At 72.6% G+C, this 111,754-nt stretch carries 104 protein-coding genes, 1 tRNA gene and 1 pseudogene (2 of these 106 only partly in view); 66 read left to right on the plus strand and 40 right to left on the minus strand.

Going from position 1 to position 111,754, the window contains the following annotated elements:
- The 3 genes from ACFQW6_RS14865 to ACFQW6_RS14875 all read left to right on the plus strand — a co-directional run.
- Positions 1 to 3,373, plus strand: the 3' portion of a protein-coding gene (locus ACFQW6_RS14865; RefSeq protein ID WP_378546665.1) for an OmpL47-type beta-barrel domain-containing protein. Its footprint begins 3,317 nt before the window's first position; the window shows 3,373 of its 6,690 coding nt (coding positions 3,318-6,690); its start codon lies beyond the left edge, outside the window; the stop codon is at positions 3,371 to 3,373.
- A gap of 177 nt (positions 3,374 to 3,550) precedes the next feature.
- Positions 3,551 to 4,399, plus strand: a complete 849-nt coding sequence (locus tag ACFQW6_RS14870; RefSeq protein WP_378546668.1) for a CoA transferase subunit A — start codon at positions 3,551 to 3,553, stop codon at positions 4,397 to 4,399.
- A 1-nt stretch (position 4,400) separates the two neighbouring features.
- Positions 4,401 to 5,069, plus strand: a complete 669-nt coding sequence (locus ACFQW6_RS14875) for a 3-oxoacid CoA-transferase subunit B (RefSeq protein WP_378546671.1) — start codon at positions 4,401 to 4,403, stop codon at positions 5,067 to 5,069.
- A 205-nt stretch (positions 5,070 to 5,274) separates the two neighbouring features.
- On the opposite strand, the gene ACFQW6_RS14880 is transcribed toward ACFQW6_RS14875, so the two are convergent.
- Positions 5,275 to 5,673: a VOC family protein gene (locus tag ACFQW6_RS14880; protein WP_378546674.1), complete on the minus strand. Its 399-nt coding sequence runs from the start codon at positions 5,671 to 5,673 to the stop codon at positions 5,275 to 5,277.
- A gap of 197 nt (positions 5,674 to 5,870) precedes the next feature.
- Here ACFQW6_RS14880 and ACFQW6_RS14885 point away from each other — a divergent pair, with 197 nt between their 5' ends.
- From ACFQW6_RS14885 to ACFQW6_RS14910, 6 genes are all read left to right on the plus strand, one after another.
- Positions 5,871 to 6,926 (plus strand): LLM class flavin-dependent oxidoreductase, encoded by a 1,056-nt coding sequence (locus ACFQW6_RS14885; RefSeq protein ID WP_378546677.1) that lies wholly within the window; start codon positions 5,871 to 5,873, stop codon positions 6,924 to 6,926.
- Positions 6,927 to 7,049: 123 nt separating this feature from the next.
- Positions 7,050 to 8,102 carry an ABC transporter substrate-binding protein gene (locus tag ACFQW6_RS14890; protein WP_378546680.1) on the plus strand — a complete coding sequence of 351 codons (1,053 nt, stop codon included), beginning with the start codon at positions 7,050 to 7,052 and terminating at the stop codon, positions 8,100 to 8,102.
- The gene (locus ACFQW6_RS14895; RefSeq protein ID WP_378546683.1) at positions 8,099 to 8,947 is read left to right on the plus strand and encodes an ABC transporter permease; all 849 of its coding nucleotides are present in this window, start codon (positions 8,099 to 8,101) and stop codon (positions 8,945 to 8,947) included. The genes ACFQW6_RS14890 and ACFQW6_RS14895 overlap by 4 nt, the downstream gene beginning before the upstream one ends.
- A complete protein-coding gene (locus tag ACFQW6_RS14900; RefSeq protein ID WP_378546686.1) occupies positions 8,923 to 9,729 on the plus strand; it encodes an ABC transporter ATP-binding protein in 807 nt (268 codons plus the stop codon). Before ACFQW6_RS14895 ends, ACFQW6_RS14900 begins: the two co-directional genes overlap by 25 nt.
- Complete coding sequence (locus tag ACFQW6_RS14905; protein WP_378546689.1) at positions 9,726 to 11,072, plus strand: LLM class flavin-dependent oxidoreductase; 1,347 nt, start codon at positions 9,726 to 9,728, stop codon at positions 11,070 to 11,072. The genes ACFQW6_RS14900 and ACFQW6_RS14905 overlap by 4 nt, the downstream gene beginning before the upstream one ends.
- 76 nt (positions 11,073 to 11,148) lie before the next feature.
- Positions 11,149 to 12,195 carry an aldo/keto reductase gene (locus tag ACFQW6_RS14910; protein WP_378546692.1) on the plus strand — a complete coding sequence of 349 codons (1,047 nt, stop codon included), beginning with the start codon at positions 11,149 to 11,151 and terminating at the stop codon, positions 12,193 to 12,195.
- 95 nt (positions 12,196 to 12,290) lie between these two features.
- On the opposite strand, the gene ACFQW6_RS14915 is transcribed toward ACFQW6_RS14910, so the two are convergent.
- Positions 12,291 to 13,670: an MFS transporter gene (locus ACFQW6_RS14915; RefSeq protein ID WP_378546695.1), complete on the minus strand. Its 1,380-nt coding sequence runs from the start codon at positions 13,668 to 13,670 to the stop codon at positions 12,291 to 12,293.
- 75 nt (positions 13,671 to 13,745) lie between these two features.
- Here ACFQW6_RS14915 and ACFQW6_RS14920 point away from each other — a divergent pair, with 75 nt between their 5' ends.
- A complete protein-coding gene (locus ACFQW6_RS14920; RefSeq protein WP_378546698.1) occupies positions 13,746 to 14,792 on the plus strand; it encodes an LLM class flavin-dependent oxidoreductase in 1,047 nt (348 codons plus the stop codon).
- 21 nt (positions 14,793 to 14,813) lie between these two features.
- Here the strand turns inward: ACFQW6_RS14920 and ACFQW6_RS14925 are convergent, their stop codons facing one another.
- Genes ACFQW6_RS14925 through ACFQW6_RS14935 form a run of 3 tightly spaced genes read right to left on the minus strand, consistent with a single transcriptional unit; the run spans position 14,814 to position 17,994 of the window.
- Positions 14,814 to 15,209 carry a low affinity iron permease family protein gene (locus tag ACFQW6_RS14925; RefSeq protein ID WP_378546701.1) on the minus strand — a complete coding sequence of 132 codons (396 nt, stop codon included), beginning with the start codon at positions 15,207 to 15,209 and terminating at the stop codon, positions 14,814 to 14,816.
- Positions 15,210 to 15,256: 47 nt separating this feature from the next.
- A complete protein-coding gene (locus tag ACFQW6_RS14930; protein WP_378546704.1) occupies positions 15,257 to 15,916 on the minus strand; it encodes a response regulator in 660 nt (219 codons plus the stop codon).
- Positions 15,913 to 17,994 (minus strand): histidine kinase, encoded by a 2,082-nt coding sequence (locus ACFQW6_RS14935; protein WP_378546707.1) that lies wholly within the window; start codon positions 17,992 to 17,994, stop codon positions 15,913 to 15,915. Before ACFQW6_RS14935 ends, ACFQW6_RS14930 begins: the two co-directional genes overlap by 4 nt.
- Positions 17,995 to 18,180: 186 nt before the next feature.
- On the opposite strand from ACFQW6_RS14935, the gene ACFQW6_RS14940 reads away from it, so the two are divergent.
- A complete protein-coding gene (locus ACFQW6_RS14940) occupies positions 18,181 to 18,801 on the plus strand; it encodes a hypothetical protein (protein WP_378546709.1) in 621 nt (206 codons plus the stop codon).
- A gap of 92 nt (positions 18,802 to 18,893) precedes the next feature.
- Here ACFQW6_RS14940 and ACFQW6_RS14945 read toward each other — a convergent pair whose 3' ends face one another.
- The 4 genes from ACFQW6_RS14945 to ACFQW6_RS14960 all read right to left on the minus strand — a co-directional run bounded on the left by ACFQW6_RS14945 (position 18,894) and on the right by ACFQW6_RS14960 (position 24,132).
- The gene (locus tag ACFQW6_RS14945; protein ID WP_378546711.1) at positions 18,894 to 21,308 is read right to left on the minus strand and encodes an FtsX-like permease family protein; all 2,415 of its coding nucleotides are present in this window, start codon (positions 21,306 to 21,308) and stop codon (positions 18,894 to 18,896) included.
- Positions 21,308 to 22,057 carry an ABC transporter ATP-binding protein gene (locus ACFQW6_RS14950; protein ID WP_378546713.1) on the minus strand — a complete coding sequence of 250 codons (750 nt, stop codon included), beginning with the start codon at positions 22,055 to 22,057 and terminating at the stop codon, positions 21,308 to 21,310. Before ACFQW6_RS14950 ends, ACFQW6_RS14945 begins: the two co-directional genes overlap by 1 nt.
- A 234-nt stretch (positions 22,058 to 22,291) precedes the next feature.
- The gene (locus ACFQW6_RS14955) at positions 22,292 to 22,972 is read right to left on the minus strand and encodes a response regulator (protein WP_378546715.1); all 681 of its coding nucleotides are present in this window, start codon (positions 22,970 to 22,972) and stop codon (positions 22,292 to 22,294) included.
- Positions 22,969 to 24,132, minus strand: coding sequence for a sensor histidine kinase (locus tag ACFQW6_RS14960; RefSeq protein ID WP_378546717.1), 1,164 nt, complete (start codon positions 24,130 to 24,132; stop codon positions 22,969 to 22,971). The genes ACFQW6_RS14955 and ACFQW6_RS14960 overlap by 4 nt, the downstream gene beginning before the upstream one ends.
- Before the next feature lie 93 nt (positions 24,133 to 24,225).
- Between ACFQW6_RS14960 and ACFQW6_RS14965 the strand changes: the two genes are divergently transcribed.
- The 5 genes from ACFQW6_RS14965 to ACFQW6_RS14985 are packed head-to-tail and all read left to right on the plus strand — an operon-like array spanning position 24,226 to position 27,128.
- Entirely contained in the window at positions 24,226 to 24,390 is a 165-nt protein-coding gene (locus ACFQW6_RS14965) for a hypothetical protein (RefSeq protein ID WP_378546720.1), read from the plus strand.
- Position 24,391: 1 nt separating this feature from the next.
- The gene (locus tag ACFQW6_RS14970) at positions 24,392 to 24,847 is read left to right on the plus strand and encodes a RidA family protein (RefSeq protein WP_378546722.1); all 456 of its coding nucleotides are present in this window, start codon (positions 24,392 to 24,394) and stop codon (positions 24,845 to 24,847) included.
- A gap of 6 nt (positions 24,848 to 24,853) precedes the next feature.
- Complete coding sequence (locus ACFQW6_RS14975; RefSeq protein WP_378546725.1) at positions 24,854 to 25,723, plus strand: NUDIX hydrolase; 870 nt, start codon at positions 24,854 to 24,856, stop codon at positions 25,721 to 25,723.
- Positions 25,720 to 26,538 carry an MBL fold metallo-hydrolase gene (locus tag ACFQW6_RS14980; protein WP_378546727.1) on the plus strand — a complete coding sequence of 273 codons (819 nt, stop codon included), beginning with the start codon at positions 25,720 to 25,722 and terminating at the stop codon, positions 26,536 to 26,538. The genes ACFQW6_RS14975 and ACFQW6_RS14980 overlap by 4 nt, the downstream gene beginning before the upstream one ends.
- Before the next feature lie 38 nt (positions 26,539 to 26,576).
- Positions 26,577 to 27,128 (plus strand): TIGR03086 family metal-binding protein, encoded by a 552-nt coding sequence (locus tag ACFQW6_RS14985; RefSeq protein ID WP_378546730.1) that lies wholly within the window; start codon positions 26,577 to 26,579, stop codon positions 27,126 to 27,128.
- A gap of 168 nt (positions 27,129 to 27,296) precedes the next feature.
- On the opposite strand, the gene ACFQW6_RS14990 is transcribed toward ACFQW6_RS14985, so the two are convergent.
- From ACFQW6_RS14990 to ACFQW6_RS15005, 4 genes are all read right to left on the minus strand, one after another.
- On the minus strand, positions 27,297 to 28,526 hold the full coding sequence (locus ACFQW6_RS14990) for a hypothetical protein (protein ID WP_378546733.1): 1,230 nt from the start codon (positions 28,524 to 28,526) through the stop codon (positions 27,297 to 27,299).
- Complete coding sequence (locus tag ACFQW6_RS14995) at positions 28,523 to 29,014, minus strand: SigE family RNA polymerase sigma factor (RefSeq protein WP_378546736.1); 492 nt, start codon at positions 29,012 to 29,014, stop codon at positions 28,523 to 28,525. Before ACFQW6_RS14995 ends, ACFQW6_RS14990 begins: the two co-directional genes overlap by 4 nt.
- Positions 29,015 to 29,082: 68 nt before the next feature.
- Positions 29,083 to 30,108, minus strand: a complete 1,026-nt coding sequence (locus tag ACFQW6_RS15000) for an aminotransferase class V-fold PLP-dependent enzyme (RefSeq protein WP_378546739.1) — start codon at positions 30,106 to 30,108, stop codon at positions 29,083 to 29,085.
- 22 nt (positions 30,109 to 30,130) lie between these two features.
- A complete protein-coding gene (locus ACFQW6_RS15005; protein ID WP_378546742.1) occupies positions 30,131 to 30,808 on the minus strand; it encodes a Crp/Fnr family transcriptional regulator in 678 nt (225 codons plus the stop codon).
- 225 nt (positions 30,809 to 31,033) lie between these two features.
- Between ACFQW6_RS15005 and nth the strand changes: the two genes are divergently transcribed.
- Genes nth through ACFQW6_RS15025 form a run of 4 tightly spaced genes read left to right on the plus strand, consistent with a single transcriptional unit; the run spans position 31,034 to position 34,262 of the window.
- Positions 31,034 to 31,735 carry an endonuclease III gene (gene nth, locus ACFQW6_RS15010; RefSeq protein ID WP_378547582.1) on the plus strand — a complete coding sequence of 234 codons (702 nt, stop codon included), beginning with the start codon at positions 31,034 to 31,036 and terminating at the stop codon, positions 31,733 to 31,735.
- Positions 31,732 to 32,358, plus strand: coding sequence for a TlpA family protein disulfide reductase (locus ACFQW6_RS15015; protein ID WP_378546745.1), 627 nt, complete (start codon positions 31,732 to 31,734; stop codon positions 32,356 to 32,358). Before nth ends, ACFQW6_RS15015 begins: the two co-directional genes overlap by 4 nt.
- Positions 32,355 to 33,083, plus strand: coding sequence for an NUDIX hydrolase (locus ACFQW6_RS15020; RefSeq protein WP_378546747.1), 729 nt, complete (start codon positions 32,355 to 32,357; stop codon positions 33,081 to 33,083). The genes ACFQW6_RS15015 and ACFQW6_RS15020 overlap by 4 nt, the downstream gene beginning before the upstream one ends.
- Before the next feature lie 3 nt (positions 33,084 to 33,086).
- Entirely contained in the window at positions 33,087 to 34,262 is a 1,176-nt protein-coding gene (locus ACFQW6_RS15025; RefSeq protein WP_378546750.1) for a MarP family serine protease, read from the plus strand.
- Positions 34,263 to 34,299: 37 nt separating this feature from the next.
- On the opposite strand, the gene ACFQW6_RS15030 is transcribed toward ACFQW6_RS15025, so the two are convergent.
- Positions 34,300 to 34,716, minus strand: a complete 417-nt coding sequence (locus ACFQW6_RS15030) for a phage holin family protein (RefSeq protein ID WP_378546753.1) — start codon at positions 34,714 to 34,716, stop codon at positions 34,300 to 34,302.
- A 162-nt stretch (positions 34,717 to 34,878) separates the two neighbouring features.
- Between ACFQW6_RS15030 and nhaA the strand changes: the two genes are divergently transcribed.
- A complete protein-coding gene (gene nhaA, locus ACFQW6_RS15035) occupies positions 34,879 to 36,258 on the plus strand; it encodes a Na+/H+ antiporter NhaA (protein WP_378547584.1) in 1,380 nt (459 codons plus the stop codon).
- Positions 36,259 to 36,396: 138 nt separating this feature from the next.
- Here nhaA and acs read toward each other — a convergent pair whose 3' ends face one another.
- The 4 genes from acs to ACFQW6_RS15055 form a co-directional block, all read right to left on the minus strand.
- Positions 36,397 to 38,364: an acetate--CoA ligase gene (gene acs, locus ACFQW6_RS15040; protein WP_378546756.1), complete on the minus strand. Its 1,968-nt coding sequence runs from the start codon at positions 38,362 to 38,364 to the stop codon at positions 36,397 to 36,399.
- A 121-nt stretch (positions 38,365 to 38,485) separates the two neighbouring features.
- Positions 38,486 to 40,093: a cation acetate symporter gene (locus ACFQW6_RS15045; protein WP_378546759.1), complete on the minus strand. Its 1,608-nt coding sequence runs from the start codon at positions 40,091 to 40,093 to the stop codon at positions 38,486 to 38,488.
- The gene (locus ACFQW6_RS15050) at positions 40,093 to 40,434 is read right to left on the minus strand and encodes a DUF485 domain-containing protein (protein ID WP_378546762.1); all 342 of its coding nucleotides are present in this window, start codon (positions 40,432 to 40,434) and stop codon (positions 40,093 to 40,095) included. The genes ACFQW6_RS15045 and ACFQW6_RS15050 overlap by 1 nt, the downstream gene beginning before the upstream one ends.
- A 166-nt stretch (positions 40,435 to 40,600) precedes the next feature.
- Complete coding sequence (locus ACFQW6_RS15055) at positions 40,601 to 41,524, minus strand: MEDS domain-containing protein (protein ID WP_378546765.1); 924 nt, start codon at positions 41,522 to 41,524, stop codon at positions 40,601 to 40,603.
- A gap of 219 nt (positions 41,525 to 41,743) precedes the next feature.
- On the opposite strand from ACFQW6_RS15055, the gene ACFQW6_RS15060 reads away from it, so the two are divergent.
- From ACFQW6_RS15060 to ACFQW6_RS15080, 5 genes are read left to right on the plus strand one after another with little or no spacing between them, the layout of a single operon-like run.
- Entirely contained in the window at positions 41,744 to 43,210 is a 1,467-nt protein-coding gene (locus tag ACFQW6_RS15060) for an MFS transporter (RefSeq protein ID WP_378546768.1), read from the plus strand.
- Positions 43,210 to 45,264 carry a molybdopterin oxidoreductase family protein gene (locus tag ACFQW6_RS15065; protein WP_378546771.1) on the plus strand — a complete coding sequence of 685 codons (2,055 nt, stop codon included), beginning with the start codon at positions 43,210 to 43,212 and terminating at the stop codon, positions 45,262 to 45,264. The genes ACFQW6_RS15060 and ACFQW6_RS15065 overlap by 1 nt, the downstream gene beginning before the upstream one ends.
- Positions 45,257 to 46,684 (plus strand): FAD-dependent oxidoreductase, encoded by a 1,428-nt coding sequence (locus tag ACFQW6_RS15070; RefSeq protein WP_378546774.1) that lies wholly within the window; start codon positions 45,257 to 45,259, stop codon positions 46,682 to 46,684. Before ACFQW6_RS15065 ends, ACFQW6_RS15070 begins: the two co-directional genes overlap by 8 nt.
- 51 nt (positions 46,685 to 46,735) lie before the next feature.
- Positions 46,736 to 47,230, plus strand: coding sequence for a hypothetical protein (locus ACFQW6_RS15075; protein WP_378546777.1), 495 nt, complete (start codon positions 46,736 to 46,738; stop codon positions 47,228 to 47,230).
- Complete coding sequence (locus tag ACFQW6_RS15080; RefSeq protein ID WP_378546780.1) at positions 47,227 to 47,637, plus strand: VOC family protein; 411 nt, start codon at positions 47,227 to 47,229, stop codon at positions 47,635 to 47,637. The genes ACFQW6_RS15075 and ACFQW6_RS15080 overlap by 4 nt, the downstream gene beginning before the upstream one ends.
- A 230-nt stretch (positions 47,638 to 47,867) precedes the next feature.
- On the opposite strand, the gene ACFQW6_RS15085 is transcribed toward ACFQW6_RS15080, so the two are convergent.
- The gene (locus ACFQW6_RS15085; RefSeq protein ID WP_378546782.1) at positions 47,868 to 48,293 is read right to left on the minus strand and encodes a GNAT family N-acetyltransferase; all 426 of its coding nucleotides are present in this window, start codon (positions 48,291 to 48,293) and stop codon (positions 47,868 to 47,870) included.
- A 67-nt stretch (positions 48,294 to 48,360) separates the two neighbouring features.
- On the opposite strand from ACFQW6_RS15085, the gene ACFQW6_RS15090 reads away from it, so the two are divergent.
- Positions 48,361 to 48,825, plus strand: a complete 465-nt coding sequence (locus ACFQW6_RS15090; RefSeq protein ID WP_378546785.1) for an SRPBCC family protein — start codon at positions 48,361 to 48,363, stop codon at positions 48,823 to 48,825.
- Between the two features lie 48 nt (positions 48,826 to 48,873).
- Here the strand turns inward: ACFQW6_RS15090 and soxR are convergent, their stop codons facing one another.
- A complete protein-coding gene (soxR, locus tag ACFQW6_RS15095; RefSeq protein ID WP_378546788.1) occupies positions 48,874 to 49,353 on the minus strand; it encodes a redox-sensitive transcriptional activator SoxR in 480 nt (159 codons plus the stop codon).
- A 49-nt stretch (positions 49,354 to 49,402) separates the two neighbouring features.
- Here soxR and ACFQW6_RS15100 point away from each other — a divergent pair, with 49 nt between their 5' ends.
- The 4 genes from ACFQW6_RS15100 (at position 49,403) to ACFQW6_RS15115 (ending at position 53,029) form a co-directional block, all read left to right on the plus strand.
- Positions 49,403 to 50,113, plus strand: a complete 711-nt coding sequence (locus ACFQW6_RS15100; protein WP_378546791.1) for an SDR family NAD(P)-dependent oxidoreductase — start codon at positions 49,403 to 49,405, stop codon at positions 50,111 to 50,113.
- Positions 50,110 to 51,159, plus strand: a complete 1,050-nt coding sequence (locus ACFQW6_RS15105; RefSeq protein WP_378546794.1) for an S-adenosylmethionine:tRNA ribosyltransferase-isomerase — start codon at positions 50,110 to 50,112, stop codon at positions 51,157 to 51,159. The genes ACFQW6_RS15100 and ACFQW6_RS15105 overlap by 4 nt, the downstream gene beginning before the upstream one ends.
- Before the next feature lie 69 nt (positions 51,160 to 51,228).
- Complete coding sequence (locus tag ACFQW6_RS15110; RefSeq protein ID WP_378546797.1) at positions 51,229 to 52,092, plus strand: MEDS domain-containing protein; 864 nt, start codon at positions 51,229 to 51,231, stop codon at positions 52,090 to 52,092.
- Between the two features lie 10 nt (positions 52,093 to 52,102).
- Positions 52,103 to 53,029, plus strand: coding sequence for an anti-sigma factor RsbA family regulatory protein (locus ACFQW6_RS15115; protein ID WP_378546799.1), 927 nt, complete (start codon positions 52,103 to 52,105; stop codon positions 53,027 to 53,029).
- A gap of 57 nt (positions 53,030 to 53,086) precedes the next feature.
- Here ACFQW6_RS15115 and ACFQW6_RS15120 read toward each other — a convergent pair whose 3' ends face one another.
- Together ACFQW6_RS15120 and ACFQW6_RS15125 are read right to left on the minus strand one after the other, a co-directional pair.
- Positions 53,087 to 54,481, minus strand: coding sequence for a sensor histidine kinase (locus ACFQW6_RS15120; RefSeq protein ID WP_378546802.1), 1,395 nt, complete (start codon positions 54,479 to 54,481; stop codon positions 53,087 to 53,089).
- Positions 54,478 to 56,127 carry an FAD-dependent oxidoreductase gene (locus ACFQW6_RS15125; RefSeq protein WP_378546805.1) on the minus strand — a complete coding sequence of 550 codons (1,650 nt, stop codon included), beginning with the start codon at positions 56,125 to 56,127 and terminating at the stop codon, positions 54,478 to 54,480. Before ACFQW6_RS15125 ends, ACFQW6_RS15120 begins: the two co-directional genes overlap by 4 nt.
- Positions 56,128 to 56,411: 284 nt before the next feature.
- On the opposite strand from ACFQW6_RS15125, the gene ACFQW6_RS15130 reads away from it, so the two are divergent.
- The 3 genes from ACFQW6_RS15130 to ACFQW6_RS15140 all read left to right on the plus strand — a co-directional run bounded on the left by ACFQW6_RS15130 (position 56,412) and on the right by ACFQW6_RS15140 (position 58,312).
- A complete protein-coding gene (locus tag ACFQW6_RS15130) occupies positions 56,412 to 56,615 on the plus strand; it encodes a cold-shock protein (protein WP_378546809.1) in 204 nt (67 codons plus the stop codon).
- A gap of 111 nt (positions 56,616 to 56,726) precedes the next feature.
- A complete protein-coding gene (locus ACFQW6_RS15135; RefSeq protein WP_378546812.1) occupies positions 56,727 to 57,413 on the plus strand; it encodes a phosphatase PAP2 family protein in 687 nt (228 codons plus the stop codon).
- Positions 57,410 to 58,312, plus strand: a complete 903-nt coding sequence (locus ACFQW6_RS15140; RefSeq protein ID WP_378546815.1) for an NAD-dependent epimerase/dehydratase family protein — start codon at positions 57,410 to 57,412, stop codon at positions 58,310 to 58,312. Before ACFQW6_RS15135 ends, ACFQW6_RS15140 begins: the two co-directional genes overlap by 4 nt.
- 51 nt (positions 58,313 to 58,363) lie before the next feature.
- Here the strand turns inward: ACFQW6_RS15140 and ACFQW6_RS15145 are convergent, their stop codons facing one another.
- Positions 58,364 to 59,446, minus strand: a complete 1,083-nt coding sequence (locus tag ACFQW6_RS15145; RefSeq protein ID WP_378546818.1) for a methyltransferase — start codon at positions 59,444 to 59,446, stop codon at positions 58,364 to 58,366.
- A 165-nt stretch (positions 59,447 to 59,611) separates the two neighbouring features.
- On the opposite strand from ACFQW6_RS15145, the gene ACFQW6_RS15150 reads away from it, so the two are divergent.
- On the plus strand, positions 59,612 to 61,174 hold the full coding sequence (locus ACFQW6_RS15150; RefSeq protein ID WP_378546821.1) for an alpha/beta hydrolase: 1,563 nt from the start codon (positions 59,612 to 59,614) through the stop codon (positions 61,172 to 61,174).
- A 16-nt stretch (positions 61,175 to 61,190) separates the two neighbouring features.
- Here the strand turns inward: ACFQW6_RS15150 and ACFQW6_RS15155 are convergent, their stop codons facing one another.
- A complete protein-coding gene (locus ACFQW6_RS15155) occupies positions 61,191 to 62,648 on the minus strand; it encodes a phospholipase D family protein (RefSeq protein ID WP_378546824.1) in 1,458 nt (485 codons plus the stop codon).
- Between the two features lie 64 nt (positions 62,649 to 62,712).
- Between ACFQW6_RS15155 and ACFQW6_RS15160 the strand changes: the two genes are divergently transcribed.
- The 6 genes from ACFQW6_RS15160 (at position 62,713) to arr (ending at position 68,252) form a co-directional block, all read left to right on the plus strand.
- Entirely contained in the window at positions 62,713 to 63,147 is a 435-nt protein-coding gene (locus tag ACFQW6_RS15160; RefSeq protein ID WP_378546827.1) for a hypothetical protein, read from the plus strand.
- Positions 63,148 to 63,194: 47 nt separating this feature from the next.
- Positions 63,195 to 63,623: an SRPBCC family protein gene (locus ACFQW6_RS15165; protein WP_378546830.1), complete on the plus strand. Its 429-nt coding sequence runs from the start codon at positions 63,195 to 63,197 to the stop codon at positions 63,621 to 63,623.
- A 150-nt stretch (positions 63,624 to 63,773) separates the two neighbouring features.
- The gene (nirB, locus tag ACFQW6_RS15170; protein ID WP_378546833.1) at positions 63,774 to 66,368 is read left to right on the plus strand and encodes a nitrite reductase large subunit NirB; all 2,595 of its coding nucleotides are present in this window, start codon (positions 63,774 to 63,776) and stop codon (positions 66,366 to 66,368) included.
- On the plus strand, positions 66,365 to 66,715 hold the full coding sequence (gene nirD / locus ACFQW6_RS15175; RefSeq protein ID WP_378546836.1) for a nitrite reductase small subunit NirD: 351 nt from the start codon (positions 66,365 to 66,367) through the stop codon (positions 66,713 to 66,715). The genes nirB and nirD overlap by 4 nt, the downstream gene beginning before the upstream one ends.
- Positions 66,712 to 67,821 (plus strand): uroporphyrinogen-III synthase, encoded by a 1,110-nt coding sequence (locus ACFQW6_RS15180; protein WP_378546839.1) that lies wholly within the window; start codon positions 66,712 to 66,714, stop codon positions 67,819 to 67,821. Before nirD ends, ACFQW6_RS15180 begins: the two co-directional genes overlap by 4 nt.
- A 20-nt stretch (positions 67,822 to 67,841) precedes the next feature.
- Entirely contained in the window at positions 67,842 to 68,252 is a 411-nt protein-coding gene (arr, locus tag ACFQW6_RS15185; protein WP_378546842.1) for an NAD(+)--rifampin ADP-ribosyltransferase, read from the plus strand.
- 149 nt (positions 68,253 to 68,401) lie between these two features.
- On the opposite strand, the gene ACFQW6_RS15190 is transcribed toward arr, so the two are convergent.
- Positions 68,402 to 70,570, minus strand: coding sequence for an AGE family epimerase/isomerase (locus ACFQW6_RS15190; protein ID WP_378546845.1), 2,169 nt, complete (start codon positions 70,568 to 70,570; stop codon positions 68,402 to 68,404).
- 355 nt (positions 70,571 to 70,925) lie between these two features.
- Between ACFQW6_RS15190 and ACFQW6_RS15195 the strand changes: the two genes are divergently transcribed.
- Positions 70,926 to 71,606: a VOC family protein gene (locus ACFQW6_RS15195; RefSeq protein ID WP_378546848.1), complete on the plus strand. Its 681-nt coding sequence runs from the start codon at positions 70,926 to 70,928 to the stop codon at positions 71,604 to 71,606.
- Between the two features lie 92 nt (positions 71,607 to 71,698).
- Here the strand turns inward: ACFQW6_RS15195 and ACFQW6_RS15200 are convergent, their stop codons facing one another.
- The 8 genes from ACFQW6_RS15200 to ACFQW6_RS15235 are packed head-to-tail and all read right to left on the minus strand — an operon-like array spanning position 71,699 to position 79,710.
- Positions 71,699 to 73,213: a cation acetate symporter gene (locus ACFQW6_RS15200; RefSeq protein ID WP_378546851.1), complete on the minus strand. Its 1,515-nt coding sequence runs from the start codon at positions 73,211 to 73,213 to the stop codon at positions 71,699 to 71,701.
- On the minus strand, positions 73,210 to 73,614 hold the full coding sequence (locus ACFQW6_RS15205) for a hypothetical protein (RefSeq protein ID WP_378546854.1): 405 nt from the start codon (positions 73,612 to 73,614) through the stop codon (positions 73,210 to 73,212). The genes ACFQW6_RS15200 and ACFQW6_RS15205 overlap by 4 nt, the downstream gene beginning before the upstream one ends.
- A gap of 21 nt (positions 73,615 to 73,635) precedes the next feature.
- Positions 73,636 to 74,349 carry a LytR/AlgR family response regulator transcription factor gene (locus ACFQW6_RS15210; protein WP_378546857.1) on the minus strand — a complete coding sequence of 238 codons (714 nt, stop codon included), beginning with the start codon at positions 74,347 to 74,349 and terminating at the stop codon, positions 73,636 to 73,638.
- Between the two features lie 52 nt (positions 74,350 to 74,401).
- Complete coding sequence (locus ACFQW6_RS15215; RefSeq protein WP_378546860.1) at positions 74,402 to 75,532, minus strand: sensor histidine kinase; 1,131 nt, start codon at positions 75,530 to 75,532, stop codon at positions 74,402 to 74,404.
- A gap of 27 nt (positions 75,533 to 75,559) precedes the next feature.
- Entirely contained in the window at positions 75,560 to 76,870 is a 1,311-nt protein-coding gene (locus tag ACFQW6_RS15220; RefSeq protein ID WP_378546863.1) for a hypothetical protein, read from the minus strand.
- Positions 76,871 to 76,903: 33 nt separating this feature from the next.
- Positions 76,904 to 77,860: a hypothetical protein gene (locus tag ACFQW6_RS15225; protein ID WP_378546866.1), complete on the minus strand. Its 957-nt coding sequence runs from the start codon at positions 77,858 to 77,860 to the stop codon at positions 76,904 to 76,906.
- Positions 77,861 to 77,908: 48 nt separating this feature from the next.
- Positions 77,909 to 78,838, minus strand: coding sequence for a calcium-binding protein (locus ACFQW6_RS15230; protein WP_378546869.1), 930 nt, complete (start codon positions 78,836 to 78,838; stop codon positions 77,909 to 77,911).
- Positions 78,839 to 78,858: 20 nt separating this feature from the next.
- Complete coding sequence (locus ACFQW6_RS15235; RefSeq protein ID WP_378546872.1) at positions 78,859 to 79,710, minus strand: class I SAM-dependent methyltransferase; 852 nt, start codon at positions 79,708 to 79,710, stop codon at positions 78,859 to 78,861.
- Positions 79,711 to 79,767: 57 nt separating this feature from the next.
- On the opposite strand from ACFQW6_RS15235, the gene ACFQW6_RS15240 reads away from it, so the two are divergent.
- Positions 79,768 to 80,484 (plus strand): oxidoreductase, encoded by a 717-nt coding sequence (locus tag ACFQW6_RS15240; RefSeq protein WP_378546875.1) that lies wholly within the window; start codon positions 79,768 to 79,770, stop codon positions 80,482 to 80,484.
- Between the two features lie 253 nt (positions 80,485 to 80,737).
- Here the strand turns inward: ACFQW6_RS15240 and ACFQW6_RS15245 are convergent, their stop codons facing one another.
- The gene (locus tag ACFQW6_RS15245; RefSeq protein WP_378546878.1) at positions 80,738 to 81,535 is read right to left on the minus strand and encodes an HAD family hydrolase; all 798 of its coding nucleotides are present in this window, start codon (positions 81,533 to 81,535) and stop codon (positions 80,738 to 80,740) included.
- 166 nt (positions 81,536 to 81,701) lie between these two features.
- Between ACFQW6_RS15245 and ssd the strand changes: the two genes are divergently transcribed.
- From ssd to ACFQW6_RS15280, 7 genes are all read left to right on the plus strand, one after another.
- Positions 81,702 to 82,715, plus strand: coding sequence for a septum site-determining protein Ssd (ssd, locus tag ACFQW6_RS15250; protein ID WP_378546881.1), 1,014 nt, complete (start codon positions 81,702 to 81,704; stop codon positions 82,713 to 82,715).
- Positions 82,716 to 82,786: 71 nt separating this feature from the next.
- On the plus strand, positions 82,787 to 83,950 hold the full coding sequence (locus ACFQW6_RS15255) for a TadA family conjugal transfer-associated ATPase (RefSeq protein WP_378546884.1): 1,164 nt from the start codon (positions 82,787 to 82,789) through the stop codon (positions 83,948 to 83,950).
- Positions 83,947 to 84,621, plus strand: a complete 675-nt coding sequence (locus ACFQW6_RS15260; RefSeq protein ID WP_378546887.1) for a type II secretion system F family protein — start codon at positions 83,947 to 83,949, stop codon at positions 84,619 to 84,621. The genes ACFQW6_RS15255 and ACFQW6_RS15260 overlap by 4 nt, the downstream gene beginning before the upstream one ends.
- A complete protein-coding gene (locus ACFQW6_RS15265; protein WP_378546890.1) occupies positions 84,618 to 85,313 on the plus strand; it encodes a type II secretion system F family protein in 696 nt (231 codons plus the stop codon). Before ACFQW6_RS15260 ends, ACFQW6_RS15265 begins: the two co-directional genes overlap by 4 nt.
- A gap of 216 nt (positions 85,314 to 85,529) precedes the next feature.
- On the plus strand, positions 85,530 to 85,685 hold the full coding sequence (locus tag ACFQW6_RS15270) for a DUF4244 domain-containing protein (protein WP_378546893.1): 156 nt from the start codon (positions 85,530 to 85,532) through the stop codon (positions 85,683 to 85,685).
- Positions 85,686 to 85,690: 5 nt separating this feature from the next.
- A complete protein-coding gene (locus ACFQW6_RS15275) occupies positions 85,691 to 86,062 on the plus strand; it encodes a TadE family type IV pilus minor pilin (RefSeq protein WP_378546896.1) in 372 nt (123 codons plus the stop codon).
- Between the two features lie 11 nt (positions 86,063 to 86,073).
- Positions 86,074 to 86,442 carry an Rv3654c family TadE-like protein gene (locus tag ACFQW6_RS15280; protein ID WP_378546899.1) on the plus strand — a complete coding sequence of 123 codons (369 nt, stop codon included), beginning with the start codon at positions 86,074 to 86,076 and terminating at the stop codon, positions 86,440 to 86,442.
- 30 nt (positions 86,443 to 86,472) lie between these two features.
- On the opposite strand, the gene ACFQW6_RS15285 is transcribed toward ACFQW6_RS15280, so the two are convergent.
- A complete protein-coding gene (locus tag ACFQW6_RS15285; RefSeq protein ID WP_378546902.1) occupies positions 86,473 to 86,778 on the minus strand; it encodes a hypothetical protein in 306 nt (101 codons plus the stop codon).
- Positions 86,779 to 86,787: 9 nt separating this feature from the next.
- Entirely contained in the window at positions 86,788 to 89,136 is a 2,349-nt protein-coding gene (locus tag ACFQW6_RS15290) for a DEAD/DEAH box helicase (protein ID WP_378546905.1), read from the minus strand.
- 176 nt (positions 89,137 to 89,312) lie between these two features.
- On the opposite strand from ACFQW6_RS15290, the gene ACFQW6_RS15295 reads away from it, so the two are divergent.
- Complete coding sequence (locus ACFQW6_RS15295) at positions 89,313 to 89,648, plus strand: anti-sigma factor antagonist (protein ID WP_129427178.1); 336 nt, start codon at positions 89,313 to 89,315, stop codon at positions 89,646 to 89,648.
- 167 nt (positions 89,649 to 89,815) lie between these two features.
- Positions 89,816 to 92,137, plus strand: a complete 2,322-nt coding sequence (locus ACFQW6_RS15300; RefSeq protein WP_378546908.1) for a sodium-translocating pyrophosphatase — start codon at positions 89,816 to 89,818, stop codon at positions 92,135 to 92,137.
- Between the two features lie 75 nt (positions 92,138 to 92,212).
- Here the strand turns inward: ACFQW6_RS15300 and ACFQW6_RS15305 are convergent, their stop codons facing one another.
- Positions 92,213 to 93,106, minus strand: a complete 894-nt coding sequence (locus ACFQW6_RS15305; protein ID WP_378546911.1) for a hypothetical protein — start codon at positions 93,104 to 93,106, stop codon at positions 92,213 to 92,215.
- Between the two features lie 108 nt (positions 93,107 to 93,214).
- Here ACFQW6_RS15305 and ACFQW6_RS15310 point away from each other — a divergent pair, with 108 nt between their 5' ends.
- From ACFQW6_RS15310 to ACFQW6_RS15350, 9 genes are all read left to right on the plus strand, one after another.
- Entirely contained in the window at positions 93,215 to 94,696 is a 1,482-nt protein-coding gene (locus tag ACFQW6_RS15310) for a methyltransferase (protein WP_378546914.1), read from the plus strand.
- Between the two features lie 38 nt (positions 94,697 to 94,734).
- Positions 94,735 to 95,892, plus strand: a complete 1,158-nt coding sequence (locus tag ACFQW6_RS15315; protein WP_378546917.1) for a Vms1/Ankzf1 family peptidyl-tRNA hydrolase — start codon at positions 94,735 to 94,737, stop codon at positions 95,890 to 95,892.
- On the plus strand, positions 95,892 to 96,233 hold the full coding sequence (locus tag ACFQW6_RS15320) for a DUF3140 domain-containing protein (protein ID WP_378546920.1): 342 nt from the start codon (positions 95,892 to 95,894) through the stop codon (positions 96,231 to 96,233). The genes ACFQW6_RS15315 and ACFQW6_RS15320 overlap by 1 nt, the downstream gene beginning before the upstream one ends.
- Before the next feature lie 204 nt (positions 96,234 to 96,437).
- Positions 96,438 to 98,564, plus strand: coding sequence for a PQQ-dependent sugar dehydrogenase (locus ACFQW6_RS15325; RefSeq protein ID WP_378546923.1), 2,127 nt, complete (start codon positions 96,438 to 96,440; stop codon positions 98,562 to 98,564).
- A gap of 105 nt (positions 98,565 to 98,669) precedes the next feature.
- Complete coding sequence (locus tag ACFQW6_RS15330; RefSeq protein WP_378546926.1) at positions 98,670 to 99,707, plus strand: sugar phosphate isomerase/epimerase family protein; 1,038 nt, start codon at positions 98,670 to 98,672, stop codon at positions 99,705 to 99,707.
- Between the two features lie 177 nt (positions 99,708 to 99,884).
- Positions 99,885 to 102,605, plus strand: coding sequence for a type I DNA topoisomerase (gene topA / locus ACFQW6_RS15335; protein ID WP_378546929.1), 2,721 nt, complete (start codon positions 99,885 to 99,887; stop codon positions 102,603 to 102,605).
- A gap of 223 nt (positions 102,606 to 102,828) precedes the next feature.
- Positions 102,829 to 103,467, plus strand: coding sequence for a dTMP kinase (gene tmk / locus ACFQW6_RS15340; RefSeq protein WP_378546932.1), 639 nt, complete (start codon positions 102,829 to 102,831; stop codon positions 103,465 to 103,467).
- On the plus strand, positions 103,464 to 104,648 hold the full coding sequence (locus ACFQW6_RS15345) for a DNA polymerase III subunit delta' (protein WP_378546935.1): 1,185 nt from the start codon (positions 103,464 to 103,466) through the stop codon (positions 104,646 to 104,648). The genes tmk and ACFQW6_RS15345 overlap by 4 nt, the downstream gene beginning before the upstream one ends.
- The gene (locus tag ACFQW6_RS15350) at positions 104,648 to 106,207 is read left to right on the plus strand and encodes an alpha/beta hydrolase (protein ID WP_378546938.1); all 1,560 of its coding nucleotides are present in this window, start codon (positions 104,648 to 104,650) and stop codon (positions 106,205 to 106,207) included. The genes ACFQW6_RS15345 and ACFQW6_RS15350 overlap by 1 nt, the downstream gene beginning before the upstream one ends.
- A gap of 171 nt (positions 106,208 to 106,378) precedes the next feature.
- On the opposite strand, the gene ACFQW6_RS15355 is transcribed toward ACFQW6_RS15350, so the two are convergent.
- Complete coding sequence (locus ACFQW6_RS15355; RefSeq protein WP_378546941.1) at positions 106,379 to 106,822, minus strand: OsmC family peroxiredoxin; 444 nt, start codon at positions 106,820 to 106,822, stop codon at positions 106,379 to 106,381.
- A gap of 124 nt (positions 106,823 to 106,946) precedes the next feature.
- Between ACFQW6_RS15355 and ACFQW6_RS15360 the strand changes: the two genes are divergently transcribed.
- Positions 106,947 to 107,019 (plus strand) — tRNA-Thr (locus ACFQW6_RS15360).
- Between the two features lie 181 nt (positions 107,020 to 107,200).
- Here the strand turns inward: ACFQW6_RS15360 and ACFQW6_RS15365 are convergent.
- Both ACFQW6_RS15365 and ACFQW6_RS15370 read right to left on the minus strand, forming a co-directional pair.
- Positions 107,201 to 107,470: a hypothetical protein gene (locus ACFQW6_RS15365; protein ID WP_378546944.1), complete on the minus strand. Its 270-nt coding sequence runs from the start codon at positions 107,468 to 107,470 to the stop codon at positions 107,201 to 107,203.
- Positions 107,471 to 107,504: 34 nt separating this feature from the next.
- On the minus strand, positions 107,505 to 108,809 hold the full coding sequence (locus ACFQW6_RS15370) for an FAD-binding protein (RefSeq protein ID WP_378546947.1): 1,305 nt from the start codon (positions 108,807 to 108,809) through the stop codon (positions 107,505 to 107,507).
- 98 nt (positions 108,810 to 108,907) lie between these two features.
- Between ACFQW6_RS15370 and ACFQW6_RS15375 the strand changes: the two genes are divergently transcribed.
- The 4 genes and pseudogenes from ACFQW6_RS15375 to ACFQW6_RS15390 all read left to right on the plus strand — a co-directional run.
- Complete coding sequence (locus ACFQW6_RS15375) at positions 108,908 to 109,807, plus strand: hypothetical protein (protein ID WP_378546950.1); 900 nt, start codon at positions 108,908 to 108,910, stop codon at positions 109,805 to 109,807.
- Between the two features lie 38 nt (positions 109,808 to 109,845).
- On the plus strand, positions 109,846 to 110,556 hold the full coding sequence (locus tag ACFQW6_RS15380; RefSeq protein WP_378546953.1) for a DinB family protein: 711 nt from the start codon (positions 109,846 to 109,848) through the stop codon (positions 110,554 to 110,556).
- 723 nt (positions 110,557 to 111,279) lie between these two features.
- Positions 111,280 to 111,597: pseudogene (locus ACFQW6_RS15385) on the plus strand (GGDEF domain-containing protein); the annotation flags it as partial.
- A 49-nt stretch (positions 111,598 to 111,646) separates the two neighbouring features.
- A protein-coding gene (locus tag ACFQW6_RS15390) for a diguanylate cyclase domain-containing protein (protein WP_378547587.1) crosses the window boundary here: on the plus strand, positions 111,647 to 111,754 show its 5' portion. The gene runs 72 nt beyond the window's last position; 108 of the gene's 180 nt are visible here — the first part of the coding sequence; it begins with the start codon at positions 111,647 to 111,649; its stop codon lies beyond the right edge, outside the window.

Here is a 111,754-nt window from a genome sequence, read left to right on the forward strand (position 1 = left end):
CAAGCTCGACCCCGGTGCGCAGGTGACGGTGGCCGCCGAGGCGACCGACGCCGACGGTTCCATCGCCAAGGTCGAGTTCTTCGCCGGCGACACCAAGATCGGCGAGGACGCCACCGCGCCCTACACCGCCGACTGGACCACGCCGGACGACGAGGGCCTCCACGAGCTCACCGCGAAGGCGACCGACGACGACGGCAACGTCACCACCTCACGGCTGGTGCAGGTGCAGGTCGGCGAGCTCTTCGGCGACCTGGTCCCGTTCACCAACGTCAACGGCGAGTTCGAGCGCCTCGGTGCCGGACAGTTCCGCATCTCCGGTGCGGGCGCCAACGCCTGGCAGGGCGTCGACCAGTACACGACGCTCTACCAGCCGGCCGCGGGTGACGAGGAGTACGACGCCATCGTGCGCGTCGACGCCAGCACCCTGGTGAACAACTCGGGCAAGGCCGGTCTGATCATCCGCAACGACATGACGCAGCCCGGCACCTCGCCCGGCTACGCCATGCTCGCGTGGCGACGTGCCGCCGGGATGGAGTTCCTCACCGACCCCGACGGCAACGGCCAGCTCAACGCATCCATCGCCGGCGGCACCAGCACCGTCCCGAAGTGGCTCAAGCTCAGCCGCCGCGGCGACCAGGTGTCGGCGTACTGGTCCAACAACGGCAACACGTGGACCCAGATCGGGACCGCCGCGACCCTCGCCGGCATCGCCGACACCCAGGACGCCGGCTTCTTCATCATGGCCCACGAGTCCGGGGTGCGGACGGCCGACTTCTCGCAGTTCGCGATCGACAGCGACCCGCAGGAGCCGGAGCCCGAGCCGGAGACGCCGAGCGACCCGCTGACCTGCGTCACCGGTCCCGTCTCGGACGAGTTCGACTCCCCGGCACTGCTGCCCAAGTGGGCCATGCGCCACGCACCCGGTGCACCGATCACCCAGGCCGGCGGCACCCTTCGCCTGCCCGTCACGACCGGTGACATCAACGAGGCGAGCACCGGACCGGTGAGCTTCGCCGGCCAGCCCGTGCCCACCGGCAACTGGACGGCCACCACGAAGATCACCCTGGACCACAGCGCACACTGGCAGTGGGCCGGCCTGGTCGTGCACCAGTCGGACAACGAGTACAACAAGATCGGGTTCGTGCGTCGTGACAACGGCACGCGGTTCGTGGAGTTCCAGACCGAGACGGGCGGCAACCGCACCACCCCCGCCGCACCGACGCTCCCGGCGGACTTCCCGACCACGATCCACCTGAGGCTGACCAACACGGGCGGCACGCTCACCGGTGCCTACTCCGCGGACGGCACGGCGTGGACCGCGCTGGCCGGGTCGCTCGCCCTCAAGACCGGGACGGGCACGAAGATCGGCCTGATGGCGGCCGGCGACCTGGGCACCACTCCCCGAGTGGCGCAGGTCGACTACCTCCGGGTGACCCCGGACGCCACGGCCCCGGCCGTCGCGGCCGACGACGAGTTCGACGGCACCGCGCTCGACGGGTGCCGCTGGGCGGAGTCGGTGCGCTACAACTCGCACAAGGAGTCGGTGGCCGGCGGTCACCTCACGATCGAGACGGAGCCGGGCGACATCAACGGCGCCAACCCGATCCAGCCGCGCAACTTCATCCTGCAGGACGCGCCCGCGGGTGACTGGGTGGCCGAGACCAAGCTCAAGGCGCCGCTCAAGCACCAGTGGCAGCTGGCCGGACTGCTGATGTACGGCAACGACGACAACTACGCCAAGGCAGACGTCGTCGCCTACAACGCGCCCGGAAGCCCCCTCGACCTGCGAGCCGAGCTGGCCGCGGAGAAGGGCGGCAGCGGCGTCGCCGGCGGCGACCAGATCGACATCGCCAACACCACCGAGAGCGGTTACTGGTGGGTGCAGGTGACCAAGGTCGGCACGACCTACACCGCAGCGGTCAAGTCGACGGCGGGTGCCTCCTGGACGCCGATCGGCAACGGCATCACCTACGACGGACCGCTCAACTCGCTCGGCCTGATGGCGATCGGTCCGAACCAGGAGGAGCCCGTCACGGTGGAGTTCGACTACTTCCACCTCGACGCCGAGGAGGAGCCGCCGGCCGACGAGGAGGCGCCCACAACGAGCATCACGTGGGTCCCGGGCACGGCCGACGGGGAGGAGGGCTGGTACGTCACCGGCCCGAGCTTCACGCTGGCCGCGGAGGACGACGGCTCGGGTGTCGCGTCGACCGAGTACCGGATCAACGACGGCGCGTGGACGGCGTACGCCGGCGCGGTGCCGGTGCCCGACGGTGAGCACACCGTCGAGTTCCGCTCCACCGACGAGGCCGGCAACGTCGAGGAGGTGAAGTCGTCCGAGGTGAAGGTCGACACCGTCGCCCCAGCGACGGGGGCGACCCAGGAGAAGGCCGACAACGGGGTGGAGGTCGTGCTCAGCCCGACCGACGCCACGTCGGGCGTCGCCTCGACCGAGTACCGGGTCGACGGCGGGTCCTGGACCGACTACACCGGCCCGGTCGTCGTGACCGGCCCCGGTGACCACACGGTCCGCTTCCGCTCCACCGACGTCGCCGGCAACGTGGAGGAGGAGCAGTCCCTCACCGTCGACGGACCGCCCGCCGACACGACCGCTCCGGTGACCACCCTGCGGACCGACCCGGGCTCGCCCGACGGCAGCGCCGGCTGGTTCACCACGGCTCCGAAGGTCACACTCTCGGCGACCGACGCCGGCTCCGGCGTGGCACGCACCGAGTACCGCATCGGCAACGGCGCGTGGACGGCGTACACCGCTCCGTTCACGGTCACCGCGCAGGGCCGCCATGTCCTCGAGGTGCGGTCGGTCGACGAGGCCGGCAACATCGAGACGGCGCAGTCGAAGGTCATCGCGGTCGACACCGGTGAGCCGGAGGTCGCGATCGCCGGGATCCGGGCACGCACCTACCCGAGCCACCAGGCGACGGACGTGGCGTGGACGGCGACGGACGCGACGTCGGGGGTCCGAAGCGTGCGGGCGGTGCTCGACGGGGAGACCGTCGAGGCGGGCGCGTGGCAGATGTGGACGCTGTCCACGGGCCGCCACGTCCTCACGGTCACGGCGACGGACGGTGCCGGCAACACCAGCTCGCGCACGGTGGTCTTCACCGTGCAGGCGACCGGGAGGTCGCTGAAGAACGTGGTGAAGACCGTGGCCTCCGACGGAGAGATCGGTCCCAGGCTCGCCAACAAGCTGCTGCAGGCCGACAAGGACGCCCGCAAGGCCGAGAGGTCGGGCGACCGGAAGGCAGCGACGAAGGAGCTGAAGGAGCTGCGCAAGCTGGTCCGCACCAAGGTCGAGGGGGAGCTCCGCGCCGCCCTGCTCGCCCAGGTGAAGGAGCGCCTGGCCAGGCGATGACGTCGCAGGTCCGGCACTGAGACTGGCCGGGTCCGGGGAGGGTGCCTCTTCCCCGGGCCCGGCTTTCCATGTCCTCCGAGCCCGCTGGCACACCCGCTCCGGGACACATCCGCCCGGCCGCACTGTGGTGCCCGCCCACACGGTGGCGGCGGTCACACCCCCGCTAGGGTCTCGGGCATGGACAAAGTGGTCTCTTCCGCGGCCGAGGCGGTCGCCGACATCCCGGACGGCGCGAGGCTCGCGGTCGGCGGGTTCGGCCTCTCCGGCATCCCCTCGGTGCTCATCGACGCGATCCTCGAGGCGGGCACGGCCGACCTCGAGGCGGTCTCCAACAACTGCGGCGTGGACGAGTGGGGCCTGGGTCGGCTGCTCTTCGCCAAGCGGATCCGGCGGATGATCTCCTCCTACGTCGGGGAGAACAAGGAGTTCGCCCGGCAGTACCTCTCCGGTGAGCTCGAGGTCGAGCTCACCCCGCAGGGCACGCTCGCCGAGCGGATGCGCGCCGGCGGCTCGGGCATCCCGGGCTTCTACACCGCGACGGGTGTCGGCACCCAGGTCGCCGAGGGCGGCCTGCCGTGGAAGTACGACGACGCGGGCAACGTCATCGTGTCGTCGCCGCCGAAGGAGACGAAGGTGTTCTCCACCGCGGAGGGAGACAAGGAGTACGTCCTGGAGGAGGCGATCGTCGCCGACTACGGCCTGGTGCGCGCCTGGAAGGGCGACCGGCACGGCAACCTGGTCTACCGGCAGTCCGCGCGCAACTTCAACCCGCTGGCCGCGATGTGCGGCCGGGTCACGATCGCGGAGGTCGAGGAGCTCGTCGAGCCCGGCGAGCTCGACCCGAACGACGTCCACACCCCCGGTGTCTACGTGCAGCGGGTCGTGCAGCTGACTGCGGAGCAGGCGGCGGACAAGAAGATCGAGAAGGTCACCACGCGACCTCGTCCTCAGAGGCCCGACGCTCCCGCAGATGCATCGGGGGACGCGCTGGTGGACGACGCGGCGACGCACGGACTCGGAGGCTGACATGAGCTGGACGCGTGAGCAGATGGCGGCCCGGGCCGCCTCGGAGCTGCAGGACGGCTCCTACGTGAACCTCGGCATCGGGCTGCCGACCCTGGTGCCCAACTACGTCGGCGACGACGTCGAGCTGGTGCTGCAGTCGGAGAACGGCATCCTCGGCGTGGGGGCGTACCCGTTCGAGGGCGAGGAGGACCCCGACCTGATCAACGCGGGCAAGGAGACGGTGACCCTGCGCAAGGGGGCGTCGTTCTTCGACTCCGCGCAGTCGTTCGGGATGATCCGCGGCGGCAAGATCGACGCCGCGATCCTCGGTGCCATGCAGGTGTCCGCGGTCGGTGACATCGCCAACTGGATGATCCCCGGCAAGATGGTCAAGGGCATGGGTGGCGCGATGGACCTCGTCCACGGCGCCAAGCGGGTGATCGTGCTGATGGAGCACACCGCCAAGGACGGGTCGCTGAAGATCCTCGACGAGTGCGACCTGCCCTACACCGGCAAGCGTGTGGTGCAGCGGATCATCACCGACCTCGCGGTCATCGACGTGATCGACCCGACGACCGGTGAGGTCGCCCCGTCCGGCACCCTCGGCGACCGGGCACTCAAGCTCGTCGAGCTCGCCCCGGGGGTCACCGAGGACGAGGTGCGGGAGAAGACCCAGCCGCCGCTCGTCTGAGCGACGGCGCCGTCGCGGCGGCCGGGTCACGGAACCGCAACGATCGGACTTCTCAGGATGCAGGTGGTGAACCGTTCACCAGTCCCTCAGACGCGCTTGATGGAGTCCTCCTCGGCGGTGGCCCGACAGGACCCCCGAAACGTCGGGTCACCGTCCTTCAACCCGGCACCCCCCGGAGCGCGCCCGGGTCGACGAGCGAGCCCGGTCATCCCTGGTAGCCCTCTCCGCCCGCGCCCGCCGACCAGTCGGGCAGCTGCTGGAGGGACCAGCCGTTGCCGTCGGGGTCGGCGAAGAAGACGAAGCGACCCCAGGCCAGCTCGTCGACCTCGCTGACCTCGATACCGCGCGCGACGAGGTCCGCGTGGGTCGCGTCGGCGTCGGCGATCACCATCTGCATGTTGTCGAGCGACCCGGGCTCCATCTGGGTGAGCCCCTTGCCGATCGCGATCGAGCACGCGGACCCCGGCGGCGTGAGCTGGACGAACCGCACGTCGTCGCTCACCACCTGGTCGTGGTCGACGACGAAGCCCACCTTCTCGTAGAACTCCTTGGCCCGGTCGACGTCGGTCACGGGCACCATCACCAGCTCCAGCTTCATGTCCATGACCCGAGGCTAGGACTCCTTCAGGCCATCCGCTGACCGCTTGTGGTCGAGATGTCTGAGGACGCCGCGGTGGTCCCCGGCCCTCATCTCCGTCCGCCGCGTCCTCAGGTATCGCCATGTGGGCGTGGGAGGGCGGGGTCTACGGCCGCGTGTGCTATCTCTAGTAACACAGTAGAGATTACATAGAAAGGCGCACGATGGAGTTCCTCTGGTACATCCCCAACCAGGTGACGGCGGGGCACCGGCTCGACGACGCGGTCTCGGGGCACAACAGCCTCGCACGCCTGACCGCGCTCGCTCGCCTGACCGAGGAGCACGGGTGGGGAGGGGCGCTGATCGGCACCGGCTGGAAGCGGCCGGACACCTTCACGGTCGCCACCGCGCTGGCTGCCGCCACGACGACGTTCAACCCGCTGATCGCGATCCGGCCGGGCTACTGGACGCCGGCGCACTTCGCGTCGTCAGCCGCCACGCTCGACCAGCTGAGCGGCGGCCGGGTCAGGGTGAACGTCGTGAGCGGCCCCGACCACCAGCCGCAGTACGGCGACGACGAGGGCGACCAGGCGCAGCGCTATGCCCGGACGCGCGAGTTCATGCGGCTCGTGCGGCGCTACTGGACCGAGGACGACATCAGCTTCGAGGGTGCTCACTACCGGGCTGAGGGCGCGACCCTCGAGCACAAGCCGGTGGGGCGCGAGGGACGGCCGCACCCGCAGCTCTACTTCGGCGGCGCGTCCGAGGCCGCCCAGCGCACCGCGGCCGCCGAGGCGGACGTGCAGCTCTTCTGGGGCGAGCCGCTCGACGGAGTGGCGGCGCGGATCGACCACCTCCGGACGCTGTGCGCCGAGCTCGACCGCGACCTGCCGCCGCTGGAGTTCGGCCTGCGCATCACGACCCTCGTCCGCGCAACGACCGAGGAGGCTTGGGCCGACGCCGAGGCGAAGGTCGCCGCGATGGCCGAGGGCCAGCACGAGTGGGCGGTCGATCCCGGTCGCCGGGTGGCGGTCGGGCAGCAGCGGTTGCTCGACCTCGCCGAGCAGGGCGACGTGCTCGACGACTGCCTCTACACGGCCCCTGGCCGCGTGGGTGGCGGCGGCGCCGGCACGACCTGGTTGGTCGGCTCGCCGGACGACGTGGCCAAGGCCCTGCGCCGCTACGCCGACCTCGGCGTCAGCCACTTCGTGCTCAGCGACACGCCGTACGAGCGCGAGATCGTGCGCATCGGCGACTCGCTGCTGCCGCTCCTGCGCTGACCTCACGCACGCGCCGACCGTGGTCGGCGCCGGTGGACGGGAACTCCTGTCACCTCAAAGTCAGTAAAGTCGAGCGAGTTACATTACTTTTGCAGTCCGCTGTTCCGAGAAGGAGTACCCCTGATGCCACGACGAGGGCGCACCCGCACCCTGACCCGAGCCGCCCTGCTGGCCACCGCCGGCCTCCTCGCCCTGTCCGCCTGCGGCGGTGAGCAGGCCGGTCCCAGGCTGGAGCTCTCCGCCGCGCTGCCCGACGCGCCGTCCGACGGCACCGTGCTGCGCGTCGGTGACCCGGCCACGCAGGTGGCCCTCGAGACGTCCGGGCTGATCGACGACCTCGACATCGACGTCGAGTGGGCCAACATCACCGGCGGCCCCAAGACACTGGAGGCCTTCCGCGCCGACGCGATCGACATCGGGTCGGTCGCCGACATCCCGCCGCTCTTCGCCCACTGGACCGGCACCGACGTCCGCATCGTCGCCGCCCGCGAGACGGTCGACCCGATGGAGCACCCGACCTACGAGCTCGGCGTCGCGCCCGGCGTCGACGTGACCTCGATCGAGGACCTCGAGGGCAAGAAGATCGCCTACAGCCCCGGCCAGGCGCAGGGCGCCCTGGTGCTCAACGTGCTCCGCGAGGCCGGCCTGACCCAGGACGACGTCGAGTTCGTCGAGATGCAGAGCGTCGACGACGCCTTCTCCGTGGCCCTGGCCAGCAAGCAGGTCGACGTCGCGCCGCTCGGCCAGACCCTGGTCAAGACCTACCTCGCCAAGTACGAGCAGGACGGTGCCACCACCATCGCCCCCGGCGTGCGCGACGACGCGTGGACCCTCTACACGCCGACCACCGTGCTCGAGGACGCCGACAAGGCGGCCGCGATCAAGGAGTACGTCGCCGCGTGGGCCAAGGCCCAGCAGTGGATCTCCGACAACCCGGACGAGTTCGCGGAGGCGTACTACGTCGACCACGAGGGGCTCTCGCCCGAGGACGCGCAGTACGTGGTCGACGCGCTGGGCCAGTTCACGGTGCCGACGAGCTGGGACGAGTTCATCGCCCGCCACCAGGAGACCGTGGACACGCTGGTCGAGGCGCAGGACCAGGAGCCGCTGGACGTGGAGACTCTCTACGACCGGCGCTACGAGAAGGCGATCGCGGCCGCGGTGGAGGGCTCATGACGACCCTCACCGGCCACCTCGCCGCGCCCGCCCGGCCCCTCGCGGAGGCCGAGGACGTACGCCCCATCCGCCGCCGGCTCGGCCCCGGCGAGCCGATCCGCTTCGGCGGCCTCATCGGGATCGTCGTGCTGCTGGCCGCCTGGGTGGTGGGCTCGGCCACCGGGCTGCTCGACCCGCGCACGCTCACCGAGCCCTGGACGGTCCTGCAGACCGCGGGCACGCTGATCGAGAGCGGCCGTCTGCAGGAGAGCCTGGTGACGTCGGGCATTCGCGCGGCCCTCGGACTGGGTCTCGGCGTCGTCGTCGGCACGCTCCTCGCCGTGGTCTCCGGCCTGTCCCGGGTCGGTGAGTCCCTCATCGACGGGCCGATCCAGGTCAAGCGCTCCATCCCGACGCTCGCGCTCATCCCGTTGCTGATCCTGTGGCTCGGCATCGGCGAGCCGATGAAGGTCATCACCATCGCGCTGGCCGTCTTCGTGCCGATCTACATCCACACCCACAACGGCCTGCGCACGATCGAGGGCAGGTACGCGGAGCTCGCCGAGACGCTCGGTGTGTCCCGCAGCGAGTTCGTGCGCCACGTCGTCCTCCCCGGCGCGATGCCCGGCTTCCTGCTCGGGCTGCGCTTCGCGGTGACCTCGTCGCTGCTGGCGCTGGTCGTGGTCGAGGTCATCAACGCCACGAGCGGGATCGGCCACATGATCACGCTCGCGTCCAACTACGGGCAGACCGACATCATCGTCGTCGGCCTGGTCGTCTACGCGCTGCTCGGCGTCACCGCCGACGCGGTCGTCCGACTGATCGAGAGGAAGGCACTGTCATGGCGTCGTACGCTGGCGAGCTGAGTCCCGCGGTGCGGGTGAGGTCCCTGCACCGCAGCTTCAACGAGGCGGGTGGCGTGCTCAACGGCCTCGACCTCGACATCGCGCCCGGTGAGTTCGTGGCCCTGCTCGGCCGCAGCGGCTCGGGCAAGAGCACGCTGCTCCGGTCCCTCGCCGGCCTGGACCGCAACGTTGCCGGCACGGGGGTCATCGAGGTCCCCGACAAGGTGTCGGTCGTCTTCCAGGACTCCCGGCTGCTGCCGTGGAAGCGCGTCCTCGACAACGTGACGCTCGGCCTGCGCGCCGGCGACGCGTCGGACCGCGGTCGCCAGGCGCTCGCCGAGGTCGGCCTCGCCGGCCGCGAGAAGGCCTGGCCCCACGAGCTCTCCGGCGGCGAGCAGCAGCGCGCGTCGCTGGCCCGCTCGCTGGTCCGCGACCCGCAGCTGCTGCTGGCCGACGAGCCGTTCGGCGCCCTCGACGCGCTCACCCGGATCCGCATGCACACGCTGCTGCGCAAGCTGTGCGAGGTGCACCAGCCGGCCGTGCTGCTGGTCACCCACGACGTCGACGAGGCGATCGTGCTGGCCGACCGCGTCATCGTGCTCGACGGGGGCGTCGTACGCCACGACGCGCGGGTCGAGCTCGACGGCCGGCGCTCGCAGGCCGACCCGGCGTTCGCCCGGCTGCGGGCCCGGCTGCTCACCGAGCTCGGCGTCGAGGACGACCACGACGCCGTCCCGGCGCGCCACCTCGACCGCCATCTCGAACCCCGTCTCGACCGGGCGTCGGAGAGGGCGGCCTCATGACCACGGGCAAGCAGCTGCACCTCAACCTGTTCATCTACCCCGACGGCCACCACGAGGCGGCCTGGCGTCACCCGGACAGCCAGACCGACCGGATCCTCGACATCTCCTACTACCAGGAGCTCGCCCTGCGGGCAGAGGCCGCAAAGTTCGACGCGGTCTTCTTCGCCGACGGTCCGTCGCTGGCCGAGAACATCCAGTACGCCGCCCGCTTCCGCCTCGAGCCGATCACCGTGATGACGGCGATCGTCGCGGCGACCGAGCGGATCGGCGTGATCGGCACCGCGTCCACGACCTACACCGAGCCGTACAACCTGGCCCGGCAGCTCGCGGCGCTCGACCACCTCAGCAAGGGCCGGGCCGGCTGGAACATCGTCACCACCGGTGCCGCCGACGCGGCGCTCAACTTCGGCCTGGACGCGCACCCGCTGCACCGCGACCGCTACGAGCGGGCCGAGGAGTACGTCGACGTCATCACAAAGCTGTGGGACAGCTGGGAGGACGACGCGGTCGTCGCCGACCGGGAGAGCGGGATCTTCGCCGACCCCGACAAGATCCACCGCGTCGAGCACGTCGGCAAGCACTTCCGGGTGGCGGGTCCGCTCAACGCCCCGCGGTCCCCGCAGGGCCGGCCGGTCTACGTGCAGGCGGGATCGTCGGAGGACGGGCGGGCCTTCGCCGCCCGCTGGGCCGAGGCGATCTTCACCGCGCACCAGACGCTCGGGTCGGCGCAGGAGTTCTACGCCGACATCAAGCGGCGCGCGCAGGCACAGGGCCGCGACCCGCGAGGTCTCAAGGTCCTGCCGGGCATCAGCCCGTTCATCGGGTCCACGGCGAAGGAGGCCGAGGACCTGCACCAGGAGCTCAACGACCTCACCCAGCCGGGGTACTCGCTCGCCCAGCTCAACCGACTCACCGGCGTCGACCTGTCGGCGTACGACCTCGACGAGCCGTTCCCGCGCGAGGTCATCGACACCGACGAGGAGCGCAGCGAGGGCAGCCGCTTCCAGCTCGTGCTCGACATCGTCGACCGCGAGAACCCCACGCTCCGCCAGCTGTGCCACCGGCTCGCCGGCGCGCGCGGCCACCGGGTCGTCACGGGAACGCCCGACCAGGTCGCCGACACGATCCAGGAGTGGGCCGAGTCCGGCGCCGCCGACGGCTTCAACGTGATGCCGCCGTGGCTGCCCGGGGGGATCGAGGTGTTCATCGAGGAGGTCGTGCCGATCCTGCGCCGACGCGGGCTGTTCCGCACGGAGTACACAGGAACCACGCTGCGCGACCACCTCGGCCTCGAGCGCCCCGCCAGCCAGTACGCCCCCCACCACCAGGAGAAGACCGCATGAGCGAGCGAAGCGAGCTCATCATCAGACACAGCGCGACATGTGCCGCATGCGCGCACGGAGCGAAGCGAGTACGCGCATGAGCTACGAGCACTACCGCCCGTTGGGCCGGACCGGCGTCCAGGTCAGCCCGCTGACCCTCGGCGCGATGATGTTCGGCGCGTGGGGCAACCCGGACCACGACGAGTCGATCGCGATCATCCACCGCGCCCTCGACGCCGGCATCAACGTCATCGACACCGCCGACGTCTACGCCCGCGGCGAGTCCGAGGAGATCGTCGGCAAGGCACTGCGGGCCCGCAGGGGCAGCCGCGACGACGTCTTCCTGGCCACCAAGTTCCACGGGAGCATGCACGACGAGGACCCGAACCAGGCGGGCAACTCCCGCCGCTGGATCGTCCGCGAGGTCGAGCACTCGCTGCGCCGGCTGCAGGTCGACCACATCGACCTCTACCAGGTGCACCGGCCGCGGCCCGAGGTCGACATCGACGAGACGCTCGGCGCGCTCACCGACCTCGTCCGCCAGGGCAAGATCCGCTACATCGGCACGTCGACGTTCCTGCCCTCGCAGGTCGTCGAGGCGCAGTGGGTCGCCGATCGTCGCGGCCGCGAGCGGCCGGTCACCGAGCAGCCGCCGTACTCCATCCTGGCCCGCGAGGTGGAGCGCGACATCCTGCCGACGGCCCAGAAGTACGGCATCGGCGTGCTGCCGTGGAGCCCGCTCGCGGGCGGCTGGCTCTCGGGCCGCTACCGCCGCGGCGAGGACCCGGCCGTGTCGTCGAGCCGGCTGGAGCGCCAGCCGGCCCGGCACGACCCGGCATCGCCGGAGAACAAGGTGAAGCTGGAGGCGGTGCACGCGTTGCAGCAGCTCGCCGACGAGGCCGGGCTGTCGCTCATCCACCTCGCCCTCGGCTTCGTGCTCGCCCACCCGGCGGTGTCCTCGGCGATCATCGGCCCGCGCACGCTCGAGCAGCTCGAGTCGCAGCTCGGGGTGGAGAAGGTCGTCCTCACCCCCGACGTGCTCGACCGGATCGACGAGATCGTGCCACCCGGCACGACGCTGAACGAGGCGGACCGGGGTTACGCACCGCCGGCCCTCGTGCAGGCCGCGCTGCGGCGGCGGTGACCGTGCGCGGGATCCCCGGATATCCGGGGAACCCCCCGCTTGTCGGCCGAAACATCAGCCGACAAGCGGGAAGTCCGGCCGACAAGTGACCCACGTCAGGTCGCCGGCGTCGTCCGGGTCCGGGAGGCAGCGAGCACGCCGAGCACGGCGGCAACGGCCGCGAAGGTGAAGACGGTCAGGAAGGGATCGACGTCCTGGCGCTCCGCCGCGGCGAAGGCCGCGCCCGCGACCGAGAGCGCGAGGGCGGCGCCGAGGGAGTCGGCCACCGTGAGCGCCGAGGAGTTGAAGCCCCGGTCCCGGTCCGTCGAGGCCTCGAGCATCGCGACCCCGGTGCGTGGGTAGGCGAAGCCCATCCCGGCGCCGGCGAGGACGTACGCCGCTGCGGGAAGGACGGCGGACGGGTGAGCGCCGGCGTCGTGGGCCAGCACGCTCGCGGCGAGCGCCGTCAGGCCGGTGAGCACCAGGGTCGTGCCGACCACCATCGCGCGGGTGTGGGACACACGGGAGCCGAGCCGCGCCTGGACCTGGCTGGCGCTGGCCCACACCACGCCGACGCACGTCAGCGCGATGCCCGCCCGGCCGGGCGAGAGGCCCCAGTGCTCCTGCAGGACGTAGACGATGTAGGCCTCGGCGCAGAAGAACGTGGCGGCGAGGAGCCCGCGGGTGGCCACCACGGACGGCAGACCGCGACGCAGGGTGCGGCTGCCGGGCGGGAGCAGGCGGCCGAGGGAGATCCAGACGCCCGCGAGGGCGGCCAGGGCTCCCAGCGCCGCGACGCCGCGGGCCGACCCGATGAGCTCCAGCACGAGCACCGCCACCGCACCGAGCGCCGCCCACCAGAGCCGTGACACGGGCGTGTCGGTGCCCTCGGCGTGAGCCGTGAGGCCCCGCAGCGCCGGCGTCAGCAGGGCGAGGGCGAGGGCGACGAGGGCCACCGCGCCGAGGAAGACCCAGCGCCAGCTCCACACGTCCGCGACGAGCGCGGCGAGCCCGGGTCCGAAGAGGGCGGGCAGGACCCACGCCGCCGCGAAGGAGGCGAAGACCGCGGGCCGCAGCGCGGCCGGGAACACCAGCCCGACGACGACGTACAGGCCCACCGTGAGCGCCCCGCCCCCGAGACCCTGCAGGACGCGGCCGACGAGCAGCACCTCCATCGACGGCGCCAGGCCGCACACGAGCAGCCCGGCCGAGAACAGCGCCATCGACGCCAGCAGCGGCACCACCGGTCCGGTGCGGTCGCTCCACATGCCCGCGGCCACCATCCCGACGACACCGCTGGCGAGCGGCGCCGCGAAGGCGAGCGCGTAGAGGTCGAGCCCGTCGAGGTCGCGCGCGACCGTGGGCATCACGGTGGCGACGGCCATGGCCTCGAACGCGACGAAGGCGATCAGGCCGAACATCGCGACGGTCGTGGCGGCGTACGCCGGCGAGAGGATGCGCTCGCGGGGCTGGGTCCGGGTCGTGCTGGTCGTCACCCGCCTGACGGTAGGACCTCAGGTGCACCTGAGGGCAATCGGAATAACGGACCCGGTGCGGACGCTGGGTCGACAGTGACTGCTTCCTCCGTCGACCTGTCCGTGCTCGACCTCGTCCCGGTCCGCAGCGACCAGACCACCGGTGACGCCCTCGCCGCCTCGCTCAGCCTGGCGCAGGTCGCCGACGAGCTCGGCTACCGCCGCTACTGGGTGGCGGAGCACCACAACATGCCGGCCGTCGCCGCGACCAACCCGCCGGTCCTGATCGCCATGCTCGCCTCGGCGACCGAGCGGATCCGGGTCGGGTCGGGCGGCGTGATGCTGCCCAACCACGCCCCGCTCGTGGTGGCCGAGCAGTTCGCTCTCCTGGAGGCCGCCTACCCCGGTCGTATCGACCTCGGCATCGGCCGCGCTCCGGGCACCGACCCGCTGACCCGCTTCGTCCTGCGCGGGGGGAGCGCGGAGTCGGCCGACGAGGCGGTCGCGAAGTTCCCCGACTACGTCGAGGACATCCGCACCCTGATGACGACCGAGGGCGTCGAGCTCCAGGTCGGTCCGCGCCGGCAGCCGTTGCGGGCCACCCCGTCCGCACGCACGATCGCCGACATGTGGCTTCTCGGGTCGTCGGACTACTCCGCGCGACTGGCCGCCGAGAAGGGCCTGCCCTACGTCTTCGCGCACCACTTCTCGGGCGAGGGGACCGGCGCCGCGCTCGACCTGTACCGCTCGTCCTACCGTCCGTCGCCGGAGTACCCCGAGCCGCGGACCTTCCTGACCGTCAACGCCGTCGTGGCCGAGACGGAGGAGGAGGCCCGGCGCCGCGCTCTGCCCAACGTGCAGCAGATGATCGCGCTCCGCACGGGCGCGCCCCTCCACCCCCAGCGGCTCGTCGAGGAGGCCGAGGCCGTCGAGATGACCGCCGACCAGCGCGCCTTCGGGGACGCGATGGCGCGGCGCTGGATCGTCGGCTCGCCCGACCAGGCGCGGACCCGCCTCGAGGAGCTCGCGGCCGAGCACGGCGTTGACGAGGTGATGGTGCACCCCGTGGCGGGCGCCGCGGCCGGGACGGACGTACGCACCTCACCCGCGCGCGAGGAGACGCTGCGGCTGCTCGCGGACTGAATTGACGTCAATTCAGAACGGTCAGTGCTGCTCCTCCAGTCCGACCGCCTCGCGCAGCTTGACGACGGCCTCCTCGAGCTCGGGGTCGTCCGCGGCCCGGGACTCCATCAGGGCAGCGAGCGCCTCGGCGAGCACGTTGAGCTTCTCCTGCATGGCCTCGGTGCTGCGCCGTCCGGCGTTCTCCAGGAGCACCAGCAGCAGCAGCGAGAGCACGGCCGTGAACGTGTGGATGGCCAGCTCCCACTTGGTGGTCGACTTCCAGAGCGGGTAGCTGACCGCCCAGATGACGACCACGGCCACGCAGACGGCGAAGAACGGCGCCCGGCTGATGAGCTTGGTCGCGATGTCGACGAACCGCTCGAAGGGGTCCGGGCCGTCCTGCTTCTGCCGGCTCTCAGCCGCTTCGGTGCGTTCCATGCACGGAACCTAGTGCCCCGGACCGGGTGGCGTCGTCACCGGCGCCCTCACGTCGTGCGACCGAGCCCGGCGTCACGGGCACGGATGATGACGTCGGCGCGGTCGGTGGCCTGCAGCTTGGCCAGGATGCTGGTGATGTTGTTGCGGATCGTCTTGGGCGACAGGAACAGCTCCTGCGCGATCTGGCCGTTGGAGCGACCGGCCGCGATGAGGTCGAGCACCTCGGTCTCCCGCTCGGTGAGCTCCGGGAAGGGCCGCTCGGGCCGGCTGGTCGGGGCGAGCACCTCGGCGATGCGTGCCGCGAGCGAGGCACCGAAGACGACGCCACCGCCGTGGACCGTTGACACCGCGCGGACGATCTCGTCCTGCTCCGCCCCCTTGCGGAGGTAGCCCCGCGCCCCCGCGCGCAGCGCGGACAGCACCGTGCCGTCGTCCTCGCCCATCGTCAGCACGAGCACCCCGACCTCGGGGTGCGACGCGACGACCGCGCGGGTGGCGTCGATGCCGTTCATGACCGGCATCTGCACGTCCATGATCACCACGTCGGGGCGGTGCTCGTCGGCCAGCGCGACGGCCTCGGCCCCGTCGGACGCCCGCGCGACCACGTCGATCCCGGGCAGCGGGTCGAGCAGTGAGGCCAGGCCGTCGCGGAAGACCGGGTGGTCGTCGGCGATCAGCAGGCGGATCGGCGTCCTGGGCTCGGTCATCGGGTGCTCCTCACCGGCTCGCTCCGGCGCATGCTCGACGTGGTGGTCGGGGGGACAGTGTCGCCCGTGGCGGTGCCGTACGGCAGCACTGCACGCACGGTCGTGCCGCCGGACTCCGGGCACTCGACCTCGCAGCGGCCGCCGAGCTCCTCGGCGCGCTCGCGCAACGACAGCAGGCCGACCCCGGCGGTGACGTCGGGCCCGATGCCCCGACCGTCGTCCGCGACGGTGACGGTCAGCCCGCCCGCGTCGCCCTCGAGGCGTACGTCGACGTGGCGGGCGCCGGCGTGCTTCACCACGTTGGCGAGCGCCTCCGACACGATCCGGTAGGCCGCGACCTCCACGGCCGCCGGCAGACCCGTCGCGCCGTCGGCCGTGACGTCCACGTCGACCTCTGAGCGCACCCGGTCGGCCTGCTGCCGGACCGCGGCCTCGAGGCCGAGGTCGTCGAGCGCGGGCGGGCGGAGGTCGTGCACGAGGCGGCGTACGTCGTCGAGGGCGTCGCTCACCTCGGTGCGAGCCAGTGCGACGAGCTCGTGGGCGCGTGCGGGGTCGGTGTCGACGGCGTTGCCGGCGGCCTGCAGGCGCAGCGCGACCCCGCCGAGGACCGGGCCGAGCCCGTCGTGCAGGTCGCGGCGGATCCGGCGGCGGTCGTCCTCGCGGGCCAGCACGAGGCGCTCGCGGCTGGCCTGCAGCTCGGTGGCGAGGAGGCTCGTGCGGATGGCGACCGCCGCCTGGCGAACCAGGTCGACCAGCAGGCCCTGGTCGCGCCGCGACAGCATCGAGCGGTACCCCTGGGCAGGGAGCACCAGCCGGCCGACGCGCTCGCCTTGGTAGGCGATGTCGATCTCCTGGACCTCCACGGGCGGGATCCCGTGCGAGGCGGACAGCAGGCCTCCCTCGGGGGTGACCACCTCGACCCGGACGTGGCGGACCTTGAACGTCTCCGCGACCGCCAAGGCAAGGGCCGGCAGCTGCTCGTCCACCGTCCCCGTTGTCTCCAGCCGCGCGGCGAGCGTCGACACCACGCCGTAGCGGTCGCCGCGCCGCCCGAGGAGCAGGCGGCGCACCAGCCCGCCCAGCCAGGCGCGCAGCGGCCCGTAGACGACGACGGCCAGCACGAGCACCACGAGGGTGACGTCGCGCTGGTCGAGCCGGTCGCCGAGCAGCGCGGAGCCGGCAGCGAGCACGGCGAGGTCGATGCCGACGACGATCGCGGCGACGACGGCGGTGGTCAGCGTCCAGGCGACCAGGGCGTCCACGTCGCCGAGGCCCGGGCGCACCATCCCGACCGCGACCGACACGGCGAGCGAGGCCACGGCCAGGTCGAGCAGGACGGTCGTCACCACGCCGCCGACGGACAACGTGACGGCCGCCAGGACCATCAGCACACACATGATCCCGGCCCACAGCAGCCACCTCAGCTGCGTACGCTCCGGCGCCGACGCCTGCCGGTGGCGCGCCCACACCAGCGCGACCGCCGCGACGATCGAGCCGAGGGTGAGCACCTGGGCGCCTCGCAGCATCGCCTCGGCAGTGGCGGCGGACCAGGGGAAGGGCACGACCTCGGTGGAGCCGACCGGCTCCCCGGCGGCGAAGACGACCGGGTCGGGCGCCAGCAGCAGCATGGCCGGCAGCGCGAGGGACGCACAGACGACCGTGATCGCCGCGGTGCGCCAGCGTCCCGGCAGGAGATGACCGGTCGGGTAGAGCAGGAGCAGTCCGACCAGGCCCGAGAGCAGGAGCGCACCCGCGCGCGCGACGAACCAGTAGGCGAGGTCGGTGCCGGGGAGGTCGTTCGCCAGGCTGTGGGAGATCCAGCTGTCGAGGGCGCCGTCGACGGTCCACACCAGGGCGACCGCGCCGAGGAGCCGGCCCACCGTGTCCCCCGGGCGGGCGAGCAGCACGACGACGGACGCGGCCGCCAGCAGCAGCCCGGGCAGCGCGGTGGCGGTGCCGAGCCCGGTCGACGCGGCGGCCCGCTCGGCATCGCTGGTCGAGAGGTCCAGCCACGCGGCGGCGGCGACCGCTGTGAGCGACGCCAGGGCGACGGCGACGGGCTCGAGGAGTCTGCTCACGCGAGCAGTATCACCGCGCGGGCGTCCCGTCGTCAGGGGACCGCGGTCCCTCCTCGCCGGGACACCACGAGGGGACCGGCGACGGGACCCGTCTCCCTGTGGGCCGGGGCGTCGGGACGGCGATGGTTCCGGTGTGCCGCAGACCGCGGCCCCACACCACCATCACCACGAACAGGAGTCACCACCGTGACCATCCAGCACTCTCCCGCTCCGGCCCGCTCCGACGTCACGACGACGGCTCCGGAGGGCTCGACCCCCGACCGACCGTTCCTGGTGCACGGCCGGGTGCTCACCGCCGGCGCCCTCGCGTGGGCGGCGACGATGGCCGTCGTCGGCATCGACCCCCAGGGCCACGGCGAGGAGGTGGCGTTCTCGCTGTCCTCGGGCCTGTTCCAGGTGGGTCTGCTCTTCCTGCTCCGCACCCTGTGGCGCACCCAGGCCCTCGGAGAGGGTCGTCTGGCCCGCGCCGTCCTCCGCATGGAGGCGGTGGCCGTCGGGCTCGCCATCTGCTCCACCGCCAGCGACGGCCTGGGCCTGACCGACTTCGACAAGGTCGCGTTCATCGTCCTCGACGCCTTCTGGCCCCTGTCGATGCTCGGCATGTTCCTCATCGGCATCCGGATCGCGATCGCCGGCCGGTGGAAGGGCGTCACCCGCTTCTGGCCGATGGTCGCCGAGAGCTGGGCCGTCGTCACCATCCCCTCGATGGTGGTCTTCGGCGACACGGTCGGCCACGTCGTGGCCTGCGCCCACCTCGTCGTCGGCTACGCCGTCCTCGGGGTGCTCGTCAGCCGCAAGCGCGACTGACGATCCGCACGGTCGTTCCCGGCCTGCTGCGTCATACGAATCCGCACCCATGGGTGCGGGTTCGTATGACGTCCGGGTCCGGAGATGGCCGCTCAGTCGAGTGCCAGCCCCGCCGCGGGCGTGACCCCGGCGGCACGACGGGCGGGTACGACGCACGCGGCCAGGCCGGCGAGGGCGGCCACCGCGGCGACCGCGCCGACCTGCCACACCGGGACGGTGAACGCCGCGTCGTCGACGACGGCGGTCACCATCACCTGCACCCCGACCCAGGCGAACACCAGCCCGATGGCGGTGCCCAGCAGCGTCGCCACCGACGACAGGAGCAGCCCCTCCACCGCCATGGCCCGCCCGAGCTGGCGGCGGGTGAGTCCCATCGCACGGAGCAGGGCGTTCTCCCGGCCGCGCTCGAGCACGGAGAGACCGAGGGTGTTGGCGATGCCGACCAGCGCGATCACGATGGCGACTGCCAGCAGGCCGACGACCGCCCCGGTCAGGATGTCGACCTGCAGGTAGACCCAGCTCCGGTTGCCGTGGCCGCCGTCGAGCTCGGCGCCGGCGGCCCCGGCCAGTGCCGCCAGGTCGCCGGACAGGTCCTCGGCGTCCGCGCCGTCGCCCGCCCTGGCCCACACCGCCATCGGTTGCGGGTTGCGGTCGAGACCCGACAGCGTGGCGGCCGAGACGAGGCCGGACCGGCCCCACCCGCTGCCGGTCTCGACCTCGAGCGTGTGCTCACGGCCGTCGACCGTGACGGTCACCTCGCCGTCGTCCCACACCCGCTCGGCCGTCCGCGCCGGCAGGTCCTCGACGACCTCGTAGGGCAGCAGCAGCACACCGTCCTCCGGCGCGAGGTCCGCCCCACCTCGTACGACGTCTGGATCCCCGCCCGCCCCCAGGAGGACGACCCCGACCCGGCCGATGGTCGCCGTGGCGCCGTCCAGAGCGACCGCCTCGGCGACCCCGGGGGTGTCCGCCACCCGGTCGACGAGGGTGCCGTCCAGGGGCGCCTCGCCCGCCGTGATGGTGGCGTCGAGGGGGTAGGAGAGGTCCATGTCCTTGTCGATCGCCGTCCGCGAGGACGCCAGCCCGGTGAGGATGGCCGTGGTCAGGGTGACCCCGACGAGGAGCGACGCCGCGGTGGTCGCCGTACGACGCGGGTTGCGCACGGCGTTGCCGGTGGCCAGCCGCCGGACGGGACCGGCGCCGGGGATACCGCCGACCAGGCGGATCAGCTGCGGCACCAGCACCGGCCCCAGGAGCAGCACGCCGACGAAGGAGGCGATGCCCCCGGCGAGCATCGCGGGCACCGATCCCGCGGCGACCGCCAGGGCGAGCAGCGCGACGCCGGCCGAGACGCCGAGCGCGGCGAGCGCCAGGCGCCAGCGGCCGGCCGCGGAGCGGACGTCCACGCCGGTGTCCGGACGGAGCGCGGCCAGCGGCGCGACCCTGGTCGCGGACCGCGTCGGCAGCCAGGCGGCGGCGAGCGTCACCAGCGTGCCGACGGCGAATGCCGTACCCGTCCACACCGGGTCGAGCGCGGCCGCCCCCATGTCGGTGAACCAGCGGCGGACGAGCGCGACGAGCCCCGCCCCGGCGAGGGCTCCGACCGCGACGCCGACGGCGGCGGCCGCCAACCCGAGGGCGAGGGCCTCGAGCCGGATCGCGCGGCGAAGCTGGCGACGGGTGACGCCCACGCAGCGCAGCAGCGCGAAGTCGCGCATCCGCTGGGCGAAGAGGATCGAGAACGTGTTGGTGATGACGAGCACGCCCACGAAGAGGGCGATCACCACGAAGAGCAGTGCCATGATCGCGATGATGTCCACGCCGCGGGAGATCTCCGCCTGGCGCGCGGCCACCCAGTCGTCGGCCGACTCGACCGACGCGCCGCGGGCGACCTGGGAGGCCTGCGCCTCGGTGCCGCCCCACGCCACGGCGTCGACCCAGAGGGTGTCCTCGAAGCGCCGCAGGTCGTCCCACGGCACGTAGAGCGCGGCGCCCATGGCCGCCGGGCTGTCGACGAGTCCGACCACCTCGACGTCGGTGGCCGCCGGGCCGCTCCCGATGCGGACGACGTCGCCGATGGCGACGTGGTTGCTCTTCGCGCGGTTGACGTCGGCCAGGGCTTCGCCCGCCGCGGCGGGGAAGCGGCCGCCCTCCAGAGCCTGCCACTGCAGGCGCGGGTCGAGGGAGACCTCCGAGACGTCCACCGACTGCGCGAGCTGCACGCCGTCGCGGCTGACCGGCTCCATGGCGTACCCCAGCGTCAGGGCGGGGAAGCCGCCCTCGGCGGCCGCGTCGACGAGGCGCTCGACGTCCCGCGGGGCGTCCGTGCTGACGACCAGGTCGACGCCGCTGACGGGCGCCCCCGCGTCGGCGGTCAGCCCCGACCGGGTGGCCCCGGTGAGCATGCCGATCACGACGATGAAGGCGACGCCGATGACGACGGCCACCGACGCGGCGACGTACCTGCGCGTGTGGTGGCGCATGGACGCCACGAGCACGGTGCGCATCAGGCACCCCGCCCGCGCAGTGCGGCGACGAGCTCGTCCTGGCCGGGGTCGGTGAGGTGGGCCGTGACGGCGCCGTCGTGGATGACCACCACGTCGTCGGCGTACGCCGCCGCGTCGAGCTCGTGGGTGACCATCACGACGGTCATCCCGAGCTCGCGGACCGAGCGGCGCAGGTGGCCGAGCACCTCGGCGCTGGCCTCGCTGTCGAGGTTGCCGGTGGGCTCGTCCGCGAACACGATGTCGGGCTGGGTGACCAGCGCGCGGGCGATCGCGACGCGCTGCTGCTGGCCACCGGACAGCTGGCTGGGGAGGTGGCCGAGACGGTCGGCGAGGCCCAGCACGCCGACCACCTGGTCGTAGCGCTCGCGATCCACCGGGCGGCCCGCGAGCTCGAGCGGGAGGACGATGTTCTGGCCGGCGGTGAGCATCGGGAGCAGGTTGAAGGCCTGGAAGACGAAGCCGATGTGCTCGCGGCGGAAGATCGTCAGCGCGGTGTCGTCGAGGCCGGCGAGGTCGCGCCCGGCGACGGTGACCGAGCCGGAGGTTGCGGCGTCGAGCCCGGCCAGGCAGTGCATCAAGGTGGACTTGCCGGAGCCGCTCGGTCCCATGATCGCGGTGAAGCGCCCGGCGGGGAGGTCGAGGTCCACGCCGCGCAGGGCGTGGACGGCGTTGTCGCCGGCGCCGTAGGTGCGGGTCAGGCCGCGCGCGCTGGCGGCCGTCCCGGTGGTCTGGTCGAATGTCGTCGTCATGGGGACAACGCTCGTCGTCACCGGCCTCCGGGTCGTCGGACCCCGGCACGGACCGGGCGTCCGTCCGCGGTCGCACGCCCGCTGGTCGCCGTACGACCGGGGGAGGACGGTGGGCTGGGGCGGACCCGGCACTTGTCGGCCGAACTTCCCGCTTCGGTGCTGATGCTTCGGCCGACAAGCGGGGACTTCCCCGGATATCCGGGGATCGCGCCGTCGGTGACTCGACCGTCGCGGTCAGGCCGTGACGAGGCCCGTCTCGTAGCCGAGCACGACGAGCTGGACCCGGTCGCGGGAGCCGGTCTTGGCGAGCACCCGGCCGACGTGGGTCTTCACGGTCGTCTCGGCGACGACGAGGTGCTCGGCGATCTCGGTGTTGGTCAGGCCGCGGGCGATGAGGGTGAGCACCTCGACCTCGCGCTCGGTCAGCGGCGCGAGCCGGTCGTCGTACGCCGTCGGCTCGGCGGGGTCGGGCAGGGCGGCGAAGTGGTCGAGCAGGCGTCGGGTGGTGCTGGGCGCGACGACGGCGTCGCCGGCCATCACGGCCCGGATCGCGCCGAGCAGGTCGGGCGGGGCGGCGTCCTTGAGGAGGAACGCCGAGGCGCCCGCGCGGATCGCGGCGAAGGCGTACTCGTCGAGGTCGAAGGTGGTGAGCACGATCACCCGGGGTGCGTGGTCCTGCTCGAGCAGCCGCCGGGTCGCCTCGACACCGTCGACGCGCGGCATCCGCACGTCCATCAGCACGACGTCGGCGCCCGTGACCGCGAGCCGCTCGAGCGCCTCGCCGCCGTCGCCTGCCTCCCCGACGACCTCCATGTCGTCCTGGCTGTCGACGAGCATCCGGAAGCCTGCGCGCACCATCTGCTGGTCGTCGACGAGGAAGACCCGGATCGGTCCGGGTGCGTCGGTCTCGCTCACAGCGGCAGCCTCGCAGACACCGCGAACCCACCACCGGGCGCGGGTCCGGCCTCCAGCGTCCCGCCGTGCACGGCAGCGCGCTCGCGCATCCCGACCAGCCCGAGCCCGCGACCGTCAGCACGGGCGGCCGCGCCGCGTCCGTCGTCGCGCACGTCGACGGCGACGCCCCGGTCCACGGCGACGCGCACGTCCACCGCGGCGTCCGGCCCGGCGTGCTTGCGCACGTTGGTGAGGGCCTCCTGCACGATCCGGTAGGCCGCGAGCCCGACGCCGTCGGGCACGTCCGGCGCAGGCTCGGGGAGTTCGGCCGCGACCCGCATGCCGGAGGCGCGGGCCTCGTCGACGAGGTGGCGTACGTCGTCCAGGCCGGGCTGCGGGGCCACGCCGGTGTCGCCCTCGCGGAGCAGGCCCAGCAGTCGCCGCATCTCGGTGAGTGCCTCGCGCCCGGTGGCGGAGATCGTCTCCAGGGTGCCGACCGCGACGTCGGGGTCCTTGGCGGCGGCATACCTCGCCCCGTCGGCCTGGACGACCATCACCGACAACCCGTGGGCGACCACGTCGTGCATCTCGCGGGCGATCCGCGAGCGCTCGTCCCGTGCGGCCAGCTCCACCTCGCGCTCGGCCATTCGCTCGGCCTGCTCGGCGCGGGCGACCAGCGAGGCGACGTACCTCTCGCGGCTCTGGGCGGCCGAGCCGAGCGCCCAGGCGGCCGTGACGATCGCGCCGATCGTGACCGTGTAGGGCGCGAGGTTGCTGGGGCTGAGGTCGCCGGCCCCGAAGCCGTACAGCCAGCGGGTGGCGGCGACCAGCGCGCCGACGTAGCCGACGAGCAGTGCCGTCACGCCCTGCCAGCGCGGCGACCAGCGGGCGACGGAGTAGACCGCTATCGGGAAGGCGAGCTGCCCGGCGGCCGGCTGGTCGTAGGCCCACGCCTGCAGCGCCGAGACGGCCGCGACGGTGAGGAAGACCGTCCACGGGTGGCGCCGCCGCCAGAGGAGCGGGAGCGCCTCGGCGACGGTGAAGGCCGTGGCCACCGGCTGGCCGGTGACGACGTGTCCCATGCCGCCCACGACGATCACGAACGCCACCAGCAGCCCATCGAGCCAGCGCCGCCCGCGAGGCCCCAGGCGCCACGGGTGCTGGTCCCGTTGATCGCGCATGGCGCACACGGTAGACGCCGCACCGCGCGGGCGGCGTCAGACCACGGGAGGACGCTGCGCGACGCCCGGTCGGGCCCGAGTAGGGTGCGATCCATGACCCAGTGGGAATACCAGGTGGCGCCGATTCCGCTCCACAACGAGGCCCTGATGCTCAACAACTTCGGCCAGGACGGCTGGGAGCTGGTGGCCATCCACACGAACGCGCAGGGCGGCCTCGTGGCCTTCCTCAAGCGCGCCAAGTCCGGCTCGGGGGCCTGACGTGGGAGCCGAGGCCAGGCTCGCCGAGCTGGGCATCACCGTTCCCGAGGTCGTCCCGCCGGTCGCGGCCTACCAGCCGACCGCGCGCAGCGGCAACCTCGTCTTCACCGCTGGCCAGCTGCCGGCCCGCGACGGCGAGATGCTCGCCGTCGGCAAGCTTGGCGCCGAGGTCAGCGACGAGCAGGGCTACGAGTGCGCGCGCCAGTGCGCCCTCAACGCGCTCGCCGCGGTCAAGGCCGAGATCGGCTCGCTCGACGACGTCAAGCGCGTGGTCAAGGTCGTCGTGTTCGTCGCCTCGACGCCCGAGTTCACCGGCCAGCCGAAGGTCGCCAACGGTGCGTCCGAGCTGCTCGGCGAGGTCTTCGGCGACGCCGGCAAGCACGCCCGCTCCGCCGTCGGCGTCTCCGCGCTCCCGCTCGACGTGCCCGTCGAGGTCGAGATCATCGTCGAGGTCTGATCACCGATGGCCAGCGTGCAGCGTCTCCCGCTGCCGGACGCCCTCGTCGCCCAGGCGCGGTCGTACGCCGAGGGCGGCGCGACGCCTGCCGAGCCGCGCGACGCCGCGACCGTGGTGCTGCTGCGCCCCGGCGGGGCAGGGCCTGACGTCTACCTGCTGCGCCGCCAGACGTCGATGGCCTTCGCCGGCGGCATGTGCGTCTTCCCGGGCGGCGGCGTCGACCCGCGCGACTTCGACGACGAGCTGGTCGACCGCGGGCTCTGGGCTGGTCCGTCGCCCGCCGAGTGGGCCTCGCGACTGGGCTGCGACGAGCCGAAGGCCCGCGCGTTGGTCTGCGCCGCGGTGCGGGAGACCTTCGAGGAGTCGGGCGTGCTGCTCGCCGGCGCCGGTCCCGACTCCGTCGTGGCCGACACCACCGGCGACGACTGGGAGGCCGACCGCGTCGCGCTGGAGTCGCGCGAGGTCTCGCTGACGGCCTTCCTGGAGAAGCGCTCGCTCGTGCTCCGCACCGACCTCCTCGGCGCCTGGTCGGGCTGGCTGACCCCGGTCTTCGAGCCGCGCCGCTACCGCACGTGGTTCTTCGTCGCCCTGCTGCCCGAGGGCCAGGTGACCCGCGACGTGTCGAGCGAGTCGTCGTCGGTCATGTGGGCCGGCGCGATGGACGCGGTGTCGCTCGTCGAGCGGCAGGAGATCCTGATGCTGCCCCCGACGTGGCTGACCTGCCTGGAGGTCGGGCAGCACGCCGACCCGGCGGCCGTGCTGGCCGAGGCGAGCGGGCGGACCGTCGAGATGTTCATGCCCGAGGTCGTCGCCGACGGGGAGGAGTTCATCCTCTCCACCCCGCCCGCCTACGCCGCGCTGATGGCGTCACGATGACGGACAGGGGCTGGTCCGGCGGGAGCTTCGGCGACACCGCCACCTGCGTGCTCGCGCCCAACGCCGACGTGATGACCCTCGACGGCACGAACACGTGGGTGCTCCGCGACCCCGACTCCTCGCGCTCCGTCGTCGTCGACCCCGGCCCGTCGATCGAGGCGCACCTCGACGCGATCGACGCGGCCGCCGGTGACGTGTCCGTGGTGCTGCTGACCCACCACCACGCCGACCACAGCGAGGCGGCCCGGGAGTACGCCGAGCGGCACGGGTGCGGCGTACGCGCCCTGGACCCGGCCTACCGCCTCGGCTCCGAGGGCCTCGGCGAGGGCGACGTGGTCGCCGTCGGCGCGCTCGAGGTGCACGTCGTCGCGACCCCCGGCCACACGTCGGACTCGCTGTCCTTCGTGGTGCCGCAGGACCGGGCCGTCCTGACCGGCGACACGGTGCTGGGGCGCGGCACGACCGTCGTCGCGCACCCCGACGGCCAGCTCGGTGCGTACCTCTCCTCGCTCCAGCGGCTCCACGCGCTCTGCGGCGAGCAGGGGATCACCACGGTGTGGCCCGGCCACGGGCCGGTGATCGACGACGCGCTCGGTGCGCTCGACCTCTACCTCGCCCACCGCCAGCAGCGGCTCGAGCAGGTGCGGCAGGCTCTGCGCGACCTGCACGCGGTCGCGCGGGAGGGTGGATCGTTCCCCCACGAGACCCTGCCCCGCGCGATCGTCGAGGTCGTCTACGCCGACGTCGACCCGGTGCTGTGGGGTGCGGCGGAGCTGTCGGTGCGCGCCCAGCTGGCGTACCTCCAGGGCAATTGACCCTTGCGCCCGCACTCCGTGAGGAGTGAGGTGGTGCCATGACGACCACCCCGACGAGCAGTCCCCACCAACCCGTCGTCGTCCTGTCGCGTGCCCTCGACCAGGCGGGCGACGCGCTCGCGGCCGTCCACGCCGACGACCTCGACCGTCCGACGCCGTGCCACGGATGGACCGTGCGCGAGCTGGCCGACCACCTGGCCGCTGCGCCCGAGCACTTCCTGCAGCAGGCGCGGGGCGAGGAGGTCGACTGGAGCGCCGGGACCGGCGTCGAGCCGGCGCAGCTGGCCAGCCACTTCCGGGTGCACGCCGACGACCTGCTCCACCACTGGCACGACCAGTCCGACGACCAGGTCGCGCAGGCGGACTGGCAGAGCGCCGAGCTCGGGGCGCACACGTGGGACCTCGTCCGCGCGCTCGGCCGGCCGATGCCGCTCGACGACGAGGTCGCCGAACGGGGGCTGGCCTTCATGCAGCAGGGGCTGACCCCCGACAACCGCGGCGAGGCCTTCGGGGCCGCGGTCGACGTACCCGACGACGCCCCGGCCTACGACCGGCTGGCGGCGTTCGCCGGCCGCGACCCGCGCGCCTGACCCGTCGGACGGACCGAACGACGGCTCGTCGCCGTCTGCCACGCGTGCGGCCGGGGCGCTTTCGTCCGTTGGGTCCGTCCGACGGTCGGAGACGCGCGGACACACGTCCGGTCGCGCGGGACGACGCACGCTGGCCCGCGGGCGGCTGCCGGACTTCTGTCCGCGCGTCTACGACAGGCGGCGCCAGAGCCACCGCAGCGCCATGAGTACGGCGATCGCTGCCGCGACGCCGAGGCCGATGAACAGCGACAGCTCGATGCCGAACGGTGCCGGCGGCGAGTCGGTCTGGTCACCGAAGTCGTGGGTGAGCTCCTGCGACGAGGTGCCGTCGAGGTCGGGGACCAGGCCGACGGCGAGGCTGAGGCTCGCCACGTCCGGGACCTCGCGCACCAGGATGCGGTAGGTCCACTCGGACTCGGGCCGGTCCGGCGACGTCATCAGCACCAGGTGCGGCCCCTCGACGTAGCTCCCGGCGGGGCCGTCGACCTCGGCGACGAGGAGGCTGTCGTCGGCCCAGCCGACGGGGGACACCGAGGCGCCGTCGGGGTAGAGGTCGGCCGGCAGCCTGCGCTCGGGGTCGGTGCCGGTGGCGGTCTCGAACGGCATCGCTCGCACGACGGCGTCGTCGGTCGGATAAGGCGCGCTGATGCCCATGCCGGGAGCGGGCACGCCGGTGAGGGGCGCCGTGCCGCTCTCCCCTGTCGCTGGGTCGATGGTCCAGCGCTCGAGGGGTGGCGGCCCGTCGGCGCTGGTCGGGTCGCCGAACAGGTCGACGGACAGGTGACCGTCCGCGGTCCACGAGATCGCACGTGGCGTCCCGGTCCCGGGCGGCGGGTCGATCAGCCTCGTCTCGCCGGTGGACAGGTCCACGACGCGGTACCAGCCCGTCGAGAGGGTCCTGACGTCCCCCCGCTGTTCGACCGAGGTGCCGGCTGGGTAGGCCAGCCATCGACCGTTTGGGGACAACGCCAGCCATGGCCCGTGGAACCACTCGTCCATGGTCCTGCGGTCGATCTCGGGGAAGTCGGGAAGCTCGACATGCACCGCCTTGCCGGTCGTGGCGCTCACCAGGACGGGCTGTCCGAAGTCGAAGCCGTCGACGTAGGCGACTGAGGCGCTCCCGACCGCGAGGTCGGTGACCACGGGTCCATCAGGCTCGGTGATCCGGCTAGGGATGGCGCCGTCCGGCACCGTGCTGCCCGCCGGCCCGACAGGGGAGGGACGCATGACGAGCGCGCCCGCACCCGCGATGACCGCGACGACGGCGACCGCGGCCGCCCCGGCGGCGACCCGCGTACGACGCCGGGCACGGCGACCGCGGTCCCACGCGGACGGGTCGGGGGAGAAGGTCTGGGTGCGGGCGAGGGCGTCGAGCTCCTCGCGCAGGTCGGTGCTCATGCGTCTGCTCCCACCAGGTCGGCGAGCTCGGGGGCCAGGACGCGCAGCCGCTGGAGGGCCTGGCGCGACATGGACTTGACCGCGCCGCTGGAGATGCCCAGCTCGGCGGCCGTCCGGACCTCGGTGAGGTCCTCGAAGTAGCGCAGCACCAGCACGGTGCGCTGGCGCGGGGTGAGCCGGCGCAAGGCCTGCTCGAGGGTGAGCCGCACGGTCGGGTCAGCCGCCGGCACCGGGGCGTCGTACGACTGCAGCGGCGTCTCGGCGAGCCTGCGGCGCCGCCACCAGGAGATGTTCTGGTGGTACATCGTGCGGCGGACGTAGGCCTCGGGCGAGGTCTCGATGCGCTCCCAGTGCCGGGCCGCCTGCACGAGCGCTGCCTGCACCAGGTCCTCGGCGAGGTGGTGGTCGCCGGTGAGGAGGTACGCAGTCCGCGCCAGGGCAGGCCCCCGTGCGTGGACGAACTCGTCGAACCCGGACCGGTCGGTCATCTGGCACCCCCTTCAAGCAGTACGACGCGCAGCACCCGCCCCACGGGGGTCAGCGCCGCGAGGATTTCTCAGGCCAGCGCCCGCAGCACGGCCTCGACGTCCGACTCGGTGCTGTAGAGGTGGAAGGACAGCCGCAGCCGGCCCGCGCGCACCGACGCACGGACGCCCGCCGCGGCCAGGCGCGCGGGGGCGTCGGGCGGGCACGGCGCCGACACGATCGCCGACCCGGTCGGCGGCAGGCCGAGCCCGTCGCGGAAGGCGTCGGCCAGCGCCACGTCGTGGCGGTGGATCCGGTCGACGCCGACCTCCAGCAGCAGGTCGAGGGCCGGGGCGTGGCCGACCCAGCAGCCCCACGCGGGGGAGACGTCCAGGCGGCGCGCGTCCTGGGCGAGCCGCAGCGGCGGTCCGTAGACCGAGTCCCACCGCGAGACGCCGGCGTACCACCCGGCGGCCAGCGGCGGGACCGCCTCGAGCAGCTCGGGGCTGACGGCGAGGAAGGCGGTGCCGCGCGGCCCGAGCAGCCACTTGTAGCCGCTGCCCACCACGTAGTCGGCGACCACGCCCTCGAGGGGTAGCCAGCCCGCGGCCTGGGTGACGTCGACGAGGGTGCGGGCCCCGTGCCGCGCCGCGGCCTCGGCGAGGCCCGGCAGGTCGACCATCCTCCCGTCGGCGGACTGCACCGCCGACACGGCGACGAGGTCGACCTCGTCGGTGACGGCGTCGAGCAGCCGCTCCAGGGGGACGAGGCGTACGTCGAGGCCCGGCGCCTGCAGGAAGGGGAACAGCACCGAGGTGAAGTCCTCCTGCGCCGCGAGCACGACCGAGCCCGGGGCCAGGGAGGCTGCCACCAGGCCGACGAGCTGCGAGGTCTGGCTGCCCGTGGCCACGTCGGCGGGGGACCGGCCGATGAGGGTGGCGAACGCCGCGCGCCCGTGCTCGACGTACGCATCGATCACGCGGGCGTCGACCTCGCCGGCGGCGCGGGCAGCCTCGTGGGCGCGCACCGCCTCGGTGCTGCGGCGCGGGGCGAGCCCGAGGGTCGCGGAGTCGAGGTAGACCCCCGAGGGCGCGAACTCCTCGGGTGCCAGGCTCATCGTGGAGGGACCGTGGATGTCCTCAGCGCGCGCGGCGGGAGAGGCGCTCGAGGTCCATGATCACGACGGAGCGGGGCTCCAGGCGCAGCCAGCCGCGCGAGGCGAAGTCGGCGAGCGCCTTGTTGACCGTCTCGCGGGAGGCGCCGACCAGCTGGGCGAGCTCCTCCTGGGTGAGGTCGTGGTGGACGTGGACGCCGTCGTCGGCGGTGCGGCCGAACCGGTCGGCGAGGTCGAGCAGCGCCTTCGCGACGCGGCCGGGCACGTCGGAGAAGACGAGGTCGGCGACGACGTCGTTGGACTTGCGCAGCCGTGAGGCGAGCTGGGAGAGCAGGCCGCGCGCCACCTGCGGGCGGCCGTCGAGCCAGCGGAGCAGGTCGTCGTGGGACAGCGAGCCGAAGGCGGCGTCGGTGACGGCGGTGACCGTCGCCGAGCGCGGGCCCGGGTCGAAGAGCGAGAGCTCGCCGAACATCTGGCCGGGGCCCATGATCGCGAGGAGGTTCTCGCGGCCGTCGGAGGACGACCGGCCGAGCTTCACCTTGCCCTCGGTGACGATGTAGAGCTTGTCGCCCGAGTCGCCCTCGTGGAAGAGGACGTCGCCACGACGGAGCTTGGTCTCGGCCATCGAACCGCCCAGCGCAGTCGCTGCCTCGTCGTCGAGCGAGCTGAACAGCGGTGCCTGCCGAAGCACGTCGTTGTCCACGTCAATCCTCCCGGTGGGGTGCGTCCCGATCGGTGCTGCTCGGGATCCGGGACGATCCTAGCCGTGGTCCGGCTCACAACGGACACTCCGTGCGGGTGAGGCGCCGATTGCGCCGATCGCGCCGACTTCGGCGGTGTCGGAGCCGAACCGTAGGCTGGGCGCGTGCCCGCCCCCGCCCGCAAGGTGACCACGAAGCCGAGCAAGCCCGCCAAGGCCGCCGCGGTCGTGATCCCCAAGCCCGACACGTCGCTGGTGCGCCGGGCGCGCAAGATCGACCGCGTCCTCGGGGACACCTATCCCGACGCCCGCGCCGAGCTCGACTTCACCAACGCGTTCGAGTGCCTGGTCGTCACCGTCATCTCCGCGCAGACCACCGACCGCCGGGTCAACGCCGCCAGTCCGGCGCTGTTCGCTGCCTACCCGACGCCCGAGGCGATGGCGGCGGCCCCGCGCGAGCACCTGGAGCAGCTCCTCGGCCCGCTGGGCTTCTTCCGCCAGAAGACCGACGCGCTGCTCAAGCTGAGCCAGGCACTCGTCGACACCTTCGGCGGCGAGGTGCCCTCGCGCCTCGAGGAGCTCGTCACCCTGCCGGGTGTCGGCCGCAAGACCGCCAACGTGGTGCTCGGCAACGCCTTCGGCAAGCCCGGCATCACGGTCGACACCCACTTCGGGCGGCTCGCGCGGCGCTTCGGCTGGACCGAGGAGACCGACCCGGTCAAGGTCGAGCTCGCCGTCGGTGCCCTCTTCCCCAAGCGCGACTGGACGATGCTGTCGCACCACCTCATCTGGCACGGCCGCCGCCGCTGCCACGCCAAGAAGCCCGCGTGCGGCGCCTGCCCGGTCGCCCGGCTGTGCCCGTCGTTCGGCGCGGGCCCGACCGACCCGGTCGAGGCGGAGAAGCTGGTCGCGACGCAGGGACCTGCATGAGGAAGCTCCTGCTGGCGCTGGCGCTCGTCGTGTGCGTCGCCGCGGGCGCCTTCGCCTGGTCGTCGATGCGCGACGCCGGACCCATCGCCGTACGCCCTCCCGACGTCGAGGTGGACACCCCGGCGCTGCGTGCGACCAAGGCGCGCATCGGCATGGAGGACTGCACTCCGGGCACCGGTGAGCCGGTCGCGGGCGGACTGCCCGACATGACCCTGCCCTGCCTCGGCGGCGGTCCCGACGTCGCGCTCTCGTCGCTGCGCGGTCCGATGCTGATCAACCTGTGGCAGGCGCGCTGCGAGCCCTGCCGGTTGGAGATGCCGGCGCTGGAGGAGTTCCACCAGCAGTACGGCGACCGGGTCCGGCTCGTCGGCATCGACTTCAACGACGTCCACCCCGACGGCGCGCTCGCCCTGGCCGAGGAGACGGGGGTGACCTACCCCTCGGTCGCCGACCCGGGTGGTGAGCTGATGGTCGAGGACGCCTTCGCGATCGCCCGCCGCGGGCTGCCGGCGTTCGTCTTCGTCGACGAGACGGGCAAGGTCGTCGGCCAGGACTCCGGCGGCGTGGAGTCGGTCGACGAGGTCCGCGAGCTGGTCGCCGAGCACCTGGACATCGAGCTGTGAACACCCCGCTCCCGGGCTGGCTGACGCCCGTGGTCGAGGCGGCCGCCTCCATCACCGTCCACGAGCTGACCCGCTTCATGCCGCCCGCGGACAGCGATCCCCGACGCGGCGCCGTGCTGATGGTCTTCGCCGACCGCGACGCCGACCCGGCCGCCCCCGACGACCTCGCGCACCGCGGCGAGCTGCTGCTGACCGAGCGCAACCACCACATGCGCTCCCACCCCGGGCAGGTGTCGTTCCCGGGCGGCTCGCTCGACGAGGGGGAGACCCCGGTCGCGGCGGCGCTGCGCGAGGCGCACGAGGAGATCGGGCTCGTGCCGGCCGAGATCGAGGTCTTCGGCGAGCTGCCCGAGCTGTGGCTGCCGCCGAGCAACTTCGCGGTGACGCCGATCCTGGGCTACTGGCGTGACCGTGGCGAGGTGCGCATCGAGAGCCCCGAGGAGGTCCACGAGATCCACCACGTCGCGATCGCCGACCTGCTCGACCCCGACAACCGCATCACCGTGCGCCACCCGAGCGGCTGGCTCGGGCCGGGCTTCCTCATCGGCGCCCGGCGCGACGTGATCCTGTGGGGCTTCACCGCCGGCATCATCGCCCGGCTCTTCGACTACCTCGGGTGGGCCCAGGACTGGGACAGGGCGCGGGTGCGTGAGCTGCCCGACCACATGCTGCAGGGTGAGCCCAGCAACACCGACCTGGCGCCGAACACCAAGCTCGAGGAGTAGCGCATGAACGTCCTCGACTGGTGCCTCGTGGCGCTCGTGGGGATCTATGCCCTCTCGGGCTACTGGCAGGGATTCATCACCGGCGCCAGCGCCACCGCCGGCCTGCTGCTCGGCGGCCTGGCCGGCATCTGGGTCGCGCCCCTCGCGCTGGGTGACGCCGCCCCGTCGCTGTGGGTCTCGCTGGGTGCGCTCTTCATCGTGATCATCTCGGCCTCGCTCGGGCAGGCGCTCTTCCAGTACGTGGGCGCACGGCTGCGCGACCGCATCACCTGGCAGCCGATCCGGGCCGTCGACGCCATCGGCGGCTCGGTCCTCAGCGCGGTCGCCGTCCTGCTCGTCGCGTGGGCGCTGGGCGTCGCGGTCTCCGGCACCCGGATCGGCGCGGTCACGCCGCTGGTGCGCGACTCGACGATCCTGGCCGAGGTCGACCGCACACTGCCCGCCGACTCGGACAAGGTGCTGCAGGCGTTCAACAACGTCGTCGGCACGACGTTCTTCCCGCGCTACCTCGAGCCGTTCGCGCCCGAGCGGATCGTCGCGGTCCGCCCCGGCGACCCGCGCATGCTGACCGATCCCGACGTGATCGCCGCCGAGACCAGCGTGGTCAAGGTCCGCGGCACCAACGGTTGCGGCGGCGGCGTCGAGGGCACCGGCTTCTTCTACGCGCCCGGCCGGCTGATGACCAACGCCCATGTCGTCGCGGGCGTCACCCGTCCCGAGGTGGAGGTCGGCGGCACGTCGGTCACGGCGTCGGTCGTGCTCTACGACCCGGAGCTCGACATCGCCGTGCTCTCGCTGCCCGACACCGGGTCGTTGCCGCTGGCCTTCGACACCGAGGTGCAGCCCCGCGACCCGGTGGCCGTGCTGGGCTACCCCGAGGACGGTCCGTACGACGTCGAGTCCGGCCGCGTCCGCTCCGAGCAGCGGCTGCGCTCACCCGACATCTACGGCGAAGGCACCGTCATCCGTCAGGTCTTCTCGCTGCGGGGGCTGGTCCGGCCGGGCAACTCCGGCGGACCGATCGTGACGTCGGCCGGCGACGTGGCGGGCATGGTCTTCGCCGCGTCCGTCAGCGACCCCGACACCGGCTACGCGCTCACCGCGGACCAGGTGGCCGGGTCGGCGGCCGAGGGCGTCACCGCGACGTCCCCCGTCGACACCGGCACCTGCGTGCGCTGAGATCTCGTACGCCCGGCGGCCGTGCGTCGGGCGTGGCTCAGGGACGACCCTTGAGCGCCTGCGGGATCTGCCTGCCCTGCTCGATCGCGCGCTCGGGAGCCTTGACCTTCTTGACCTGCCTGAGGCCGATGTAGGCCAGCAGGGCGGCGATCAGGACGTAGACGGCGAAGACGACCGTGAAGGCCCAGTGCAGGTCGAGGCCGTCGCCGTTCCAGTTGAGGAAGTAGGCGAACGCGACCGACAGCATGATGATCGCGAGGAGGCCGAGGAACGCCGCGCCGGCGAACAGGCCGATGCCGACGCCGCCGTGCTTGACGCTGACCTTGAGCTCGGTCTTGGCGAGCTGGATCTCCTTGGAGACGAGCGAGGAGATGTCGCGCTGAGCGTCCATGACGAGCTTGCCGAGCGTCGGATCGGTGTCCTTGACCGGTTCGTTGGACATCTGGTGTGCCATGCGGAGCTGTCCTTCGGTGTACGCCGGGGCTGGGTGGTGCGACCCTACCAACGGGCCTGACTACACTTGGGTCGCAGGTGAGCCGGGAAGTCTGGTCGGCCCGTGGCGAGTCTGTCCGCGGTGATGCTGCTTCGACCACCCCCGGAAGGACCACCCCCCGTGATGGCCACGCCTCCCGACCGCCCCCGCTTCGACGACCTCTGGGAGAGCGGGCCCGTCTACATCGCCAGCGACAAGCCGCTGGCCCGGCTGGTGGCGCGCCCGGTGAGGGAGTTCCTCCGGGTCGAGGCGGCCGGCTCCCTGCTGCTCCTGCTGGCCGCTGCCGTGGCCCTCGTCTGGGCCAACAGCCCCTGGGCGGAGTCGTACGACGCGCTGTGGCACGCCCACCTCACGATCGACGTCGGTCCGCTGCACCTCGACGAGTCGCTGCAGCACTGGGTCAACGACGCCCTGATGGTGATCTTCTTCTTCGTGGTCGGCCTCGAGATCAAGTACGAGCTGGTCAACGGCGACCTGCGCGACCCCAAGACGGCAGCCCTGCCGATCGTCGCCGCGATCGGCGGGATGGCCGTGCCGGCCGGCCTCTACGTCGCCCTCAACCCGCCCGGCAGTGACGGCGCGGCCGGCTGGGGCATCCCGATGGCCACCGACATCGCGTTCGCGGTCGGCGTGCTCGGCATCCTGGGACGCCGGATCCCCTCGGCGGCACGACTCTTCCTGCTGACGCTGGCGATCGTCGACGACATCGGCGCGATCCTGGTGATCGCGGTGTTCTACACGAGCGACCTCTCCTTCACGTGGCTCGCGATCGCCGTCGGCCTGCTGGCCGCGATGGTGGTCGCTCGGACACTGCGGATCTGGTCGACGGTGGTCTACGTGGTCCTCGGCGTCGGCGTGTGGTTCGCGCTGCTCGAGTCGGGCGTGCACGCGACCCTGGCGGGTGTCGCGATCGGCCTCCTCGCGCCCGCGACCCCCCTGCTCAAGGAGGAGGTCGCACGCCAGCACGCACGTGAGGCGCTCCGGGACAACAGCCTGGATCCCGACGAGCTGGCGAAGCTGCGCTTCCTGCTCAAGGAGTCGGTCTCGGTGGTGGAGCGGCTCATCAGCACGCTGCACCCGGTCTCGGCGTACGTCGTGCTTCCCGTCTTCGCGCTCGCCAACGCCGGCGTCGAGCTGGGGGCGATCGGGAAGGTGTTCACCGAGCCGGTCGGCCTCGGCATCATGCTGGGCCTCGTGCTCGGCAAGCCGGTCGGCATCTTCCTGGCGTCGTTCCTGGCCGTACGACTCGGGCTCGGCAGGCTGCCCGAGCACACCTCGTGGTCGATGCTCGTCGGGCTCGGCGCCGTGGCAGGCATCGGCTTCACCGTCTCGATCTTCATCGCCGGGCTGTCGTTCCCGGGCGCCGAGCTGCTGACCGACGAGGCGAAGATCGCGATCCTGCTGGCCTCGCTCTTCGCCGCGGTCGTCGGAGTCGTGCTGCTGCTCGCCGCCACCCGCGGCCGGTCGGCGGTCCCGACATCCGAGGACGTCGTGGACGGCTGAGGAGCCGATCGCAGTACGCCACGTCCTCTGACATCCGGGCCGCGTGTGAATATCTAGGGACGTTCCGGTAGGTCAGAAAGGCGAATCGCCTACCGAGACGTCCCTAGATACCCACGGGCAGCCGAGGGACGAGCGCGATCAGTCCTCGGCCGAGGCGGCGGAGGTCTCCTTCGACTTGATCAGGTCCATCACGGTCGAGTCGGCGAGGGTGGTCAAGTCACCCACCTCGCGGTCCTCGGCGACGTCCTTGAGCAGGCGGCGCATGATCTTGCCGGAGCGGGTCTTGGGCAGCTCGGGCACGACCATGATCTGGCGGGGCTTGGCGATCGCCCCGATCTCCTTCGCGACGTGCTTGCGCAGCTCCTCGACGATGTCCTCGCCGCCGTCACCGGCGGAGTCGCGGAGGATGACGAAGGCGCACACGGCCTGTCCGGTGGTCTCGTCCGTCGCACCGACGACCGCCGCCTCGGCGACCTTCGGGTGCGACACGAGGGCCGACTCGATCTCGGTCGTCGAGAGGCGGTGGCCCGACACGTTCATGACGTCGTCGACCCGGCCGAGCAGCCAGACGTCGCCGTCGTCGTCGAGCTTGGCGCCGTCGCCGGCGAAGTAGAGGCCCGGCCAGCGCGACCAGTAGGTCTCCTTGAACCGCTCGTCGTCGCCCCAGAGCGTACGGAGCATGGCGGGCCACGGCTCCTTCAGCACGAGGTAGCCGCCGTTGCCGTTGCCGACGGACTTCGCGTCGTCGTCGACCACGTCGGCCGAGATGCCGGGCAGCGCCTTCATCGCCGAGCCGGGCTTTCCGGCGGTGACGCCGGGCAGCGGGCTGATCATGATCTGGCCGGTCTCGGTCTGCCACCAGGTGTCGACGACGGGGCAGCGGTCGCCGCCGATGACCTCGCGGTACCAGACGTACGCCTCCGGGTTGATCGGCTCGCCGACGGAACCGAGCAGGCGCAGCGACGACATGTCGTAGCCGTCGGGGATGTCGCGGCCCTGCTTCATGAAGGTCCGGATCGCGGTGGGCGCGGTGTAGAAGATGGTCACCTTGTAGTCCTGCACGATCTGCCACCAGCGGCCCTTCTCGGGCGTGCCCTCGTACATCACCTGCGTCGCGCCGTTGGCGAGCGGGCCGTAGACCATGTACGAGTGGCCGGTGATCCAGCCGACGTCGGCGGTGCACCAGTAGACGTCGTCGTCCTTGAGGTCGAAGACCTCCCAGTGCGTGAACGACGTGCCGGTGAGGTAGCCGCCGGTGGTGTGCAGGATGCCCTTGGGCTTCCCGGTGGAGCCGGAGGTGTACATCACGAACAGCGGGTGCTCGGAGTCGTGCATCTCGGCCTCGTGGTCGGCCGACGCGTTGTCGACGGCCTCGTGCCACCACACGTCGCGGTCGTCGTCCCACGCGACGTCCTGGCCCGTACGTCGGACGACGAGCACGTGCCGCACCTGGTCGCCCGTCTTCTCGACGGCCTCGTCGACCGCCGGCTTGAGCGCGCTGGCGGCTCCGCGGCGGTAGCCGCCGTCGGAGGTGATCACGACGTGGGCGTCGCAGTCGGTGATGCGCGAGGCGAGGGCATCGGCGGAGAAACCGCCGAACACGACGGTGTGCGGGGCGCCGAGGCGGGCGCAGGCGAGCATCGCGACGACGACCTCGGGGATCATCGGCATGTAGATCGCGACGCGATCGCCCTTCGCCACGCCGAGCTCGGTCAGCGCGTTGGCGGCCTTCGAGACCTCGTCCTTGAGCTGGGCGTAGGTGATGTCGCGGGTGTCGGCCACCCCGTCGTGGATGGGCTCGCCCACCCAGTGGATCGCGACCTTGTCGCCGTTGCCGGCGTCGACGTGGCGGTCGACGCAGTTCACGGCGGCGTTGATCGTGCCGCCGACGAACCACTTGGCGAACGGTGGGTTCGACCAGTCGAGGACCTGGTCCCACTTCCGGCCCCAGTCCAGCCGTTCGGCGGCGTCGGCCCAGAACGCCTCGCGGTCGGCGTCGGCGCGGGCGTACGCCTCCTCCGTGACGTTGGCGTTCGCCGCCAGCTCGGCCGGGGGCTCGAAGCGCCGGTCCTCGTGCATCAGGTTCGACAGGGTCTGCTCGGACAAGGCTCTCTCCTCGGGCGGGGCAGGTGCTGGGTCAGGTGCTGATCAGGGGCGGAAGACGAGGGAGGTGACCCCCTCGCCGAACCTACTCCGGCTCGGCGAGGGGGTCACCCGTTGCTCCGGCTCAGTGCTGGACGGCCTGCTCGGCGCCCGCGCCGGTGAGGGCGCGGACCTCGAGCTCGGTGTAGCGGTCCTCGGCCGCCGGCTCACGCTTCGAGATCGTGCCGAGGTAGCCGAGCAGGAAGCCCAGCGGGATCGAGACGATGCCCGGGTTGTTGAGCGGGAAGTACGACCAGTCGGAGTCGGGGAACAGCGACGTCGGCAGACCCGAGACGACCGGCGAGAACAACACCAGCCCGACGGCCGAGATGAGTCCGCCGTAGATGCTCCAGACGGCGCCGCGGGTGTTGAAGCGTCGCCAGAACATGTTGAAGATGATCGCCGGCAGGTTGGCCGACGCCGCGACCGCGAAGGCGAGGGCCACCAGGAAGGCGATGTTGAGCCGCTGGGCCGGGATCGACAGGGCGATCGCGATCGCGCCGATGACGAAGGCCGCGATCCGGGCGACCCGCACCTCGTCCTTCTCGGTGATGGGCTGGTCCTTCTTGATGACGCCCTTGTAGAGGTCGTGCGCCACCGAGGAGGAGCTGGCGAGCGTCAGTCCGGCGACCACGGCGAGGATCGTGGCGAACGCCACCGCCGAGATGAGCGCGAGCAGGACCGCGCCGCCCGTGGAGCCCTCGCCGCCACCGACGGCCTCGGCGAGGAGTGGTGAGGCGAGGTTCTGGTTGCCTCCCTCGAGCGGGTCGACCTGGTCGCGGTCCAGCAGCGCTGCGGCGCCGAAGCCGAGCACCAGCGTCATCAGGTAGAACGCGCCGATCAGGCCGATCGCCCACAGCACCGACTTCCGCGCGTCCCGCGCGGTCGGCACCGTGTAGAAGCGGATCAGGATGTGCGGCAGGCCGGCGGTGCCGAGCACCAGGGCGAGGCCGAGGGACAGGAAGTCGATCTTCGACGTCAGGCTGGCGCCGTACTGCAGGCCGGGTTGGAGGAACGCCTCGCCCTTGCCGGAGTTGTCGGCGGCCGCGCCGAGGAGCGAGGAGAGGTTGAAGTTGAACTCGACCAGGACCAGCACCACGATCAGCGCCGAGCCGAGCATGAGCATGACGGCCTTGACGATCTGGACGTAGGTCGTGCCCTTCATGCCACCGACCACGACGTAGAAGATCATCAGCGCGCCGACACCGATGATCGTGATGTTCTGGACCGCCTGGCTGTCCACGCCGAGCAGCAGCGCGACGAGCGTGCCCGCACCGACCATCTGGGCGAGCAGGTAGAAGATCGACACCACGACCGTCGAGATGGACGCAGCGGTGCGCACCGGGCGCTGGCTCATCCGGAACGCCAGCTGGTCGGCCATCGTGTAGCGACCCGCGTTGCGCAGCATCTCCGCCACGAGCAGCAGGGCGACGAGCCAGGCGACGAGGAAGCCGATGGAGTAGAGGAAGCCGTCGTAGCCGTAGAGCGCGATGGCTCCCGAGATGCCGAGGAAGGACGCGGCGGACATGTAGTCGCCGCCGATGGCGAGACCGTTCTGGAAGCCGGAGAACGACCGCCCGCCGGAGTAGAAGTCGGCCGCGGTCTTGGTCTGCCGGCTCGCCCAGAAGGTGATGGCGACCGTCAGCGCGACGACCGCGAGGAACAGGACGGTGGTGAGGACCTGGGTGTCCATCAGGCGTCGCCTCCCCTGCGGTACTCGTCGTCGAGCTGGCGGGCCAGCGGGTCGAGCTTGGCGGAGGAGAAGCGGGCGTACATCCAGGCGAGTCCGAACGTCGTCAGGAACTGGAGGAGCCCGAAGATCAGGGCCACGTTGATGTTCCCGACGACCTTGGTCGACATGAAGTCGCCCGCCCAGCCGGAGAGGATGACGTACAGCAGGTACCAGGCCAGGAACGCGACCGTCGCCGGGAACACGAAGCCGCGGTAGCGGCGCCGCAGCTCGGCGAACTCGGGTGTCGCGTGCAGCCGGTCGTAGATGGGGTCGTGGCGCGCGGCCTGCTCTTGGTCTGTCACGGATCGGTCCTTCCGAGCGCGGGTCGGCCACCGGGTGTGACCGCCGTCACCGTGACACCGGTCGCTCACCACGCGGGAGGGGTGGGCCTCGCCGCGTCGGTCGATGGGCGTCGTGGGTCGCCCAGCGGTCGGTGTCGTACGACGAGCGGTCAGCTCGCGTGGCCGGTCAGGCGCTCAGCTCGGCCCAGGCGACCTTGCCGCCGACCGTGGGGTCACAGCCCGTGCGGCGCGACAGGACCGCGACGATGGCCATGCCGCGGCCCTCCTGGTCGTCCGGCAGCGCGCGCTGGTGGCGGGGCCAGGCACTGGAGCCGTCCTCAACCGACACCCGTACGACGTCGCCGTCCCGCACGAGTGAGGTCCGGAACGGCGAGCCGCCGTGGGTCACCGCGTTCGTCGCGAGCTCGGAGGTGATGAGGACGGCATCGCCGACGAGGTGGTCGAGGCCCCACCCGGCGAGCGCGTCACGCACGAAGCCACGAACAGCGCGGACCGCCGCGGGGACAGGCAGGTGCACGCTGGAGAGGGCGACGTCGACGTCCGTGCCGGTCCCGCCGGAGCCGGGGTGCAGCCCGGCCAGGCTGACGTGGTCGTGGAGACCGCACATCGTCGCCACGTCGGCGAGGTCGGCGTCGGCGAGGAGGTCCCCGGAGTAGGCGCAGAGCAGGCGGACGGGGTGCGTCGCGAGGGCGGTGTTCCACAGCGACTCCAGCTCCAGGGCAGCAGCCACCTCGCCCCGCTCCCACAGCACGGCGACCATCTCGCCGAAGGCGCTCACCCCTCGTCCGCCGGCCGGCACCAGGGCGGCGACGAAGGCTGCGAAGAGGTCGGGGTCGGGGCGCCCGTCCACCAGGAAGCGGGCCATCGCCTCGTCGGCGTCGAGCGTGGTCAGGCGGCCGTCTCGGCGCGCCCGGTCGACGTCGACCGCGCGCTCGACCAGGAGGGCTTCCACCGCGTGGCGGTGCGCGGGACGGCTGATGGTGACGACGGGGACGCCGTCGTCCAGCGACGTCGCGACGAAGTCGGTGACGCGGTCGACGAGCGAGGCCGCCTCGTCGTACGCAGCGACCTCGTGCTCTCGGTCGGTCATCGAGCAGAACCTCTCCCCACACACCGAGCCGAGCCCTCGGTCCCACGTCCGTCCCTGTTCCCCTCGGATTGTGCACCCTTCAACCTCTTGCGGGAAGGGCCGAACGGTCCTGTCTTCACGGCGCGTCGACCTCGCGGTGTGAGGTCGTGAGGAGAAGTTGACGACTCCGCCACCGGATCGGCAGCCCGGGGGACACACCGGGAGCCGACGCTCGTCGGCATGAGCACCCCCACGCCCCGCCGCACGCGTCGCTGGATCGAGGACTGGCGCCCGGAGGACGCCGACTTCTGGGAGACGACCGGACGCGCGGTCGCCCGCCGCAACCTGGTGTGGTCGATCTTCGCCGAGCACGTCGGCTTCTCGGTCTGGCTGATCTGGAGCGTCTCCTCGGCCTTCCTGCTCGCGCAGGGCTTCGCGTTCACCCCGCAGCAGCTGTTCCTCCTCGTGGCGCTCCCCAACCTCGTCGGCTCGCTGCTGCGGCTGCCCTACACGTTCGCGGTGCCGAAGTTCGGCGGGCGGAACTGGACGATCGTCAGCGCCGCGATGCTGCTGGTGCCGACGCTGCTGTTCGCGTACGCCGTGCAGGACCCGACGACGCCCTACTGGGTCTTCTACCTGATCGCCGCGACCGCGGGCGTCGGTGGCGGCAACTTCGCCTCGTCGATGGCCAACATCAACTTCTTCTACCCCTCCGACAGGAAGGGCGCGGCGCTCGGGCTCAACGCCGCCGGCGGCAACCTCGGGGTCGCTCTGATCCAGCTGCTGCTCCCCGTGATGGTCGGCGCCGCCGGCATCTTCGGCCTCGTGCAGGCCTCGGGCGCCGGCATCCACCTCGAGCGGGCGGCGTACGCCTATGCGGGCCTGGCGCTGCTGGCGACGGCCGCCGCGTGGCTCTGGATGGACAACCTGGCCACCGTGACCTCGTCGCCGCGGGAGCAGATGCAGGTCGTGAAGCAGCGTCGCACGTGGCAGCTGTCGCTGCTCTACATCGGCACGTTCGGCTCGTTCATCGGCTACTCGGCCGCGATGCCGCTGCTGATCAGGCTCAACTTCTGGGTGCCGGAGCCTGCCCCGCTCGGCACCGGCATCTACTTCGCGTTCTACGCCTTCCTCGGCGCGGGTGTCGGCTCGCTGACCCGTCCGTTCGGCGGGTGGATGGCCGACCGCTGGGGCGGTGCCCGGGTGACCCTGGCGTCGTTCGTCGCGATGGTCGTCTTCACCCTCGGCGTGCTGTGGACGGTCAACCAGCTCACCCCCAACCCGGGCGCCGACCCGGCCGTGGCGACCGCCAACGCCGCCTGGTTCCCCCTGTTCCTCGGCTTCTTCCTCTGCATCTTCGCCGCCACGGGCGTCGGCAACGGCTCGGTCTACAAGATGATCCCCGCGCTCTGGAAGGCCTCGGCGGAGCGCGAGACCGCGCCGGGCACGCCGGAGCGGGCGGCCGCGCTCACCTCGGCCACCCGGCAGTCGTCCTCCGCCCTCGGCGTGATCGGTGCGGTCGGTGCCGTGGGCGGCTTCCTGGTCCCGCTTGCCTTCGCCGCCCCCTGGGTGGGCGACCCCCTGGCCGCGACGCGCGCCGCCTTCACGGTCTTCACCGCCTACTACGTCGGTTGCGCCGCACTCACCTGGGCGCTCTACCTGCGTCGGCCGGTGCGGGCCCACGGGCTCGCGGCCGCGGAGATCTGATGACCCAGACCGAGACCCAGACCGAGACGCAGACCGAGACCCACTGCCCCTACTGCTCCCTGCAGTGCGGCATGCGCCTGGCAGGCCGGCGCACGCCCGAGGTGTCGGCCTGGGAGGAGTTCCCCGTGAACCGCGGGGCCCTGTGCCGCAAGGGGTGGGCCGCGGCCGGGCTGTACGGCGGTCGCGAGCGGCTCACCTCACCGTTGGTGCGCGACCGGGAGACCGGTGAGTGGTCCGCCGTCTCGTGGGACCACGCCCTCGACCGGGTCGCCGCCGGGATCCGCGCCGCGCAGGCGGCGGGCGGGCCGGACGGGGTCGCCGTGTTCGGCGGCGGCGGGCTCACCAACGAGAAGGCCTACTCCCTCGGCAAGTTCGCCCGGGTCGCGCTCGGCACCTCGCAGATCGACTACAACGGCCGCTGGTGCATGAGCTCGGCCGCGTCGGCGGGGATCCGCGCCTTCGGCCTCGACCGCGGGCTGCCGTTCCCGCTGGCCGACGTCGAGGAGACCGACGTGCTGGTGCTGGTCGGCTCCAACCTCGTCGAGACGATGCCACCGGCCGCCCGCCACCTCGACCGGCTGCGCGAGCGCGGCGGCAAGGTCGTCGTCATCGACCCGCGACGTACGCCGACCGCGGACCGCGCCGACCTGCACCTCCAGCCGGTTCCGGGCACCGACCTCGCGCTCGCGCTGGGAGTGCTGCACCTGCTCGTCGCCGCCGGCGCGGTCGACCCGTCGTACCTCGCCGAGCGCACCACCGGCTGGGAGGACGTACGCGACTCGGTCGCCTCCTGGTGGCCTGAGCGCGTCGAGCGGGTCACCGGGATCGACGCGCACGAGGTGCGGGCGCTGGCGGCGATGCTGGGCGGGAAGCCCCGCGTCATGGTGCTCACCGCGCGCGGCGCCGAGCAGCACTCGACCGGCTCCGACACCGTGCTGGCCTGGATCAACGTCGCCCTCGCGCTGGGCATGGTGGGCAGGCGTGGAGCGGGCTACGGCTGCCTGACGGGCCAGGGCAACGGCCAGGGCGGGCGCGAGCACGGGCAGAAGGCCGACCAGCTGCCCGGCTACCGGCGCATCGACGACCCCGCCGCCCGCGCGCACGTCGCCGGCGTGTGGGGCGTCCACCCCGATGCGCTGCCCGGCCCCGGGCGGTCGGCGTACGAGCTCCTCGACGCGCTCGGCACGCCCGAGGGGCCGTCCGCGCTGCTGGTCCTCGGCTCGAACATCGTCGTCAGCGCGCCACGGGCCACCCACGTGACCTCGCGGCTGGAGGCGCTGGACCTCCTGGTCGTGTGCGACGTGGTGATGTCGGAGACCGCGGCGCTGGCCGACGTGGTGCTGCCGGTGACGCAGTGGGCCGAGGAGACGGGCACGATGACCAACCTGGAGGGCCGGGTGGTCCTGCGGCAACGCGCGATCACGCCGCCGTCGGGCGTGCGCACCGACCTCCAGGTGCTCGCGGGACTGGCGGAGCGGCTCGGCTCGCAGGCGTCGTTCCCGACCGACCCGGAGGAGGTCTTCGCCGAGCTCGGCCAGGCGTCGGCCGGCGGCCCGGCCGACTACTCGGCGATCACCTACCAGCGGATCCGCGACGAGAAGGGCGTCCTCTGGGGCGGTGAGCGGCTCTTCGCCGAGTCCTTCGCGCACCCGGACGGCCGGGCCCGGATGTACGCCGTCGAGCACCGCGGCGCGGCCGAGCAGCCGTGCGCGGACTACCCGGTCCACCTCACCACCGGACGCGTGCTGGCGCAGTACCAGTCCGGGGCCCAGACCCGCCGGGTCCGCTCGCTGCCAGACGACGGCCCGTTCGTCGAGATGCACCCGCTGCTCGCCGGACGCCTCGGCGTCGCGCAGGGCGACGCGGTGCGGGTGGCGACCCGGCGCGGGGAGATGACCGCCCCGGCCAAGGTGGTGCCGACGATCCGGCCTGACACGGTGTTCGTGCCCTTCCACTGGGTGGGGGCCAACCGGCTCACCAACGACGCCCTCGACCCGGCGTCCCGGATGCCGGAGTTCAAGGTGTGCGCCGCCTCGGTGGTCGCCGGTGCCTGAGCCGCCCCAGCGGATCGTGGTCGTCGGCGGCGGGATGGCCGCCGTCCGGCTGAGCGAGCACCTCGCCGGGGACGAGCGGTTCGCCGTCACGGTCCTCGCCGACGAGGCGAGCCCCCCGTACAACCGCATCCTCCTGTCGGCGGTCCTCGAGGGCACCCACGCGGCCGACGCGCTGACCCTGCGGTCCGCCGAGTGGTACGCCGAGCACGGCATCGAGCTGCGCCTCGGAGCCCGCGTGCTGGAGGTCGACCGGGACGCCCGCGAGGTCGTGCTGGTCAACGGGCCACGCGTCCCCTTCGACCGGCTCGTCCTGGCCTGCGGCTCGATCCCCACCCTGCCGCCGATCCGCGGACTCGTCCGTCGGGACGGGACGCTGGACCCGCGCGTCCACGCGTTCCGCACCCTCGACGACTGCCGTCGGCTGGACGCGGCCACGCGCTTGTTGGTCGAGGAAGGGCGGAGCCCTGTCACGAGACCCAGGGCCGTCGTCGTCGGCGGCGGGCTGCTCGGCCTGCAGGTCGCCCGGGCACTGGCGGTGCGCGGGTTGCTCCCCGAGGTCGTCGAGGGAGCCGACCACCTCCTCGCCAGCCAGGTCGGCTCCGGCGCGGGGGCCGTGCTCGCCCGCGACCTGCGACGGCTCGGGACCGAGGTCTACACCGGCGCCCGCGCTGTCCGGCTCACCGGCGACGGGCTTCGACTCGACAACGGCTACGTCCTGCCCAGCGACCTCGTCGTCCTCACCGCCGGCGGCCGCCCGTCGACCGCACTGGCCCGCCGGGCCGGCCTGATGGTCCGGCGCGGGGTGGTGGTCGACCACACCCTCACCAGCGTCACCGACGACCGGGTGCACGCCATCGGCGACTGCGCCGAGCACCGTCGTCGTACGACCGGCTTCGTCCCTCCCGCGTGGGAGCAGGCCGAGGTGCTCGCCCGGGTGCTGCGCGGCGAGGAGGCGTCGTACGACGGCAGCCGGAGCGTCGCGCGCCTGCGCGCCACCGGGCTCGACGTCGCCGTGCTCGGCGACCCCGAGCATGCGGAGGGCGAGGTCGTGGAGGTCACCAACCCGATCGCCGGCTCGCACCGCCGCCTCGTCGTGCACGGCGGGCGGATCGTCGCCGCGGCGCTCGTCGGCGACCTGTCCCGCGTCGGGCTGATCACCCAGCTCTACGACCGCGGCACCCTCCTCGGTCCCGACGAGCCCGGTCAGCTGCTCCTGCCCGAGGCGGCGGACGCGCCGGCGCCGCTGGCCGACGAGGCGGAGGTCTGCGCGTGCGCCGGCGTGACCGCGGGCGAGGTCCGGGCCTGCGGGTCGGTGCGCGAGTGCGTCGACCGGACCCGGGCCACGACCGGCTGCGGCGGGTGCGCGGACGTCGTGCGCCGCCTGGTTGAGGACAGCCCGACGGCGGTCGCGGTCGGCTGACAACTTCTCCCGGTGTCACTGCGTCCCACCGGGGTACCGGAGGAGGTGCGGGTGAGAGGACTGGTCCTGGCCGGCGCGGCTGCGCTCCTCGGCGGCTTCCTCGGCGGCATGCAGCTGCACCAGGTCGTGGCGTCGACCGACGAGCCGCAGCCGATGGTCCGCGCCATCGACCCGAGCGCGCACCGTGACGACGACGTGGTCCTCGAGGACTGTCCGGAGCTCGCGACGACGCCGCCCTACCCGCTCAACGCGAACGGCATGTCCTACGGCTCCGGCGCCGGCATCGACGAGGACGACCCGGGACCCGACCTGGTCGCCGCCTACGGCACCAACGGCAGGTGCGGCTTCGTGCGCGCCTCCGACCGCCGGAAGGACCCGCCGCGCAGCCCGGAGGAGGCGGCGGCGTTCATGACCGACCTCGACCCGGACGGACGGGACGTCCCGCTCTACGCGCAGGACGGCGTCACCGTGATCGGCAGCTTCCGCATCGGCCCGGGAAGGGTCTTGACCTCAGGTGCACCCGAGGCGCCACGATCGACTCCATGACCGATGCGCAGATCGCCGTCCAGGAGCTCCGGGTCACGCTGACCGTCGACGACTTCGACGCAGCCGTACGCCTCTACCGCGACGCCCTCGGGCTGCCCGAGGTGGCCGACTGGAGCAGCGACGAGGGGCGGGTGCTGCTGCTCGACGCCGGCCGCGCGACGCTCGAGCTCTTCGACGAGGCGCAGGCCGCGATGGTCGACGACCTCGAGGTCGGAGAGCGGGTCTCGGGCAAGGTCCGCCTCGCTCTCCACGTGCCGGACGCCGACACCGCCGCGACGACGCTCGTGGCCGCCGGCGCCAGGGCCGTCGCGCCCGCGGTGGACACCCCGTGGGGCGACCGCAGCGCCCGCGTCGCCGCACCGGACGGCCTGCAGCTGACGCTGTTCACGTCGTCGGAGGACGCCTGATCATCCAGGCGTCCGGCGCAACGTAGGCAGTTCGAGCTCACCGTCGCGCGGGCCACGCTCACGTCCCGCCACCGCCCCGTGAACTGCCTACGTTGGTGCCGTTGCGCTCACGAGACGTCCCGGCGACACTGACGGCAGCCCGTCGTCGAGGAGGCACCTGTCGTCGCCACCTCAGCGAGGTGCACGGAGCCACAGGTCGAAGGCGGCCCGAGCGGTGCAGAGACTGGCCTTCAAGAAGTAGCAGTCCTGGGAGTCCTGATCATCCAGAGGCCCGGGTCGGGCACGGGCTCGAAGCCGTGGCCCGCGTAGACCTCGTGGGCGTCCCTCGTCTTGAGCAGGGTGCGGCCGACGCCGAGCTCGTCGACACGCTGCGCGACAGCGGCCACCAGCCGCGTGCCCAGGCCGCGACCGCGGTGGTCGCGGTCGACGTACACGTCGCAGAGCCAGGCGAACGTGGCGTGGTCGGTGACCACGCGGGCGTACGCCACCTGCCGGCCGTCGTCGGTGAAGGCGCCGAGGTTCAGGGAGTGCTCCGCGGCACTCCCGACCACCTCGCGACTGCGCCCCAGGGACCAGTACGCGTCGGTGCTGAGCCAATCGTGGACGAGGTCGAGGTCCATGTCGGCGAGGTGGGTGCGGATCGCGTAGTCGGTCACGCCCGCATCCTCGCCGATCGGGCTGGACCGGCTTGAGCGGCGCCCGGCACAGGCCGATGATGGCGAGATGGGCGACGTCGAGTTCGAGATCCAGCGAACGGTCCCGGCGCCGATCGGCGAGGTCTTCGCCCGTCTCGCCGACATCGAGGGGCACAACGCGTGGGTGCCCGGGCGGGGGAGCATCCTTCGCGGGACACGGCAGACGTCCCCCGGTCCGGTGGCCGCGGGCACGACCTACGAGGACCGCACCCGGATGGGGACCATGCCCGGCGAGATCGCCGAGCTGGACGCCCCGAGCCGGATCGTCTACCACTGGTGGGACCGCAGCTCGTCCGGGACGACCAGGATGGAGGGCTGGCCGGGTTACACCCTCGAGGCCGTGGGCGAGGGGGAGACGCTCGTACGCCACCACGTGCGGCTGCGGGCCAACGGCATCCGAGCGCTCGGGACGCCGGTGCTGAGGATCATCGCCCGCCGTGAGCGGACGGCGACCCTCGACGCGCTCGTCCGCTCCTTCTCCACGCCGGGGTAGACGCCGGCAGACGGTCCTCCGACGGGCCCGGCGACCGTCCCGGTGGCCCTACCCGGAGGTGCGCCTCGTCGGGTGCGTTCGCCGCAGCGAGTCGGGCAGCAGGCGGGCGCCCGAGCCGCGCTCGCCGTGGACGTCGTCGGGGTTGGAGAAGGCGCACGACCGCAGGCTCAGGCAGCCGCAGCCGATGCAGCCGTCGAGGCCGCTCTTCAGTCGTTGCAGCGCCGCGATCTGCTCGTCGAGCCGGCGACCCCAGTGCCGGGAGATCCGCTGCCAGTCGGCCTTGGTGGGGGTGCGGTTGCCGGGCAGCCGCCCCAGCTCCTCGCGGATCTCCTCGATCGTGAGGCCGACGTTGGACGCTGCCCGGATGAAGGCCAGGCGCCGCAGCACGTTCCGCTCGAACCGCCTCTGTCCACCGCCGGAGCGGTGTGCCTCGATGAGCCCCTCGGCCTCGTAGTAGCGGATCGCCGACGCGGCGAAGCCGCTGCGCCGCGAGATCTCGCCCATCGGCAGCAGGTCGCGTCCATCCATCGGTCACACCCCTTGAACTCAAGTTAACTTCAACTTGAACCATGGTGCCATGACGACGAACACGACACGACGGGTGGCGCTGGTCACCGGGGGATCGACCGGGCTGGGGCTGGCGCTGAGCGGCGAGCTGGCGCGGCAGGGCTGGCAGGTGATCACCGACGGGCGCAGCGAGGAGAGGTTCAAGGGCGCAGCCCTGCCCGAGGGGGTGACGGTGGTCGTCGGCGACCTCACCGATGCCGACCACCGCGACCGGCTGCGGGCGGAGGTGGAGCGCCACGGCCGGCTCGACCTCCTGGTCCACAACGCCAGCACCCTCGGCCCCCTGCCGATGCGCCCGCTGGCCGAGGTCGACGTCCCCGACCTCATGCAGGTCTGGCGGACCAACATCGGTGGCCCGCTGGTCCTCACGTCGGTACTCCTGCCGTGGCTGCGCGCGGCGGACGGTGTGCTGCTGTCGATCAGCTCGGACGCGGCCGTCCACCACTACGAGACGTGGGGGCTCTACGGCGCCAGCAAGGCGGCGCTCGACCATGTGACGCTGACCTACGCCGCCGAGACCGGCCTGCGCACGTACGCCGTCGACCCGGGCGACATGCGGACGGCGATGCACCAGGACGCCTTCCCGGGCGAGGACATCTCGGACCGCCCCCTGCCCGAGACCGTCGTACCTCGCCTCCTCGCGCTGCTGGACGCGCGGCCGGAGTCGGGGCGGTACGTCGCTGCCGACCTCGCTGCTGACCTCGGAGGTGACCTCCGATGACGCTGCTGCACGAGGCGCCCCGCACCCGGTTCGTCGCGTCGTCCTTCGCGCCCCGGCCGGCCGAGGACCGCGGCCTCGCTCGTGACGAGGTGCGGCTGCTGGTGGCGACGCCGGACGGCCTGTCGCACGGGCGCTTCCGCGACCTGCCCGACCACCTGCGCGCGGGCGACGTCCTGGTCGTCAACACGTCGGCCACCGTTGCCGCCGAGGTCGACGGCGACCTCGACGGGCGCCCGGTGGTGGTCCACGTCGCACACCGCCTCGACGACGGTGACGCCGTGGTCGAGCTGCGGACCGCACCCGACGCGGCCCGGGCGCTGCTGACCGCGACCCCGGGCGAGGTGGTGCGGATCGGCGACGTACGCCTGGTCCTCCGCGATCCGTGGCCCGGCGTGGCGTCGTCCCCGACGGGTACCGGCAACCGGCTGTGGCGCGCGTCGGTGCGCGGCGACCTGGACCGCCAGCTCGACTGGAACGGCCGCCCCATCGCCTATGGCTACCTCGCGCGTCGCTACCCGCTCGAGGACTACCAGACGGTGTTCGGGACGCGGCCGGGGAGCGCCGAGATGGCGTCGGCTGCGCGCCCGTTCACGCACGAGCTCGTCACCCGTCTGGTCACCGCGGGAGTCCAGCTCGCGCCCGTCACCTTGCACACCGGGGTGTCGTCGCAGGAGGCCGGGGAGGCGCCCGGGCCGGAGTGGTTCGAGGTGACGCCCACGTCGGCGCGGGTCATCAACCAAGCGCGTGCCAACGGTGGGCGCGTCGTCGCCGTCGGGACCACGGCGACTCGTGCGATCGAGTCCACCGTGCGCGGGGCGACGGTCGTCGCCGGCCGCGGTTGGACGGACCGGGTCGTCACGCCTGCTGCCCCGCCGCGGGTCGTGGACGGCCTGGTCACCGGTTGGCACGATCCGATGGCCTCGCACCTCCTGCTCGTGGAGGCCGTCGCCGGCCCCGGCCTCACGCAGGCGGCGTACGACGCCGCGGTGGCGGAGCGCTATCTCTGGCACGAGTTCGGCGACTCGGCGTTGCTGCTGGGCAGGTGAGCCGCGGGATCGCCGAAATTCCGGCGAACCTGTGGGCCCCGCACCTCCGCCTCGCCCTACCCTGAGCAGATGATCCTCGGGGCACATCGCGCGTCTGCCGACCTCGGCTCGCTGGAGCCGGGGACGCACCTGTGCGCGCTCGAGCCCGACGCGACCATGCTCGACCGGGTCGCGGCCACCTTCGTCGGGCAGGGCCTCGCCGCTGGTGACCAGCTGCTCTACGTCGCCTCCGAGGACCAGGTCGACGACCTCGTCCGAAGCCTGGAGCAGCACCTCGACGCGGCGCACGTCCTCGCCACCGGGCAGCTCCTGACCACCTCGTTCGAGGGCGCCTACGGCACGTCCCCGCCCGACGACCTCGACGCGGTCGCCGACGGGTTCCGCCTCGCGGCGGACCAGGCGCAGAAGCGCGGTTTCCCCGGCCTCCGCGTGGCCGCGCGGATGGACGACCTGTCCGGGCTGCTCGGCTCCATGGACGAGGTGGTGGCATGGGAGCGGATGGCCACCGACCTGCAGCGGGAGCTCCAGGTCAGCTCGGTCTGCCTCTACGACACCCACCGTCTGGAGGCGGGGGAGGGGGCCGCACTGGCACGCGAGCACGACGGGCTGGCACCCGACCTCGACATCGCCCCGATCGCCACCTTCCTGGCGGTCGACGAGCCGTGGGGGGTGCAGGTGCGGGGGGAGGTCGACGTGTCCAACCGGCATCTCCTGCACCGCCTGGTGCTGTCGCGGGCCGCGGTGGCGCCGAGGCTGCGGCTGGACCTCGAGGGTGTCACCTTCGCCGACGCGTGCACGATCGCCCGCCTGCGCTCGATCGCCGCTGCGCTGCCCGAGGGCGGCCAGCTCGTGCTGGCGCGCGTGCCGACCGTCGTACGTCGGGTCCTGGAGCTCACCGGCATCAGCCATCCCCGGCTCACGGTGGAGCCGTGAGGCCGTCGTCATGAGCGTGGCTGCGACCCACACCAGCCTGTTCTACGACGGCGACCGGGACTACGCGACCGAGGCCGGGGGCTTCCTCCGTGAGGGCCTCGAGCACGGACACCGGGCGCTCGTGATGGCACCACCGTCGCGCATGGCGCTGGTCGCGACGGAGCTGGGAGCGGACGCGGACGCGGTCGACTTCATCGACCAGGCCGTCGCCTACGAGCCCCAGTGGAACGCCTACCGCGTCCTGCTCGACCACCTCGCCACGACGCCGGACGTGCCGACGCGCGTCGTGGCCGAGCAGTCACTCCTGCGGCGCGCCCCTGCCGAGCTGGTGGACTACCGGAGGCTGGAGTCGGCGGCCAACCTGGTCTTCGAGGGGCGATCGGTCGACCTGCTGTGCCCGTACGACGCCCGCGCCCTCCCCGACACCCTCCTCGACATCGCCCTGCGAGCCCACGACGGCCTGCGCGTGAGGGGGTCCGTGGTGCCCAACGCCCGTTTCCGCGACCCGCTGGAGGAGCTCGCCGGACTGGCCGCCGTGGTCCAGCCGCCGGCACACACCACGACGCTCGACTGCTCCTGCCAGTCCGACGTCTCCCTCGTGCGCCGCACGGTGCGGGCGAAGGGGGCGCAGGACGGGCTCGATCCTGAGGTGGTCGACGACCTCGAGCTCGCGGTCTCCGAGGTCCTGACCAACGCCCTCCTGCACGGCTCGCCGCCCACCCTCGTCCACCTCTACGAGGAGGCCGACATGTGGGTGTGCCACGTCCAGGACGGCGGCCGTCTGCCGGTCGACCCCCTCGCCGGCGTCGTACCCCCTGCCGAGCTGTCCGACCACGGCTACGGGCTGTGGCTCGCGCGGCAGCTGGTCGCGGCCGTCGACGTCGGCAGCGACCTCACCGGCACGCACGTGCGGCTGCACGTGCGCCTGCCCCGCTGACCAAGTCCCAGCCGGTCCCAGCCGGTCCCAGCCGGTCCCAGCCGGTCCCAGCCGGTCTCAGCCGGTCTCAGCGCGCCGCGGCAGCCGCACCGCCACGACCGTGTGCCCCGGCTCCGACCGGACGTCGATGGCCCCGCCGTGGTGCTCGACGACGATCCGCCGGGAGATGTCGAGGCCAAGGCCGGTCCCCCTGCCGACCTCCTTGGTCGTGAAGAACGGCTCGAAGGCGTGCGCGGCGACCTCGTCGGTCATGCCGGCCCCGGTGTCGCACACCTCGACCACGACGTCGCGCTCGTCGGTGAAGGTCCGCACGGTCAGCGTGCCGGCCTCCTCCATCGCGTCGACGGCGTTGTCCACGAGGTTGGTCCACACCTGGTTGAGCTCACCTGGGTTCGCCGTGACGGCGGGCACGGAGTCGTCGTAGTCGCGGACGACGGTGATGCCGCCTTCGCGCAGCTTGTGGCCGAGCATGATCAGCGTGCTCTCGAGGCCGTCGACGACGCGGACCTCCTGCACGGCGGCGCGGTCGAGCTGGGAGTAGGACTTCACGGCGGAGACCAGGTCGGAGATGCGGCTGGTGGCGTCCTGTGCCTCCGCGATGAGCGCGGCGGTGGTCACGGAGCTCGCCACCCACTCGAGGCCGGCCTGGAGGGCGGCGCCCGGCAGGGCCGATGCTGCGCGGTCGAGCCACGCCGGTGAGGCGCCCGCCGCGGCCAGCGCCGGGGCGATCACCCAGTCGCGGTCGACGGCGTGGTCGCCGAGCCAGTCGAGGAGCGACTCCTCGAGGTCGGCGAGGGCGACCCCCGTGGGCGCGGACGCGACGTCGATCGAGCGGCGCAGCTCGTCGAGCGCGACGAACTGGGACGCCGAGATCCCCTCGCCGGCGAGCCGCTGCAGGGCGGCGAACACGTCGTCGCTCGACTGCTGGAGCGCCCCGACGGAGCGGACCGCCGCCGAGGCCGGGTTGTTGATCTCGTGCGCGAGGCCCGCGGCGAGGGTCCCCAGCGCGACGAGCGCCTCACGCTGGCGGGCGTTGCCCTCGATGCGGCGCGCCGTGCCGATGAGGCCGCGGAGCAGGTGGACGGCGAAGGGGAACCAGGCCTCACCGAAGCGGCCCAGCTCCGCGGCGGGGAGCCGGAAGACCCGGGTCGTCTCCATGACCCGCGCGGACCCCATGTAGATCCCGTGCTCGTCCCACGCCCGGAAGCCGCCTGCCCACTGGCCGGCGTGCTCCATCGTCGCCATGATCGCTTCCTCGTGGCCGATCCGCCGCACCAGGTCGATGCGCCCGGACAGGAGCACCCACCAGTCGTCGGCCGGACGACCCTCGTCGAACAACCGGACCCCGGCGCCGTACGTCTCCTCCGATCCCGCCGCGGCCATGTCGGCCACCTGCGCGTCGGTGAAGCCGTCGAGGATCGGGACCGCGCGCAGCTCGTCGACGAGGCTCATGTCGCCGCCAGGTAGCGGTGGACGAGGTAGACCGACATCGCGCCCTCGCCGACGGCGGACGCGACGCGCTTCATCGAGTCGCGGCGTACGTCGCCGGCGGCGAACACGCCCGGCACGCTCGTCTCCAGCGCGAACGGTCCGCGGTCGAGCGGCCATGCGAGCTCGGACGGCAGGTCGGGGCCGGTGAGCACGAAGCCCCTGTCGTCCCGCGCGACGGAGTCCCCGAGCCACTCGGTGCGCGGAGCGGCGCCGATGAAGATGTAGACCGCGCTCGTGTCCACGTCGTCGACCCTCCCTGCGCTCCGGTCGCACAGCCTGATGCCCTCGAGGTGCCCGTCGCCGCGGGTGCCGACGATCTCGGTCTGCAGCCGGACCTCGACGTTGGGCGTGGCGACGATGCGGGTGACGAGGTACTGCGACATCGACGCCTCCAGCGACGTGCCGCGAACGACGAGCACGACCTTCCTGGCGTACTTCGCGAAGTTGAGCACGGCCTGCCCCGCCGAGTTGGCCGCGCCGACGACGTACACGTCCTCGCCGACGGTCTGCGTCGCCTCGCTCGCGCTGGCGCCGTAGTAGATGCCGCGGGCGACGAAGTCGTCGAGCCCTGGCGCGTCGAGTCGGCGGTACGACACACCGCTGGCCACCAGCACCGCGCGCGCCTCGATGTCGGGCGAGCCGTCCAGCAGCACCGCGCGCACCGGACCGCGGGTCTCGAAGCCGACGACGTCGCGCGCGAGCACCATCTCGGCGCCGAACCGCGACGCCTGCGCCACCGCGCGGTGCGTCAGGTCGGCGCCGGAGAGGCCCTTGGGAAAGCCGAGGTAGTTCTCGATGGACGCACTCTGCCCGGCCTGGCCGCCGGGTGCGTCGCGCTCGACGACGACGACCTGCAGCCCCTCGGAGGCGGCGTACACCGCGGCTGCCAGGCCGGCGGGCCCGGCGCCGACGACGCAGAGGTCGTAGAGCGGCTGGGTCGCCCGGGTGCTCAGGCCGAGGGCGCCGGCGAGCTCGACGGTCGTGGGGGAGCGGAGCGCGGAGCCGTCGGGCAGGGCGACGACGGGGACGTCGTCGACGTGGGCGCCGGCGAGCTCGAGCAGCCGGGTCGCCTCCTCGCTCTGGTCGACCTCGAGCCAGCGGTAGGGCACGTGGTTGTGGGTGAGGAAGGTCTTGACCTCCGCGGTCCGCTCGGACCACCGGTGCCCGACGACACGCACCTCGGAGTCGCGGTCGGGGTGGCCGTTGGCCCAGTCGCGGAGCAGCTCGTCGAGCACGGGGTAGAGCCGGTCCTCGGGCGGGTCCCACGGCTTCATCAGGTAGTAGTCGAGCGCGATGTCGTTGATGGCGCGGATCGCGACGTCGGTGTCGGCGTAGGCCGTCAGGAGCAGCAGCCTGGAGTCGGGGGACTGCTGCCGCACCTCCCGCAGCACCTCGATCCCGGTCATCCCCGGCATCCGCTGGTCGGAGACGACGGCGGCGACCGGTCGGTCCTTCAGCAGCTGGTCGGCGAGGATCTCGAGCGCCTCCTGCCCCGACGTTGCCCGCAGGACCCGGTAGTCGTGCCCGTAGCGCTGGCGGAGGTCCCGCACGACGGCGGCCACCACGGCCGCGTCGTCGTCGACCGCGAGGATGGCTGGCTTCGCCATCGGCACCTCCCCGTTCGTTGCCGTCCCCGGGACGCTACTGCCGCCGCCGCGCCGCCCACAGGTGGTCAAGACCAGCCCCGTGGGGTCGCCGAGGTCTCCCGTTCGGCGCCGGTGCCGTAGGGTGGGTCGTGTTGAAGGGGACGGCTCCACGTCGCCCAGGTCGCGCACCATGCGCGACTCGTATCTCGTTTTTCCTGGTTTTCGGTTCGCTGGACATCAGCAGGATGGATGTCTTCAGCAGCTCGGCGGCAGGTCGTCGCCGACAGAGAACAAAGGAACAGATCATGGCTCAGGGCACCGTCAAGTGGTTCAACGCTGACAAGGGCTTCGGCTTCATCGCCCAGGACGGCGGCGGCGAGGACGTCTTCGTGCACTTCTCGGCGATCCAGTCCGGCGGCTTCAAGTCGCTCGACGAGAACCAGAAGGTCGAGTTCGACGTCACGCAGGGCCCCAAGGGCCCGCAGGCCGAGAACGTCCGCGTCGTCTGACGCACTCCGAGGAGCCCCGACCGCCCAGCGGTCGGGGCTCCTCGCGCGTCCGGCCCCTTCCGGTCCCTGGGGGTGGACGACGCCGCCTCCGATCTGGGGCAGGCTCTGCCCGTGAGCTCGTCGACGGAGCGGCGCCAGGCCGCGCGCACGCTGTCCCTCGTCTGGATCCTGCTCGTCCTCGGCGTCCTGGCCACGGGCTGGCTGCTCACCGGACCGCTGGCCTCGGCGGTCGATCCCCGGGACGACGGCGTCGTGCGCTGGCTCGAGGACCGCCGCACGCCCGACCTCGACACGGCGGCCGCCGCCGGCAGCGCGGTCGCCGACACGATCGTCGGGGTGGGGCTGGCCGTCCTGGTGGGCCTGGCCGGCTCGTGGTGGCAGCGCTCGTGGCGACCGCTCGTCTACTTCACCGTGCTCGTCGGCGGGTACCTCGCGCTCTACGTCATCGTCACCCACGTCGTCCCGCGCGACCGCCCGCCCGTGGAGATCCTCGACCCCGGCCTGGTGCCGGACCACAGCTTCCCGTCCGGGCACATGGCCACCTCGATCGTCGTCTACGGCGGGATCGTGCTGTGGGTGTCGGCGGTCGCGCCGCGCTGGCGTCGCTGGGTCTGGCCGCTGCTCCTCGCCCCGCTGGTCGTGGCCCCGTCGCGGCTCTACCAGGGCGCCCACCACCCGACCGACGTGATCGCCAGCCTGGTCTTCGCCACCGTGTGGCTCCTGGTGGTGGCCCGCGTGCTCCTCCCGGGGGAGGCGCGGGAGGAGCGTCAGGACCGCGCTGTCATGGTGGAGACATGACCTCTCCGAACGTCGTCGTGACCGGTGCCAACGGACTGGTGGGCAGCCACGTCGTGTCCGCCCTGGGCGAGCGTGGGGCGACGGTGCGTGCCGTCGTACGCCGGGTGGGAACCGCGCCGCAGCACCCCGGCGTCGAGGAGCACGTCGGCGACTTCGCCGACCCGGCCTTCGCGGCGACCGTGGTGGCCGGCGCCGACGCCCTCGTCACGACGGTCCACCCGCTCGGCAGCGGACGCGACGACCAGCGCCGGGTCGGGCTCGACGGCACCCTGGCCATCGCCGAGGCGGCGGTCGCCGCAGGCGTACCCCTGCTCGTGCACGTCTCGACCGCCGGCGTCTACGACCGCAGCCCGGAGGTCGGCGACGTCGACGAGTCCGCGGCGCTCGTGCCCGACGACTCGTCGGCCTACGGCGTGGTGAAGCGCGACGTCGACGCCGCGCTGGCGCGGATGGAGGGCACGACCCGGGTGCTGCTGCGCCCGCCGGCCATCCTCGGCCCGGGCGCCTCCTCGGTGTGGAACACCGTCCGGCCCGCGCAGATGAGGGACGACGAGGGCGAGCGGCACGCCAACCCCGACCAGACCTTCGCGTGGGTGCACGTCGACGACCTCGCGAGCATCGCCGCCGACCTGGCCACGGGCGCGATCGCGCCGGCCGCCGACCCGGATGCGGGTCCGGTGGCGGGCGGCTGCACGCCGGTCAACGTCGCCAGCGGCCCGGCCACGCAGCGCGACTACGTGGGCGCGGTCGCCGACGCCCTGGGCGTCGAACCGACGTGGGACGAGGGTCCGGCGTGGTCCGGGCAGATCCTCGCCGAGCGCGCACGCCGCTGGGGCTGGGCGCCGCGCGTCGACCTGGCCACGGCGCTCGAGGAGCTGAAGGCGGGCCTGCGGGGCTGACCTGCACCGCGATCGCCACGAGAGCCAACGCAGGAAGCACGGGCGTCCACCTCAGGCCGCCGGTCGCGCCTCGAGGAGCGAGATCGGCGAGATGGTCGGCACCACCCGCGTCATCTCGAACCCGGACCGGCCGAGCAGGGCGGCGTACTCGCCCTCCGTGCGCTCGCGACCGCCGGCGAGGAGCAGCATGTCGAGGTCGAGGATCTTGGCGAAGTCGGGCCCGCCGCCCGGGTGGACCACGCTCTCCAGGAGCACCAGCGTCGCGCCGTCGGGCATGTCGCGACGGAGGGTGGTCAGGAGCGCGAGGGCCCGGTCGTCGTCGAAGTCGTGGACCACGCGCCGCAGCACGTAGAGGTCACCGTCATCGGGCACGCGGTCGAAGAACGACCCGCCCTCGAGTCGGCAGCGCGACAGCACCCCGGCCTCGCGCAACCGCTCTCGAGCGTCCGGCAGGAGCGACTCCTGCTCGAGCAGCACACCCTCGGCGGCCGGGGCTGCTCCGAGCATCGACGCGAGGAGCTGGCCGTGCCCGCCGCCGATGTCGACGATCCGCCGGAAGGGGGTGAAGTCGTACGCCGCAGCGACGGTCGGCCAGTCGAGCGCGGTGAGCCGCGACATCGCCTCGTTGAAGGTGGCGGCGTAGTCGGGGTCGCGCTCCAGCAGTCCCCACATCGAGACGCCGTGCACGGCCTCGGCCTGGGCCTCACCGGTGGTGACGGACTCCGGCAGCCGGTGCCAGACCGACTGGTAGCGGGGGTCGCCGATCATCAGCACCACCGCCCGCATCGAGTCGGGGGCGTCGGACAGGAGCGGGCGACCGAGGGCGGCCAGCTCGAACCGGTCGCCGTCCTGGCGCAGCAGGCCGTAGCCGGCGGCGGCCCGCAGCAGGCGGAAGGTCGCGTCGGGGTTCGTGCCGAGCTCGCCGGCCACGTCCGCAGCAGTGCGCGGACCGCCAGCCAGTGCGTCGGCCACGCCGAGCTTCGCCACGGCGTACACCGTGTTGGCCTCGATCAGACCCGACACCAGCTCGAGCACGCCGACCGGTGGCGGCACCATCCGCCGGGTGAGCCCCAGGACCGCCGTACGAGCTGCCGAGGCCGCGCGGGCGACCCGGACGGGAGGAAGTCTGGTCATGTCGCGCCCCTCAGGTCGTCAGGGATGCTGACCATCATGGTCAGGAAGCCTGACTACGTCAAGGGCAACGATGGACCGCGAGCGCGAGCGGGCCGAGCACCTCGGACCGTAGCCCGCCGACCGCCTGCTCGTTGGTGTCTGTGACCCCGTCGCAGGAGAGATGCCATGCCCACGCTGCTGCACCGACCCACCGCCCGGCTCCTCGCGGCCGCCGTCGCCGGCCTGCTGACGGCTGCGACCGCGCCGCTCGTCGGTGCGCCTGCCTCTGCGGCCGACGCGGTCACCACGACCGACGGCTGCCTGCGGAGCGTCCCGGACCCGGGTACCACCGCGCCGGTCGACATCTGCTTCACGATCTTCCGGCCGGCGGGCGCCACGAAGGACCGTCCGGTGCCGATGGTGCTGCACAGCCACGGCTGGGGCGGGAGCCGTACGACGGATCCCGGAGCGTTCGCCCACCTGACGGACGCCGGGTTCGGCGTGCTGAGCTTCGACCAGCGGGGCTTCGGCGAGAGCGGCGGCAGGGCCCACATCGAGAACCCCGACGTGGAGGGCAAGGACGTCCAGGCGGTCGTCGACCTCGTCGCCGCCCAGCCGTGGGTGCAGAGGCAGCGTCCGGGCGACCCGGTGCTGGGCGCGATCGGCGGGTCCTACGGCGGCGGCTACCAGTTCGTCGGGGCGCTCAGCGAGGTCCGTGACCGTGGCGCGACCCGCTTCGACGCGCTGGTCCCCGAGATCACGTGGTTCAGCCTGACCGAAAGCCTGTTCCCGCAGGGCGTGCCGCGCACGGAGTGGGCCGCGGCCCTGACCGCGGCGGCGCTGCCGACGGACGCCCTCCCGCCGCGGGTCGTGCAGGGCTTCGTCGAGGCAGCCGCGACGGGCAACGTGCCGACGCACCTCCACGAGTTCCTCGACCGCAACGGTCCCGAGTGGCACCTGCGGCAGGGCCGTGGGCTCGACGTGCCGGTGCTCCTCGGCCAGGGCGCGACCGACAACCTGTTCCCCCTCGACCAGGGGCTGAAGAACTTCAGCCGGGTGCTCACCGACAAGGCACGCTCGCGGAGCATCTTCGTCGGCTACAACGGCGGGCACACCCTGCCGGCCGTGCTGCCGGCCGGGACCAACCTCGACATCCCGCTGGCGACCGCCGACGCGTGCTCGACGACGCTGGGCAGCCCCGACTTCGCCGACCTCGGACTCCGGTTCCTGCAGCAGAACCTCCAGGGCAGGCAGACCGGTCTGACCGGCTTCGGCCGCTACCACCTGACCACCGCGGCCGGCGACCGCTGCGTCAGCGTCCCCGCCGTCGCGCCCACCACCTCCGTCGAGCTCGGCGAGGTGGTGACCACGGTGGGAGCCGGCGCTCCGCTCGCCTACCCGATCGCGCAGGGCCCGCTCACGATCGCAGGGTCGCCCACCCTCGACGCCCGGCTCACCGCCCTCGGTCTCGACAACCGCGCCTTCCTCGGGCTGTCGGTCGGGACCAGCCCGCTCGACGCCCGGATCGTGCAGAACAACATGCTGCCCATCCGCGAGAACGGCATCGCGATCGACAAGCCGCGCCGTGGGGTCGAGCTGCCCTCGGTCGCCGTCGACGTGCCCCCCGGGCAGACCCTCTTCCTGACCGTGGCGCCGGTCTCCGACATGTCGGTCGGCTTCGGCAGCCGGGTGATCGGGGCCATGCGGATGAAGGACGTGGTGGTCCACCTGCCGGTGACGGACCGGTGAGGGATCCTCGGCAGCCTCAGAAGTCGGTGGTCCCGCGCAGCCGCCGCGGCCTGCCGTCGGGGTCGTAGGCGTAGCGGTAGGCCGGCCGGGCCCACAACGTCGTACGACGCGGGAGCCGGGGCGGCTCGTGCACCTGGACCCGGCTCCCGGGAGCGTCGACGCGCGACGTCCAGAGACCCAACGGGTCGTCGATGTCGGCGAGCCGCGGGTCGTCGTCGGCCAGGCCGAGGTGCTCGGCCCACAGCGACGTGCGCAGCTCGCGCGGCAGCTCGCCGTCCGGGTCGACCACCGCGCAGGTGAGCTCGGAGTCGTGGGTCCACGAGCGGAGGTTGAGGTTGTCGGAGCCGATCGTCATCCACTCGTCGTCGACGATGCAGACCTTGGCGTGCACGTAGATCGGGGTGCCCTCGGCGTTGTGGAGGTCGAACATCGTGAAGCGGTCGCCGCCGGCCTCCTTGAGTCGCTCCCACGCGACCCGCTGGCCGTGCTTCATCGGCGGGCCGCCGACCCGGGTGTCCTCCTCCGGGTAGCGCGGCACGACCGCGATGACCTGCAGCCCCGGCTCGCGCCGGAGGGCGTCGGCGAGCGTCGCGGCCACCAGGTCGGACCAGAAGTACTGGTCCTCGATGTAGACCAGCCTGCGCGCCCGGCTGAAGGCGCGTGAGTAGGCGCGCGCGATCGACCGCTCGCCGTCGGGTGCGAACGGGTAGCGCGGCCGCTTGAAGGGGTAGGTCCGCAGGATCTGCACCTGGTGGCGGCCGGCCTCCGGCGGCGGGTCCCAGCGCTCGGGCAGCTGCTCGGGGTGCCGCGGCATCCTCGCGATCCGGTGCGCGACGGCGCGGTAGGGGTTGCGGTGGTCGAGCGGGGTCGTGTCGTCCCATCGCTCGGTGAAGGTGTCGAGCACGTGCGCGACGGCCGGACCGCGGATCTCCGCCATCGCGTCGTGCCACGGCGGGGCCTCGCCGTACCGGTCGTCCAGGGGTGCTGCCTGCGGGTCGCCGGCGTGGACGGCGTCGTCGCGCCGGCTGTGGCACAGGTCGATGCCGCCGACGAACGCGACGTCCTCCTCGGGCCGGCCCTTCCGGCGCACGACGAGGAGCTTCTGGTGGTGCGAGCCGCCCTTGCGCACCCGCTCGTCGAGCAGCGCCTCGCCGCCGCACTCGTTGATGATCCGGCCGAGGTGGCTGTTCTCCTCGCTGTTGAGCCGGCCCGGGTGGGAGCGCCACATCAGCGCCCGCACCTCGACGTCGCGCGCGGCGGCGGCACGGAGCAGCTCGGCGACGGTCGGCCCGTCCTCGGTCAGCCGCTCGTCGGAGTCGCCGCGCCAGTCGGTGAAGAAGATGCGGTCGCCGGCCGCCGTCGCCTCGACCAGCTCGACGAGGCGCGCGAAGTAGGCCGCGCCGTGCACGCGGGGGACCACCAGGTTGCCGGAGGTCCACGGGCGCTCCGTCTCCGGCAGGAACCACTCGCTCACCCCCACAGGTTCCCAGCACCGGACGTTTCAGTCACCGTTTCAGTCACCGTGCGACGCTCGGGGCGTGCCGGACCGCGCCCTCTCGACCGACTCCCTCGGTGCCTGGCTGGTGAAGGCCAGCGGCGCCGCGCCCTCGACCCGCGAGCACGTGCGCGCCGGATTCGCAGGCGTGGAGACCTGGTGCGTTCGGCCGACCTACCGCACCGACCTCGTCGCCGCCGGGCAACCGGTGCTGCTCTGGGTGAGCGGCTCCGAGCCCGGCCTCCCTGCCGGCATCCACGCCCACGGCCGGACCACGGGCCCGGCCCGCGACGGCGTGATGCCGATCGTCCTGGTCCCGCTCGACCAGCCGCTCCTGCGCTCGGAGCTCGTCGGCGACCCGGACCTCGCCGCGCTGGAGGTGCTGCGGATGCCGGCCGGCAGCAATCCGTCGTACGTCACTCCCGGGCAGCTCGAGGTGCTCGTCGGCATGTGCGAGGAGCTCGCCCGGCCCGTGTGAGGTCGCAGGCGTCGCACGGCGTGGGCGCACCGGTGCACACTCGGGAGATGCCCGGTCTCCAGCACACCGTCACGATCGCCGCGCCACCCGAATGGGTCTGGGAGGTGGTCGTCGACGTCGAGCGCTGGCCGGAGCGGATACCGACGGTCGACTCGGTCCAGCGGCTCGACGACGGCCCGCTGGCGGTCGGCTCCCGCACGCGGCTGCAGCAGCCCAGGCTGCCGGAGGCGGTGTGGACGGTGACCGATCTGGAGCAGGGCCGGTCCTTCACCTGGGGATCGAGGTCGCCGGGCGTCGCGATCTCCGCCCGCCACGTGGTGGAGCCCGACGCAGGCGCGACCCGCCTGACCTTGACCGTCACCATCGCCGGGCCGATGGGCCGGGTCGGTTGGCTCATGACGAAGGGGCTGACCAAGCGCTACGTCGAGACGGAGGCCGCCTCGATCAAGCGGGTGGCGGAGGAGGGCGCCCCCTAGGTCGCGGCCGGTCGAGCTGAACTGACGTCAATTCAGTCCGCCCGGGGGGCCCGCGCGGGGACCGGCCCGTGTGAGGTCGTGCCACCCAGTTTTCACGGCCGAAACATTCACGAACGCCACCGACAACATGCCGTTCCTAGGTTCGTCGGCATGACCAAGCGCCAGCGGATCGTCGTCGTCGGGCACGGCATGGTGGGCCACCGGTTCGCCCAGGCCGCCGTCGAGCGCGGCCTCACCGAGACCCACGACGTCCTCGTGCTCGGCGAGGAACCGCGGGCGGCGTACGACCGGGTCGCCCTCACGAGCTGGTTCAGCACCGGCTCGGATGCGCTCTCGCTGCTTCCCGGCGGGGAGTACGACGACCCGCGCGTGCGGCTGGTGCTCGACAGCGTCGTGACCGAGGTCGACCGCGCGGCGCGGACGGTCACCGTCGTGTCGCCGCCCACTGCGGTCGGGGACCCGCTCGCCCACCCGGGCGCGGTCACGGTCCACGAGTACGACGTGCTGGTGCTCGCCACTGGTGCGGCGCCGTTCGTCCCGCCGGTCGAGGGCCGCGGCAAGGACGGCTGCTTCGTCTACCGCACCATCGAGGACCTCGAGGCGATCCGGGCGGCCAGTGCCGCGGCGACCAGCGGCGTCGTGATCGGCGGCGGGCTGCTCGGTCTGGAGGCGGCCAACGCGCTCGTCCAGCTCGGCCTCGACACGCACGTCGTCGAGATGGCACCGCGGCTGATGCCGGTGCAGCTCGACGGCGCCGCGGGCGCCACGCTCGTGCGGCACATCGAGCGCCTCGGCGTCACCGTGCACACCGGTGTGGTGACCGAAGCCATTCTGAGTGAGGGCGGCGAGGGCGGGTCGTCCGTCACCGGGCTGCGGCTGCGGCAGGCGGGCACCGAGGAGGGCGCCCCCACGGAGGTCGTCGACACCCAGGTCGTCGTCTTCTCCGCCGGCATCCGACCGCGCGACGCCCTGGCCCGCGAGTGCGACCTCGAGGTGGCCCCGCGTGGCGGCGTGCTCGTCGACGAGCAGTGCCGCACCGCCGACCCGCACGTCTTCGCGATCGGCGAGTGCGCGGCGCCCGGCGGCACGATGTACGGCCTGGTCGCCCCGGGCTACGCGATGGCCGAGGTGGTCGTCGACGCGCTCCTCGACGGGCCCGGAACCTTCACCGGCGCCGACATGTCGACCAAGCTCAAGCTCCTCGGCACCGACGTCGCGAGCTTCGGCGACGCGTTCGCGACCACCGACGGCGCGCTCGAGCTGACGTACGCCGACGCGGTCGCCGGCGTCTACAAGAAGCTCGTCGTCAGTGACGACGGTCGGCGGCTGCTCGGCGGGATCCTCGTGGGCGACGCGTCGGCGTACGGCGTGCTGCGACCGATGGTCAGCAGTGGGCTCGCACTGCCCGACAACCCCGAGCAGCTGATCCTGCCCGCCAGCAGCGGCGTCCAGCTCGGTATGCCCGACGAGGCGCAGGTCTGCTCGTGCAACGACGTGTCGAAGGCCGACATCCTCCACGCGGTCACCGAGCAGGGCTGCGAGACCGTGGCGGACGTCAAGCAGTGCACGCGGGCGGGCTCGACGTGCGGCTCGTGCGTGGCGACAGTGAAGAACGTCATCGAGGACCACTTCGCGAGCGTCGGCAAGGTCGTCGACAAGGGACTGTGCGAGCACTTCCGGCTCACCCGGCAGGAGCTCTTCGACGTCGTCGCGGTGCACGGCTACCGGCGCTTCGACGACATCGTCGCCGCCCACGGCACAGGCCGCGGGTGCGACGTCTGCAAGCCCGCGATCGCGAGCATCCTGGCCAGCCAGACCAGCACCCACATCCTCGAGCCGGCGACCGCGGAGCTCCAGGACACCAACGACGCCTACCTCGCCAACCTGCAGCGCAACGGCACCTACTCCGTCGTCCCGCGCATCCCCGGCGGCGAGATCACGCCCGACAAGCTGATCGTGATCGGCGAGGTGGCGCGTGACTACGGGCTCTACACGAAGATCACCGGCGGGCAGCGGATCGACCTCTTCGGCGCCCGGATGGAGCAGCTGCCCGCGATCTGGCGGCGGCTGGTCGACGCGGGCTTCGAGTCGGGGCACGCCTACGGCAAGTCGCTGCGCACGGTGAAGTCGTGCGTCGGGTCGACCTGGTGCCGCTTCGGCGTGCAGGACTCGGTCGGGCTCGCGATCGCGCTGGAGCTCCGCTACCGCGGCCTGCGCAGCCCCCACAAGCTCAAGGGCGGCGTCAGCGGCTGCGCCCGCGAGTGCGCCGAGGCGCGCGGCAAGGACTTCGGCGTGATCGCGACGGAGAAGGGGTGGAACCTCTACGTCGGCGGCAACGGCGGCGCGACGCCGGCCCACGCCAGGCTGCTCGCGGGCGACCTCTCCACCGAGACGCTGGTCTCCTACCTCGACCGCTACCTCATGTACTACGTCCGCACCGCCGACCGGCTCCAGCGCACCTCGACCTGGATCGACCAGCTCGACGGGGGCCTCGACCGGGTGCGGTCCGTCGTCGTCGACGACTCGCTCGGCCTGGGTGCGGAGCTGGAGGCGGAGATGGCGCGGCACGTCGGCGGCTACGAGGACGAGTGGCGCGCGACGCTCGAGGACCCGGCCAAGCTCGCCCGGTTCGTGACGTTCGTCAACGCGCCGGACACCCCCGACCCGTCCATCGCCTTCACGACCGAGCGCGACCAGATCCAGCCGATCGCCCCGGCCCTCATCCCGGTGGGAGCACCCGCATGACGACCACCGCCATCTCCCTGACCCCGGTGTGCGCGGTCGACGCCATCCCGCTGGAGGGCGGTGTCGCCGCCCTGGTCGACGGCTCGGCCGTGGCGGTCTTCCGCTCCTTCGACGGGTCGGTGTTCGCCCTCTCCAACGTCGACCCCTTCAGCGGTGCGTCGGTGCTCTCGCGCGGCATCGTCGGCACCCGCGGCGACGTGCCGGTGGTGAGCTCGCCGATGTACAAGCAGGCCTTCGACCTCCGCACCGGCGCCTGCCTCGACGACGCGGCGGTGCGGGTGACGTCGTACGACGTCGCGGTGGTCGACGGCGTCGTGCACGTCGGGCCGGCCCGGGAGGTCGCGTGAGCCTCCCTCTCTCGGGATTCCGGATCGGGGTCACGGCTGCCCGCAAGGCCGAGGAGCAGGTGGCCCTGCTCGAGCGCCGCGGCGCCACGGTCGAGTGGGCGGCGGCGCTGTCGCTCGAGCCCAACCACGTCGACCTCGGCGAGCTGCTGGCCGCGACCAAGGAGGTCATCCTCGGGCCGGTCGACCTGTTCCTCGCCACCACCGGCATCGGCATGAAGACCTGGCTCTCGGCGGCCGCCGACGCCGGGCTGTACGACGACCTGGTCGCTGCGCTCGGCTCCGCGGAGATCCTGGCGCGCGGCCCGAAGAGCGTCGGCGTGCTGCGGGCCAACGGCCTGCGTGAGCTGTGGGCACCGGAGTCGGAGTGCTTCGAGGACGTGCTGGCCCACCTCCGCGGCCGCGACCTCAGCGGCAAGCGGATCGTCGTGCAGGAGCACGGCCAGTCGCTGTCGATGGCCGCCCACGCGCTCCGCCGGCAGGGTGCGTCGGTGGTGACGGTGCCGATCTACCGGGTGGCGTCGGCGGACGACCCGTCGCCGATGTTCCACCTGATCGACCTGATCGCCGACCGCGAGCTCGACGCGGTGACGTTCACCTCGGCGCCCGCGGTCGCCGCGCTGATGGAGGCCGCCTTCTCCGTCGGACGCCGCGACGACGTGGTCAGCGCCTTCCAGTCCGACGTCGTCGCCTCCTGCGTCGGCCCGGTCACCGCGGCGGCGTTCGAGATGTGGGGCGTCCCGACCATCGTCCCCGACCGCTCGCGCCTGGCCGGGATGGTCAAGCAGCTGGAGACCGAGCTCCCGACGCGCCGCGACGGGATCGACGTACGCCTCGCGGACGGGCGGACGCTCATCGTCCACACCGACTCGCTCCTGCTGGACGGGGTGCCCGTCGAGCTGTCACCCGCGCCGCTCTCGGTCCTCCTGTCGCTCCTCGTCAACCCGGGGCACGTCGTCTCCCGCCGCGCACTGCTGGCCGCGCTGCCGTCCGGTCAGGCGGGGTCCGAGCACGCCGTCGAGATGGCCGTCGCCCGACTCCGCGCTGCTATCGGGACGAAGGCCGTGCTCACGGTGGTCAAGAGGGGATACCGGCTCGCCGTGGGATGACGCCGGCCTAGGCTGGGACGGTGAGCGACGTGCTGGACGAGGGCCCGTTCTTCCACGGCACCAAGGCCGACGTGCAGCCGGGTGACCTGCTGACCGCAGGCTTCCGGTCGAACTACCGGCCCGAGGTCGTGATGAACCACATCTACTTCACCGCCCTGCACGACGGCGCCGGCCTCGCCGCCGAGCTCGCGGCAGGCCACGGCGAGCCGCGCGTCTACGAGGTCGAGCCGACCGGCGACTTCGAGGACGACCCCAACGTCACCGACAAGAAGTTCCCCGGCAACCCGACCCGCTCGTACCGCAGCACCTCACCGATCCGCGTCGTTCGCGAGGTGCACGACTGGCCGCGACTCGCGCCCGAGGCCCTCCAGGCGTGGCGTGACCGGCTCCGGGCGATCCTCGACGACGAGCGCGGCGAGATCATCAACTGACCTCGGCTGCCGGGCCGGACAACCGGCACGAGATCCACCTGCGCTGAGCAGAACTGCGGCGGCGCGACAGCCTCGAGCTGGCGGGTGCGTCGTCCGGCCGCAGTTCGTCACCGGCCGACGCGACCAGCGGGATGAGGGCTCAGCGATGGTCAGCGGCCTCGGTCGTGCGGGACGGTGCACTCAGCTTCGCCGCGGGTGGCGTTCCCGGCCGCGTCGGTGACGACTGCGGAGACGAGGTACGTGCGACCGTCCCCCGCGCCGCTCCGGGACGCCCTCACCTCGACGGTCCCCTGGTCGACGCGGACGTCGTCCGGGGCGGTCGGTTCGTCTGCGGTCACGTCGACCTGTACGCCGCCCACACCGGACAGGGCATCGGCACCCGTCACCTGCGCGACCTGCACCATCCTGCGATCGGGAGGCCAGAGCGTGCAGGGTTTCGAGGGGAGTCCGGCCAGCGTGGGACTCGTCCGGTCGATGCGGACCTCCAGCACCCGGGGCTGCTCGCTGTTGCCCAGGCGGTCGACCGCCCAGTACGTCACGTGACGGACACCCTCCTCGGTCATTGCGGGGAGGACGATGGTGTCGCCCGGCTCGATGACGGCGACGGGCGGCGTCGCCCCGCTCCGGTCCTCCACCAGGACGTGGATCTCCTGGACGCCGACTCCTGCGTCGGCGGCGGAGAGCGTGACCGTGACGTCCTCGCGGTTCCACCCGGCGGCGTTCGGCTCCGGAGACACCACAGCCTGCGTGGTCGGGGCGGTCGTGTCGTCAGGTGCCGGGAACGGCGGCGCGATTCCCGGACCGATGCCGGTGAACTCGACCTCGACGAGGCGGTGACCGGGCAGCGTCGGGATCTCGTCCCGCACGACGCGCCGCTCACCGGTCGCGTCGAACCAGTACGGCTCCGCCTGCGCGGTGAGCGCCTGGCTCGTGGGGAAGGCGTAGTGGAGACGTGCCGGGAGGCCCTCCAGGGCCCGGCCGTGCAGGAACATGATGAGGGCGTGCTCGCTGACGTGGTACATGTTCTTTCCGAAGCCGGTCTTGCGCATCTCCGCGAGTGCCGGGTTCCGTGCCGGACGGAAGAACGTCTCGCGGGCGGCCCTGTCGCGGTCGACGAAGACCTTGGTCCAGCTCGCGGCGCTGGCGGCCAACCAGTCCTGGTGCGCGAATCCGTTGTCGAGGTCGAGGGCCGCGAGAGTCTGGTCGGCCTCGTCGTGGATCCACCACTCGCTGTCCCGCTCGGTGCCGGCGCCGACGGGGCCGGAGCGCTTCTGGTTCCACCGCGCCGCGGGCGCGTCCCATGCCCGCTGGAGGAGCGCCTCCCGGTCGGCCGACAGACCGGACCACGGCCGGTCCGGGAACACGGCGTTCGCGTTGAGGACGAGCTCGTGGCTCTTGATGGAGTGACCGAAGTCGGTGTCCCCGGAGCCGAACCGGCCGACGAGCCCGGTCCGTCCCCAGAACCACCACGACTCCTCGCCGGTGCCCCGGTGCCGGGCGATGAGCTGCCCGGTCACCACGCGGAGGTCGTCACGGAACTGGGCCTGGCGGGCCGGGTCGCTCAACAGCTCGACGTTGGGCAGCAGGAGGGCCGACCCCGGGACGAGGTAGTTGGTGATGTCGCCGCCGTTGTCGCCGGTGTCGATCTCCGCAGAGAGGTCGTACTTCAGGGCATCCTTGATCCGGGAGGTGGCGGGGTCGTAGTAGTGCTCGAAGACGAAGTCGCGGACCTCGAGGAGGTCGGCCTCCACCTCGGGGTCGCGGGTCACGTTGTAGTATATCCCGAAGGCCAGCCCCAGCGAGGCCACGTCGAAGACCCGCTTGGGGTCCTTCGGGGCGAACGGGCTGCCGTCCTTGTTCAGCTGGCCGTACCAGCCGCCGTGCTCGGTGTCCCGGGCATGGGTGTTGATCCAGTCGATGCCGGCCTTGGCGTAGGTGAGGTACCTCGGCTCGCCGGTCAGGAGGAACGCGACCGAGTAGCCGTACACCCCGCGAGCGAGGGTCGACAGCCCGCGGCGGGCGTGCTCGACTTGATCGGCCAGCAGCTCGCCGTCCAGGCCTCGCCACGACGGGAAGTTCCCGAGCGTGTCTCCGAGCGCCTCCGGCATCTCCCAGTAGGGCATCAGGTCCTGGCGGTGGTGCTGCAGCCAGCTGTCCCCCCGGAGCGCGACCGGGACTTCTGGAGCGGTGGTCGCGGCTGTCGGGGCAGGGCTGCCGCCTGCGCTCACCGGGCCGAGCGCCGTCAAGCCGGTGGCCAGGGCGGTGGCCAGGGCCAGAGCTAGAACGGTGGTGCCGGCCGGGCGGAGCCGGCTGCTCATCGGGAGCGCCTCGTGCACAGAGCAGCGGTCGTGTGGACCTTCATGGAGCTTCCTCGAGTTCTCCGTGGTCGCCGCGCCCCCGTGTGGGGCCGCTCTGGCTGGGACAGCTCGCGACTCGGGAGCTGTCGTCGTGCATCCGTGCATCAGGACCGCCCGCGCACGACCGGCACCGGCTTACGGCATCGGGTGGCGTGCTCCTGCTCCACCACCACTGTGCGCCTGATCCGGCGCGGGCGACAGGGGGGCGGTGCGAACCCTTGATCTCAGGTAGGTGCCGCGCTCCCGGCCTGACCGGCGCCCGGGCGTGGCCACTCACGGGTGGCCGCCTCCGGACCGGCGTGCCTAGGCTGCCCGGATGGTCGTACGACTCCACGCGCTGACCGTCCTCGCCTCGCAGCCGGAGCTCCTCGCCTCGTTCTGGGGTGACCTGCTCGGCTGGGAGCGCTTGGGGCTCGACCTGTTGCCGGACGCTGACGCGCCGATGCGGCTCTCGTTCCAGGGGGCTGACCTGCCGCGGGCTCGGCTGAACCAGGTCCACTTCCACCTGACCAGCTACAGCGCGTCGCAGGAGGCGATCGTCGCTCGCGTGCTCGCGCTGGGCGGGCCGCACCTCGACGTCGGCCAGCTGCCCGAGGAGGACCACGTCGTGCTCGCCGATCCGGAGGGCAACGAGTTCTGCGTGATCGAGGAGACCAACAACTGGCTCGCCGGCATGGGGTTCCTCGGCGAGATCGCGGCTGACGGCACGCGGGACGTCGGCGTCTTCTGGGCCGCCGCCCTCGCTTGGCCGCTGGTGCACGACGAGGACGGCGAGACCGCGATCCAGCCGCCTGAGGGCGGGATGAAGATCGCTTGGGGCGGTCCGCCGCTCAACGAGCGCGCCGCCCGGAACCGGATGCACTTCGTCCTGATCACCGACGACCTCGATGCAGAGGTCGAGCGGCTGGTGTCGCTCGGCGCCTCCGTCGTGGCGAGGGGCGACGACGTCGAGATGGCGGATCCGGACGGGAACGAGTTCCACCTGCGACAGGGCTGAGCAGAACTGCGGCGGCGCGACAGCCGTGGGCGGGGCAACTCCGTCGTCCCGCCGCAGTTCTTCACCGGCGACGCGACCAGCGGGGTGAGGGCTCAGCGCTGGAGCTCGACGGCCTCTGGAGTGTGGAGGCGGACCATGAAGCGCCCGGCGTGGGCGGGCACGGAGGCGCGGGTCACGCGGGAGACCACGACCATCGTGAGGAAGGACGCCGGCACGGACCAGGCGGCGGGCTGGCCCAGCATGGCCGAGGCCCAGCCGGGGGAGGGCGACGTGGCGAGCGTCCAGGCCACCGCGAAGCCGGAGCCCAGCCCGCCGACCAGCAGTCCGGCGACCGCGCCGACGGGCGTCAGCCCGCGCCACCAGATCCCGAGCATCAGCAGCGGAGCGAAGGTCGAGGCGGTCACCGCGAACGCCAGCCCGACGGTGCGCGCGACGGCGACGTCCTGCGCGGGCAGCGACAGCAGGAGGGGTACGACGACCGCGATCGCGGCCGCGACGCGGAAGGCCGCCACCCCGCCGAGCCGGTGCGAGCCCCACCGTCGACCGGTCACGTCCTGCGACAGCACCCCGGCCACGGCGATCGTGAGGCCCGAGCTGGTGGAGAGGAAGGCCGCGAAGGCCCCGGCGGTGACGAGCCCGGTCAGCACCGCGCCCACCGCGCCGCCCACCATCAGCGACGGCAGCTCGAGCACGAGCACGTCCGACCGGCCGTCGATGAGCGAGGGGGCGTAGATCCGGCCGAGGGCGGCGTACACCGGCGGCAGGACGTAGAAGATGCCCAGCAGCCCGAGCACCGCGAGGGTCGTACGACGCGCCGCGCGGCCGTCGGGGTTGGTGTAGAACCGCACGACCACGTGGGGCAGGCCCATCGTGCCGAGGAACGTCGCCACGATGAGGGAGTACGTCGTGTAGAGCCCGATGCCGCCGCCGGGCGAGGCCAGCGGGATCGACCACGAGGGCGGGGCGGCTGCGGCTGGGTCGGCCGCGCCGTCGGCGAGCCACACCGCCAGCAGCACGAAGACAGGCACCAGCAGGGCGGTCAGCTTGAGCCAGTACTGGAAGGCCTGCACGAAGGTGATCGACCGCATCCCACCCGGGCTCACCGACGCCAGGACGACGACCGCGACGACCAGCGAGCCTGCCCACGGCGGCGCGCCGATCGTCGCGCGCAGCGTCACGCCGGCGCCCTGGAACTGCGGCAGCAGGTAGAGCCAGCCGATGGCGACGACCAGCACCGAGCAGAGCGTGCGCACGCCCCGCGACCCCAGCCGCGCCTCGGCGAAGTCGGGCAGCGTGTAGGCGCCCGAGCGGCGCAGGGGAGCGGCGACGAGCACCAGCAGGACGAGGTAGCCCGCCGTCCAGCCGATGGGGTACCAGAGCATCTCGGCGCCGAAGGTCAGCAGCAGCCCGGCGACGCCGAGGAAGGACGCGGCGGAGAGGTACTCCCCGCCGATCGCGCTCGCGTTGAGCCGGGGCCGCACGGTCCGCGAGGCGACGAAGAAGTCGCTCGTCGTGCGCGAGATCCGCAGCCCCCACGTGCCGATGACCAGGGTCGCGAGCGAGACGAGCACGACGGCGACGACGCCCGGCACGACGTCGGTGCTCATGCCTGCTCCTCGTCGGGGCCGCCGGGGCCGACCGACCCCACCAGGTCGGCGAAGTCGCGCTCGTGGTCCTCGGCGCGCCGGATGTAGAACCAGCCGAGCACCACCAGCCACGGGTACGCGAGCACCCCGAGCAGCAGCCAGGCCAGCGGCATCTGCCCCACACGCTCGTCGCCGAGCGACGGGAAGAGGTGGAAGAGCAGCGGCAGCATCCCGAGCGTGAGCGCCAGCGCGGCCAGCACCCGCAGCGCGAGCAAGAGCTGCTCGCGCAGCAGGGAGCGCATGAAGACCTCGCCGAGCGCGGTCTCCGCGTCGATCTCCCGCGTGCCCACAGGTCGTACGACGTCCGCGCGACGCCGCGGCGGCCCGGTCACCCGGACCCGCGGAGGCGGCTGGTCGCTCACGGCCACTCGCTCATGTCGGCCTCACGTCTCGCGGCGGGTCAGCACCGCCCGCAGCTCGCGGGTGTGGCGGCGGCTCACCGGCAGCTCGGTGCTGGCGATGACGACGCTGACCCGACCGCCCTCGCTGCGCACCTCCTCGACGTGGGGGAGCGCGACGAGCACCGAGCGGTGGATCCGGACGAAGCCGGCCGACGCCCACTGCTCGGCGAGCGACGACAGCGGGGTGCGCACGAGGTGGGAGCCGTCGGCGGTGTGCAGGCGTGCGTAGTCGCCCTGGGCCTCGACGTGGGTGATCTCGGAGCGGCTGATGAAGCGGGTGACGCCGCCGCGCTCGACGGGGATCTGCACGTCACCCGACGGCGCCGGGCCGCCGGCCTCCACCACGCGGCGTACGGCCTCGGCGAGGCGCTCCTCGCGCACCGGCTTGAGGACGTAGTCGACGGCGCGCAGCTCGAAGGCCGCGACGGCGTGCTCCTCGTGGGCGGTCACGAAGACGACCGGCGGCGGCGACTTGAAGCGCGAGAGCACCTGCGCGAGGTCGAGCCCGGTCAGGCCGGGCATCTGGATGTCGAGGAAGACCGCGTCGACCTCCTCGGCCTGCAGCACCCGCAGCGCCTCGGTCGCGGAGTCGCTGCCACGCACCTCGCCGATGCGGGGGTCGCGGCCGAGCAGGAAGGTGAGCTCGTCGAGGGCGGGGCGCTCGTCGTCGATCACGAGGACCTTGAGACCAGTCATCTCGGGGTCCCGGTTCGGGGTGGAACGAGGTGGGCATTCGAACGGGCTGAGTTCATACCTGCACTCCGGGGGCGAACTTCGGCACCCGGACGATCACCTTCGTGCCGGCGCCGGGTGCGGTCTCGACCACCAGACCGTAGTCGTCGCCGTAGGCGTTGCGCAGCCGTGCGTCCACGTTGCCCAGGCCGACGGAGTCCATCGACGTGTCGCCGGCCAGCGCCTGCCGGACGCGTTCGGGGTCCTCGCCGGTGCCGTCGTCCTCGACCTCGAGGACGCACTCCTGGGCGTGGTCGCGCGCGATGATCGACAGCCGCCCGACGCCGTCGGCCTTGTCGGCGCTGGCCTCCAGCCCGTGCCGTACGGCGTTCTCGACGAGGGGCTGGATGCACAGGAACGGCACCGCGACGGGCAGCACCTCCGGAGCCACCTGCAGCGTGACCTGCAGCCGGTCGCCGAAGCGCGCCTGCTCGAGCAGAAGGTAGCGCTCGACCGAGCGGAGCTCCTCGGCGAGCGTCGTGTACTCGCCGTGGCGACGGAAGGAGTAGCGGGTGAAGTCGGCGAACTCGAGCAGCAGCTCGCGCGCCCGGTCGGGGTCGGTGCGCACGAAGCTGGCGATCGCGCCGAGCGAGTTGTAGATGAAGTGCGGACTGATCTGCGCCCGCAGCGCGCGCACCTCGGCCTCCATCAAGCGGGTGCGCGACAGGTCGAGCTCGGCGAGCTCGAGCTGGCCGCTGACCCACGACGCCACCTCGTCGGCCGCACGGACCAGGCCGCCGGTGGTGTGCGGGGCGCCCACCACGAGTGCCCCCACGAGGGTGTCCTCGACGACGAGCGGGCTGACGATGGCCTGCCGGACCTGGCAGCCGCCGTCGTCGCAGACGAGCGTGCGCTGGTCGACGATCATCGTGCGCCCGGTCTCCGCGACCTGCCCGATCGTGCCGGCGAGCTGCGACCGGTGGTGGCTGCCGAGGCCGTCCCACGCCAGCAGCCCGCTGGTGTCACCCAGCCCGGCGGCCGGCGTGCCGAGCAGCGCGCGCAGGTGGCGTACGGAGCGCTCCGCGCTCGCCGTGGTCAGGCCCTCCCGCAGGGCAGGGCTGGCGAGGGAGGCGTTGTGCAGGGCGCGGAAGGCGGCGCGGTCGGCCTCGCCACCCAGCGACGTACGCCGCCACCGCCATCTCGCCACGCCCGAGACACTAGCCGCGGGCAGGGGTCACCGCTCGCAGCGGCGCTCTTGCTCCGCGACGCAGCGGTCACGGCCGTTGCCGCCGTCGGCGTGGTCACGACCCGCGCCGCCGACCAGCACGTCGTTGCCTCGCCAACCGCGCAGCACGTCAGCTCCTTGATCGCCGTCGATCGTGTAGCGCTCTGCCCTGCAGGGCGGGCTCGACTCCGACCACTCCTCGCTGCCGCGGACCAGCACGTCGTTGCCGCCACGCCCGCGGATCGTGCCCGCGCAGGCGGATGTGGAGAGCTCGTTCGGACCGCTGGTCCCCGCGAGCTCGGCGACCCGCGCGTGAAGCTCGGCGTCCTCGAAGCGCCGTACGTCGACCCGGTGAGTCGCAACGGCATCGGTGCTCGTCAGGAGCTCGTCGCGCAGGTCGAGTCGGAGGGTGCGGTCTCGGTCCACCAGATAGAGGAGGTCACGGCCGGCGCCACCGTCGACGGCGCTGCCGTCGAGGAGGAGCGAGCGCGTGGTGAGGCTGTCCCGGCCGCCGTCGAAGGAGGCCGCGACGGTGGCGCTCGCGCTGTCGATCATGAGGTGCTCGTCCTCGTCCGTGCCGACGAAGGTGACGGCGGCCCCCTCCTGGTCGGGGGCGTAGACGCTGAAGCCCTCGAGATCCGACCAGCCGAGGGTCGCCCGGCCGTCCTGAGTCAGACGCCCCTGGGCGTTGTCGATGGTGATCGAGTGTGCGGACGGGGTCAGGGACAGCAGGTCGGTCCCGGGGCCGCCGCTGATCGAGATCGGATCGGGTGACGTGCCGAGGTGGCTGAGGTAGTCGTGTCCCTGCCCGAGCCGCACGTAGTCGTTGTTGGGCACGCCGGCCTGACCACTGACGAAGTGGTCGCGACCGGCACCGCCCGAGAGGATGTCGCGCTCAGAGTCGAGGTGGGAGTAGTCATCGCCGGCCTCGCCGGCCTCGATGAAGTCGTCCGCGCCCCCGCCGTAGAACGTGTCGGCACCGGACCCCAGGTAGCCGGAGACCGCCCAGTCCGGCGCCGCCGTGCCGTCGACGAGGTCGTTGCCCGCCCCGGTGTCGAGCTGCACCTGGGACTGGGTGCCCTTCGGTCGGTTCGGGCCGGTGATGCAGACCAGGTCGTCTCCGCCGAGCGTGTCCACCTCGCCGCTGCGATTGGTGACCACGACGTCGCGCCCATCCGTGCCGACGATGTCGCGACCGGAGGTGCCGACGATGGTCGCCGCCTCGCCACGGCACGTCTCACCCGCAGCGGTGGCGGTGGAGGTCGGCGCGAGCAAGGTCAGGCCGAGCAGCCCGGCGGCCGTCACTGTCGTCGTACGCATGCGTGTTCCTCCGTTGTCGTCGTGCCTGATGTGTCAGCGCTCGCAGGAGCGGGTGCGCTCGGCGAAGCAGGTGTCGCGTCCGGAGCCACCGACGGCGAGGTCCTTGCCCTTGCGGCCCTTGATCCAGTCCTTGCCGCCTCCGCCGCTCAGGACGTCGGCGTTGATGGTGCCACGGATGGCGTCCTCGCCGGCGCCGCCGTCGACGCGCATCCGAGGGTCGCACCCCTCCTTGCGCAGCGCGTCGTCCCGGATGTGGAGGATGTCGTCGTCGCCGCCGCGTCCCTCCACCACGCCGAGCCCGCACGGTCCGACGGCGAGGCGGTCCACGCCCGACGAGCCGACGAGCTCCACGCGTTGGGCGACGCCGAAGAGCATCCGCGGGGAGATTCCGAAGGTGGTGACCACCCGGCCACCGACGCGGATCTCGCCCGCCAGCCCGTCGATGGAGATGCGACGGCCCGGCGCGGTCACCTTGATCCACCCGGACGTCCGGTTGCCGACCATGGTGCCGACGGTCGCGGGCAGGGGCTCGCCGGGCTTGATGCGGTAGTTGACGAAGTCGTCCCCGCGGTCGGCCACGACGGTGTCCTCGAAGCCGGCCTCGACGCGGTCCTCCCAGCCGCCGCCACGGAACTGGTCGACGCCAGAGCCGAGGGTCACGTCGGAGTTGTTGTGCTCGCCCTCGGAGACGACGGTGTCGTCGCCCGCGCCGGCGTCGACCTGGACGACGTTGCCGAGCAGGTCGCCCTCCATCGGCGGGATGCAGACCAGGTCGTCGCCGTCGCCGGCCGTCACCGACCACGCGCCGCCGGACACGATCACGTCGTCGCCCGCCGTGCCGACCACGCGGCCCTCGGGGGTGCCGACGATGGTGGCGGGCACGCCCTGGCAGGTCTCGGCGGCCCGCTCTGTCGTGGCAGTGGCGGCCTGCGTCGGGGCGAGCAGGGTGAGGCCCAGCAGGGCTGCGGCGGTCAGGGTCGTCGTACGCACGAGGTGCTCCTCGGTGAGGCGGGTCGGTCAGTGGTCAGGGGCGGAAGGTCAGCGCTCGCAGCGGCGCTCGCGCTCGGCGACGCACCGGTCGCGGCCACGCGACCCGTCGGCCTGGTCGAAGCCGGCGCCGCCGATGAGGGTGTCGTGGCCGGCGTTGCCGTGCAGCCGGTCGTGACCGGGGCCGCCCGTGCCCCGGTCGCTGCCCTTGCCGCCGAAGGCGACGTCGGTGCCCTGACCGCCGCGCACGACGTCGTCGCCGCCGCGGCCCTGCATGCGGTCGCGGTGGCCCTCCCCGACGAGGAGGTCGGGCCCGTGCCCACCGCGGAGCATGTCGACGCCCGGCCCGGCCCACATCGTGGCCGACGCGTCACAGTCGAAGGAGTAGTCGTCGAAGTAGGGGTCTCCTGCCACGGCGACCAGGTCGTCGTCACCGTTGCCGCCACGGAGCATCGCCTGGCAGCCGTGGAAACGCAGGTCGTTGTCCCTCATGTCGCCGACGATCACCACCTCCGGCGCCATCAGGAACGCGTCCTCGAACGAGGTCGCGGTCGAGACGTCCTGTCCGGCCCGGAAGCGGGAGAGCTTCATGTCCAGCGTCAGCAGGTCGCCGGCGTGACCTGCGACGAACCGGTCGCGACCGTCGCCGCCGGCGACGGTGCTCCCCGGAGCCAGGTCGGCGACCGGCAGCAGCACGTCGTCGTCACCGGTGCCGGCCTCGACGTCCACCGGTCCGGCGGCGCGCGGCGTGGTCACGCAGATCGTGTCGTCCCCGCCGAGCGCGCGGACGGACGTCGCCGGGCCTGTCACGATCACGTCCCGTCCCTCGGTGCCGGTCACGGTCGGGGCGCTGCCCACGATGGTGGCCGGCTCGCCCGCACAGATCTCGGCGGAGGCGGTCTGGGCACTCGTGACGGAGGTCGGCACCAGCAGGGTGATGCCGACGAGGCCGGCAGCGGTGAGTGTCGTCGTACGACGCATGGTGGCTCCCGGGGAGTCGTTCAGCGGAAGTCGATGAGCAACATGTCGGTGTCGGTGCCGTCGCTCACGACCGGTCCCTCCTGTGACGGAGCATCGCCGTCAGAAGTTGTCTGCTCGTCGCGGTCGACCACGACCGCGCGGTAGCACCGCGTCACGTAGGGGATCTGCATGCCGTCCATGCCCCGGCCGAAGTCGTCGTAGAAGGCGAGCACGTCGGCCAGGTGGCGCTCCCGCTCGGCCTCGTCCATCATCGCGAAGCTCGAGCGCGAGCGCGCCATGTCGAGGATCGTCTCGCGGTTGACCTCCTGCCAGTGCTTGAAGCTCGCCTCCTCCATGAAGCCGAAGAGGTCGCTGTGCACGAGCTGCTCGGACGAGCTGGTGTCGAGGTCCTGGCGGCCGAGGAGGTCACCCATGCGGCGCACCCACGGGATCCGTTCGTCGCGGCTGTTCCACACCAGGGCGACGTGGCCGCCGGGCTTGAGCACGCGGGCGATCTCCGTCAGCGCCGCCTCGTGGTCGAACCAGTGGAACGCCTGCGCCACGACCACCACGTCGACCGACCGGTCGTTGGCCGGGATCTCCTCCGCGGTCGCGACCTTGGCGCTCACCTCGGGCACCCGCTGGCGCAGCACCTCCAGCATCGCCTCGTCGGGCTCGGTCGCGAAGACCGCATGGCCCTGGTCGACCAGGCCGCGCGTCAGCTTCCCCGTGCCCGCCGCGAGCTCGAGGACGACCTTCGCCTCGCCGCCGGCCAGCCAGGCCACCGCCTCGGCGGGGTACGTGGGCCGACCCCGGTCGTACGCCTCCGCGACGGACCCGAAGGACCGTGCGCGGTCGGTGGTGGGTGGGGTGGTCGGGGGTTCGTCGCTCATCGCGCTCACCGTATCCCGCGATCGGGCGCGACCGTCGCCGCGACTACCGTCCTCCCCATGACCGACCCGCTCGCCTGGCTCACCGACCTCGAGGGGGTCCGCTCGGCCTACGCCGGCACCCGCGACGGGATCGACGTGATGCTGCGCGACCGCGGCCTGAGGCGTACGTCGCCGGAGCTGACCGCGGAGTCCCTGCTGCGCGGCGCCCACGCGAGCGCCGTCCTCGAAGGATCGGGGTCCTCCCTGGAGCAGGTGCGGGCGGGGGAGGGCGACGAGATCGCGAGCGACGCCGTCCGGCTGTCCGCGTCGATGCTCGCCCTCGCGCCGCTGCTGAAGACCGCGCCCCTGCAGGCCATCGCGCGCCTGCACGCCGTCGTCGGGGCCGCCTCCCTCGCACCCGACGAGCTCGGGCGTCCGCGCGACGCCGCGTCCGCCGACCGGCTGCGCGGCGTGGCGGAGCTCCTGCTGTCCGGCAGCGAGGCTCCGGCCCTGCTGATGGCCGCCGTGGCGCACGCCGACGTCGCGACCGCCGCGCCCTTCGCGTCGCACAACGGCATCGTGGCCCGAGCGCTCGAGCGGCTCGTGCTGGTCTCGCGCGGCGTGGACGCCAAGTCGCTCGTCGTGCCGGAGGCCGGGCACCTGGCCCACCGGGCGGCGTACGAGTCGAACCTGCGCGCCTACAGCAGCGGTGGGCCGAGCGGGGTCCACGCCTGGGCGCTCTACGGGGCCGAGGCCTTCAGCGCGGGCGCCGAGGCCTCGCCGCTGCGGGGGTAGCCGCCACCAGCACGTGCGAGCGGCACCCGCTCACGTGGATCGGGTGCCGCCGCTGACACGTGATGCCTGGCTACCAAGCGTGCATTGTCTAATTGCTGCCTCGGGCAGATCCCGATCGGCCAGCACCCCATCGGATGGGTGGATCGCCGCGTGGGTACCCGGATCACGTGCTGCTGTGGAGTTCTGACTCAGTTCTATCCCGGTCCACAGCCACCTTCAAGGGTTGACTTTGGCGGCGACGGATGGGTCCCGCTCAGGAGCCGGTGGTCCGCCGGCGGCGGCTGGACCAGATGAATCCACCCGCCGCGACGGCGCCGCCGACCGCCAGGGCGGCGAGGGTCGGCCGGGTCGGGGGCACGGGCAGCCGCCGGCGGAGGGCCACGGGCCGGACGAACAGCAGGACCGGCCACTCCCGCGCCGTCGCGGTGCGTCGCAGCTCGCGGTCGGGGTTCACCGCGAAGGGGTGGCCGACGACCTCGAGCATGTGGACGTCGGTCACCGAGTCGCTGTAGGCGTAGCACTCGTCGAGGTCGTAGCCGACGGTCGCGGCGAGGTGCTCGATCGCCCGCGCCTTCTCCTCGGCGTAGGCGTAGTAGTCGATGTTGCCGGTGTACTTGCCGTCCGCGATCTCCATCCGCGTGGCGATCACTCGGTCGGCGCCGAGCATCTCGCCGATCGGCTCGACCACCTCGACGCCCGACGCCGAGACGATGACGATGTCGCGACCGGCCGCGCGGTGCTCCTCGATCAGGGTGACGGCCTCGTCGTAGACGAGCGGCTCGACGATCGTGGTGAGGGTCTCGTGGACGATGTCGCGCACCGTGGCGACGTCCCAGCCGGCGCAGAGCTGCGACATGAACTCGCGCATCTTGTCCATCTGGTCGTGGTCGGCACCGCCGGTGAAGAAGACGAACTGCGCGTACGCCGACCGCAGCATCGCCCGGCGCGAGATGAGCCCACCCGCCTGGAACTCGCGGCTGAACGCCAACGTGCTCGACTTGGCGATGATCGTCTTGTCGAGGTCGAAGAAGGCCGCTTGGGGGCGGGGCATGCGGCCATCGTAGGGGCCCGACCGACGGAGCCCGGGCGCTCCGCCACGGCCGAGGCGGAGCTGTTGCTGGCCGCCAGGTGTCCACAGGCGGCGCCGGGAGACGGTCGTCCACAAGCGCTGTGGGCGCGGGCTGACGGGCGTCGGTGCCGCCACCGACGCTCGGGGCATGCCCGTCCTCCTGATCACCCGGTCCCCGTCCGTCCACGACTCGGTCGTCCCCCTCTGTGCGGCGGCGGGGGTCGGGGCCGAGGTCTGCGCCGAGCCGACGCTCTCCCTGGCCGGGTGGCGCGAGGCCGACCTCGTGCTCGTCGGTGACGACCTCGCCGGCGCTCTCGCCGACCTCGCACCTCCGAGACGGACCGGTGTCCACGTCGTCGGCGTCGGTGTCGGCGACGCCGCCTTCCGCTACGCCGTCGAGCTGGGCGCCGCGTCCGTGGTCGACCTGCCCGCGGGCGAGGGCTGGCTCGCCGACGAGCTCTCCGACGTCGGCGAGCGGGCCTCGCCCGGCCGACTGGTCGGGGTGGTGGGCGGGGCCGGCGGCGCGGGAGCCACGACGCTGGCGTGCGCGCTCGCCCAGTGGCACGCGGCAGGTGGGTCGACGCTGCTCGTCGACGGCGACCCCCTCGGGCCCGGGCTCGACCGTCTCCTCGGCATGGAGGACCTCCCCGGCGTGCGGTGGGAGGCCCTCGCCGAGACCGCCGGCCGGCTCGGGGCGCGAGCCCTGCGCGAGGGCGTGCCCCGGCGCGACCACCTCGGCGTGCTCACGTGGTCCGGGCTGCGACGCCGCCTCGACGTGGCGACGGCCCGGCGGGTCCTCCCGGCCGCGGTCCTCGGCCACGACCTCGTCGTCGTCGACCTCGCCCGGCAGGGCGGTCCTCTGCTCGCCGAGCTGGTCGACCGCTGCGACGACCTGCTCGTGGTGACGCCGGCGACCGTGCCCGGGCTGGCGGCGGCCGCCCGCCTGGTCGCCGACCTCGGCCGGGACGGCCGCGCCGGGCTGGTGCTCCGCCCGGGCGGCCTCAGCGACGCCGATGCCGAGCGGGTGACCGGACTGCCCGTCGTGGCTGCCGTCGCCGACCAGCGCGGGGTCACCGCGGCGGTCGACCGAGGCCTCGGCCCCCTGGCCGGGAGGGGGCCGCTCGCCCGGGCCGCCCGGGCTCTGCTGGCGGACGCGGCATGAGCGCCACCCCACGACCTTCCTCGCCTCCCCCGCTCCGCTCCTCCGCCGAGCAACGCCGCGGGGACCCCGGCATGAGCACCCCGGTCCCGACCGCCGTGCTCGACGACGTACGCCGCCGCCTGGCGGTGTCGGCGGGCGACCTGACCCCGCACCGGGTCGCCGAGGCGCTGCGCGCGTCCGGGTCCCCGGTCGGCGACGCGACGGTGCTGGCCGTGCACGACCTGCTCCGACGCGACGTGCTGGGTGCCGGACCGCTGGAGGACCTGCTCCGGCTGCCCGACGTCACCGACGTGCTCGTCAACAGCCCCGACGAGGTGTGGATCGACCGCGGGGCCGGGCTCGAGCGCGCGGCGGTGTCCTTCCCCGACGATGCCGCCGTGCGTCGCCTCGCGCAGCGGCTGGCCGCCACGGCCGGGCGGCGCCTGGACGACGCGACACCGCACGCCGACGTACGCCTCCCGGACGGCACGCGCTTCCACGCAGTGCTCGCGCCGGTCGCCCGGTCGGGCACCGTGCTGTCGCTCCGGGTCCCGCGGGGTCGGGTGTGGACCCTGCCCGAGCTGGTGACGGCCGGCGCGGTGCCGCCCGACGGCGCGTTCCTGCTGGAGGAGATCGTCGACTCGCGGTGCGCCTTCCTCGTCACCGGCGGCACCGGCACCGGCAAGACATCGGTGCTGTCCGCCCTCCTGTCGCTCGTGGACCCGGGCGAACGCATCGTCCTGGTCGAGGACGCCAGCGAGCTGCGACCCGACCACCCTCACGTCGTCGCACTCGAGGGCCGCCCGGCCAACATCGAGGGCGCCGGCGAGATCTCGCTGCAGGTGCTGGTGCGTCAGGCGCTACGGATGCGGCCCGACCGGCTCGTGGTGGGGGAGGTGCGGGGGGCCGAGGTGGTCGACCTGCTGGCCGCACTCAACACGGGCCACGGCGGGGGGTGCGGGACGCTCCACGCCAACTCCGCCGCCGACGTCCCGGCCCGGGTCGAGGCGCTGTCCCTGGCCGCCGGCCTGCCGCGCTCGGCGGCGCACAGCCAGCTCGCCTCCGCGCTCGACGTGGTCATCCACCTCGGACGAGGTCGCGACGGGCGACGCAGGGTCCTCGAGCTCGGCGTCCCCGAGCGGGACGTGTCAGGCCACGTCGCGCTCCGCACCGCCGCGACCTTCGAGGCCGACCGCGTCGTGCGGGGGCCGGCCGCGGGTGCCCTCGCCGCCCGGCTCGGGTCGGTGGCGTGGTGAGCGCATGGCTGGCTGCCCTGCTGGCCGGTGTGGCCGCCGCGGTCCTGGTGCCGTCACCGGGGCCCGTGCCGCGTCGTCCCGGCCGGACGCGACCGCAGTGGTCGGTCCCGGTCCCGGTGCTGGCCCGCCGTAGGCGTGTCGCCGCCGACCAGGCGGCCGTGCTGGAGGTCTGTGACCTGCTGGCCGCCGACCTCGCGGCGGGGCGACCGCCGGACGCCGCCCTGGCCGCCGGCGCCGAGCGGTGGCCACCGCTGGTCCCGGTCGTCGAGGCGATGCGGCTCGGAGCCGATGTCCCTGATGCGATGCGGCGGCTGGCAGGCGCGAGACGCGGCGCGGCCGACCTCCGCTGGGTGGCCGGGGCGTGGCAGGTCGCCCAGCACTCCGGGCACGGACTCGCCGCGGCGCTCGAGCGCACGGGCGCCGGCCTGCGCGCGCGTCGTCGTACGCGTCGCCTCGTCGACTCCGAGCTGGCGTCGGCCCGGTCCACGGCGCGGCTCGTCGCCTGCCTGCCGGTGGCCGTGCTGCTGATGGGGTCCGGCGCCGGGTCCGACCCGTGGTCGTTCCTGCTGACGACGCCCGCCGGCTGGGTCTGCGGCGCCGTCGGGCTGACCCTCGTCGGCGTCGGCCTCTGGTGGATCGAGCGACTCGCCGACCGGGCGGCGGCGCCGTGACCTGGCTGGTCGTCGTGTGCGCGTCGCTGGCGGTCGCCGCGCTCGTCCCGTCGGTGCCGCCGACCGCCCGGCGCGAGGCCCCGGCCTCGGCCTCGGCGCCCGCTCTGCGCCGGCTCGCGGTCGCGGGCGTCGCGATCGGCGCCTGGCTGTTCGTGGGCGGGACGGCCGGGCTGCTGGTGGCCGCGGTGGCCGCCGTGCTCGCCCGACAGGTGCTCGCGGCTGCGGAGGCTCCGTCCGCCCGCCGCGAGCGGGAGGAGGTCGAGCGGACGCTGCCGCACCTCGTCGACCTGTTCGCCGCGACGTTGCGCGCCGGCTCCGAACCCCTCTCCGGACTGGCACGGGTGTGCGCCGCGCTCCCGGGCCCGGCTGCCGACCGGCTGGTGCCGGTCGTGGAGCAGGCCCGCTGGGGAGCCGCCGGCGTCGAGGCGTGGTCGGTGGTCGCCGACGACCAGCAGCTGGCTCCGCTGGCGCGGGCGATGGTCCGCTCGCAGGTGTCGGGTGCGTCCGTCGTGCAGACCGTCGAGCGCCTCGCCGACGAGCTCCAGCGGGAGTCGCTCGCCCGCGCCGAGGACGCGGCCCGGCGGGTCGGGGTGGCTGCTGCGATCCCCCTCGGTGCGTGCCTGCTGCCGGCGTTCATGCTGCTCGGCGTCGTGCCGACCGTGGCGTCGCTCTTCGGATCGGTGACGCCGTGACGGGCCGCTCGTCGTCCACAGGGCGGCTGATGTGGGCGTCCTCCACAGGCTCGCGCCCGTGGCCGTGCGGGCGGCCCGCGGTCCTCGCAGGCTGGGTGTCGGTCGGGGTTCATCGGGAGCCCCGCGACGACAGGGGAACTGATGAAGGTCACGGGTCATCTCGGACGGAACAGGTGGGCCAAGACGGGCAGGTCAAGCGGGTCGCCCAGGTCGGGCATGGAGGCGGGCATCACGACAGCGGAGTACGCCGTCGGCACCGCCGCCGGGGCCGGGTTCGCCGGGCTGCTCTACACGCTGCTCACGGGCGCGTTCGGCAACCAGCTGCTGGAGCGGCTGTTCAAGCACGTCATGGGCCTGCTCGGCATCGGGTGAGCGCGGTGAGGCCTCGCGGGAGACGGTCACGCCCGGAGTCGGGTGCCGCGACGGCGGAGCTCGCCTTGGGGATCCCGCTGCTCGTGGCCCTGACCGTCGGCCTGGTCTGGATGCTGGCGGTCGGCGCGGCACAGGTGCGCGTCATCGACGCCTCCCGTGAGGCCGCCCGCGCCGTCGCCCGCGGCGACGACATCGGCTCGGCGCAGGGCGTGGCCGTCCGGATCGCGCCCGACGGCGCCCGCGTGCGGGTCGAGGTCGGCGAGTCCGACGTCGTGGTCACGACCAGCGCCCGGGTCACGGGTCCGGGCGGTCTGCTCGGCTCACTGCCCGGCGTGACCGTGTCCGCGGAAGCGGTCGCGGTGGTGGAGGAGCCGTGATGCTCGGAGGCGTGGTGAGAAGCGAACGCTGGACCCGCGGGGAAGGAGGCGCGGCGACGGTTCTCGTGGTGGCGATGGCAGGCGTGCTGATGTTCGTCATGATCGGCCTGGCCGCGGCCGGCGGTCTCGTGACGGCCCAACGCCGGGCCCAGGCGGCGGCCGACCTCGCCGCTCTCGCCGGGGCGTCCGCGCTCGCGGACCTCAGCGACCCGGCGGCCCCGTGCGCCGCGGCGGACAGGGTCGCGGGTCGCAACGCGGCGGAGCTCGACGCGTGCACGCCCGACGGTCGAGCGATCCGGGTGATCGTCTCGGTGGCCGGTCCGGACGTCCCGTGGAGGGAGGTGAGGGTGACCGCCGAGGCGCGCGCCGGTCCCGGCTGAGCCGGCCCGCGCCCGGCCCCGTCGCTGACGTCAGATGGTGTCGCGACGCTCCGGGTCGTCGGTGCGGCGCTCGGCCTCGGCCCGCTCGAGCTTCTGGTTGAGCTCGGTGAGCTCCTTGCGCTCTCGGCGGTGGGCGAGGCTCCGCTTCGTGCCCCACTTGAGGATCGCGAAGCCCCAGAGGATTGCAGCACCTGCGGCCACCCCGACGAGGAACGACTCGAGGGTGGTGACGTCGAAGCCCAGGAGCTCCCCACCGCTGCCGGGCTCGCTGACGAAGAGGGCGGAGAGCACGGCGATGCCACCGAGGATGATGAGCCCGAGACCGAGGATGACCATGAGCCGAATCTAGCCCTCCACGCCCACGCGCGGTGCCCCCGAGAGGAGGGCGTCGAGCAACAGGATGGCGCCGTCCTTGTCGAGGGGGTTGTTCTGGTTGCCGCACTTGGGCGACTGGATGCACGACGGGCAGCCGCTGGCGCACTCACAGCTCGCGATCGCCTCGCGGGTCGCGGTGAGCCAGGCGACCGCCGTGTGGAACCCGCGCTCGGAGAAGCCGGCCCCGCCCGGGTGGCCGTCGTAGACGAAGACGGTCAGCACACCGGTGTCGGCGTGGCGGGCGGTGGAGACGCCGCCGATGTCCCAGCGGTCGCAGGTCGCGAAGAGAGGGAGGAGGCCGATCGAGCAGTGCTCGGCCGCGTGGGCCGCGCCCGGCACGTCGAGCGCGGCCAGGCCGGCCTCGGCCACCACGTCGTCGGGGACCGTCCACCACACCGCGGTCGTGCGCAGGGTGCGCTCGGGGAGGTCGAGCAGCTCCTCCGACAGCACCTCGCCGCCCGGCTGGCGCCGTCTGAGGAACGAGACCACCTGGTGCGACACGTCGACCTCGCCGAGGGACAGTTCGCACCCGCTCCACGAGTGGCGTTCGCGGGTGGCGACGATGCTGATGTCGGTGACCTCGCGCGCGGTCGTGGAGTACGACGGCTCGTCGCGGCGCATGGTCGCGACGTGGTGCTCGAGGTCGAGGTCTTCCACCAGCCAGGTCTCTCCCTGGTGGACGTAGACCGCGCCGGGATGCGCCTGGTTGTGGGCGCCGGCGGCGTCGACCGTGCCGACGACCCGGCCGGTGTCGGCCTCGATCAGCTGCACCGGCGACCCGCCGGCGGACCGGATGTCGGCGAGGTCGGCCGCCCGGCTCCGGTCGGTCCAGAACCAGCCGCGCGGCCGCCGCCGCAGCAGCCCGAGCGTCGTCAGCTCGTCGACGACCTCGCGCGCGGTGGGTCCGAAGAGGGGCAGGTCGGCCTCGGTGAGCGGCTGCTCCTGCGCGGCAGCGCAGAGGTGCGGACCCATGACGTGAGGGTTCGACGGGTCGAAGACTGACGCCTCGACCGGTGCACCGATGAGCTTGTCGGGGTGGCTGACCAGGTAGGTGTCGAGCGGGTCGTCCTTCGCGACCAGCACCCCGAGCGCGTCCTGAGCGCCCCGCCCGGCCCGCCCGACCTGTTGCCAGAACGCCGCCCGGGTCCCCGGGAAGCCGGCGATGAGGACGGCGTCGAGCCCGCTGATGTCGATGCCGAGCTCGAGGGCGTTGGTCGCTGCCAGCCCGACGAGGTCGCCGCGGCGCAGCGCCGCCTCGAGGGCCCGGCGCTCCTCGGGGAGGTAGCCGCCGCGGTAGGCCGCGACCCGATCGGGCAGCGTCGGGTCGACCTCGGCGAGCAGCTCGGACGCCGACAGGGCCACCTGCTCGGCCCCGCGCCTCGAGCGGATGAAGGCCAGGGTGCGCACGTCCTCGGCGACGAGGTCCGCGAGCAGGTCGGCGACCTCCGACGACGCGGCCCGGCGCACGGGCGCGCCGTTCTCACCGGCGTGCGAGGTGAAGGGCGGCTCCCAGAGCAGCAGCGACACCTGCCCGCGCGGGGAGTCGTCGCGGGTCAGCGCGACCACGTCGAGCCCCGTCAGGCGCGACGCGGTGACCTCCGGCTCCGCGACGGTTGCCGAGGCGAGGACGAACGTCGGGTGTGCGCCGTACATCGCACACACGCGCCGCAGGCGACGCAGCACGTGGGAGACGTGCGCGCCGAACACGCCGCGGTAGTGGTGGCACTCGTCGACGACGACGTACTGCAGCGACCCGAGCAGCCGCGACCACCGGTGGTGCGAGGGCAGCAGCGACCGGTGGAGCATGTCGGGGTTGGTGAGGACGTACTCGCCGAAGTCGCGGGTCCAGTCCCGCTCCTCGCGCGAGCTGTCGCCGTCGTGGGCCGCGAGGCGTACGTCGAGCCCGAGCGACGACAGGCCGGCGAGCTGGTCGTGGGCCAGCGCCTTGGTGGGGGCGAGGTAGAGCACCGACGCACCCCGCTCGCCGCGTGGCCCGCGGGCCGCGCGGATCGCCGACAGCGCCGGCAGCTGGTAGGCAAGCGACTTGCCCGACGCCGTGCCCGTCGCGACGATCACGTGGTCGCCGGCGTGGGCCGCGTCCGCGGCCACCACCTGGTGCCGCCAGGGCCGTGCCACGCCCTGGGCGGCGTACGCCCCGCGGACGTCGTCGGGCACCCACTGCGGCCAGTCCTCGTGCACCGCCTCGCGGGCGGGCAGCACCTGCAGGTGGCGCAGCCGGTCCTCCCGCCCGGGCACGCCGGTCAGTCGACGCACGAGCGTGTCGACCGGTGGCAGGACGCCGGGGCGGGAGGGCTTCACCTCGTGAAGTCTGGCAAAGGGCGGGGACGCCGCCAGAGGCGGCGTGGGGTGTGATGTGAGGAGGAGTCCTGCGCAACCCTTGTGACTCGTGGTTTGATACCACCCGAAGAACGAAAGGGGCACCTGCGTGCCCGTAGGCGCACTGTCCGAACGAGTTCGGGGACCGGGGAGCAGTCGTGGATCTCACCCTTGCGACACGCGAGGTGGACGGCCGTGCCGTCGTTGCCGTGGGCGGCGAGATCGACGTCTACACCGCGCCCAAGCTGCGTGACTGCATCACCGAGCTCGTCGGTGCCGGCACCTACGACATCGTCATCGACCTCGAGGCCGTCGAGTTCCTCGACTCCACCGGCCTCGGCGTGCTGGTCGGCGGGCTCAAGAAGGTCCGCGCCCACGACGGCTCGCTCGACCTGGTCTGCACCCAGGAGCGACTGCTCAAGATCTTCCGGATCACCGGCCTCGCCAAGGTGTTCGTCATCCACGACTCCGTCGGCCTCGCGCCCGGCGCCTGAGCCGCACGGCAGCCCGTCGTCACCCCTCCGGACGTGTCCGGAGGGGTTTTGTCACGTTCGAATCCCATACCCCGGTGTGGTGTGGGTCACGCCGTCCGGTGATCTGGGTCACGTCTGCGTAGACTCCGGCGCGTTCACGGATCTTTTCCAGTCCTAGGAGGACACGCATGACGGGGATCTTGCCCGCGGTCGTTGCGACGCCCGAGCTTGAGGGTGGCAACCTCGTCCTGGTCGTCGTCGTCGCCCTGATCGCGCTCGGCGCGCTCGGGATGGCCGCGATGTTCAGGTCGCAGGTGCTCGCCGCGGGCGAGGGCACCGACAGCATGAAGACCATCGCCCAAGCCGTCCAGGAGGGCGCCAACGCCTACCTCACCCGGCAGTTCCGGACCCTGGCCATCTTCGCGGCGATCGCGTTCTTCGCGCTCCTCGTGCTGCCGGCCGACGACACCACCGTCCGCATCTTCCGCTCGGTGTTCTTCATCGTCGGAGCGGGCTTCTCGGCTGCTGTGGGCTATCTCGGCATGAACCTCGCGGTGCGCGCGAACCTGCGCGTCGCCGCTGCCGCAGAGACCACCGGCCGCGAGCCGGCCATGACGATCGGACTGCGCACCGGCGCGATGGTCGGCATGCTGACCGTCGGCCTCGGCCTGCTCGGCGCCAGTCTCGTCGTGTTGTTCTTCCAGGACGAGGCGCCCGACGTGCTCGAGGGCTTCGGCTTCGGCGCCGCGCTCCTCGCCATGTTCATGCGTGTCGGCGGCGGCATCTTCACCAAGGCCGCCGATGTCGGCGCCGACCTCGTCGGCAAGGTCGAGCAGGGCATTCCCGAGGACGACCCGCGCAACGCCGCGACGATTGCCGACAACGTCGGTGACAACGTCGGCGACTGCGCTGGTATGGCCGCCGACCTCTTCGAGTCGTACGCCGTGACGCTGGTCGCCGCGCTGATCCTCGGCTCACAGGCCTTCGGTGACAAGGGCCTGGTCTTCCCGCTGCTGATCCCCGCCATCGGTGCCCTCACCGCGGTCGCGGGCGTCTACCTGACCAAGCCCAAGGCAGGCGAGAACGGCCTGACCACGATCAACAAGTCGTTCTACATCTCCTCCGGCATCGCCGCCGTGGCGAGCGTCGTCCTGTCATACGTCTACCTGCCGAGCAGCTTCGGGGAGTTCACCAACATCGCCGGCGACCTCGCCGGCGCCGATGGTGACCCCCGCTTCATCGCCGCCTCCGCGGTGGTCATCGGCATCGTGATGTCGGCTGGCATCCTCGCCCTGACCGGCTACTACACCGGCACGGAGTACCGCCCGGTCAAGGACGTCGGCAAGACCTCCCTGACCGGCCCGGCCACGGTCATCCTGTCCGGGCTCTCGGTCGGCTTCGAATCGGCCGTCTACACCACGCTCGTCATCGGTGCCGCGGTCTTCGGCGCCTACCTCCTCGGCGGCGCGGCTCTCACGGTGTCGCTGTTCGCCGTGGCGCTGGCCGGTTGCGGCCTGCTCACCACCGTCGGCGTCATCGTCGCCATGGACACCTTCGGCCCGGTCTCCGACAACGCCCAGGGCATCGCCGAGATGTCGGGTGACGTCAGCCCCGAGGGCGCGCAGATCCTCACCGAGCTCGACGCGGTCGGCAACACCACGAAGGCCATCACCAAGGGCATCGCGATCGCCACCGCGGTGCTCGCCGCGACCGCACTGTTCGGCTCCTACGCCACCTCGGTGTTCGAGTCGCTCCGCGAGGCGAGCGTCGGCCCCGACGAGGCCTACCTGCTGGACTTCAGCGTCTTCAACCCGGCGGTCATCGTCGGCGTGCTGCTCGGTGCGGCAGTGGTGTTCCTCTTCTCCGGCCTCGCCATCAACGCGGTGGCCCGAGCTGCCGGTGCGGTCGTCATGGAGGTGCGTCGCCAGTTCCGCGAGATCCCCGGCATCATGGAGGGCACCGGTCGCCCGGAGTACGGCAAGGTCGTCGACATCGTCACCAAGGACTCGCTGCGCGAGCTCGTGACGCCCGGCATCCTGGCCGTCCTGGCGCCGATCGCCGTGGGCTTCGGCCTCGGTGCGACCGCCCTGGCCGGCTTCCTCGCCGGCGCCATCGGCACCGGCACCCTCATGGCCGTCTTCCTCGCCAACGCCGGTGGGGCGTGGGACAACGCCAAGAAGCTCGTCGAGGACGGCCACCACGGCGGCAAGGGCTCGGGTGCCCACGAGGCCACGATCATCGGCGACACCGTCGGGGACCCGTTCAAGGACACCGCCGGCCCGGCCATCAACCCCCTCATCAAGGTGATGAACCTCGTCTCGCTGCTCATCGCCAGCGCCGTCGTCTCCTTGAGCGTCGGCGAGGACCAGAGTGACGTCCTTCGCGTCGTGATCGCGCTCGTCGCAGTCGCGATCATCGCCGGCGCGGTGATCATCTCCAAGCGGCGCGAGGTCGCCATCGCCGACGACGGCGACAACACCGGCTCGTCGTCCTTCACGCACCACGCCTGACCCTTCCGGCGTACGTCGACGGCGGCCCGTCACTCCTCCGGGGGTGGCGGGCCGTCGTCGTGTCGTCGCGCTTCTTCAGTGCTGGTCGAAGTGCGGGCGGGTCAGCTCGTGGGTGAGCCCCCCGAGCGCGGTGTGGTCGTCGGCGCCACCGACGTGTGGGCCCTGCATCCACTGGGCGAACGAGAAGATTTCCGACAGTCGCCACTCGAGGTCGAAGAGGCGCACCATCTCAGGGTCGTGGGCGACGTCGCGACCCTCGTGGACGAGCGTCGCGAGGTCGCGCTCGTGCGGGGCCAGAAGCAGCGATTCCCAGTCCAGCAGCCAGGTCCGACCGCGGGCGAGCCACTGGTTGTGCACGCCCGGCTCGCCGTGGGTGACGACGTACCTGGCCGGGTCGGCCAGTGCGACCAGCCTCGCGTGCTCGCGCGCCCAGGCGCCGACCTGCGTCAGGTGGTCGACCACCAGCTCGCGGGCGGCCAAGCCGAGCGGACCCGGCCACGGCTGCTGGAGCAGGTCCCGCAGCCGTCCCTGCAGGTCCGCGTCGATCTCGGTCGACCACCCGCGCGCAGTCGCGGGCGGGGGCGTCTCGTGCAGCGCAGCCAGCATCTCCGGCAGGTCGTCGGACGAGGCGTCGGGCTGCTCCCCGGCGAGCCACCGCGCGACGCTCATCGTGCGTCGGGCCATCGGAAGTGTCACGTCGCCGTCGAGCCTCGGCAGCGACGGCCAGACGAAGTCCAGGTCCAGTGCTGCGGCGCTTGCGTACGCCGCTTCCAGCGTCGCCCCGGTGTGGCGGGGAAGGTCGGGGTCCAAAGTCACGAAGAAGGCGGGCTCGCCGTCGACGTCGGCCCGCCAGTGGTGCGCGCCCCAGCCGACGGGTAGGTGGTCCACGGCGTCGACCTCCGGCGCCCAGTGGCGCCGCACGGCCGCGAGCACCTCGGCGTCCGTGACGTCGTCCGGCGGCTCGAGCATCCTGCGATGGTGCCACGACGTGTGGCGGACCGGTCGCTCCAGCGGCCTCCTCGCCGCACGCTGTGTCGTGTCGTGTCGTGTCGTCGCGGAGCCTGCGAGGCTGTGTCCATGCCGTCCGACCTCGACTTCGCCGGGCCCCTGCGCGACGCCCTGCTCGCCGCCGACTTCACCTACGACCGGGTCGCCGAGGCGATCGGCGAGGAGGCGCACCGGGCGCTCGGCCGCAACGAGACCCTCCCCGCACTGCGTCGTACGACGTCGGGCGCGCCGATCGACACCCTGGTCCGGCTCTTCCTGCTGCAGACCCCGGTGGCCCGCGACGAGGCGGAGCGGGCGCTTCCCGGCCTGGTCGACCGGCTCTGCAACGCCGGGCTGCTCGAGCAGAGCGTCAGCGAGGTCGCGGCCCGGACCGACTGCCGGCCCTACGCCACCGCGGAGGCAGGACGGGACCGTGACCTCTGGGTCGTCTCCGACCTGACGCCCGGCCTCGACGGCGCCCCGGTCGCGATCGGCCCCGACCACGTCCTGGGCATCTCGAGCGCCTCGACGAGCCTGGCGCAGCTGACGATGCGTGAGCCGGTCGGCAGCGCGCTCGACCTGGGCACCGGCTGCGGCGTGCAGGCGCTGCACCTCGCCGCGCACTCCCGCTCCGTCGTCGCGACCGACGTCAACGAGCGGGCGCTCTGGATGACCCGGCTCAACGCCGCGCTCAACGAGGTCGAGGTGGACGTCCGCGACGGCTCGTTCTTCGAGCCGGTGGCCGGGGAGCGCTTCGACCTCATCGCCACCAACCCGCCGTTCGTGATCTCCCCGGCGACCGGCGAGCGGTTGGTCTACCGCGACTCCGGACTCCCCGGCGACCGCGTCGTCGAGCACATCGTGCGCACCGGGCCCGACCACCTCACCGACGGTGGCTGGCTTCAGGTCCTCGCCAACTGGGCGATCGTCGACGGCCGGCCCTGGGACGAGCGGCTCGGGTCGTGGCTGCGCGACGACTGCGACGCGCTGGTGGTGCAGCGCGAGACGCTGGACCCGTCGGCCTACGTCGAGCTGTGGCTCAAGGACAGCGGGCACCACGGACGCCCCGACTACGCCCAGCGCTACGACACCTGGCTGTCGTGGCTGGAGGAGACGGGCATCGAGGGCGTCGGGTTCGGCTGGATCGACGTCCGGCTCGGCGGGGGAGGTCGCCACGACCTCCTCGAGTGGCCGTACGACGTCGAGCAGCCCATCGGCCCGGCGATCCACGAATGGGGTGAGGCGGCGACGGCCCTGCGCGGGCTCACCGACGACAAGCTGCTCCGCAGCGTGCTGCGTGCCCGTGAGGACGTCCAGCAGGAGACGGTCGGCCGGCCCGGCGCCGAGGACCCGGAGGCGATCGTGCTCCGCCAGCAGCGAGGCTTCCGGCGGGCGCGGACGGCCGACACGGTCGAGGCCGCCCTCGTCGGGGCCAGCGACGGCGACCTGGCACTCGGTCAGCTGCTGGGGGCGATCGCCGCGCTGCTGCAGCGCGACGAGGCCGACCTGCAGGAGACCTACCTTCCGGTGGTGCGGGAGCTGGTGGGCGAGGGCTTCCTGGTCCTCGACTGAGGCCGGTTGGGTCGCGGTCGAGTGGGTACTGCCCGGCCATGACGACAAGACGAGGAGAAGCACTGACCGCGCTCCGCTCGGCCGCGGACCTCTACTCCGACGTGGTGACCGCCTACGTCGACGTGGGTCGTGCGTCCGAGACCGGTGCGCAGGCCGTCGAGACGCGCATCAACAACCTCGCCCGCGACCTCGGGTCGGCGGGCATCGACGAGACGACGGCGAGCGCGGTCACCGAGCGCCTGGAGCGCCCCACCGGGCACGGCGGCGACGCGTCCCGCGTGGTGGTCGCACGCGACGGCAAGGTCGTCACCGACCTCGTGGTCGGTGACGGCGTCGCCGACCACCACCACGCCGGTCCGGTCGCCCACCTGCTGCGGCTCGGGCGCGCGCTCGCCGACGCGGTGTCGTACGTCCTGGTGCGCGTTGACCACGCGGGCGCCGACATCACGGTGAGCGACACCCTCGGGCTCGACGAGCGCGAGATCGTCAGCGAGGGGGACCACGACGTGCTCCACAAGGTGCCGGGCGGCGGGTGGTCGCACCGCCGGTTCCAGAGCCGCGCCGAGGACTCGTGGGACCGCAACGCCGACACCGTCGCCAAGGACCTCGACGCCCTCGTGCGCGAGGTCGATCCGGACCTCGTCCTGCTCACCGGCGACCCGCACGGCATCGCTCGCCTGCGCGAGTCCGTGGCCGGCCACGTGAAGGACCGGCTCGAGGTGCTGGAGCACGGCAGCCGCGCCGAAGGCGCTTCCGACGACCGGCTCGACGAGGAGGTCGCAGCCGCCGTCCAGCGCTGCCGGAGCGCCCGGATCAACGAGGTGCTCGACCGCCTCGGCCCGGCGGACGCCCCCAAGGCGGTCGGCGTGGCCGAGACGCTGGAGGCACTGCGTCGCGGCGAGGTCGAGACGCTCGTCCTGCTCGAGGGAGCACTCGAGGACCGCCAGGCGTACGCCGGACCGGACCCGCTGCTGCTGGCCACCGACCCGGGCGAGCTCACGGCGCTCGGCGTCGACGACCCCGCGCCCGACCAGCTCGAGGAGCTGCTGTTCCGCGCGGCACTCGCCCAGGACGCCGACCTGCTGCCCCTGCACGCCCCCGTCGGCGCACTGCCCGACGGCGTGGGAGCGGTGCTCCGCTTCTCCACCCGCCCCGACCCGAACGCCCAGGACGACCAGTCCGGAGAGGACATCTGATGGCCGAGTCCCACATCAGCGACGAGCTCTGGCAGGAGTTCCACGACGTGGTCAACATGACGTCTCGTGAGCTGTCCGACTGGCTGCGGACCGAGGCGACCGGGGAGGACGGACGCGCGACAGAAGGACTTCCCGAGCTGGAGGTCGGCGAGTCCGTGGTCGCCATCCTCGCCAAGCGGCGCACCGACCTGACTCCCGACGACGTCGACACGATGCAGCACGTCGTCGACCAGGTCCGCACGATCCGCGGGGACGAGCCCGAGCCCGAGGCGTACGACGACGCGCTCCGCCGTGCGCTCATGCTCTTCGGCCACGACCCCCTGCGCCCGACGGAGGTGTGACGGGGACTGACCCCGATGGCACCCGCGGCGGTGGGCCGGTCCGACGTGCGCGGACGGACCGTCGACTCACCGCTGCGGGTGGTCTCCGACACGGCGACTTGTGTCGACAGGCGAGCAAAAGTCGATCGCTCGTTGACGTGACGCGTGTCACGTGCCTACGTTGCTTGTCGGCTCCTTGCCACCTCGGGAACAGGAGAACCCCCCATGAAGCAACCCTTCCGCACAGGGCTCACGGCCGCCGTCGGCGCCGCCCTCTGCCTGCCCATGCTGGCGGTGACCACCGCGGCCACCGCCCACGAGGGCCACGACGACACCGCCCCGCCCCCGCCCTCCGGGTCGTTCCAGAAGGTCACCCTCAACGACCGCCCCGGCGAGGCCATCGACCTCGCGGTGCTGCCCGACGGCGACGTCCTGCACACCACCCGCGCCGGCGTCATCTGGCACAACGACGCCGACACCGGCGTCAACAGCGTCGCCGGCCGCATCCCGGTCTACCTCCACGACGAGGAGGGTCTCCAGAGCATCGCCCTGGACCCGGGCTACGACGGCAAGAAGAACAAGTGGATCTACCTCTACTACTCGCCGCCGCTCGACACCCCGGCCGACGACCCGGCGACCGCCTCCATCAACGAGGGCGACGCCCCCGAGACCGGCACGGCGGCCGACTTCGCTCCCTACAAGGGCCACCTGACGGTCTCCCGGTTCCGCTTCTCCGGCGGCCAGGTGGACGTCGGCTCGGAGCAGAAGGTGCTCGACGTCCCCGTCGACCGGGGCATCTGCTGCCACGTCGGCGGTGACATCGTCTTCGACTCGGCGGGCAACCTGATCCTGTCGACCGGCGACGACACCAACCCGTTCCAGTCCGACGGCTACGTGCCGCTCGACGAGCGCCCCGACCGCAACCCTGCCTTCGACGCCCAGCGCACCTCGGCCAACACCAACGACCTGCGCGGCAAGATCCTGCGGATCACGCCGAAGGCCGGTGGCGGCTACACGATCCCCGAGGGCAACCTGTTCGCCCCGGGCACCCCCAAGACCCGCCCGGAGATCTACTCCATGGGCTGGCGCAACCCGTTCCGCATCGAGATCGACCCCGACACCGACGACATCTGGGTCGCCGACTACTCGCCCGACGCCCGCAGCGCCAACCCCAACCGGGGCCCGGCCGGCCACGGCAAGTGGGCGGTCGTGGACAAGCCGTCCAACTACGGCTGGCCCTACTGCGCCACCGCCGAGCTGCCTTACAACGACTTCGACTTCGCCACCCGCACGAGCGGCCCGAAGTTCAACTGCGACGCGCCGGTCAACGACTCTCCCAACAACACCGGCCTGCGCGAGCTGCCGCCGGTGGAGCAGCCGGAGGTCTGGTACTCGTACGGGCTCTCCACCGAGTTCCCCGAGCTCGAGACCGGAGGCATCGGCCCGATGGCCGGCCCCGCCTACCAGTTCGACCGCAAGGCCACCAAGGGCCGCAACCCTGTCGCCTGGCCCGAGCGCTACGACGACACCCCGCTGTTCTACGAGTGGACGCGTGACTACATCAAGGGCTTCCACCTCGACGACGGTGCGGTCGCCGCGATCGAGGACGTCGTTCCCGACATCGTGACCGACAACCCGATGGACATGGAGTTCGGCCCCGACGGCGCGCTCTACGTCCTGGAGTACGGCGACGGCTACTTCGCGGAGAACCCGGACGCCCAGCTGTCGCGCATCGACTTCGTCGGCGAGGGCGGCAACCGCAGCCCGGTCCCGGCGATCGAGGCCGAGCCCACGGCCGGCAAGGCGCCGCTGACGGTCGCCTTCTCCAGCGACGGCACCACCGACCCGGACGGCGACACCAAGCTGAAGTACGCCTGGGACTTCGACGGTGACGGCAAGGTCGACAGCCGCAGGGCCAACGGCTCGTACACCTACACCGAGGACGGCAGCTACCGCGCCACGCTCACGGTCACCGACCAGGGTGGGCGCCGCGCCTCGGCCGACGTCGACATCGTCGTGGGCAACCAGGCCCCGGTCGTCGAGTTCGTCACCCCGGTGGACGGCCAGGCGTTCAGCTTCGGCGACACCGTGACGTACGAGGTCAGGGTCACCGACGACGAGCCGGTCGACTGCAGCCGGGTCACCGTCACCTACGTGCTGGGCCACGACACCCACGGCCACCCGCAGTCCACGGCCAACGGCTGCACCGGCTCGCTCACCACGTCGGTGCCCGAGGGCCACGACCCCGCGACCGACGACCTCGCGGCCGTCTTCGTCGCGGAGTACACCGACACGGGCTCCGAGCCCGCTCTCACCGGCTCCGACGAGGTCGTCCTCGAGCCGGCCGGCTGATCAGGGACCCATCCGCCGAGGCGGGCCCGGGGCGACCCGGGCCCGCCTCCTCCCAGCACCACCCGCCCCGAGAACCCCCCGAGAAAACCAGGAAGAAGGCAGCACATGTGTTACGGATATGACGGCGACGCCGCCCTGCGCGAGTCGCTCGAGAGGAAGGGCGCCAGTCGTCGCGGCCTGCTGCGCGGCGCCGTTGCAGGCGCGGCCGGAGCCACCGTGCTCGCCGCTGGCTCCCCGGCCCTGGCCGCCAAGCCCAGCAGCCACCCCGGCAAGGGCCACGGTCACGCCTACGGGCGGAACCGGGTGAAGACCGAGCTGATCAGCATCCAGCTCTACACGCTGCGCTCGGCCATGACCGACCGCACCGCCATCCTGCGACAGTTCGACCAGCTGGCAAAGTTCGGCTACCAGCGCGTGGAGCGGGCCGGCCTCTACGCGGCGCGTCCCCCGCTGGACCCGGCGGCGTACGGTCTCGACACGGCGGCCAAGCTCAAGGCCGAGCTCGACGCCCGGGGCATCTGGGCCTCCTCGAGCCACGACGGCATCAGCCCGAACGTCGCAGCGCTCAACCAGAAGCTCGACGACGCCAACACGTTCGGCCAGAAGTACATCGTCGTGCCCTACCTCAACTCCAACAGCAAGAGCGAGTGGCAGCTGTGGGCGGAGCAGATGAACACCGAGGCGGAGGCCGCTCGTCGTCGCGGGCTGCGCTACGGCTACCACAACCACGCCCACGAGTTCACGATCAAGTTCGACGACGGCACCACCCCGTGGGACGTGCTCACCGGTGAGCTCGACCCCAAGCTGGTCCACCTCGAGGTGGACCTCTACTGGGCCTACACCGGTGGTGTGAACACGGGTGCTGCCGACCCGCTGCAGTTCGCGATCGACGTGATCCAGTCGGCCCCCCAGGAGGTTCGGCAGTACCACGTGAAGGACCGGCACGGTGCTGACGCCGCCGTTCTCTACGACGGAGAGCAGCCCGGCGACATGGCCGACCTCGGTCTGGGTGTCATCGACTTCCCGACGATCTTCAAGGCCCACCAGGTCGAGGAGTACATCGTCGAGAACGACAGCCCCGACTTCTCGCCGGCCGCGACCGCCAACACCGGGTTCCGCTACCTCGAGGGTCTCGACTTCTGACCCGTCCGACAGCCTGACGCGCTCGGGCCCCACGTCGTCGCGGCGTGGGGCCCGAGCCGTGCCGGCGCGCGTCCGCCGGGGCTCCTGTGGACGTCGAGGAGTGGCGATCTCGGGAACTGGCGCTACCGTTGCCGCGCTGAGCAACATCGCAGCAAGAACCTGAGGGAGCAAACACACGTGGCAAAGCTCGTCATCGTCGAGTCCCCGGCCAAGGCCCGCACCATCGGCGGCTACCTGGGCGCGGACTACGTCGTCGAGTCCTCGATCGGTCACATCCGCGACCTGCCCAACAACGCCGCGGACACCCCGGCCAAGATCAAGGACAAGCCGTGGGGCCGGCTCGCGGTCGACGTCGACAACGGCTTCGAGCCCTACTACGTCGTGCCGCGCGACAAGAAGAGCCACATCGCCAAGCTGAAGAAGCTGGTCAAGGACGCCGACGCCCTCTACCTCGCCACCGATGAGGACCGCGAGGGCGAGGCGATCGCCTGGCACCTCCTCGACGAGCTCAAGCCCCCGAAGGGCCTGCCGGTCCACCGGATGGTCTTCCACGAGATCACCAAGCAGGCGATCCTCGCCGCGGTCGAGAACCCCCGCGAGATCAACGACGACCTCGTCGAGGCCCAGGAGGCACGTCGCATCCTCGACCGCCTCTACGGCTACGAGGTGTCCCCGGTGCTGTGGAAGAAGGTCATGTCCGGCCTGTCCGCGGGCCGCGTGCAGTCCGTGGCGACCCGCCTCGTCGTCGACCGGGAGCGCGAGCGGATGAAGTTCCGCGTCGCCTCCTACTGGGACCTCGACGCCACCTTCGACGCCGGCACGGGCCACGACCCGCGGATGTTCCCCGCCAAGCTCTACAGCGTCGACGACGTCCGCGTCGCCCGCGGTTCCGACTTCGACAACACCGGCGAGCTGAAGTCCGGATCAGGCGGCAAGGCCCACCGCGCCCACCTCTCCCGCGCCGACGCCCAGGCGCTGGCCGCCGGCCTCAGCGACACGACGTACGACGTCCGCTCGGTGGAGTCCAAGCCCTACCGCCGCTCGCCGTACGCCCCCTTCCGCACCACCACGTTGCAGCAGGAGGCCAGCCGCAAGCTCGGGATGAGCGCCAGCGTGACCATGTCGGTCGCGCAGCGGCTCTACGAGAACGGCTTCATCACCTACATGCGTACGGACTCCACGACGCTCTCGGACGCCGCGGTGGGTGCCGCGCGCGACCAGGTGCGCGAGCTGTACGGCGCCGAGTACCTGCCCGACTCGCCGCGCACCTACGCCTCCAAGGTGAAGAACGCGCAGGAGGCGCACGAGGCGATCCGACCGGCCGGCGAGTCGTTCCGCACTCCCGCGCAGACCGGCCTGTCGGGCGAGCAGTTCCGCCTCTACGAGCTGATCTGGATGCGCACCGTCGCCTCGCAGATGAAGGACGCCACCGGCAACTCGGTGACGATCCGCATCGGCGGTGCCGCTGCCGACGGTCGTGACGTCGTCTTCAGCGCGAGCGGTCGCACGATCACCTTCCACGGCTTCCTCAAGGCCTACGTCGAGGACATCGACGACGCCTCCAAGCGTCGCGACGACGCCGAGACCCGCCTGCCCAACCTCACCCAGGGTGCGGCGGTGTCGGCGGCCACGCTCACCCCCGAGGGCCACGAGACCAAGCCGCCCTCGCGCTACACCGAGGCCACGCTGATCAAGGAGCTCGAGGACCGCGAGATCGGCCGCCCGTCGACCTACGCCTCGATCATCGGCACGATCCTGAACCGCGGCTACGTCTACAAGAAGGGCACCGCGCTGGTGCCGGCGTGGCTCGCGTTCTCGGTGGTCCGGCTGCTCGAGGAGCACTTCCCGCGGCAGGTGTCCTACGAGTTCACCGCCGACATGGAGGACGTCCTCGACGAGATCGCGGGCGGCCGCGCCGACCGGGCCACGGAGCTCGGCGAGTTCTACTACGGCGGTGGTGACGTCGTGGGCCTCAAGACGCTGGTGACCGAGCTGGGCGAGATCGACGCCAAGGAGATGGCGACCTTCCCGATCGGCGAGGGGATCGACCTCCGCGTGGGCCGCTACGGCCCGTACGTCGAGGGCCCCGCGCCCGAGGACGGCGACGGCGCCCCGGTGCGGGCCAACGTGCCCGACGACCTGCCGCCCGACGAGCTCACCGTGGCCAAGGCCAAGGAGCTGCTGGCCAACCCGGCCGGCGAGGAGCAGGTGGTCGGCAACCACCCCGACACCGGTCTGCAGATCGTCGCCAAGAACGGCCGCTTCGGCCCCTACGTCACCGAGCTGCTGCCCGACGACGCGCCCAAGTCGGCCAAGCCGCGCACCGGTTCGCTCTTCGCGTCGATGACCCTCGACACGGTCACGCTCGAGCAGGCGGTCCGGCTCCTCGACCTGCCGCGCATCGTCGGCGTCGACGAGGACGGCACCGAGATCACCGCGCAGAACGGTCGCTACGGGCCCTACCTCAAGAAGGGCACCGACTCGCGCTCGCTGACCAGCGAGGACCAGATCTTCGACATCACCCTCGACCAGGCCAAGGCGATCTACGCCCAGCCCAAGCAGCGCGGGCGCGGCGCGGCCACCCCGCCGCTCAAGGAGCTCGGCAACGACCCCGTCTCCGGCCAGCCGGTGATCGTCAAGGCCGGCCGCTTCGGCGAGTACGTCACCGACGGCGAGTACAACGCCACCCTCCGCAAGGACGACACCGTCGAGTCGATCACCCTGGAGCGCGCGGCCGAGCTGCTCGCCGAGCGGCGCGAGCGCGGCCCGGCCAAGAAGGCGGCCAAGAAGGGCGCTGCGAAGAAGGCGCCGGCGAAGAAGACGGCTGCCAAGAAGACCGCGGCCAAGAAGACCGCAGCGAAGAAGACGACGGCCAAGAAGACCGCCAAGAAGTCCTGACGCTCCTCCGGGTCTCGTTGGTCGAGGAGGGCGCCACGCTGCCTCCGTTGGTCGAGGAGGGCGCGGCGCGCGTCACGGGTGGTGACCGCCGATCGGACCGAACGCACCGATTCGGGGCCGGCGTACGCGTGAGGGTTCCGCAGCGGCGGGCGTTGGGTCCGTCCGGCCGCCCGGGCGAGGCTGACCGGGGAGCGTGTCCCACCCCGCCCGTAGGGTGTGCCTCGTGAATGCAGGGGTCTATGCCGAGCAGGGGCTCTTCGTGTGCTTCGAGGGCGGCGAGGGGGCCGGCAAGTCCACCCAGTCGCGCCTGCTGCACGACTGGCTCGTCGAGCGCGGCGAGGCCGTCCTGCTGACCTTCGAGCCCGGCGACACGTCCGTCGGCAAGGAGCTGCGGCGCATCGTGCTCGACCCGGCGACCGGCGACCTGTCCGACCGCACCGAGGCGCTGCTCTACGCCGCCGACAAGGCCGAGCACGTCGACCACGTCGTCCTGCCGGCGCTCGCGCGCGGCGAGGTCGTCATCACCGACCGCTACGTCGACTCGACGCTGGCCTACCAGGGTGCCGGCCGCACGCTCGACGTCGCCGAGGTCGAGGCCGTCGCGCGGTGGGCCACCGGCGACCTCCGCCCGCACCTCACCGTCGTCCTCGACCTCGAGCCGCAGGCCGGGCTCGACCGGTTCACCGGTCGCGACCGGATCGAGGGGCAGTCGCTGGAGTTCCACCAGCGGGTGCGGCAGGGCTTCCTCGGGCTGGCCGCCGCCGACCCCGACCACTACGTCGTGCTGGACGCGCGGGCCCCGGTCGAGGAGATCGCCGCGGCGATCCAGCAGCGGCTCGCGCCCCTCCTGGAGCGCGCGTGAGCACCCCGACCAGTCCAGCCACCCGGACCGTCTGGTCCGACCTCGTCGGGCAGCGCCCGACGATCGAGGTCCTCCAGCACGCCGCTGCCGGGGTGGGCATGACCCACGCGTGGCTGTTCACCGGGCCTCCGGGCTCCGGCCGGTCCAACGTGGCCCGCGCGTTCGCGACCGCGCTGCAGTGCGAGCGGCGGACCGGCTGCGGCGAGTGCGAGGCGTGCCGCCTCGGCACCAACGGCACCCACCCCGACATCACCTGGGTGAAGTCCGAGACCTCGGTGCTCTACGTCGACGACATGCGCGACCTGGTGCAGTCGGCGGCGAAGTTCCCCGCGATCGGGCGCTGGCAGATCGTGGTGATCGAGGACGCCGACCGGCTCGGCACCCCGGAGAACCCGCGCACCGGCAACGCGCTCCTCAAGGCGATCGAGGAGCCCACGCCCAAGACGCTCTGGCTGCTGTGCGCGCCGACCGTGCAGGACGTGCTCCCGACGATCCGCTCCCGCTGCCGCACCCTGACGCTCGCGACGCCCGGCACGCGTGACGTCGCGGCGTTCCTCGCCAGCAACGACGGCATCTCCGAGACGATGGCCGGCTTCGCCGCGCGCGCCAGCCAGGGCCACATCGGGCGCGCCCGCGCCCTCGCCCTCGACGAGGCCACGCGCACCCGCCGCCGCGAGGTGATCAGCATCCCGGCCCGCCTGACGTCGCTGGGCTCCTGCATGACCGCGGCGACAAACCTCGCCGAGCTCGCCAAGGAGGAGACCGAGGCGATCACCGCCGACGCGGAGAGGCGCGAGCTGCAGGAGCTGCAGGCGATCTTCGGCAGCGAGCGCAAGGACACCACGAGCCGGTCCTACCGCGCCGCCCTCGCCGGGCTGGAGAAGCTGCAGAAGCAGAAGGCCAAGCGCCGTGTGCTCGACGTGATCGACCGCGCGCTGATGGACCTGGTCTCGGTCTACCGCGACGCGATCGCGCTGTCGGTCGGTGCGCCCGGACTGCTCGTCAACGAGGAGCTGCGCGGTGACGTGCAGGTCGTCGCGCGCGCCGCCTCGCCCGAGGAGCTGCTCCGGATGATCGACGCGATCTTCACGGCGCGCGAGCAGATGTTGGAGTTCAACGTGCCGCCCCAGCTGGCACTGGAGTCGATGACGGTCGCGCTGCGGCTGCCCGGAGGACGTTGATGAAGAAGGCGATGGCCGTCGTTGCCGTCCTCGCGCTGGCACTGACCACCTTCGTGACGGTCGGCTTCGCGATGCAGGGCGTCACCCCGCTCGACTTGCCGGCCGCGGATCCGACCCCGTCACCGACGATACCGCCGCCTGCGGCGGTCACGGAGGCGCCGTCCCCCGAGCTCGCCGATCTCTACTCCCAGCGCATCGACTGGCAGCCCTGCGAGACCGACGCCGACCACGACTGCGGCTTCCTCACCGTGCCGGTCGACTACGCCGACCCACAGGGGGAGACCATCGACCTGGCGCTGCTCCGGGTCCCGGCCACAGGCTCGCGCGTCGGCTCCCTGGTGGTGAACCCGGGCGGTCCCGGCGCCCGCGGGACGACGTACGCCGCCGCGGGCGGGCAGGTGTTCCGCGAGCCGCTGCTCGAGGGCTTCGACATCGTCGGCTTCGACCCCCGCGGGGTGGGCGCCTCGGCCCCGGTCGACTGCCTCAGCGACGCCGAGCTCGACACCTACCTCGCCGAGGACCCCACCCCGGACACCCCGCTCGAAGTCGACTACTTCGAGGACTCGGTGCTGTCCTTCGGCCCCGGGTGCGTCGCCGGCTCCGGCCCGGTCGTCGGCCACGTGACCACGACCGAGGCCGCTCGCGACATGGACGTGCTCCGCTCGGCGCTGGGGGAGGAGACGTTGACCTACTTCGGCGCCTCCTACGGCACCAAGCTCGGCGCCACCTACGCCGAGCTCTTCCCCGACAAGGTCGGCCGCTTCGTCCTCGACGGCGCGGTCGACGTCTCCCTCGACGCCCGCTTGCTGGCGCTCGAGCAGGCCACCGGGTTCGAGACCGCACTGCGGGCCTACGTGCAGAACTGCCTCGACACGACCGACAACTGCTTCCTCGGCGACACGGTCGACGAGGGCATGGCCACCATCACGGGGCTGCTCGAGTCGATCGAGGAGGAGCCGCTGCCCGCGGGTGAGCGCGAGCTGACCATCGGCAACGCGTTCTACGGCGTCATCACCCCGCTCTACAACCGCGACTACTGGTTCCTGCTGAGCACCGCGCTCGCCTCCGCGCTGGAGGGCAAGGGCTCGGCGCTGATGTCGCTGGCCGACGCCTACGCCTCGCGCAACCCCGACGGCAGCTACGCCGACAACTCGGTGGAGGCCAACTACTCGATCAACTGCCTCGACGACCCGTCGTCGGTGCCGTTCGGCAAGGTGCCGTCACTGTTCCCCGAGTTCGAGGAGGCCTCGCCGACCTTCGGCCGGGTCTTCGCCTGGGGGATGGCGCTGTGCCGTGGCGTCGACGTGTCGTCGAGCGAGGAGCCGCTGACGATCCGCGGTGAGGGAGCGGCGCCGATCGTGGTGCTCGGCACCAGCCGTGACCCCGCGACGCCGCTGAAGTGGGCGCAGGCCCTCTCGGCCCAGCTCGACTCCGGCGTGCTCGTCGAGCGCGACGGCGACGGCCACACCGCGTACAACGCCGGCAACGAGTGCATCGACACCCTCGTCGAGGACTACCTGCTCGACGGCGACGTGCCCGCCGACGGCACGACCTGCTGACACCTTCCGCCCGTCCTTCGGGCTCCGCCCGGCTGCGTCATCCCGATCCGGACCCATACGTGTGCCTTCGTATGACGCCCGCGCCCGGCTCGGCACGGGCGTCATACGGATCGGGACCCATGGGCGCGCGTTCGTATGACGCAGAGGGGGCCTTCGACCAGAGGGCGTGCCTCAGCCCTCGAGCGTGGCCTCGAGCGTGATGTCGACGGCGGCGAGAGCCTTGCTGATCGGGCACTCAGCCTTGGCCTTCTCGGCAGCGTCCTTGAAGGCCGCGTCGTCGAGGCCGTCCACCTCGCCGCGCACCCTGAGCACGATGCCGGTCAGCTTGAAGCCGCCGGCCGCCTCGTCGGGACCGAGCGTCACGTCCGCGGAGACGTCGAGCGCCTGGACCGTGCCACCGCCCTCGGTGACGAGGTTGGACAGCGACATCGCGTAGCAGGCGGAGTGCGCCGCGGCGACGAGCTCCTCGGGGCTCGTGGTCCCTCCTGCATCCTCCGCGGCGCGCTTGGGGAAGCTGACGTCGTACGTGCCGACGCCGGAGCTGGTCAGCTCGACCTGGCCGGAGCCGTCCTGGAGTCCGCCGTTCCAAGCCGTGCGTGCGGTGCGAGTGGGCATCGTGCCTCCTGAGATGAGGGGACTGCGGTCGCTCCCGAACCTAGCGGGTGGACCGTGATTTCAGTCCCGGCCAGCGGCCTCCGTATACTCGCCCGCGGTCCACCGAGCACGCTCGGCAGGCCACGCCGCCTTAGCTCAGTCGGTAGAGCGAGTCACTCGTAATGACTAGGTCGTCGGTTCGATTCCGACAGGCGGCTCCGACTCCCCCGGGGACCCGAGACCCTGGGGGAGTCTTCTGCGTCCGAGGCCGACCGGATCGCTGTCGGCGCCCGTCCGGGTACGGACCTGCGCACCGCAGGCGAGGAGCGAACGATGAGTGTCGAGGCGACCGGCGACAGCCCGCGCAGCCGGCTCGCGCCCAGTGACTGACCGCGACCGTCAGTCGGTGAGCAGCGCCGTCACCGTGCGGGTGTCACCCTCTCGCTCGACGGCGAACTTCACCCCGTCGGCGTTGTCCAGGAAGTCGCGGACGACCGTCAGCTCGAGGCCGGTCGCGTCCGCGATGGCGGTGTCGGGGACCGATACGGCGGCTTGCCCGCGACCCGCTGGCGGCGCGAGCTCGTCGCTCGCGCCGCTCTGGGCCTCGAGCCAGAGGTCACGAATGGTCTGGTACAGGTCTGCAGTCGTGGCTTCCAGGTCGCTGGTCATGGCCCCGCAGTACCCACCTGCCAGCCGGCGGATGTCAGCCGGTGCCGAGCACCCGGTCGACCATCACGTTGCGGAAGGTGCCGGCCGGGTCCATCCGGTCGGCGAGCGCCCGGAAGTCGGCGAGGCGTGGGCGGTCGGCGGGCTCGTGGCGGTCGTAGACCTTGCCCCAGTGCGGCCGGGCGGCGAAGGGCGCGAGGGCGTCCTCGACGCGCCGTACCATGGCGAGCACGGCCTCGGGCTCGCGCTTCCAGGTGAAGTGCAGCGCGACGGTCTCCCGGCCCTCGGCGGGTGAGAGCCACAGGTCGTCGGCGCGGATGGCGCGGATCTCGCTCACGATGAGCAGCCCCGCCAGCTCGCCGCCGGACGCGGTGGCGAGGTCGGTGACCGCGCGCAGTGCGCCCTCGGCCGAGTCGGCGGGGACGAACCACTCCGACTGGATCTCCTCGCCGAAGCTGGGCTGCCGGTCGCCGCGGAAGTGCGGCAGCCGCTCCGACCACGGCCCGGGCGTGCCGCGTGCCGTGATGTGGTCGCCCGCGCCGAGGGTGAGCGAGGCGGTGGTGGCCGGGACGGCCTCGGTCCCGCCGACCCAGCCGGCCGGCCCGCGTTCGTCGGTCGTGCGGGTCTTCACCAGCACCTCGGTGGGGTCCGCGTCGTTCCACCGGCCGAAGACGCTGACGCTGTAGGCCGACCCCAGCACCTCGTCGATCCGCTCGACCACCTCGCTCCAGCGCAGGTGGGCGTAGAGGTCCTGGCGCACGTCGTACGTCGGCTCGACGTCGAGGTCGAGCGACACGACGGCGCCGAGGGCGCCCAGCGCCACGACGGAGCCGGCGAAGTCGGGCTCGCCACGCGCGATCGTGCGCAGCTCGCCGTCCGGGCCGATCAGCTCGAGGCGGCTGACACCCGCGCCCAGGATCTTGTTGGCCGCGCCCGACCCGTGGGTGCCGGTCGACGTGGCGCCGGCCACCGAGATGTGGGGGAGCGAGCCCATGTTGGCCAGCGCACAGCCGTGGGCCTGCAGGTGGGCGGCCACGTCGTTGTACGGCGTACCACCCGCCACCCGCACCGTTCCACGCTCGAGGTCGAGGACCGGCTCGGCGGCCAGGCCCGTGAGGTCCAGCAGCGTCCCCTCCGTGTCGCACAGGGCGTTGAAGGAGTGGCGGGTGCCGAGCAGGCGCACCTTGCTCGACGAGCGGACGACCTCCTGGGCCTCCTCGAGCGAACGCGCGCGGACGTAGCGCCCGGCCGCGTAGGCGTGGTTGCCGGCCCAGTTGGTCCTGGGACCGGTGGAACCGTCCCCGCCGGTCGGGGCGCTCGGGTCGTGCTGCGGTCCGGGCATGCGGCCTCCTCGTCGGTGCCATGGAAACTACAGCGCGCCACGGAGCTGACGGGGTACAGGGCTGTTCCACCCGCTCGTCGACCCCTTGGAGGAACCCTGTGAGCCCTGGCCTGGACGTCTCGTCGCTGCGACGCAGGCTCGAGCTCGGACGACTGGTGATCGGCTCGCTCGTCGAGGTCGGCATCAAGGCGTACGGCGTGGGCGCGGCGCTGAGTGTCGCCGTGAGCGACGCGGAGACCGTGAGCGGCAAGGGCCAGGACGCGCTGGCCGCGGTGCCCAACCTCGTGGACCGCTATCGCGCTGCGGAGTACGTCGTCGAGCACCGGCAGGAGATCCAGGCCGCCCTCGACCACATCAACCAGAACACGCCTCCCCAGGCAGAGCTCGAGGACGCGGCCGCCAGGAGCTCGGAGACGCTGCGCGACATCGAGACGACGTCCGACGAGGTCGATGCGGCGCTCGGGTCCTTCGACGGCATCAGCCCCTTCAACGCCTTCGACAGGAGCCAGGACGCGCTCGGTCACGTCCGCGCGGCGTGGGGGGCGAGGCCCGACATCGAGTCCCTCCGCGAGCTGGCCGACCGGGCGGAGCAGATCGGTCCCTACGTGGACCAGGTGGAGGTGCTGGTCCCGGTCTACTACGGGGGGCTGTTCGCCGCGGTGGACAACTTCGCGAGCGACGAGGTCGTGGCCACGCTGTTCGTCATGGCGGCGGCCCTGGGAGTCGCCTTCGTGCTGGGTCAGGCCGTCGGCTTCTGGGTGCGGCGAGGCAGGCCCGGGTTGATCGCCCGAACCCTGCAACGGTGGGGCGCGCAGACCTTCCCGCGCTGGTACGTCCGCAACCTGCCCTACGCCTTGAGCCCGCCGCTGTACGCGGCCGCGCGAGAGCGCATGCAGCGCGACATCGTGGCGGACCCTCAGGAAGCGCTCGACCCGGCGGTCCTCCGAGAGCTGGAGGTGTGGTTCGCGGGCAGGTCGAAGGAAGACGCCGCACGGTGACCTCCACTGTGTCGGTACGCCGGTGCATGCTGGCCGGCATGGCGAGATTCGAGGACGAGGACCTGACGGACGCCGAGTTCCGCGAGTGCGACATGACGCGCGCCCGGCTCATCGGGGTGGTGATGCAGGACGCCGTCATCGACGGGCTGGTCAGCAACCTGGTCGTCAACGGGGTCGAGGTGACGTCGTACGTCGAGGCCGAGCTGGACCGACGGCATCCCGTGCGCCTCCTGATGCGGTCGGCCGACCCCGATGACCTGCGCGACGCCGAGCGGCGGCTGCGGGCCGGCTGGGCGGCGACGGTCGCGCGCCTCCGCGCCATGGACGAGGGGCTGGAGCACCAGCGCGTCGGCGGAGAGTGGTCGGCGGTGGAGACCCTGCGCCACCTGGTCTTCGTGCACGACTCCTGGTTCCGTCGTTGCTGCCTCGGATCGACGCAGCCCTTCACCGCCATCGGTCTGGCGTCGGACTTCGTGCCCGACCAGGAGGAGCAGGGCCTGGATCCAGCGGCAGAGCCTGACCTCGACCAGGTGGTGGCCGTGCGCGACGAGCAGGGCGCCGAGCTGGAGCGCTGGTTGGCCGGCGTGACGGCCGAGGACCTGGCGAAGGTCGCGCCGGTGCCTGCAGGTCCGGGCTGGCCGCCGTACGCAGCGGGCCGGACGGTGCTGGAGTGCCTGCGCGTGGTCCTGGACGAGGAGTGGGCGCACCACGGGTTCTGCGTGCGCGACCTCGACCTGCTGGACGGCTGACAGCACGCGCGTTGCGCCGGGGTGTGGCGGGTCCACGGCCGCGACTGAGACCATGGCTGCTCGCCCGTCTCGGACCAGAAGTGGACCATGCTCGACACCGACAGCCTGCGCATCTCCTTCGCCCTCGTCGCGCTCACCCTGCTGGTGCTCTTCCTCGCGATCACGTACCGGATCGGCCGGTCCGCCTACGCGGCGTGGTGGTGTGCCTCCCTCGTCGCGTTCCTCGGAGGTGCCGTCGCGTACCTCCTCGGCGGAACGGTCCCCCAGTCGGTGGCGATCCCGCTCGGCAACGCCCTGATCGCCCTCGGTTCGGGCTGCGTGTGGGCGGGCGCCCGGTCCCTGCGACAACGCTCGCTCCCGTGGTGGGTGCTGCTCGTCGCACCCGCCGTCGTGGCCATCGCCACGACGCTCGGCGACCCGGGAGGCGACGTCTGGGCGGGTGGAGCGACCTTCCTCGGCGCCATGTGGGTCCAGTTCGCCCTGGCGGCCGGCGAGCTCTGGCGCCTGCTGGTCGCGAGCTCCACCTCGCGGGCCGACGGCGGCTCGTACCGCGCTTCGGTCGGCGCCCTCGCGACGATGTGCAGCGGTGCGGCCGTGTTCTACCTCGGTCGCTGGACCGCGATCCTGGCCGTCGGCCCCGACGAGCCGCCGTTCACGACGGTGTTCGGGCAGGGAGTCACCACCCTCATCACCACCGCACTGCTGGCCACGGTGTCGTTCAGCATGTCCACCCTGAGCGAGGAGCAGCAGAAGGCGGTGCTTCGCGACGCGGCGCACCGCGACGCCCTCACCGGACTGCTCAACCGGGCGGGCTTCGTGCACCACGCGAAGGCGGCGATGCACGCCGCGAGGCGACACGGCACCTCCGGATCGCTGATCATGGCCGACCTCGACCACTTCAAGCAGGTCAACGACGTCCACGGTCACCAGGCGGGTGACCAGGCGCTCGTCGCCTTCGCCGACTCGTGCCGCAGCGCCGTACGCGTCAGCGACGTGGTGGCTCGTCACGGAGGTGAGGAGTTCGTCCTGCTGCTCCCCGGCGCCGACTCCGACAGGGGCCGACGAGGTGGCGCGCACGATCAGCGAGGAAATGGCACGGCGTTCGCCGCTCGGCGAGGTCGTCCTCCCGACGGTCAGCTTCGGCATCGCTCCGCTCGACCTCGCGTCGAGCCTCGAGCACGTGCTCGAGCAGGCGGAT

Source organism: Nocardioides sp. GCM10028917 (assembly GCF_042666175.1).
In the GTDB taxonomy this organism is placed as follows: Bacteria; Actinomycetota; Actinomycetes; order Propionibacteriales; family Nocardioidaceae; genus Nocardioides.

Excerpts from the sequence above, each read along its gene's own strand:
- ACFQW6_RS14870 (WP_378546668.1), top strand. The coding sequence starts at position 3,551 with ATGGACAAAGTGGTCTCTTCCGCGGCCGAGGCGGTCGCCGACATCCCG.
- ACFQW6_RS14875 (WP_378546671.1), top strand. The coding sequence starts at position 4,401 with ATGAGCTGGACGCGTGAGCAGATGGCGGCCCGGGCCGCCTCGGAGCTG.
- ACFQW6_RS14880 (WP_378546674.1), bottom strand. The coding sequence starts at position 5,673 with ATGGACATGAAGCTGGAGCTGGTGATGGTGCCCGTGACCGACGTCGAC.
- ACFQW6_RS14885 (WP_378546677.1), top strand. The coding sequence starts at position 5,871 with ATGGAGTTCCTCTGGTACATCCCCAACCAGGTGACGGCGGGGCACCGG.
- ACFQW6_RS14890 (WP_378546680.1), top strand. The coding sequence starts at position 7,050 with ATGCCACGACGAGGGCGCACCCGCACCCTGACCCGAGCCGCCCTGCTG.
- ACFQW6_RS14895 (WP_378546683.1), top strand. The coding sequence starts at position 8,099 with ATGACGACCCTCACCGGCCACCTCGCCGCGCCCGCCCGGCCCCTCGCG.
- ACFQW6_RS14900 (WP_378546686.1), top strand. The coding sequence starts at position 8,923 with ATGGCGTCGTACGCTGGCGAGCTGAGTCCCGCGGTGCGGGTGAGGTCC.
- ACFQW6_RS14905 (WP_378546689.1), top strand. The coding sequence starts at position 9,726 with ATGACCACGGGCAAGCAGCTGCACCTCAACCTGTTCATCTACCCCGAC.
- ACFQW6_RS14910 (WP_378546692.1), top strand. The coding sequence starts at position 11,149 with ATGAGCTACGAGCACTACCGCCCGTTGGGCCGGACCGGCGTCCAGGTC.
- ACFQW6_RS14925 (WP_378546701.1), bottom strand. The coding sequence starts at position 15,209 with ATGGAACGCACCGAAGCGGCTGAGAGCCGGCAGAAGCAGGACGGCCCG.
- ACFQW6_RS14930 (WP_378546704.1), bottom strand. The coding sequence starts at position 15,916 with ATGACCGAGCCCAGGACGCCGATCCGCCTGCTGATCGCCGACGACCAC.
- ACFQW6_RS14945 (WP_378546711.1), bottom strand. The coding sequence starts at position 21,308 with ATGCGCACCGTGCTCGTGGCGTCCATGCGCCACCACACGCGCAGGTAC.
- ACFQW6_RS14950 (WP_378546713.1), bottom strand. The coding sequence starts at position 22,057 with ATGACGACGACATTCGACCAGACCACCGGGACGGCCGCCAGCGCGCGC.
- ACFQW6_RS14960 (WP_378546717.1), bottom strand. The coding sequence starts at position 24,132 with ATGCGCGATCAACGGGACCAGCACCCGTGGCGCCTGGGGCCTCGCGGG.
- ACFQW6_RS14965 (WP_378546720.1), top strand. The coding sequence starts at position 24,226 with ATGACCCAGTGGGAATACCAGGTGGCGCCGATTCCGCTCCACAACGAG.
- ACFQW6_RS14975 (WP_378546725.1), top strand. The coding sequence starts at position 24,854 with ATGGCCAGCGTGCAGCGTCTCCCGCTGCCGGACGCCCTCGTCGCCCAG.
- ACFQW6_RS14980 (WP_378546727.1), top strand. The coding sequence starts at position 25,720 with ATGACGGACAGGGGCTGGTCCGGCGGGAGCTTCGGCGACACCGCCACC.
- ACFQW6_RS14985 (WP_378546730.1), top strand. The coding sequence starts at position 26,577 with ATGACGACCACCCCGACGAGCAGTCCCCACCAACCCGTCGTCGTCCTG.
- ACFQW6_RS14990 (WP_378546733.1), bottom strand. The coding sequence starts at position 28,526 with ATGAGCACCGACCTGCGCGAGGAGCTCGACGCCCTCGCCCGCACCCAG.
- ACFQW6_RS14995 (WP_378546736.1), bottom strand. The coding sequence starts at position 29,014 with ATGACCGACCGGTCCGGGTTCGACGAGTTCGTCCACGCACGGGGGCCT.
- ACFQW6_RS15000 (WP_378546739.1), bottom strand. The coding sequence starts at position 30,108 with ATGAGCCTGGCACCCGAGGAGTTCGCGCCCTCGGGGGTCTACCTCGAC.
- ACFQW6_RS15015 (WP_378546745.1), top strand. The coding sequence starts at position 31,732 with ATGAGGAAGCTCCTGCTGGCGCTGGCGCTCGTCGTGTGCGTCGCCGCG.
- ACFQW6_RS15025 (WP_378546750.1), top strand. The coding sequence starts at position 33,087 with ATGAACGTCCTCGACTGGTGCCTCGTGGCGCTCGTGGGGATCTATGCC.
- ACFQW6_RS15030 (WP_378546753.1), bottom strand. The coding sequence starts at position 34,716 with ATGGCACACCAGATGTCCAACGAACCGGTCAAGGACACCGATCCGACG.
- nhaA (WP_378547584.1), top strand. The coding sequence starts at position 34,879 with ATGGCCACGCCTCCCGACCGCCCCCGCTTCGACGACCTCTGGGAGAGC.
- ACFQW6_RS15045 (WP_378546759.1), bottom strand. The coding sequence starts at position 40,093 with ATGGACACCCAGGTCCTCACCACCGTCCTGTTCCTCGCGGTCGTCGCG.
- ACFQW6_RS15055 (WP_378546765.1), bottom strand. The coding sequence starts at position 41,524 with ATGACCGACCGAGAGCACGAGGTCGCTGCGTACGACGAGGCGGCCTCG.
- ACFQW6_RS15060 (WP_378546768.1), top strand. The coding sequence starts at position 41,744 with ATGAGCACCCCCACGCCCCGCCGCACGCGTCGCTGGATCGAGGACTGG.
- ACFQW6_RS15065 (WP_378546771.1), top strand. The coding sequence starts at position 43,210 with ATGACCCAGACCGAGACCCAGACCGAGACGCAGACCGAGACCCACTGC.
- ACFQW6_RS15080 (WP_378546780.1), top strand. The coding sequence starts at position 47,227 with ATGACCGATGCGCAGATCGCCGTCCAGGAGCTCCGGGTCACGCTGACC.
- ACFQW6_RS15090 (WP_378546785.1), top strand. The coding sequence starts at position 48,361 with ATGGGCGACGTCGAGTTCGAGATCCAGCGAACGGTCCCGGCGCCGATC.
- soxR (WP_378546788.1), bottom strand. The coding sequence starts at position 49,353 with ATGGATGGACGCGACCTGCTGCCGATGGGCGAGATCTCGCGGCGCAGC.
- ACFQW6_RS15100 (WP_378546791.1), top strand. The coding sequence starts at position 49,403 with ATGACGACGAACACGACACGACGGGTGGCGCTGGTCACCGGGGGATCG.
- ACFQW6_RS15105 (WP_378546794.1), top strand. The coding sequence starts at position 50,110 with ATGACGCTGCTGCACGAGGCGCCCCGCACCCGGTTCGTCGCGTCGTCC.
- ACFQW6_RS15110 (WP_378546797.1), top strand. The coding sequence starts at position 51,229 with ATGATCCTCGGGGCACATCGCGCGTCTGCCGACCTCGGCTCGCTGGAG.
- ACFQW6_RS15115 (WP_378546799.1), top strand. The coding sequence starts at position 52,103 with ATGAGCGTGGCTGCGACCCACACCAGCCTGTTCTACGACGGCGACCGG.
- ACFQW6_RS15120 (WP_378546802.1), bottom strand. The coding sequence starts at position 54,481 with ATGAGCCTCGTCGACGAGCTGCGCGCGGTCCCGATCCTCGACGGCTTC.
- ACFQW6_RS15125 (WP_378546805.1), bottom strand. The coding sequence starts at position 56,127 with ATGGCGAAGCCAGCCATCCTCGCGGTCGACGACGACGCGGCCGTGGTG.
- ACFQW6_RS15130 (WP_378546809.1), top strand. The coding sequence starts at position 56,412 with ATGGCTCAGGGCACCGTCAAGTGGTTCAACGCTGACAAGGGCTTCGGC.
- ACFQW6_RS15140 (WP_378546815.1), top strand. The coding sequence starts at position 57,410 with ATGACCTCTCCGAACGTCGTCGTGACCGGTGCCAACGGACTGGTGGGC.
- ACFQW6_RS15145 (WP_378546818.1), bottom strand. The coding sequence starts at position 59,446 with ATGACCAGACTTCCTCCCGTCCGGGTCGCCCGCGCGGCCTCGGCAGCT.
- ACFQW6_RS15150 (WP_378546821.1), top strand. The coding sequence starts at position 59,612 with ATGCCCACGCTGCTGCACCGACCCACCGCCCGGCTCCTCGCGGCCGCC.
- ACFQW6_RS15165 (WP_378546830.1), top strand. The coding sequence starts at position 63,195 with ATGCCCGGTCTCCAGCACACCGTCACGATCGCCGCGCCACCCGAATGG.
- nirB (WP_378546833.1), top strand. The coding sequence starts at position 63,774 with ATGACCAAGCGCCAGCGGATCGTCGTCGTCGGGCACGGCATGGTGGGC.
- nirD (WP_378546836.1), top strand. The coding sequence starts at position 66,365 with ATGACGACCACCGCCATCTCCCTGACCCCGGTGTGCGCGGTCGACGCC.
- ACFQW6_RS15190 (WP_378546845.1), bottom strand. The coding sequence starts at position 70,570 with ATGAGCAGCCGGCTCCGCCCGGCCGGCACCACCGTTCTAGCTCTGGCC.
- ACFQW6_RS15195 (WP_378546848.1), top strand. The coding sequence starts at position 70,926 with ATGGTCGTACGACTCCACGCGCTGACCGTCCTCGCCTCGCAGCCGGAG.
- ACFQW6_RS15200 (WP_378546851.1), bottom strand. The coding sequence starts at position 73,213 with ATGAGCACCGACGTCGTGCCGGGCGTCGTCGCCGTCGTGCTCGTCTCG.
- ACFQW6_RS15210 (WP_378546857.1), bottom strand. The coding sequence starts at position 74,349 with ATGACTGGTCTCAAGGTCCTCGTGATCGACGACGAGCGCCCCGCCCTC.
- ACFQW6_RS15220 (WP_378546863.1), bottom strand. The coding sequence starts at position 76,870 with ATGCGTACGACGACAGTGACGGCCGCCGGGCTGCTCGGCCTGACCTTG.
- ACFQW6_RS15230 (WP_378546869.1), bottom strand. The coding sequence starts at position 78,838 with ATGCGTCGTACGACGACACTCACCGCTGCCGGCCTCGTCGGCATCACC.
- ACFQW6_RS15235 (WP_378546872.1), bottom strand. The coding sequence starts at position 79,710 with ATGAGCGACGAACCCCCGACCACCCCACCCACCACCGACCGCGCACGG.
- ACFQW6_RS15240 (WP_378546875.1), top strand. The coding sequence starts at position 79,768 with ATGACCGACCCGCTCGCCTGGCTCACCGACCTCGAGGGGGTCCGCTCG.
- ACFQW6_RS15245 (WP_378546878.1), bottom strand. The coding sequence starts at position 81,535 with ATGCCCCGCCCCCAAGCGGCCTTCTTCGACCTCGACAAGACGATCATC.
- ssd (WP_378546881.1), top strand. The coding sequence starts at position 81,702 with ATGCCCGTCCTCCTGATCACCCGGTCCCCGTCCGTCCACGACTCGGTC.
- ACFQW6_RS15255 (WP_378546884.1), top strand. The coding sequence starts at position 82,787 with ATGAGCACCCCGGTCCCGACCGCCGTGCTCGACGACGTACGCCGCCGC.
- ACFQW6_RS15270 (WP_378546893.1), top strand. The coding sequence starts at position 85,530 with ATGGAGGCGGGCATCACGACAGCGGAGTACGCCGTCGGCACCGCCGCC.
- ACFQW6_RS15285 (WP_378546902.1), bottom strand. The coding sequence starts at position 86,778 with ATGGTCATCCTCGGTCTCGGGCTCATCATCCTCGGTGGCATCGCCGTG.
- ACFQW6_RS15300 (WP_378546908.1), top strand. The coding sequence starts at position 89,816 with ATGACGGGGATCTTGCCCGCGGTCGTTGCGACGCCCGAGCTTGAGGGT.
- ACFQW6_RS15305 (WP_378546911.1), bottom strand. The coding sequence starts at position 93,106 with ATGCTCGAGCCGCCGGACGACGTCACGGACGCCGAGGTGCTCGCGGCC.
- ACFQW6_RS15310 (WP_378546914.1), top strand. The coding sequence starts at position 93,215 with ATGCCGTCCGACCTCGACTTCGCCGGGCCCCTGCGCGACGCCCTGCTC.
- ACFQW6_RS15315 (WP_378546917.1), top strand. The coding sequence starts at position 94,735 with ATGACGACAAGACGAGGAGAAGCACTGACCGCGCTCCGCTCGGCCGCG.
- ACFQW6_RS15320 (WP_378546920.1), top strand. The coding sequence starts at position 95,892 with ATGGCCGAGTCCCACATCAGCGACGAGCTCTGGCAGGAGTTCCACGAC.
- ACFQW6_RS15325 (WP_378546923.1), top strand. The coding sequence starts at position 96,438 with ATGAAGCAACCCTTCCGCACAGGGCTCACGGCCGCCGTCGGCGCCGCC.
- ACFQW6_RS15330 (WP_378546926.1), top strand. The coding sequence starts at position 98,670 with ATGTGTTACGGATATGACGGCGACGCCGCCCTGCGCGAGTCGCTCGAG.
- ACFQW6_RS15350 (WP_378546938.1), top strand. The coding sequence starts at position 104,648 with ATGAAGAAGGCGATGGCCGTCGTTGCCGTCCTCGCGCTGGCACTGACC.
- ACFQW6_RS15355 (WP_378546941.1), bottom strand. The coding sequence starts at position 106,822 with ATGCCCACTCGCACCGCACGCACGGCTTGGAACGGCGGACTCCAGGAC.
- ACFQW6_RS15365 (WP_378546944.1), bottom strand. The coding sequence starts at position 107,470 with ATGACCAGCGACCTGGAAGCCACGACTGCAGACCTGTACCAGACCATT.
- ACFQW6_RS15370 (WP_378546947.1), bottom strand. The coding sequence starts at position 108,809 with ATGCCCGGACCGCAGCACGACCCGAGCGCCCCGACCGGCGGGGACGGT.
- ACFQW6_RS15380 (WP_378546953.1), top strand. The coding sequence starts at position 109,846 with ATGGCGAGATTCGAGGACGAGGACCTGACGGACGCCGAGTTCCGCGAG.